General features: G+C 66.3%; 97 protein-coding genes (1 of these 97 running past the window's edge). 73 read left to right on the top strand and 24 right to left on the bottom strand.

The window, feature by feature from the left end; all coding sequences use genetic code 11:
• Positions 1 to 270 carry the beginning of a 30S ribosomal protein S1 gene (gene rpsA, locus ACTOWJ_RS22985; protein ID WP_441336947.1) on the bottom strand. It extends 1,419 nt beyond the left edge of the window, so only the first 270 of its 1,689 coding nucleotides appear in the window; the start codon lies at positions 268 to 270; its stop codon lies off the left edge, out of view.
• Positions 271 to 490: 220 nt separating this feature from the next.
• Positions 491 to 1,186 (bottom strand): (d)CMP kinase, encoded by a 696-nt coding sequence (cmk, locus tag ACTOWJ_RS22980; protein WP_441336946.1) that lies wholly within the window; start codon positions 1,184 to 1,186, stop codon positions 491 to 493.
• 313 nt (positions 1,187 to 1,499) lie between these two features.
• Between cmk and ykgO the strand changes: the two genes are divergently transcribed.
• From ykgO to ACTOWJ_RS22935, 9 genes are all read left to right on the top strand, one after another.
• A complete protein-coding gene (gene ykgO / locus ACTOWJ_RS22975; protein WP_010342887.1) occupies positions 1,500 to 1,625 on the top strand; it encodes a type B 50S ribosomal protein L36 in 126 nt (41 codons plus the stop codon).
• A 215-nt stretch (positions 1,626 to 1,840) separates the two neighbouring features.
• Entirely contained in the window at positions 1,841 to 2,170 is a 330-nt protein-coding gene (locus ACTOWJ_RS22970) for a hypothetical protein (RefSeq protein WP_441336945.1), read from the top strand.
• 4 nt (positions 2,171 to 2,174) lie between these two features.
• Positions 2,175 to 3,215 carry an agmatine deiminase family protein gene (locus tag ACTOWJ_RS22965; protein WP_441336944.1) on the top strand — a complete coding sequence of 347 codons (1,041 nt, stop codon included), beginning with the start codon at positions 2,175 to 2,177 and terminating at the stop codon, positions 3,213 to 3,215.
• A 167-nt stretch (positions 3,216 to 3,382) separates the two neighbouring features.
• Entirely contained in the window at positions 3,383 to 3,922 is a 540-nt protein-coding gene (locus ACTOWJ_RS22960) for a hypothetical protein (protein WP_441336943.1), read from the top strand.
• 76 nt (positions 3,923 to 3,998) lie between these two features.
• A complete protein-coding gene (locus ACTOWJ_RS22955; protein ID WP_441336942.1) occupies positions 3,999 to 4,904 on the top strand; it encodes a carbon-nitrogen hydrolase in 906 nt (301 codons plus the stop codon).
• A complete protein-coding gene (locus ACTOWJ_RS22950) occupies positions 4,901 to 5,482 on the top strand; it encodes a GNAT family N-acetyltransferase (RefSeq protein WP_441336941.1) in 582 nt (193 codons plus the stop codon). Before ACTOWJ_RS22955 ends, ACTOWJ_RS22950 begins: the two co-directional genes overlap by 4 nt.
• Before the next feature lie 341 nt (positions 5,483 to 5,823).
• On the top strand, positions 5,824 to 6,441 hold the full coding sequence (locus tag ACTOWJ_RS22945; protein WP_441336940.1) for a TetR/AcrR family transcriptional regulator: 618 nt from the start codon (positions 5,824 to 5,826) through the stop codon (positions 6,439 to 6,441).
• Between the two features lie 19 nt (positions 6,442 to 6,460).
• On the top strand, positions 6,461 to 7,387 hold the full coding sequence (locus ACTOWJ_RS22940) for an alpha/beta hydrolase (RefSeq protein WP_441336939.1): 927 nt from the start codon (positions 6,461 to 6,463) through the stop codon (positions 7,385 to 7,387).
• 373 nt (positions 7,388 to 7,760) lie between these two features.
• A complete protein-coding gene (locus tag ACTOWJ_RS22935; RefSeq protein ID WP_441336938.1) occupies positions 7,761 to 8,966 on the top strand; it encodes a TraB/GumN family protein in 1,206 nt (401 codons plus the stop codon).
• A gap of 161 nt (positions 8,967 to 9,127) precedes the next feature.
• On the opposite strand, the gene ACTOWJ_RS22930 is transcribed toward ACTOWJ_RS22935, so the two are convergent.
• From ACTOWJ_RS22930 to ACTOWJ_RS22915, 4 genes are all read right to left on the bottom strand, one after another.
• Positions 9,128 to 9,307, bottom strand: coding sequence for a hypothetical protein (locus ACTOWJ_RS22930; RefSeq protein ID WP_441336937.1), 180 nt, complete (start codon positions 9,305 to 9,307; stop codon positions 9,128 to 9,130).
• Between the two features lie 119 nt (positions 9,308 to 9,426).
• Positions 9,427 to 12,510: an efflux RND transporter permease subunit gene (locus tag ACTOWJ_RS22925; protein WP_441336936.1), complete on the bottom strand. Its 3,084-nt coding sequence runs from the start codon at positions 12,508 to 12,510 to the stop codon at positions 9,427 to 9,429.
• A gap of 12 nt (positions 12,511 to 12,522) precedes the next feature.
• Positions 12,523 to 16,053 carry an efflux RND transporter permease subunit gene (locus ACTOWJ_RS22920; protein ID WP_441337088.1) on the bottom strand — a complete coding sequence of 1,177 codons (3,531 nt, stop codon included), beginning with the start codon at positions 16,051 to 16,053 and terminating at the stop codon, positions 12,523 to 12,525.
• A gap of 68 nt (positions 16,054 to 16,121) precedes the next feature.
• Positions 16,122 to 17,279 carry an efflux RND transporter periplasmic adaptor subunit gene (locus ACTOWJ_RS22915; RefSeq protein WP_441336935.1) on the bottom strand — a complete coding sequence of 386 codons (1,158 nt, stop codon included), beginning with the start codon at positions 17,277 to 17,279 and terminating at the stop codon, positions 16,122 to 16,124.
• 378 nt (positions 17,280 to 17,657) lie between these two features.
• On the opposite strand from ACTOWJ_RS22915, the gene ACTOWJ_RS22910 reads away from it, so the two are divergent.
• Positions 17,658 to 18,047, top strand: coding sequence for a c-type cytochrome (locus ACTOWJ_RS22910; protein WP_441337087.1), 390 nt, complete (start codon positions 17,658 to 17,660; stop codon positions 18,045 to 18,047).
• A gap of 8 nt (positions 18,048 to 18,055) precedes the next feature.
• Complete coding sequence (locus tag ACTOWJ_RS22905) at positions 18,056 to 18,511, top strand: c-type cytochrome (RefSeq protein WP_441336934.1); 456 nt, start codon at positions 18,056 to 18,058, stop codon at positions 18,509 to 18,511.
• A gap of 399 nt (positions 18,512 to 18,910) precedes the next feature.
• Here ACTOWJ_RS22905 and ACTOWJ_RS22900 read toward each other — a convergent pair whose 3' ends face one another.
• Entirely contained in the window at positions 18,911 to 20,656 is a 1,746-nt protein-coding gene (locus tag ACTOWJ_RS22900) for a hypothetical protein (protein WP_441336933.1), read from the bottom strand.
• 19 nt (positions 20,657 to 20,675) lie between these two features.
• Complete coding sequence (locus tag ACTOWJ_RS22895) at positions 20,676 to 21,272, bottom strand: NfuA family Fe-S biogenesis protein (protein WP_441336932.1); 597 nt, start codon at positions 21,270 to 21,272, stop codon at positions 20,676 to 20,678.
• 142 nt (positions 21,273 to 21,414) lie between these two features.
• Between ACTOWJ_RS22895 and ACTOWJ_RS22890 the strand changes: the two genes are divergently transcribed.
• Together ACTOWJ_RS22890 and ACTOWJ_RS22885 are read left to right on the top strand one after the other, a co-directional pair.
• Positions 21,415 to 21,756 carry a 4a-hydroxytetrahydrobiopterin dehydratase gene (locus ACTOWJ_RS22890; protein ID WP_441336931.1) on the top strand — a complete coding sequence of 114 codons (342 nt, stop codon included), beginning with the start codon at positions 21,415 to 21,417 and terminating at the stop codon, positions 21,754 to 21,756.
• Between the two features lie 5 nt (positions 21,757 to 21,761).
• A complete protein-coding gene (locus ACTOWJ_RS22885) occupies positions 21,762 to 22,202 on the top strand; it encodes an energy transducer TonB (protein WP_441336930.1) in 441 nt (146 codons plus the stop codon).
• A gap of 166 nt (positions 22,203 to 22,368) precedes the next feature.
• Here the strand turns inward: ACTOWJ_RS22885 and ACTOWJ_RS22880 are convergent, their stop codons facing one another.
• The gene (locus ACTOWJ_RS22880; RefSeq protein ID WP_441336929.1) at positions 22,369 to 22,572 is read right to left on the bottom strand and encodes a DUF6053 domain-containing protein; all 204 of its coding nucleotides are present in this window, start codon (positions 22,570 to 22,572) and stop codon (positions 22,369 to 22,371) included.
• 14 nt (positions 22,573 to 22,586) lie between these two features.
• The gene (locus ACTOWJ_RS22875; protein WP_441336928.1) at positions 22,587 to 23,543 is read right to left on the bottom strand and encodes an RluA family pseudouridine synthase; all 957 of its coding nucleotides are present in this window, start codon (positions 23,541 to 23,543) and stop codon (positions 22,587 to 22,589) included.
• A gap of 508 nt (positions 23,544 to 24,051) precedes the next feature.
• Here ACTOWJ_RS22875 and ACTOWJ_RS22870 point away from each other — a divergent pair.
• The gene (locus ACTOWJ_RS22870) at positions 24,052 to 27,618 is read left to right on the top strand and encodes an Rne/Rng family ribonuclease (RefSeq protein ID WP_441337086.1); all 3,567 of its coding nucleotides are present in this window, start codon (positions 24,052 to 24,054) and stop codon (positions 27,616 to 27,618) included.
• Positions 27,619 to 28,054: 436 nt separating this feature from the next.
• Here ACTOWJ_RS22870 and ACTOWJ_RS22865 read toward each other — a convergent pair whose 3' ends face one another.
• On the bottom strand, positions 28,055 to 28,702 hold the full coding sequence (locus tag ACTOWJ_RS22865) for a response regulator (protein ID WP_441336927.1): 648 nt from the start codon (positions 28,700 to 28,702) through the stop codon (positions 28,055 to 28,057).
• A 471-nt stretch (positions 28,703 to 29,173) separates the two neighbouring features.
• Between ACTOWJ_RS22865 and ACTOWJ_RS22860 the strand changes: the two genes are divergently transcribed.
• The gene (locus ACTOWJ_RS22860; protein WP_441336926.1) at positions 29,174 to 29,986 is read left to right on the top strand and encodes an isocitrate lyase/PEP mutase family protein; all 813 of its coding nucleotides are present in this window, start codon (positions 29,174 to 29,176) and stop codon (positions 29,984 to 29,986) included.
• Positions 29,987 to 30,289: 303 nt separating this feature from the next.
• Here the strand turns inward: ACTOWJ_RS22860 and ACTOWJ_RS22855 are convergent, their stop codons facing one another.
• Positions 30,290 to 31,033, bottom strand: coding sequence for an SDR family oxidoreductase (locus ACTOWJ_RS22855; protein ID WP_441336925.1), 744 nt, complete (start codon positions 31,031 to 31,033; stop codon positions 30,290 to 30,292).
• Positions 31,034 to 31,264: 231 nt separating this feature from the next.
• Here ACTOWJ_RS22855 and ACTOWJ_RS22850 point away from each other — a divergent pair, with 231 nt between their 5' ends.
• On the top strand, positions 31,265 to 32,200 hold the full coding sequence (locus ACTOWJ_RS22850) for an AraC family transcriptional regulator N-terminal domain-containing protein (protein ID WP_441336924.1): 936 nt from the start codon (positions 31,265 to 31,267) through the stop codon (positions 32,198 to 32,200).
• Positions 32,201 to 32,225: 25 nt separating this feature from the next.
• Here ACTOWJ_RS22850 and ACTOWJ_RS22845 read toward each other — a convergent pair whose 3' ends face one another.
• Positions 32,226 to 33,143, bottom strand: coding sequence for a LysR family transcriptional regulator (locus tag ACTOWJ_RS22845; RefSeq protein WP_441336923.1), 918 nt, complete (start codon positions 33,141 to 33,143; stop codon positions 32,226 to 32,228).
• 64 nt (positions 33,144 to 33,207) lie between these two features.
• Here ACTOWJ_RS22845 and ACTOWJ_RS22840 point away from each other — a divergent pair, with 64 nt between their 5' ends.
• A complete protein-coding gene (locus tag ACTOWJ_RS22840; protein ID WP_441336922.1) occupies positions 33,208 to 33,828 on the top strand; it encodes a LysE family transporter in 621 nt (206 codons plus the stop codon).
• Positions 33,829 to 33,857: 29 nt separating this feature from the next.
• Here ACTOWJ_RS22840 and ACTOWJ_RS22835 read toward each other — a convergent pair whose 3' ends face one another.
• Positions 33,858 to 34,451, bottom strand: a complete 594-nt coding sequence (locus tag ACTOWJ_RS22835; RefSeq protein ID WP_441336921.1) for a hypothetical protein — start codon at positions 34,449 to 34,451, stop codon at positions 33,858 to 33,860.
• Positions 34,452 to 35,022: 571 nt separating this feature from the next.
• Here ACTOWJ_RS22835 and ACTOWJ_RS22830 point away from each other — a divergent pair.
• From ACTOWJ_RS22830 to ACTOWJ_RS22820, 3 genes are read left to right on the top strand one after another with little or no spacing between them, the layout of a single operon-like run.
• The gene (locus ACTOWJ_RS22830; protein ID WP_441336920.1) at positions 35,023 to 44,589 is read left to right on the top strand and encodes an amino acid adenylation domain-containing protein; all 9,567 of its coding nucleotides are present in this window, start codon (positions 35,023 to 35,025) and stop codon (positions 44,587 to 44,589) included.
• A gap of 54 nt (positions 44,590 to 44,643) precedes the next feature.
• Positions 44,644 to 49,764: an amino acid adenylation domain-containing protein gene (locus ACTOWJ_RS22825; protein WP_441337085.1), complete on the top strand. Its 5,121-nt coding sequence runs from the start codon at positions 44,644 to 44,646 to the stop codon at positions 49,762 to 49,764.
• 20 nt (positions 49,765 to 49,784) lie between these two features.
• Entirely contained in the window at positions 49,785 to 53,726 is a 3,942-nt protein-coding gene (locus ACTOWJ_RS22820; RefSeq protein WP_441336919.1) for a non-ribosomal peptide synthetase, read from the top strand.
• 147 nt (positions 53,727 to 53,873) lie between these two features.
• On the opposite strand, the gene ACTOWJ_RS22815 is transcribed toward ACTOWJ_RS22820, so the two are convergent.
• Together ACTOWJ_RS22815 and ACTOWJ_RS22810 are read right to left on the bottom strand one after the other, a co-directional pair.
• The gene (locus tag ACTOWJ_RS22815) at positions 53,874 to 54,233 is read right to left on the bottom strand and encodes a hypothetical protein (protein WP_441336918.1); all 360 of its coding nucleotides are present in this window, start codon (positions 54,231 to 54,233) and stop codon (positions 53,874 to 53,876) included.
• 12 nt (positions 54,234 to 54,245) lie between these two features.
• The gene (locus ACTOWJ_RS22810; RefSeq protein WP_441336917.1) at positions 54,246 to 54,734 is read right to left on the bottom strand and encodes a helix-turn-helix domain-containing protein; all 489 of its coding nucleotides are present in this window, start codon (positions 54,732 to 54,734) and stop codon (positions 54,246 to 54,248) included.
• A 159-nt stretch (positions 54,735 to 54,893) separates the two neighbouring features.
• Here ACTOWJ_RS22810 and ACTOWJ_RS22805 point away from each other — a divergent pair, with 159 nt between their 5' ends.
• From ACTOWJ_RS22805 to ACTOWJ_RS22580, 46 genes are all read left to right on the top strand, one after another.
• Positions 54,894 to 55,247: a helix-turn-helix domain-containing protein gene (locus ACTOWJ_RS22805; protein WP_441336916.1), complete on the top strand. Its 354-nt coding sequence runs from the start codon at positions 54,894 to 54,896 to the stop codon at positions 55,245 to 55,247.
• 178 nt (positions 55,248 to 55,425) lie between these two features.
• Positions 55,426 to 55,881: a hypothetical protein gene (locus ACTOWJ_RS22800; protein WP_441336915.1), complete on the top strand. Its 456-nt coding sequence runs from the start codon at positions 55,426 to 55,428 to the stop codon at positions 55,879 to 55,881.
• The gene (locus ACTOWJ_RS22795; RefSeq protein ID WP_441336914.1) at positions 55,881 to 58,148 is read left to right on the top strand and encodes a Mu transposase C-terminal domain-containing protein; all 2,268 of its coding nucleotides are present in this window, start codon (positions 55,881 to 55,883) and stop codon (positions 58,146 to 58,148) included. Before ACTOWJ_RS22800 ends, ACTOWJ_RS22795 begins: the two co-directional genes overlap by 1 nt.
• Positions 58,148 to 58,882, top strand: a complete 735-nt coding sequence (locus tag ACTOWJ_RS22790; protein WP_441336913.1) for an AAA family ATPase — start codon at positions 58,148 to 58,150, stop codon at positions 58,880 to 58,882. Before ACTOWJ_RS22795 ends, ACTOWJ_RS22790 begins: the two co-directional genes overlap by 1 nt.
• Before the next feature lie 3 nt (positions 58,883 to 58,885).
• Positions 58,886 to 59,254 carry a hypothetical protein gene (locus tag ACTOWJ_RS22785; RefSeq protein WP_441336912.1) on the top strand — a complete coding sequence of 123 codons (369 nt, stop codon included), beginning with the start codon at positions 58,886 to 58,888 and terminating at the stop codon, positions 59,252 to 59,254.
• The gene (locus tag ACTOWJ_RS22780) at positions 59,235 to 59,561 is read left to right on the top strand and encodes a hypothetical protein (protein ID WP_441336911.1); all 327 of its coding nucleotides are present in this window, start codon (positions 59,235 to 59,237) and stop codon (positions 59,559 to 59,561) included. Before ACTOWJ_RS22785 ends, ACTOWJ_RS22780 begins: the two co-directional genes overlap by 20 nt.
• Positions 59,562 to 59,595: 34 nt before the next feature.
• Positions 59,596 to 59,874, top strand: coding sequence for a hypothetical protein (locus tag ACTOWJ_RS22775; protein WP_441336910.1), 279 nt, complete (start codon positions 59,596 to 59,598; stop codon positions 59,872 to 59,874).
• Positions 59,861 to 60,730, top strand: coding sequence for a hypothetical protein (locus ACTOWJ_RS22770; RefSeq protein ID WP_441336909.1), 870 nt, complete (start codon positions 59,861 to 59,863; stop codon positions 60,728 to 60,730). Before ACTOWJ_RS22775 ends, ACTOWJ_RS22770 begins: the two co-directional genes overlap by 14 nt.
• A gap of 80 nt (positions 60,731 to 60,810) precedes the next feature.
• Positions 60,811 to 61,338, top strand: a complete 528-nt coding sequence (locus ACTOWJ_RS22765) for a host-nuclease inhibitor Gam family protein (RefSeq protein ID WP_441336908.1) — start codon at positions 60,811 to 60,813, stop codon at positions 61,336 to 61,338.
• On the top strand, positions 61,335 to 61,952 hold the full coding sequence (locus tag ACTOWJ_RS22760; RefSeq protein ID WP_441336907.1) for a hypothetical protein: 618 nt from the start codon (positions 61,335 to 61,337) through the stop codon (positions 61,950 to 61,952). The genes ACTOWJ_RS22765 and ACTOWJ_RS22760 overlap by 4 nt, the downstream gene beginning before the upstream one ends.
• Positions 61,949 to 62,482: a hypothetical protein gene (locus ACTOWJ_RS22755; RefSeq protein ID WP_441336906.1), complete on the top strand. Its 534-nt coding sequence runs from the start codon at positions 61,949 to 61,951 to the stop codon at positions 62,480 to 62,482. Before ACTOWJ_RS22760 ends, ACTOWJ_RS22755 begins: the two co-directional genes overlap by 4 nt.
• Positions 62,475 to 62,930: a gp16 family protein gene (locus tag ACTOWJ_RS22750; RefSeq protein ID WP_441336905.1), complete on the top strand. Its 456-nt coding sequence runs from the start codon at positions 62,475 to 62,477 to the stop codon at positions 62,928 to 62,930. Before ACTOWJ_RS22755 ends, ACTOWJ_RS22750 begins: the two co-directional genes overlap by 8 nt.
• The gene (locus ACTOWJ_RS22745; RefSeq protein WP_441336904.1) at positions 62,930 to 63,511 is read left to right on the top strand and encodes a hypothetical protein; all 582 of its coding nucleotides are present in this window, start codon (positions 62,930 to 62,932) and stop codon (positions 63,509 to 63,511) included. The genes ACTOWJ_RS22750 and ACTOWJ_RS22745 overlap by 1 nt, the downstream gene beginning before the upstream one ends.
• Positions 63,511 to 63,933, top strand: coding sequence for a Mor transcription activator family protein (locus tag ACTOWJ_RS22740; RefSeq protein WP_441336903.1), 423 nt, complete (start codon positions 63,511 to 63,513; stop codon positions 63,931 to 63,933). Before ACTOWJ_RS22745 ends, ACTOWJ_RS22740 begins: the two co-directional genes overlap by 1 nt.
• 9 nt (positions 63,934 to 63,942) lie before the next feature.
• Positions 63,943 to 64,365: a hypothetical protein gene (locus ACTOWJ_RS22735; protein WP_441336902.1), complete on the top strand. Its 423-nt coding sequence runs from the start codon at positions 63,943 to 63,945 to the stop codon at positions 64,363 to 64,365.
• A 187-nt stretch (positions 64,366 to 64,552) separates the two neighbouring features.
• Entirely contained in the window at positions 64,553 to 64,864 is a 312-nt protein-coding gene (locus ACTOWJ_RS22730) for a hypothetical protein (protein WP_441336901.1), read from the top strand.
• Between the two features lie 50 nt (positions 64,865 to 64,914).
• The gene (locus ACTOWJ_RS22725) at positions 64,915 to 65,544 is read left to right on the top strand and encodes a transglycosylase SLT domain-containing protein (protein ID WP_441336900.1); all 630 of its coding nucleotides are present in this window, start codon (positions 64,915 to 64,917) and stop codon (positions 65,542 to 65,544) included.
• 17 nt (positions 65,545 to 65,561) lie between these two features.
• Positions 65,562 to 66,233 (top strand): hypothetical protein, encoded by a 672-nt coding sequence (locus ACTOWJ_RS22720; protein ID WP_441336899.1) that lies wholly within the window; start codon positions 65,562 to 65,564, stop codon positions 66,231 to 66,233.
• 228 nt (positions 66,234 to 66,461) lie between these two features.
• Complete coding sequence (locus ACTOWJ_RS22715; RefSeq protein ID WP_441336898.1) at positions 66,462 to 66,665, top strand: TraR/DksA C4-type zinc finger protein; 204 nt, start codon at positions 66,462 to 66,464, stop codon at positions 66,663 to 66,665.
• On the top strand, positions 66,662 to 67,000 hold the full coding sequence (locus ACTOWJ_RS22710; protein ID WP_441336897.1) for a hypothetical protein: 339 nt from the start codon (positions 66,662 to 66,664) through the stop codon (positions 66,998 to 67,000). The genes ACTOWJ_RS22715 and ACTOWJ_RS22710 overlap by 4 nt, the downstream gene beginning before the upstream one ends.
• Positions 66,997 to 67,305, top strand: a complete 309-nt coding sequence (locus tag ACTOWJ_RS22705) for a VpaChn25_0724 family phage protein (RefSeq protein WP_441336896.1) — start codon at positions 66,997 to 66,999, stop codon at positions 67,303 to 67,305. The genes ACTOWJ_RS22710 and ACTOWJ_RS22705 overlap by 4 nt, the downstream gene beginning before the upstream one ends.
• Before the next feature lie 2 nt (positions 67,306 to 67,307).
• Positions 67,308 to 67,874 carry a phage protein Gp27 family protein gene (locus ACTOWJ_RS22700; RefSeq protein ID WP_441336895.1) on the top strand — a complete coding sequence of 189 codons (567 nt, stop codon included), beginning with the start codon at positions 67,308 to 67,310 and terminating at the stop codon, positions 67,872 to 67,874.
• Positions 67,871 to 69,514 (top strand): hypothetical protein, encoded by a 1,644-nt coding sequence (locus ACTOWJ_RS22695; RefSeq protein WP_441336894.1) that lies wholly within the window; start codon positions 67,871 to 67,873, stop codon positions 69,512 to 69,514. The genes ACTOWJ_RS22700 and ACTOWJ_RS22695 overlap by 4 nt, the downstream gene beginning before the upstream one ends.
• Positions 69,508 to 71,106: a DUF935 domain-containing protein gene (locus ACTOWJ_RS22690; RefSeq protein ID WP_441336893.1), complete on the top strand. Its 1,599-nt coding sequence runs from the start codon at positions 69,508 to 69,510 to the stop codon at positions 71,104 to 71,106. Before ACTOWJ_RS22695 ends, ACTOWJ_RS22690 begins: the two co-directional genes overlap by 7 nt.
• A gap of 115 nt (positions 71,107 to 71,221) precedes the next feature.
• Positions 71,222 to 72,337 (top strand): phage head morphogenesis protein, encoded by a 1,116-nt coding sequence (locus ACTOWJ_RS22685; RefSeq protein ID WP_441336892.1) that lies wholly within the window; start codon positions 71,222 to 71,224, stop codon positions 72,335 to 72,337.
• Positions 72,338 to 72,352: 15 nt separating this feature from the next.
• Positions 72,353 to 72,826, top strand: a complete 474-nt coding sequence (locus ACTOWJ_RS22680) for a phage virion morphogenesis protein (protein WP_441336891.1) — start codon at positions 72,353 to 72,355, stop codon at positions 72,824 to 72,826.
• A gap of 304 nt (positions 72,827 to 73,130) precedes the next feature.
• Entirely contained in the window at positions 73,131 to 74,297 is a 1,167-nt protein-coding gene (locus ACTOWJ_RS22675) for a phage protease (protein ID WP_441336890.1), read from the top strand.
• A gap of 37 nt (positions 74,298 to 74,334) precedes the next feature.
• On the top strand, positions 74,335 to 74,742 hold the full coding sequence (locus tag ACTOWJ_RS22670; protein ID WP_441336889.1) for a hypothetical protein: 408 nt from the start codon (positions 74,335 to 74,337) through the stop codon (positions 74,740 to 74,742).
• 28 nt (positions 74,743 to 74,770) lie between these two features.
• Positions 74,771 to 75,664, top strand: coding sequence for a Mu-like prophage major head subunit gpT family protein (locus ACTOWJ_RS22665; protein ID WP_441336888.1), 894 nt, complete (start codon positions 74,771 to 74,773; stop codon positions 75,662 to 75,664).
• A 93-nt stretch (positions 75,665 to 75,757) separates the two neighbouring features.
• A complete protein-coding gene (locus tag ACTOWJ_RS22660; RefSeq protein ID WP_441336887.1) occupies positions 75,758 to 76,060 on the top strand; it encodes an HI1506-related protein in 303 nt (100 codons plus the stop codon).
• Positions 76,061 to 76,062: 2 nt separating this feature from the next.
• Positions 76,063 to 76,566 carry a gp436 family protein gene (locus ACTOWJ_RS22655; protein ID WP_441336886.1) on the top strand — a complete coding sequence of 168 codons (504 nt, stop codon included), beginning with the start codon at positions 76,063 to 76,065 and terminating at the stop codon, positions 76,564 to 76,566.
• A complete protein-coding gene (locus ACTOWJ_RS22650) occupies positions 76,563 to 77,012 on the top strand; it encodes a phage tail terminator protein (protein ID WP_441336885.1) in 450 nt (149 codons plus the stop codon). Before ACTOWJ_RS22655 ends, ACTOWJ_RS22650 begins: the two co-directional genes overlap by 4 nt.
• The gene (locus ACTOWJ_RS22645) at positions 77,009 to 77,182 is read left to right on the top strand and encodes a DUF7210 family protein (RefSeq protein WP_441336884.1); all 174 of its coding nucleotides are present in this window, start codon (positions 77,009 to 77,011) and stop codon (positions 77,180 to 77,182) included. The genes ACTOWJ_RS22650 and ACTOWJ_RS22645 overlap by 4 nt, the downstream gene beginning before the upstream one ends.
• Complete coding sequence (locus tag ACTOWJ_RS22640; RefSeq protein WP_441336883.1) at positions 77,182 to 77,952, top strand: hypothetical protein; 771 nt, start codon at positions 77,182 to 77,184, stop codon at positions 77,950 to 77,952. The genes ACTOWJ_RS22645 and ACTOWJ_RS22640 overlap by 1 nt, the downstream gene beginning before the upstream one ends.
• Complete coding sequence (locus ACTOWJ_RS22635; protein ID WP_441336882.1) at positions 77,952 to 78,476, top strand: DUF6631 family protein; 525 nt, start codon at positions 77,952 to 77,954, stop codon at positions 78,474 to 78,476. The genes ACTOWJ_RS22640 and ACTOWJ_RS22635 overlap by 1 nt, the downstream gene beginning before the upstream one ends.
• A gap of 32 nt (positions 78,477 to 78,508) precedes the next feature.
• Complete coding sequence (locus tag ACTOWJ_RS22630; protein WP_441336881.1) at positions 78,509 to 78,646, top strand: hypothetical protein; 138 nt, start codon at positions 78,509 to 78,511, stop codon at positions 78,644 to 78,646.
• Positions 78,643 to 82,194: a tape measure protein gene (locus tag ACTOWJ_RS22625; RefSeq protein ID WP_441336880.1), complete on the top strand. Its 3,552-nt coding sequence runs from the start codon at positions 78,643 to 78,645 to the stop codon at positions 82,192 to 82,194. The genes ACTOWJ_RS22630 and ACTOWJ_RS22625 overlap by 4 nt, the downstream gene beginning before the upstream one ends.
• A gap of 3 nt (positions 82,195 to 82,197) precedes the next feature.
• Positions 82,198 to 83,808 (top strand): hypothetical protein, encoded by a 1,611-nt coding sequence (locus ACTOWJ_RS22620; RefSeq protein WP_441336879.1) that lies wholly within the window; start codon positions 82,198 to 82,200, stop codon positions 83,806 to 83,808.
• 3 nt (positions 83,809 to 83,811) lie between these two features.
• Positions 83,812 to 84,759, top strand: a complete 948-nt coding sequence (locus ACTOWJ_RS22615; RefSeq protein ID WP_441336878.1) for a hypothetical protein — start codon at positions 83,812 to 83,814, stop codon at positions 84,757 to 84,759.
• Positions 84,759 to 86,441 carry a hypothetical protein gene (locus tag ACTOWJ_RS22610; RefSeq protein ID WP_441336877.1) on the top strand — a complete coding sequence of 561 codons (1,683 nt, stop codon included), beginning with the start codon at positions 84,759 to 84,761 and terminating at the stop codon, positions 86,439 to 86,441. Before ACTOWJ_RS22615 ends, ACTOWJ_RS22610 begins: the two co-directional genes overlap by 1 nt.
• A complete protein-coding gene (locus ACTOWJ_RS22605) occupies positions 86,431 to 87,258 on the top strand; it encodes a phage BR0599 family protein (protein WP_441336876.1) in 828 nt (275 codons plus the stop codon). Before ACTOWJ_RS22610 ends, ACTOWJ_RS22605 begins: the two co-directional genes overlap by 11 nt.
• 86 nt (positions 87,259 to 87,344) lie before the next feature.
• Positions 87,345 to 87,566: a hypothetical protein gene (locus tag ACTOWJ_RS22600; protein ID WP_441336875.1), complete on the top strand. Its 222-nt coding sequence runs from the start codon at positions 87,345 to 87,347 to the stop codon at positions 87,564 to 87,566.
• The gene (locus ACTOWJ_RS22595) at positions 87,563 to 87,781 is read left to right on the top strand and encodes a hypothetical protein (RefSeq protein ID WP_441336874.1); all 219 of its coding nucleotides are present in this window, start codon (positions 87,563 to 87,565) and stop codon (positions 87,779 to 87,781) included. The genes ACTOWJ_RS22600 and ACTOWJ_RS22595 overlap by 4 nt, the downstream gene beginning before the upstream one ends.
• Complete coding sequence (locus ACTOWJ_RS22590) at positions 87,768 to 89,990, top strand: phage tail protein (protein WP_441336873.1); 2,223 nt, start codon at positions 87,768 to 87,770, stop codon at positions 89,988 to 89,990. Before ACTOWJ_RS22595 ends, ACTOWJ_RS22590 begins: the two co-directional genes overlap by 14 nt.
• Before the next feature lie 6 nt (positions 89,991 to 89,996).
• Complete coding sequence (locus tag ACTOWJ_RS22585) at positions 89,997 to 90,983, top strand: hypothetical protein (RefSeq protein WP_441336872.1); 987 nt, start codon at positions 89,997 to 89,999, stop codon at positions 90,981 to 90,983.
• A 139-nt stretch (positions 90,984 to 91,122) separates the two neighbouring features.
• Positions 91,123 to 91,914, top strand: a complete 792-nt coding sequence (locus tag ACTOWJ_RS22580; RefSeq protein WP_441337084.1) for a DNA adenine methylase — start codon at positions 91,123 to 91,125, stop codon at positions 91,912 to 91,914.
• Here ACTOWJ_RS22580 and ACTOWJ_RS22575 read toward each other — a convergent pair.
• On the bottom strand, positions 91,911 to 93,290 hold the full coding sequence (locus tag ACTOWJ_RS22575) for an XVIPCD domain-containing protein (protein WP_441336871.1): 1,380 nt from the start codon (positions 93,288 to 93,290) through the stop codon (positions 91,911 to 91,913). The two genes, ACTOWJ_RS22580 and ACTOWJ_RS22575, sit on opposite strands and share 4 nt — an antisense overlap.
• 6 nt (positions 93,291 to 93,296) lie before the next feature.
• The gene (locus ACTOWJ_RS22570; protein WP_441336870.1) at positions 93,297 to 93,929 is read right to left on the bottom strand and encodes a hypothetical protein; all 633 of its coding nucleotides are present in this window, start codon (positions 93,927 to 93,929) and stop codon (positions 93,297 to 93,299) included.
• A gap of 402 nt (positions 93,930 to 94,331) precedes the next feature.
• Between ACTOWJ_RS22570 and ACTOWJ_RS22565 the strand changes: the two genes are divergently transcribed.
• From ACTOWJ_RS22565 to ACTOWJ_RS22535, 7 genes are all read left to right on the top strand, one after another.
• A complete protein-coding gene (locus ACTOWJ_RS22565) occupies positions 94,332 to 95,012 on the top strand; it encodes an SDR family oxidoreductase (protein WP_441336869.1) in 681 nt (226 codons plus the stop codon).
• A gap of 373 nt (positions 95,013 to 95,385) precedes the next feature.
• A complete protein-coding gene (locus ACTOWJ_RS22560) occupies positions 95,386 to 95,811 on the top strand; it encodes an organic hydroperoxide resistance protein (RefSeq protein WP_441336868.1) in 426 nt (141 codons plus the stop codon).
• 143 nt (positions 95,812 to 95,954) lie between these two features.
• Positions 95,955 to 96,749 (top strand): alpha/beta fold hydrolase, encoded by a 795-nt coding sequence (locus tag ACTOWJ_RS22555; protein ID WP_441336867.1) that lies wholly within the window; start codon positions 95,955 to 95,957, stop codon positions 96,747 to 96,749.
• 3 nt (positions 96,750 to 96,752) lie between these two features.
• On the top strand, positions 96,753 to 97,463 hold the full coding sequence (locus tag ACTOWJ_RS22550) for a cytochrome c biogenesis CcdA family protein (RefSeq protein WP_441336866.1): 711 nt from the start codon (positions 96,753 to 96,755) through the stop codon (positions 97,461 to 97,463).
• 35 nt (positions 97,464 to 97,498) lie between these two features.
• On the top strand, positions 97,499 to 98,056 hold the full coding sequence (locus ACTOWJ_RS22545; RefSeq protein ID WP_441336865.1) for a thioredoxin family protein: 558 nt from the start codon (positions 97,499 to 97,501) through the stop codon (positions 98,054 to 98,056).
• A gap of 97 nt (positions 98,057 to 98,153) precedes the next feature.
• Positions 98,154 to 98,894 carry a response regulator gene (locus ACTOWJ_RS22540; protein WP_441336864.1) on the top strand — a complete coding sequence of 247 codons (741 nt, stop codon included), beginning with the start codon at positions 98,154 to 98,156 and terminating at the stop codon, positions 98,892 to 98,894.
• Positions 98,891 to 100,231, top strand: coding sequence for a sensor histidine kinase (locus ACTOWJ_RS22535; protein WP_441336863.1), 1,341 nt, complete (start codon positions 98,891 to 98,893; stop codon positions 100,229 to 100,231). Before ACTOWJ_RS22540 ends, ACTOWJ_RS22535 begins: the two co-directional genes overlap by 4 nt.
• Before the next feature lie 22 nt (positions 100,232 to 100,253).
• Here the strand turns inward: ACTOWJ_RS22535 and ACTOWJ_RS22530 are convergent, their stop codons facing one another.
• The 6 genes from ACTOWJ_RS22530 to ACTOWJ_RS22505 form a co-directional block, all read right to left on the bottom strand.
• The gene (locus ACTOWJ_RS22530) at positions 100,254 to 101,306 is read right to left on the bottom strand and encodes a saccharopine dehydrogenase family protein (RefSeq protein ID WP_441336862.1); all 1,053 of its coding nucleotides are present in this window, start codon (positions 101,304 to 101,306) and stop codon (positions 100,254 to 100,256) included.
• Between the two features lie 234 nt (positions 101,307 to 101,540).
• Positions 101,541 to 103,937, bottom strand: a complete 2,397-nt coding sequence (locus ACTOWJ_RS22525; RefSeq protein ID WP_441336861.1) for an efflux RND transporter permease subunit — start codon at positions 103,935 to 103,937, stop codon at positions 101,541 to 101,543.
• Between the two features lie 51 nt (positions 103,938 to 103,988).
• The gene (locus ACTOWJ_RS22520) at positions 103,989 to 105,206 is read right to left on the bottom strand and encodes a hypothetical protein (RefSeq protein WP_441336860.1); all 1,218 of its coding nucleotides are present in this window, start codon (positions 105,204 to 105,206) and stop codon (positions 103,989 to 103,991) included.
• The gene (locus ACTOWJ_RS22515; protein ID WP_441336859.1) at positions 105,203 to 106,042 is read right to left on the bottom strand and encodes an outer membrane lipoprotein-sorting protein; all 840 of its coding nucleotides are present in this window, start codon (positions 106,040 to 106,042) and stop codon (positions 105,203 to 105,205) included. Before ACTOWJ_RS22515 ends, ACTOWJ_RS22520 begins: the two co-directional genes overlap by 4 nt.
• Positions 106,043 to 106,133: 91 nt before the next feature.
• A complete protein-coding gene (locus ACTOWJ_RS22510; protein ID WP_441336858.1) occupies positions 106,134 to 107,444 on the bottom strand; it encodes an aminotransferase class I/II-fold pyridoxal phosphate-dependent enzyme in 1,311 nt (436 codons plus the stop codon).
• A 34-nt stretch (positions 107,445 to 107,478) separates the two neighbouring features.
• Complete coding sequence (locus ACTOWJ_RS22505) at positions 107,479 to 113,625, bottom strand: SDR family NAD(P)-dependent oxidoreductase (protein WP_441336857.1); 6,147 nt, start codon at positions 113,623 to 113,625, stop codon at positions 107,479 to 107,481.
• Positions 113,626 to 115,343 lie beyond the last annotated feature (1,718 nt).

The following is a 115,343-nucleotide window of genomic DNA, read 5'->3' as shown; positions in this document are numbered from 1 at the left end:
GGCTTTCTCGCGCGACAGTACGGTTTCGCCAAAGCCGTTCTCGATCGAGTCGAGTGCGACCTTGACCTCGTCGCCCACGGCGACGTCGATCTCGCCGGCGTCGTTACGGAACTGTTCGATCGGCACGATGCCTTCAGACTTCAGGCCGGCGTTGATCACCACCACGTCGCTGCGGACTTCCACAACGGTACCGGTGACGATGGCGCCCGGCTTCAGCTTGGCCAGGTATTGCTGGCTGGCTTCGAACAGTTCGGCAAATGATTCGGTCATTGGATTGAATATCTCAGTTGAACACACGGATCGCACCGTTTGACATCGTTGCCGTCGTGGCAACGCAAGCAGAACGTGGTCGACCCACCCGTTATGTGATGCGATGGAACTGCATCATGTGTTGTGGTTGATCCATCGCGGAATTGCGATGGGATTTAGGTGTCGCACTTGCGGTACAGCGTTACCGATGCCGCGAAGGACTTCGCTCGCGTCGCGTCGTTCAGCGCGCAGGCAACAAAGCCAGCACCTGATCGACTACCGTGTCGATTCCAAGACCGGTGGTATCGATGCGGACGGCGTCGTCGGCCGGTCGCAAGGGAGCCACCGCGCGCTGGGCGTCACGGGCGTCACGGGCAAGAATCTCCCGCAGCAGACCGTCTAAGGTAACGCTAACTCCCTTGTCTTTCAACTGCTTATAGCGCCTTTCCGCGCGCTCGTCGGCGCTGGCGGTCAGAAAGACCTTGAATGGGGCATCCGGGAAGATCACCGTGCCCATGTCGCGGCCGTCGGCGACCAGCCCTGGCGCCTGGCGGAAGGCGCGCTGGCGGTCTTTCAGGGCGGCCCGGACCTCCGGGATGGCGGCGATGGCCGAGGCGGCCGCGCCGGCGGTTTCGGTGCGCAGCTCGTCGGTCGCGTCCTGGTCGTTGACCAGCACCCGCAGCTCGCCATTGGCGTCGTCGCGGAAGCCGATGCGGGTATCGAAGGCGCAGCGGACCAGGGCGGCGGGGTCGGCCAGATCCAGATCGGCCCAGCCGGCCGCCACGCCGACCGCGCGGTACAGGGCGCCCGAATCCAGGTAATGCCAGCCCAGGCGCTGGGCGATCAGCCGGCTGATGGTGCCCTTACCCGAGCCGGAAGGCCCGTCGATGGTCAGGACAGGGATGGTGGTGATGCTGTCGGAAGATGCGCTGTTCATGCGTACCATTATGCGGCGGATGGACGCGATTTCGGCTCCGATTGGTCCGCGATCGGCGCTCGATGCGGCGCAAAGGCCTTCTGCCCGCGCGGCCGTCGCGCCGAAAACGCCGCATGGACCGCCCCGGCGAAGGCCGGCGAGAATGGCGAATCCGGCCTGATTTGCCTTCGATTTCGTGGCACGGACCCGGCCCGAGCCGCCCAGCCTATATTTTTTCTACGCAAGCACTTGATCGGACGGAGATTTATCCGCTACAATCTCGGGCTAACTTTTCCACCCCGCTTCTTTCACCTAATTTTTGCCGAGGTCTCTCATGAAGGTCCTGTCCTCCCTGAAGTCGGCGAAGGCCCGTCACCGCGACTGCAAAGTCGTCCGCCGCCGCGGCAAGGTCTTCGTGATTTGCAAGTCGAACCCGCGTTTCAAGGCGCGTCAGCGCTGAAAACCGCAGCCGGCGGATTTTAAGTCCGCCGCGCCAGGTTCAAGTCGAAAGCCGCCACGAGGCGGCTTTCTTCGTTCCGGCCCCCTCGCCGGCCCCAAAACCCCCTCGCCCCGCCTTCGCCGTGGCCGTCTTCACTGAACCGTGACGGCCGCACGCTGCCGCTGAGCGTCACCTTGTGCCTAGAATCCCGCGTCCTTTGACGAGGTGGATTTGCCATGAAACTGCGCATTGCCGTTGCACCCTTGCTTGCCCTGCTCGCCCTGTCCGGCGCCGCCTCGGCCGAGACCCTGTTGATCGAGCGCGTGCAGCAGGAGGGCAAGGCCCTGCTGCCGACGCGCGGCCAGAGCATGGACCAGGTCAAAGGCCGCTACGGCGAGCCGACCCAGCGCCTGGATGCGCGCGGCGGCCAGAAGAAACAGTGGCCGCAGATCAACCGCTGGGTCTATCCGGCCTTCACCGTATATTTCGAGAAGAGCCGGGTGATCGACGTGGTCGCGAACAAGGCCGACGCCAACGAAGTCGGGCCGAAACCGCCTATCCTTTGAGGTTATGACTAACAACGCATTGCGCTTCCCCGCGGAGTGGGAACCCCAATCCGCGGTCCTGATCGCGTGGCCGAACGCCGACACCGACTGGGCCGATCGCCTGGGCGAGGTCGAAGAAACCTACATCGCCCTGGTCGCGGCCATCACCCGCTTCCAGCCCGTGCTGATCTGCGTGGCCGACGACGACGTGCAGGCGTATGCCCGCGCGCGCCTGTCCTCGGCGCGGATCGACATGGGCGCAGTGCGTTTCATCGACGCGCCCTACGACGACACCTGGCTGCGCGACTCCGGCCCGATCACGCTGAAGCGCGGTGACGAAGGCTTCCGGTTGCTCGATTTCCGCTTCACCGGCTGGGGCGGCAAGTTCGACGCCAGCCAGGACGATCTGCTGGTGGAACGCCTGCACGATCAGGGAATCTTCTCGAAGAGTGATCGCCAAAGCATTGATTTCGCTTTAGAAGGCGGCGGCATCGAGACCGACGGCGCGGGCACCTTGCTGAGCACCTGGCAGTGCCTGCACGAGCGCCACCCCGAGGCCAGTCGCGAGGAGATCACCACCAAGCTGTCCGGCTGGCTGCACCAGGACCGGGTGCTGTGGCTGGACCACGGTTATCTCGAGGGCGACGACACCGACGCCCATATCGACACCCTGGCCCGCTTCGCCGCGGCCGATGCGATCGTCTACCAAGGCTGCGACGATCCCACCGATTCGCACTACCCCGAACTGCAGGCCATGGCCGCAGAACTGGCCGCGCTGCGCACCCGCGACGGCCAGCCCTACCGCCTGTTCGCGCTGCCGTGGGCCAAGCCGATCATCGATGAAAACCGAAGACTGGCAGCAAGTTACGCCAACTTCCTCATCGTCAACGGCGCCGTGCTGATGCCTGCGTACGGCGACGCAGCCGACACCGCGGCGCAGGCCGTGCTGGCGCAGGCCTTCCCGGACCGCGAGATCGTGCCGGTGCCGTGCCGCGCATTGATCTGGCAGAACGGTAGCCTGCATTGCGTGACCATGCAGTTGCCTGCTGGCTTGATCGCGGGCTGATCCCACCCACAGCCCGCCGAGCCGACCGATTCGGCGGTTTTCGCTTCGCCCCTGAAGCGATCGCAAGCTGATCTGCGTCATCGGTTGGGACCCGATTGCATCGGGCGTACCGCTCCGACAATCTGCGTCATCGCCACGCCACCTTCGATGCGCGGCCATGGGAATGTATGCATCAAATTCTCGTCACGGCCGGCGTCGCTCTCACCGCGGCCGCGCTGCTTTCCGCCTGCGGCGCCCGCAACTACAAACCGCAGACGCCCGGCAACGGCACGGCCACGCTGAATATGAGACGCGGCGCCATGCACCTGGGCGGCAAGTCGCTTCAGGTTTATGCCGGTTATCGCGATGCCAAATGCTCGAAGACGCCGGGAACCGGACGCCTGGGCTGGATGCTGACGTATGCCACGCTCAACAAGTCGGCCGTCGTCGACACCAGTCAGCGGCTTTATCTGATCGCTGGATTGCATGGCTACTCGGTCAGCGGCGCGCCGCCGGTACCGCAAGGGCGAGCGGGTCTTTATCTAGTCCAGGGAAGCTGCCTCAACCTGGTCAGTTTCACCCCGCAGCCGCAGCACACGTACGAAGTCGTCCAGGAGGGCGAGCCCGAATCGTGCTCGCTGCGAGTCGTGGATGGGAGCACCGGCCAAGCGCCGCCGGATCTTGCCCTCGAGGATCCCCGCAACTGTCCCGTCGCGACCGCCAACTGAGCTGCGGACACGCGGCGGCAACCACGATCATCGGCTTTACAATGATCGACCCCACGCTCGTGATCGCGACCAGACGATGAAGCCCACCACCCTCCCCGTCGCCCTGATCCAGGACCGCGACCACGGTTCGCGCGAGGCCAACCTGGCCAATATCGAAAGCCGCGTCGGCGAAGCCGCCAAGCAAGGCGCCAAGCTGGTGCTGCTGCAGGAACTGCACAACGGGCCGTATTTCTGCCAGCACGAGTCGGTCGCCGAATTCGATCTGGCCGAACCGATCCCGGGACCGAGCACCGAGCGCCTGGCCGCGTTGGCCAAGCAGCACGGCGTGGTGCTGGTCAGCTCGCTGTTCGAGCGCCGCGCGGCCGGGCTGTATCACAACACCGCAGTGGTGTTCGACGCCGACGGCTCCACCGCCGGCAAGTACCGCAAGATGCACATCCCGGACGATCCGGGTTTCTACGAAAAGTTCTATTTCACTCCGGGCGATATCGGTTTCGAGCCGATCGACACCTCGGTCGGCCGTCTCGGCGTGCTGGTGTGCTGGGATCAGTGGTACCCGGAAGGCGCGCGCCTGATGGCGCTGGCCGGCGCCGAACTGCTGCTGTACCCGACCGCGATCGGCTGGGATCCGGACGATCAACAAGACGAGAAGGATCGCCAGCGCAACGCCTGGATCCTCAGCCACCGCGGCCACGCGGTCGCCAACGGCTTGCCGGTGTTGAGCGTCAACCGGGTCGGACACGAGCCCTCGCCCATGGCTTCTGAAAAGAGCATTGGCGCCTCGGGCATCCAGTTCTGGGGATCGAGCCACGTGTTGGGACCGCAGGGCGAATACCTGGCCGAGGCCAAGACCGCTGAGCCGGAAATCGTCATGGCCGAAGTCGATCTGGGCCGCAGCGAGCATGTGCGGCGGATATGGCCGTTCCTGCGCGATCGCCGCATCGACGCCTACGCCGATCTGCTCAAGCGGTACCGCGATTGAGCGCAGCCGCGCCCTCGCCATTGCGTCTGCGCCCGGCGGTCGAGGCCGATCTGGGCGCGATCGCAGAGTTGTACGCACACGAGGTGCGCGAGGGCGTGGCGACTTACGAGTACGAGGTACCCGACGACGCCGAGATGCGCCGCCGCTGGCGTGCGATCGTCGATGCCGGCTATCCCTATCTGATCGCCGAATTCATCGAAGCCGGCGGCGCACGGTTCGCCGGCTACGCCTACGCCACCTCGTACCGGACCCGGATCGGCTATCGCTGGACGGTCGAGAACTCGGTCTACGTCGATCCGGCCAGCCACGGCCGCGGCGTCGGCCGCGCACTGATGCAGCGTCTGATCGAGGACTGCACCGCGCTGGGCTTCCGGCAGATGGTCGCGGTGATCGGCGACGGCACCAACGCGGCCTCGGTAGCCCTGCACGAGCGGTTGGGCTTCCAACTGGCCGGCGTGTTCCCGGGAATCGGCCGCAAGCACGGCCGCTGGTTGGATACCGTGCAGATGGTGCGGCCGCTGGGCGAGGGCAAGCTCGGCGAGCCGGATCAGAACGTGCCTGGGCTGCCGCTTCGCTGAGCCATTCGTGCGGATCGCGCGATGGCAGCGCGTGGCGGTGATGCGAGCGGCTCTCTCTGTCGCTCGCCGGAAGCTCCGTCGTCGCCGTGCTATCGCGGTCGCAGCTTGCGCAGCTCCTACAGTGGCTCCGTGTAGGAGCTGCGCAAGCTGCGACCGCGCTATTTCGGCTACGCCGAAAGCCCCGCTGTACTGCCTCGCCCGCAGGAGCATCGCGCGCACAATTCAACACATTCTGGCCACGCTCGGTCCCCGTCCGCGGCAGCCAAACTGGCTATGCTGAGTTTGGCCGTTCGCCCGACGAACGGTCGCAATAAAACGAACGGACGTGCTATTTTTTACCCATGTCAGCCTTGACCGCCACCAATAAAGGCGCCGCCACCCGCGACGCCATCCTCGATCAGGCGTACGGCATCGCCTGTTCGGCCGGGCTGGAAGGTCTGTCGATCGGCCCGCTCGCGGCCGCGGTGGGCATGTCCAAGAGCGGCGTGTTCGCCCACTTCGGTTCGCGCGAGGACCTGCAACTGGCGGTGCTGGACATGGCCGGCCAGCGTTTCGTCGCCTACGTGATGCTGCCTTCGTTGAAACAGCCGCGCGGCCTCACTCGCTTGCGCGCCATGGTCGACGCCTGGTTCGACTGGTCGCGCCACACCGACGGCGGCTGCGTGCTGCTCGGCGCGGTCAGCGAGTACGACGACCGCCCCGGCACCCTGCGCGACTGGGTGGTCGAGCAACAAAAGCGCTGGCGCCAAGTGCTCGGCCGCGCCGTGCAATTGGCCATCGACACCGGCGAACTCGGCGCCGACACCGATACCGAGCAACTCGCGTTCGAGATCTACGGGCTGGCCTTGATTGTGCATCACGATGCCGGCCTGTTCGGTTTCGACGCCGCCACCGCACGCGGACGCCGCGCCTTCGAGCGCCTGGTCCGGTCTTATTCCGCAACTCCCCCCACCGTCTGAGCGATCGACGAGGCCCGTCATGTATCCGCTTATCGCAAAAATTAGCACGACCGTTCGTAACGTAATCAAGCTATATCGCCTGCGCTTCGGCTTTCTGATCGGCGCCTGGTTCGCCCCCGAAACCACCATGCGCCGCGCGGCCGAACTGTTCTGCACCCCGTTCGCCTCGACCCGCAGCCGCGCCCTGGCCGCGCCGACCTTCGATGCCCGCGAAGAACGCCTGCAGATCGAAGGCCACACCATCGCGACCTATGTCTGGGGCGATCCGCAGCGCCAGCCATATGTGTTGTTTGCACACGGATGGTCGAGCCACGGTACGCGCATCGCCAAGTGGCTGCCGCAACTGCGCGAGGCGGGCTATGCCGTGGTCGCCTTCGATCAACCCGCCCACGGCCGCAGCGGCGGACGGCTGGCGACCCTGCCCGACTTCACCTCGCACCTGTACGCGGTCGGCGAGCACTACGGCCCGGCCGCGGCGGTGATCGGCCATTCGCTGGGCGGCGCGGCGGCCCTGTTGGCGATGGCGCGCGGCATGCGCGCCGAGCGCGCGGTGCTGATCGCGCCCGCGGCCGATCCGGTCGCGGCGATCAAGCGTTTCGCCGGATTCCTGTGGGTCGGCGAGGACCTGTGCCGGCGCATGTTCGCCTACTTCGAAGCGCGGATCGGAATCAGCTTCGACTCGCAACAGGCGCATCGCAACGCGCCGACCATCGCCCGGCCGGCGCTGATCGTGCACGACCTGGACGACCGCGAAGTGCCCTGGTCCGAGGGCGAGCGCTATGCGCGCTACTGGCCCGATGCGCGCCTGCTGAGCACGCGCGGGCTGGGCCATAACCGCATCGCCGACGACGGCGACGTGATCGTCGCCGCGCTGCGCTTCCTGCACGGCGAAGCGGTCGGCGACAAAGTGGTGTCCAGCGAGAACCTGCCGTACGGCTTCGCCTGAGCGGCCGGCCGCGACGGGCGATTGCGTAAGCAGTCATTGACCGGTGTCACGCGACCGGTCTGGCCGGGGCCCCACCCCTCCCGCTTCGGCCAGACCGTTCGCTCTGGGGAACCACGGTCGCGGCAGCGCGCCGCGATCGCGCGCCGGCGACGCCGCCCGCTTGGGCCAGCCGATTAGGCAAACTCATCCCTCGGACCGCGTTAGCACCGATTCGGACACGATCCAGACCCTGGTCGAAGCCGTCCTCCACCCGGCTCCCGCCGCCGGGCGCGGACCGCGGTCGCAGGTTTGCCGGCACCCCGTGCAGCCTCTATGCTGCGGGCCTTTCTGTGCTCCGGCACAGCTGATCGCCGCGCGAGCCAGAAGCCCACGAATGAATGAACCGCTGAACGACGGCCTGCACGGCCAACCGCATGCCATCGTCGAACGCGACGGCGTCCGCTACACCCTGCTGGGCACCGCGCACGTCTCCCAAGCCAGCGTCGACGCGGTCCGCGACGCCGTCGGCAGCGGCCGCTTCGACGCGGTGGCGGTCGAACTCGACGCGCAGCGCCTGCAGGCCCTGACCGATCCGGACGCACTGGCCAAGCTCGATCTGATCCAGGTGATCCGCTCGGGCAAGACCGCGCTGTTCGCCGCCAATCTGGCGCTGGCGGCGTATCAACGCCGGCTGGCCGAGCAGTTGGGCATCGAACCGGGCGCCGAACTCAAGCGCGCGGTGCTGGAAGCGCGCCAGCGCGAGCTGCCGGTGCATCTGATCGATCGCGAGGTCGGCCTGACCTTCAGGCGCGCCTCGCAGCGGCTCGGATTCTGGGGCCGGACCAAGCTCGGCGTCGGTCTGATCAGCAGCCTGTTCGCCGCCGATGAGGTCGGTGAGGAAGAAATCGAGAAGCTCAAGCAAGGCGACATGCTCGAATCGAGCTTCGGCGAGTTCGCCGCCGAAAGTCCGCAGTTGTACGAGACCGTGATCGCCGAACGCGACCGCTACATGGCCGCGCGCTTGCGCGAGACCGTCGGCGAGTCGCGCGAAGTGCTGGCGGTGGTCGGCGCCGGGCATCTGCAGGGCCTGGCCAAGCATCTGCGCGAGGACACCCGGGATCCGGTCGAGCAGCGCACTGAACTGGAACAGGTCCAGACCAAGAGCAAGGTGCCGTGGGTGATGATCCTGATCACCACGCTGATCCTGGCCGGCATCGCCTGGGGCTTCTGGAAAGGCGGCGTGGCGGTCGGCACCGACCTGTTGCTGCAGTGGGTGCTGTTCACCGGCGGCCTGGCCGCGCTGGGTTGCCTGCTCGCGGGCGGACATCCTTTGAGCATCATCACCGCCGCGGTGGTCGCGCCGCTCAAACCGTTCCGACCGGGCGTGCCCACCGGGGCGCTCAGCGCGCTGGTCGAAGTGCACCATCGCAAGCCGGCTTATGGCGACTTCATGGCCTTGCGCGACGATGCGCAGACGCTCAAGGGCTGGTACCGCAATCGGGTCGCGCGCGTGGTGCTGAACTTCATGCTGACCAACATCGGCACCGGCATCGGCGTGTGGCTGGCGGGGTTCCGGATCGCGAGCAAGCTGGTCGGTTGACCTGCCGCCACGCCGCGACGGCAACAGCTATCGCTCACGAAAAAAGCCGGCTTTCGCCGGCCTTTTTCATTTCAGCATCGTCGCAGGGCCGCCGCGGAATTTCCGCCGCCCCCGACTGCGTTGCCTATGCCGCCCGGTGCATTGGGCGGCTGGCTCGCATATCAGTTGCAGTCCAGACGGTAGCGCCACTCCTCGTCCGTAATCAACAGGCACCAGAAGCCGCCGCCCGCGTCTTGCGCTGCGACCGTGCCAGGAGTCGTCGTGGCGGCGGACGCCGTCATGCCGGTCGTGGATACGGTGAGGAAGGCGCACAGCAGCGCGAACTTGAGTTGATTTTTCATGTGTCGTCCTTGATGGGTCCGGTAAAAGTCCGTTCCGACGGAATGGACGTGGCGACGTTAACGAGCCGCGCCCACCGCAGTCAAGCCGGCATTATGCGGCCGTAGCGGGTCGCCTCGGCTCACGCCTGCGCAGGTGCCTCACCCTCCAGTGCCTGCGCGGGTTTGCCGCGCGAGCGCCGCACGATCGCGGCAGTGCCGGCGCGCAGGTCGTCCAGGATCGCGTAAATCGTCGGCAGGAACAGCAGGCTGACCACGGTCGAGAACGCCAGACCGCCGGCGATCGCGCGCGCCATCGGGTAATACGGCGGCATGTCGCCGCTGGTCTTGGTCGACAGTGCGATCGGGACCATCGCCAGGATCGCCGTGCCCATCGTCATCAGAATCGGGCGCAACCGCTCGCGGCTGCCTTCCACCAACGCTTCGGTGCGCGACAACCCCCGCCGGCGCAGGTTGTTGATATGTTCGATCATGACGATGCCGTTGTTGACCACCACGCCCATCAGCACCAACACACCGATAAAGGACATGATTCCGAAAGTCGTGTCGGTCAGCCAGAACAGCCAGAACACGCCGAACACCGAGAACAGGACGCCGCTCATGATCGCCGAGGGGAACAGCAGCGACTCGAATACCGCCGCCATCACTACGTAGATCATTACCAGCGCGATAACCAGATTGAACATCATCTGTTTGCCGGCATCGTCGTCGCGCTGGAACGCGCTGCCGTCGAAGGAATAGCTGTAGCCGGCCGGGAACGCGACGCGCTTGAGGATGTCCTCCATTTCCTTGCGCGCCTCCGGGGTAGTGACCTTGACCCCGAGATTGGCCTTGATGGTCAACGTCGTCTGGCGGTTGACCCGGCTGATCTGCGTCGCCGACGGCGTCACCTCGACGTTGACCATGCTCAGCAACGGCACCGTGCGTCCGTCCGGAGCACGCACGGTGAACGAGGCGATATCGGCGGTGCTGAACTCGTCGGCTCCAGCGAACCGCGCCCACACCTGCACTTCGGTATCGCCGCGCCGGAATTCGCGCAGGGTCGCGCCGCGCAAGGCCAGACCTACGAACTTGGATACTTCGTCGGCGCTGAAGCCGAACGCCGCGGCGCGTTCGCGGTCGACCCGCACGCGCAGTTCGTTGTTGCGGTCGCCGGCGTCGATGCGTACGTCGCGGAAACGCGAACTGCGGGCGAGGATCGGCACCACGTCCTGAGCCAGGTCCTGCAATACCGTGCTGGAGTCGCCCACCAATTGCACCTGTACTTGGTCCTGCTGACCCTGATCGCCTCCATTGCCGATGCCGATGTCGGCGCGCGCCGATTTCGGCAGTCCCTTGCTGATCTCGTCGGCGATCGGCTTGGTCTGCTTGACCTGATCCATGTCGAAGGTGATCACGGTGCTGGCGTCGCCGTCCTCGCTGTAATACGAGTACACCTGAGTGATATGGAACTTTTTGCGGTTCGCGTCGAGGTAATCCTCGACTCGCTTGACCTCGCCCGACATCTGCTCCTTGGTGTAACTGCCCTTCCACTGGTAGTAGATGAAAGCGTTTTCGCCGCCCTCGCCGCCGAACATGTCGAACTTGGTCTTGGTGATCGGAAGCAGGCTGACCGCGATAACCAGCAAGATACCGAGCACGCTCCAGCCGCGATGCTCCAGCGTCCAGCGCAGCAAGCCGGCGTAGTGCCGCTGCAGGGCCGGTATCAGGCCGGTAGCGCGATTGATCGTCGGCGGAGTTTTCAGACGCGAGGAAATCATCGGAATCAGGCTGACCGCGACCAGCCACGACGCCAGCAGCGAAACCGAGATCGTCACCGCCAATTGCGCCATGAAGATCTTGATCTGGTTGGTGTCGCCGAACAGATTCGGCACGAACACGATGCAATGGCACAAGGTTCCGGCCGACAGCGCAATGGCGACGTGGCGGGTGCCGATGATCGAGGCCAGCCGCGGCTGGTCGGGCATCTTCTCGCGTTCCTGGTAGATGCTCTCGACCACGACGACCGCGTTGTCGACCAGCATGCCGACTGCCAGCAACAACCCCATCATGGTCAGGATGTTGAGGGTCACGCCGACGAAGTACATGAAACCCAGGGTCATCACGAAACAGATCGGAATCGCCAAGGTCACCATCAGCGTCGAAGGCCAATGGCGCAGGAAGAAGAACAGCACGGCCATCGACAGGACCAGGCCGACCGCACCGGCCTCGGCCAGTTCCAACAGCGAGCTGGTGACCTCCTTGCCCTGGTTCGCGATGATCTTGAACTGCACCCCGCGCAAGGCCGATTCGCTCTTGATCTTTTCGACTTCGGCCAAGGCCAGGCGCGACACCTCGACCAGATTCGCGCTGCGGTCCTTGAAAATATCCAAACCTACCGCGGGCCGGCCGTCGAGGCGGCGGCCGTAGGCCATGCGCTTAGGCTTGTAGCGAACCTCGGCGATATCGCCCAGGCGCGTACCCTTGGCATCGATCACCAGATCGCGCAGTTCCTGCAGGTCGGTGATCTCGCCGACCGGCTGCACCCGCAAACGTTGTCCGCCGTCTTCGATTTCGCCGGCGGAGACCGAGAAATTGACCGCCTGTAAGCGCGTGGTCAGTTCATTGAGGCCGATGTTGTGAGCGGTAAGCCGGTCCGGCGCGATCGCGATCTCCACCTCGTTGGGCGAAACACCGGAGATTTCGACCTTCGCCACGCCGGGCAGACGTTCGATCCGACGCTTGAATTCGCGATCGATCAGCTCGTAAGAGCCCGACAGATCGCGCTCGCCGGCCAGACGGATGCGCAGGATCGCCTGATCGTTGGTCGAGAACTTGAAGACGAAATAGCGTTGCAAGTCGTCAGGCAAATCCTGGCGAATCGCGTCGATTCGTTCGCGGGCCTCCGAAGCGGCGATGGCGACGTCACGATCCCAATCGGCGAATTCGATCACGACCTGGGCGTTGTCGGCGCGCGCCTGCCCTTCCAGGCGCTTGATGCCGGCCATCGTCGACAACGCGTCCTCGGTCGGACGCAGCACGATGCGCTCGATCTCCTCGGGCGTGGAGCCCGCGTACGGCATCTGCACGACCAGGAACGGGAACGAGACCGACGGAAACGCCTCCAACGGCAGCCGCACCGCCGCGATCAGGCCGATCACGAACAGCGACACGAACATCATGATGACCGTGACCGGCCTGCGAATGCTGAGTTCGGCAACGCTCATCTCACGCTCTCCTCAGGCCTGGCCCGGCTGGCCGCCGTGCGGCGGGTGCAGGTCGCCATCGTGTAGCGGCGCCTGCTCGTCGTGGATGTGCTCGGCCACCGCGTTGGCGTCGCGGCGCGCGCGGCGGGCCCGTTCGCGGTAGTGCTCGTCGGGACGCCGGTCGAGCAGGTCGTAAACCACCGGGATCACGACCAAGGTCAACAGCGTCGAGACCAGCAAGCCACCGATCACGGTGATCGCCATCGGCGAGCGCACTTCGGCGCCTTCGCCGGTCGCTATCGCCAGCGGCAAAAAGCCGAACAAGGTACAGGTGGTGGTCATGATGATCGGCCGCAGTCGCGAACGCGCACCTTCGATCAACGCCTCATGCTTGGCCACGCCGTCCTCGCGCAGCTGATTGACTTTGTCGATCAGGATGATGGCGTTCTTCACCACCAGCCCCACCAGCAGAATCAGTCCGATGAACACCACCACCGATATCGGCGAGCGGGTCAGCACCAGGGCCAGCACCGCGCCGACCAGGGCCAGCGGGATGGTGAACAGGATCACGAACGGATGCAGCAACGATTCGAACTGCGAAGCCATCACCAGGTACACGAGGAAAATCGCCAGCCCGAACGCGAACAGCAACGAATTGATCGACTGCTGCAACTCTTCGCCCTGCCCGCCGATGTGCATCCCCACTTCCGCTCCCAAGGGATCGTCGGCGACCATCTTGTTGACCTCTTCGATCGCGCCGCCCAGATCGATATCGCGCAGATTCGACGAGACGATCGCCACCCGCACCTGATCGGCACGATGTATTTCGCTGGGTCCGCTGGTGGAAACGACATCGGCCACCGAATCCAGCGTCACCGGCCTGCTGCTGCCGGGATTGACGATCAGGCGGCGAATGCTTTCCAACGAAGCGCGATCGGATTCGCGTGCGCGCACCAGCACGTCGATCTTGCGGTCGCGGAAACTGTAGCGTGTGGCGACTTCGCCGCGCACCTTGCGCACCACCACGTCGGCGATCTGGCGCGTGGTCAGGCCCAGCGCGCCAGCGCGTTCCTGGTCGAAGCGAATCTGGATTTCCGGGAAGCCCTGCTCCACCGTGGATTTGACGTCGGTGTAGTGCGGGTTCGCGCGCAGCATCGCCGCCATGCGCTGGCCGGCGCGCTCGATGGTCTGCAGATCCTGGCCGCGCAGTTCGATTTCCAACGGCGTGGAAAAGCTGAACAACTGCGGCCGGGCGAACCCGACCTGCGCGGCCGGATGCGCGCGCATGGTCTCGCGCAGGCGATCGGTCTCACGCGCTTCGATCTCCTTGCTGCCGCCATCGGCCATGACTACGGTGAGCTTGCCGATATTCTCGCCGCTCTCGGTCGGATTGGCGTCCAGACGCGTGCCACTGCCACTGACCCCGAACAAGGCGCGGATGCCGTCGTCTTTGTCGTGCTTGAGCTGCAGTTCGCGCACCACCTTATCGGTTTCGCGCAGCGGCGTGCCCGGCGGCAACTTGACCGTCATTTCGAAGCGGTCCTGGGCCAGTTGCGGAATCAGATCCACCCCCAGCATCGGCACGATCGCCAACGTCGCCACGAACGCGGCGGTCGCCGCGCCCAGCACCAGCCACGGCCGCCGCATCGCGGCCGGAAGCAGTTTGATATAGCTGTGTTCGGCGCGCGCATACGGCGCCATCGCGATGTCGCTGGCCTTGCGCATCACCGGACCTACCACCGCGCCGATCGCACGCCAGATCCGGATCACCAACCAGCTCACGCCGAAGAACGAACCGCGCGCGCCCGCACCGATGCCGCGTCCGGCCGCGGCCAGAGGCTTCTGCAGTTTGGAATCCGGGCGCCAGGGCTCGCGCCCTTGTTCGTCCGGAAACGCCATCGGCGGCCGGCCCTTGAGCGCGCTGAGCATCGGAATCAAGGTCATCGACACGACCAGCGAGATAGCGATGGCCAAAGCCACGGTCAGCGCCTGATCGCGGAACAACTGTCCGGCAATACCTTCGACGAACACCAGCGGCAGAAACACCGCGATGGTGGTCAGGGTCGAGGCCATCACCGCCATGCTCACCTCGCGGGTGCCGCGGATGGCCGCATCGAGAACGCCCAGTCCTCGCTCGCGCGCCTTGGCGATGCTTTCCAGCACGACGATCGAATCGTCCACCACCAGGCCGGTCGCCAAGGCCAGGCCGCCGAGCGACATGACGTTGAGGCTCAGTCCCATCTGGCCCATGAAGAAGAACGTGGTGACGATCGAGACCGGCAGCGACAGGCTGATCACGAACGTGCTCCAGCCATCGCGCAGGAACAGGAAGATGATCAGGATCGCGAGCAGACCGCCGATTACCGCGTCCTTCTTGACGTCGGCGATGGCGTGACGGATGAATTGCGACTGATCGTCGATCGTGGTCAGTTCGACATCCGCCGGAATCTGCGACTTGATCGATTCCAGGCGGGCCTGAATCGCGTCGGCGCTGGCCACGGTGTTGGCGTCGCCTTCCTTGTAGATCGCCAGTTCCACCGCTTCCTTGCCGGCCAGACGGATGATCGCCTCGCGTTCCTTGTAACCCTGGCGGATTTCGGCGATATCCTTGAGTCGGATCGGCATGCCGCCGCCGGGCTTGGTGTTCTCGCTGGCGCTGGCGCTCTGCACCGAAGCCGCCGCGGCCATCGCGTCCGCCGAGCCCGAAGCCGCAGCCACGCGCGCCATTTCCGCCGCCGCATCGGCCGCGGCGCCGCCGCCGGCGGCCTGGGCGGTCACCAGCATTTCGCGGATTTCCGGCACGCTGGCGAATTGATTGACCGTGCGCACCAGATAGCGCTGGCTGCCTTCCTGCAGACTGCCGCCGGAGATATTGATGTTCTCGGCCTTGAGCCGATCGATGACCGTATCGATCGGCAGACTCAGCTGGGCGATCTTCTGCTGGTCGATGTCGACCTGGATTTCGTCCTCCAGACCGCCGCCGACCTTGACTGCGGCGACGCCGTCGACAGGTTCGAGTTTCTTCTTCAGATCGTCGTCGGCGTAGCGGCGCAATTCGGTGAGTCGGCGGATCGCATCGTCCTCGTTGGCCGCCTGGCCCTTGTTGGACAAGGCGATGCGCAGGATCGGCTCGGTCGAGGGATTGAAGCGCAGCAGCACCGGCTTCTTGACGTCCAGCGGCAGTTGCACGACCTCCATCTTGTCGCGCACTTCCAGGCTGGCCTGATCCATGTTGGTGCCCCAGGCGAACTCGAGCACCACGTCGCTCTGGCCGGTGCGCGACACCGATTTGAGCTTACGCAGGCCCTTGACCACGCCGAGCGCTTCCTCGAGCGGCTCGGTCACCAGCGTTTCGATCTCGGTCGGCGCCGCGCCGGTGTATTCGGTGCGCACCGTCAGGGTCGGATAGCTCAGGTCGGGCAGCAGATTGACCTTGAGGCTGTTCAGCGCGATCACGCCGAACAGCAGGAAAGTGATGGTCACCATCGCCACGGTCACGCGGCGACGGGTGGAAAACTCCACCAAGTTAAAGGACGTCGTGTCCGGAAGCTGAGCCACAGTCAGTCCCCACGTTCAAAGAGTTTCGAAAGACGCGGCCGCAGGCCGGCCGCGTCGGACCGCAAGCGTTGCGCTTATTGCTTGTCGGTGGCAGGTTTGACGGGCGTGGCCGCGGCATTGGCGACCGTGGCAGGCTTGATGTTGAGCAACTGCACCTCGGTGCCTTCGCGCAACGCGGTCTTGCCCGCTACCACGACCTGATCGCCGAGCTGGATGCCGGCGCGGATCTCGGCCCAGGCGCCGTCCAGATAACCCAACTTGACCGGCACCCGCGAAACCTTCTTGCCGCGCACCACGAACACCGCCGGATCGCCTTCGTCGTCCAGCAGCGCCGCGCGCGGCACCACCAGCGCGTCGGCGCGGTTGTCGTAGTCGATGCGCAGGCGTCCGAACATACCCGGCTGCAGCACGCCGCCGCCTTCGAAGGCACAGATCACCCGGAACGTGCCGCTGCCCGAATCGACCACCGGAGCGACGCGGTCGACCGTGCCGGAAAAGACCTTGCCGGGCATGGCGTCGACCTGCATCTGCACCGGCAGTCCCGCCTTGAGCGTCGCCAGTTCGCGTTCGGGCACGTTGAGCACGGCTTCCAGGCGCGAGGTGTCGACGATGCGGATGATCGGCGAGTTGATCTGGACGAAGTTGCCGGGCTTGATCGAACGCGAGGCGACCACGCCGGAAATCGGCGCCTCGACCTTGGCGTAGGACACTTCCAGCGTGGCCAGGCGGTTGGCGGCGCGCGCGCTTTCCAGGTCGTAACGCAGCTGATCGGCATCGTTGGCGCTGAGCAGGCGCTGCTCGGCCATCTGCCGGGCGCGCGCGTAGTTGGCTTCCAGCTTGCGCATGGTCGCGCCGGTCTGCGCGGCCTGCTGTTCGGCGCGGGCCGAATCCAGCCGCACCAGCACTTGTCCGGCCTTGACCTGCTGGCCTTCTTCGACCATCACCTCGAAAGCGACGCCCGACGTCTTGGCGACCACCTGCGATTCGGCGCGGGCCTCCAGCGGCGCAGTCCCGGTGTAGCTGGCGGCGATCGCACGGCGCGAGGCCGCCGCGACCTCCACCGGCACCGCGTCGGACGCTTTATCCTTGGCTTCCTTGGCCTGCGCCTCGGCGGCGCCCGCTCCGCCCTTGCAGGCCGACAGTCCCAGAGTGCAAGCCAGGGCCAGGGCGGCCAGAGCCACCGTGCCGCGCACTGCCGGACCACCCTTGCGGTTGTTGGTGAGTTGACGCATTCGAGACGACCCCAAAAATGTTCTATTAATTCGGCGGTTACCGGTCGTATGCCGGTGTTGTATATAGGTATATCACCGACCCGGAAAGCCAACATCCGCCGAAGGTCATGATGACTGGAGCCATGGATTTATTCTGAGGCACGGTAAGCGCGAGCACGGATCGCCGGCGCTTGTCGAGCCTGGATCGCATGGGCATCCAGTCGGCCTTCGGGCGGCATTGCGGGCGCGTTCCGGGACCGGCGTCAGTATGGATGCGTGTTTGGACGGCTTCGTTGCAATCGTCTCGCCGGCTATACTCGCCGACTTGTGCGCGGCTTCGGCCCCGCAGAGCCAGCCACCACCTTTCGCTAGCCACTCGAGATTGCGGACTACGACATGATGCGACCGCTGACGATCGCCGCCTGCTTTGCCCTGACCCTGGTCGCCGCTACCGCGGCCGCACAGGAACCCACCAAGGCCCCGGCTCCCGCCGCAACGGCCGCACCCGCCGCTGCTCCTTCCGCCCCGGCCGCCGCCAAAGGCAATCCGGAAACCGGCCGCATGCTCACCTACACCTGCCAGGGTTGCCACGGCGTTACCGGCTACAAGAACGCTTACCCGAACTACCACGTTCCCAAGATCGTCGGCCAGGCGCCGGAGTACCTGGTCAACGCGCTGACCGAATACAAGAAGGGCGCTCGCAAGCACCCGACGATGCAGGCCCAGGCCCAGAGCTTTTCGGACCAGGACATCGCCGACATCGCCGCCTTCCTTTCCAGCGCCAAGTGAGCCGCCCCATGACGAATTCCAGCCTCCTCAAGAGCGGCCTCGCCATCGCCACGCTCGCTCTTGCCCTGACCGCCTGCTCCGGCGGTGGCGAAGTGCCGGCCGGCCACTCCTCGGCCGACCGCAACGCCGGCCACACCTCCTCGTCCTCGGGCCTGCCGGCCGGGCACATCGCCGAAGGCCAGAAGCTCGCCAGCGTCAAGGGCAAGGCCACCGGCCAGTCCTGCGTGGACTGCCACGGCGCCGAAGGCAATGCGCCGATCGACCCCAGCTACCCGCGTCTGGCCGGCCAGTACCACGACTACATCGCGCACTCGCTGCAGATGTACCGCGACGGCGAGCGCGAGCATGCGTTGATGTCGAGCCAGGCCAAGGATCTGAACGATCAGCAGATCGCCGATCTGGCCGCTTATTTCGGCTCGCGCGACAAGGACATCCAGTTGCGCGATCTGCACGGCATTCACTGAGCCCAGGTATCGGCGCGGCGCGGCCGCGCAGATCGCAGCGAAAACGGCCCGCATGCGGGCCGTTTTTGTGTCCGCCCTTCAACGAATCGATCCGCAGCCCCTGTAGCAGCGGCGCGAGCCGCGACCAACCGCAGAGGTGAACGCGAGCGCCTTCCCCGAAGCCCAGCCACGACAAGGACTAATCCCTGGTCGGCTCGATGGCGATTGCGCAGACGACTAATGCTTGTGTGGGATAAGCAAAAGCGCCGCAGGTCATCGCTTCGGTTGGAGAAGTGGTATGACGTCGCTTCGGTTGATCGCGGCTTGCGCCGCTCCTACAGTCGGACCTCGCCGGTTCGCGATGCCGGCCAGTACCAGTAGCGCGTTCGCAAACGCTGGCCGCCAGATATGCGCGCAGCTTCACCCGCCCTGCGGCGGACGCACGCTGCCGTTGTCTTCCTGCAGATGCTTCTTGAACGGAATATCCGGCGGCGGCCGTGCTTGCGCAGGCTGCTCGTTGAGGTTGGGATCGTCGATGCCGCAACCGCCGCCGGCCATCAACAGCACCACCGAACACTGGATCCGCTTGCTGGTGCCCGGGATCGGAATCATCACCGTCTGCACGCTGCGCCGCACCCACTCGGCAAGTAGGGTTTCGTTCGGCCGCCAGTACTTGTCGAGCGAAGTCGGCTCGTAATCGGTCGGCTTGCGCCGCAGCCAGGTGCCGGCGCGATCGAGGTCCTTGATTTCTTCGGTGATCGTGCCCGGCGGCTTGCCCGGCGAGGCCGAACCCGGCGCATCGGCCAGGCGCAGGCTGCCGTCGCTGTTGTACAGACCCGGCGTGTCGCCGCGCTGCGCGCCGGGACGGTTGCGGGTCGACTCGCCCCAATCGTCGCCGCGCTTGGGCGTGGACCAGGTGCCCGGCGCGGGCGTCGGCTTGGGCCCGGCGCCGGCAGTCGCCGCGGGCGTGCGCGTGGCCGTCGACGGTGACGTGCTGGAGGTGCTGGAGGCGCTGGGATTGGCAGCGGCGTTCGCGGCCGGCGTGGCGGCCGGCGCCGCCGCAGTCGCAGTCGCATCCGGTTGCGCCGACGGCGTAGGAGTAGGCGCGCTTGCCGGCGTGCTCGATTCCGGCGCCGGCGCCGGAATCGAAGGCGTCGGAATCTCGGCCACGCGCACCTGCGGGGTGGCGCTGCGCAGCTGCGGCGTTTCGATCGGGCGGGTCGGCAGCTCGCGCACCGGCAACGACGGCAACGGCGCAGGGATCTCGCGCACCGCGACTTCGCGCGGCTGCGCGGTCACGCTCGGCAGCGCGATTTCGCGCTGCGGCAGTTCGCGCGACGGCGGTTGCACCGGCGCGGGCACCTCGACGGTCCGCAACGGCTGCGCCGAGGGCTCGATCTGCGGTACCCGCAGGCTGTCGTCGACCCGCTTACGCGTCGGCGGCAGCACGAAGATCTGCGGCGAATCGGGCACGGCCTTGCTCACCATCACCGGTTGTTCGACCGTCGGCGGCGGAATCTGCGGTTCGGGAACGTCGCGTTGCGCGACCTCCGGCAACGGCGCCTGCAGCTCCGGCGGCGGCGGCGTGGCGACCGCGACCTGCGGCGGCGACGGTGCAGTCGCGGCCTGCTGGGAAGGCTGCGGCGAAGGTTCGGCGGTCGCGGGCGTCGGCTCGGTCTGCGGCTGATCGCTGGGTTGCTGCTGACCACCGCCGGGTTCGGCGGGCGTGCCCTCGCCGATGTATTCGATCATGGTGACGTTCTCGCCTTCTGGCGGCGGCCGGGTGGCGAAGAACTGCAGATACATCAGCCAGATCAGCAAGCCGCCGAACAGGATGTGCCACAGCAGCGAGACGATGCCGGCGGCCCAGCGCAGGCCGCGTTCTTCCCGCTCCGGCGGCTGCCATTGCTGGCGCCACAAGGTCGCGAAGGCCTGCCAGCGATTGAGCGACTGCGCCCGCCGCGGTGGCGCCAGCAGAGGACGCTGGGCGAGCGCGGCGACCATCGCATCGGAGGTCGCGCCGGTGATCGCCCCGGCCTGATCGCGCATCGACTCCAGCCACGACTGCCAGCCCGGCGGAAACTGACCGGGCGTGGGCGAGTCGCGACGCAGCGAAAGCCGCAACCGTCGCTGCAGGGCTTCGATGATCGATGCGGCGGTGGGCATAGGCTGCGCCGCGCCGGATTCAGGCCGCGGTATCGCGCGGCATGTACGGCGCGTCGCCGGTGTCGTGATCGGTAGCGTCGCGCACCGCGGTCACGCCGGGCACCTTGCTCATCAGGGTGGTTTCGATGCCCTGCTTGAGGGTCACATCGGCCATGCCGCAACCGTGGCAGCCGCCGCCGAAGCGCAGCACGACCACGCCGTCGGCGGTGACTTCCTGCACCGCGACGTTGCCGCGGTGCTGGGCGAGCTGCGGATTGATCTCATGTTCGACCAGCCAGCGCACGCGCTCGACCAGCGAGGCCGACTCGGTCGGCGCTTCGCCCTTGATCTTGGGCGCGCGGATCTGCAACTGGCCGCCGGTGGCTTTGTTTTCGTAGTCGATCTCGGCGCCGTCGAGGTATTGCACGCTGTCGGCGTTCAACCACAGGGTGAAGCCTTCGCAATCCACCGCCCATTCGTCGCCGGCCAGGTCCGCCGGTTCGGCGAACTCCAGCCGCACGTCGGCGCGCGGCGTGCCCGGATGCACCGCCGACAGACGCACGCCCAGGCCCGGCAGGGCCTCGCGCTCGAGCAGCTTGCGGAAGTGCGTCTGGGCGGATTCAGAGATGTTGATCATCGGGCTATTCTAACGGGGTCGGCGCGGCCTTACGCCGCGCATGCATCCTACGACCGTCGGCGATACGATTCCGTTCATGGAAGCCGTCGCCGGCGCCGAAGCAACGCCGCGGCCACGACGCCGGGCCGCCAGGAGTACCCGCATGAACGATCTCATTCCGCTCTCGCAAGCCCATTGTCTGCCCCTTCGCGGCAGCGAACACCGTCTCAGCGAGGCGCGCGTGCGCGAGCTGCTGCCGGAAGTGCCGGGCTGGGAGCTGGCCGAAGACGGCCACGCCCTCACCAAGACCTTCCGCTTCGACGATTACTACCGCACGATGGCGTTCGTGAACGCACTGGCATTCATGGCCCATCGCGAGGATCATCATCCCGACCTAGGCGTCCACTACGACCGCTGCGTGGTGCGTTACTCCACTCACGACGTCGGCGGCCTGAGCGAGAACGACTTCATCTGCGCGGCCAAGGCCGAAGCCCTGACAGGTTGATCACCATGAACGCATCGCGTCGTCGTACCTCCGCCACCGCTTCGCTGCGCCTGCCGATGGCGCTGGCCGTCGGACTGATCGCGACGACCCTGGCCGCCTGCGGCCCGCGTCCGGCCGACGAACCGGTGATTCCGTCCACGCCGCTGCGCGCGGTCAACACGCCGCCGCCGGACTATCCGGCCGAGATCGGCTGCGACCAGATCGGCGGCAAGGTGGTGCTGCAACTCACCGTCGGCGCCGAAGGCAAGCCGACCAAGGTCAATGTGCTAACCAGCAGCAAGACGCCCGCGCTGGACGACGCCGCGGTCAAGGGCGTGCAGCGCTGGCGCTTCGAAGCGGCTACGCGCAACGGCAAACCCGTCGCCACCGACATCCAGGTGCCGGTGACCTTCCACGCGCCGGCGACGCGGCCGGAGCATTGCGGGCAGGCGCCGAGCGGCTTGTAGGCCTCGGCAAATAGGCGGTACCGGTTCATGGCGATTTGAGCCAACAGCGTCGGACCTGAAGACCCTCCCACAAAAGTCTCCAGCCCGACGCGGAAGCTCCATGGTCGCGACCATCGCCGTGGGAGCGACGTCAGCCCTAGCGCGGATAAGTGATTGCCGCAGGCGTTTAACTGCGCGCACATCTGTTTTTTTTCGTCGCCACGAATTCTTTTGTGGGAGGGGCTTCAGCCCCGATGCCTTTCGATCCGATCGCAGCGCACCTACCAGAGCAACAACCCCGCGGAGAGAAAAACGTCGGGGCTGAAGGCCCTCTCCAACAAAAGTCTCCGTCGCGACGCGAAAACTCGATCGTCGCGATCGTCGTCGCCACGCGTCCCGCAAACCTCAGCTCAGGCGATCCAACACCTCGACCAACTCCGGCGCCAGCGGCGCATTGAGCAGATACGGCTCGCGCCCGCCCTCGAGCGCGAATTCCAGGGTCGAGGCGTGCAGGAACAGACGGCGCAGGCCAAACTGGTCGCGCAACTTCTTGTTGACCTCGGCTTCGCCGTACTTGTCGTCGCCGGCGACGGGATGACCGATGTGCTGCGCGTGGACGCGAATCTGGTGGGTGCGGCCGGTTTCGATCCGCACCTCGCAATACGACTGCCCGCCCTTGCGCTCGAGCACCTTGAAGTGACTCAGCGACTCCTTGCCGTCGCGGTGCACCTGGACATGGCGTTCGCCGCCCTGGCGCAGGCCGATGTGCAGCGGCGCGTCCACGCTCATGACTCCGTCGGGCATGCGGCCGGTCAACAAGGCCAGGTAGCGTTTTGCGATACCGCCGTCTTCGCGCATCAAGGCCTGCATCTCGGTCAGTGCGGAACGCTTCTTGGCAACGATCAACAAACCCGAGGTGTCCCGGTCGAGCCGATGCACCAGTTCCAGGGTATGCCCAGGCCGCGAGGCGCGCAGGGTCTCGATCGCGCCGAAACTGATCCCGCTGCCGCCATGGCTGGCCACGCCAGAGGGCTTGTTCAGGGCCAGCAGGCGCGCGTCCTCGAACACGATCGCCGCGTCAAGCGCGTCCATGAAGCCCTTGGGCGGGGCCGCCTTTTCTCCGGGCTCACTGAGACGAACCGGCGGGATCCGCACCTCGTCGCCGGCCTCGAGCTTGCGCTCGGCCTTGGCGCGGCCGCCGTTCACGCGCACCTGACCGGAGCGCACCAGCTTGTAGATCAAGGACCTGGGCGCACCTTTGAGTTGGCCGAGCAGGAAATTATCGAGCCGCTGGCCTTCGCGGTCATCGGGCACGCGCACGGTACGAGCACCGGCATTAGCGGAGTTTGCTGACTGGGTCATCCCGAAGCGTTATCTGTTACACTCGCGACGCGAGATAAGGTTTTGATTTCGCAGGGAGTTGTACCAGCCATAACGCCTGACAAGCGTGCGGCCCGGTACGGGGCCGAAAGCCCCTCCCGCGATTCCGGTCCGCGTCTAACCACTGCCCACGGGGTAGCCATGTTAGCAGCGACGGACCGGCGGAACCGGCCTTCGCCCGATGGGTCAAACCATCGCGATGAACAAAGTTGTGCGACGCCAGGGCCTGACGCTCGATTGAGCCGGTCCGAACCGCCGCCCCGCCCCGTGCGACGTTCGCGTCGCCGGCCTGAAAGTTTTGGAATAGGTAAGAAGCGCTCCCGCGGCGTGCCGTGGTGATGTAGCGCTGGTAGTGGAGGCCTCGCCGGCGCGCGGGCGGCCCGCATTCGTTGCGGCCGACGATCGCGACGGAGGAGCCTGTGTTCCCAGATTGCGAAACGCCATGGCGTTCCGCGCGGTAGAGCGCGCGAGGAACGCAACAATGAAGCGCATGCTGATCAACGCGACGCAGGCGGAAGAACTGCGGGTCGCAATCGTGGACGGTCAAAACCTGTACGACATCGACATCGAACAGCCGTCCAAGGAACAAAAGAAGTCCAACATCTACAAGGGCCGCATCACCCGGCTCGAGCCCTCCCTCGAAGCGGCCTTCATCGATTACGGCGCCGACCGCCACGGCTTTCTGCCGCTGAAGGAAATCTCCCGCGACTACTTCCAGCCCGGCGTCGACCATAACAAGGCCGGCCTGCGCGAACTGCTGCGCGAAGGCCAGGAGATCGTGGTCCAGGTCGACAAGGAAGAACGCGGCAACAAGGGCGCCGCCCTGACCAGCTTCATCTCGCTGGCTGGCCGCTACATGGTGCTGATGCCCAACTCGCCCACCGCCGGCGGCGTTTCGCGCCGGATCGAGGGCGACGACCGCGCCGCCCTCAAGGAGGCGATGGACAAGCTCAACATCCCCGACGACATGGGCGTGATCATCCGCACCGCCGGCGTCGGCCGCGATGCCGAAGAACTGCAGTGGGACCTGGATTACCTGGTCAGCGTGTGGAAGGCGATCACCGACGAGGCGCTCAAGAAGCCGGCCCCGTTCCTGGTCTACCAGGAATCGCGCCTGATCATCCGCGCCCTGCGCGACTACATGCGCCCGGACATCGGCGAGATCCTGGTCGACACCGACGAGATGTACGCCGAAGCGCGCGAGTTCGTCGAGCAGGTCATGCCGCATAACATGCGCAAGCTCAAGAAGTACGCCGACGAAACTCCGCTGTTCAACCGCTTCCAGATCGAGTCGCAGATCGAGAACGCCTACGAGCGCACCGTGCGCCTGCCCTCCGGCGGCGCCCTGGTGATCGACCAGACCGAAGCGCTGACCGCGATCGACGTCAACTCCGCGCGCGCCACCAAGGGCGGCGATATCGAAGAAACCGCGTTCAACACCAACCTGGAAGCGGCCGAGGAAGTCGCCCGCCAGATGCGCCTGCGCGACCTCGGCGGCCTGGTGGTGATCGACTTCATCGACATGTCCTCCAACCGCCATCAGCGCGAGGTTGAGAACAAGCTGCAGAACGCGCTCAAGCAGGACCGCGCGCGCGTGCAGATCGGCCGCATCTCGCGCTTCGGCCTGCTCGAACTCAGCCGCCAGCGCCTGCGCCCGTCGCTGGGCGAGTCCAGCCAGCTGGTGTGCCCGCGCTGCGACGGCCACGGCCGCATGCGCAGCGTCGAATCGCTGTCGTTGTCGATCCTGCGCGTGGCCGAAGAACACGCGATGAAGGAAAACACCGGACAGGTGCTGGTGCAGGCGCCGACCGAGATCGCCAATTTTCTGCTCAACGAAAAGCGCCGCGCGCTGACCGAGATCGAGCAGCGCCACGACTCGCCGATCGTGATCGTCGCCGACGATCAACTCGAAACCCCGCACTACGAAGTCACCCGGGTGCGCGAGAACGAACTGGGCGAAGAAACCATCAAGCCCAGCTACCAGCGAGGCACCCAGCGCAAGCTGCCGGTGCACGCCCTGACCAAGGCGCACCTGAACATCCCCGACGCGCCGGCGGTCACCAACGTCAAACCCCTCCAGCCCGCACCGCTGCGCGAACCCCGCGAAGCGGCCATGGCGGTGGCTCCGCCCCCCGCACCCGTTCCGGTCGCCGCCCCGACCCATTCCATCGGTCTGGTCGAACGCATCCTGCGCATCTTCCGCGGCGCTCCGCAGCCGGCGAAGACGGCGCCCGAATCGGGCGGCCAAGACGGCCGCGGCGGTCAGGAAGGACGCGGTGGACGCAGCGAACGTGCCGATCGCAATAACGGTCAGCGCCGCGGCAACGAACGCAACGGCAAGGGCGGACGCGATGGCGGCCGCCGCGACGAAGCGCGCCTGGAACAGCAGGGCCGCCGCGACAAGCAGGCCCAGCCGCCGCAGGTCGGCCAGCCGAGTCCGCAGAGCCCGCCGCCCAAGCAGAAGCAGCCGCAGCAGCCCAAGCAGGCGCAGCAGCCCAAGCCGCAGAGCCCGCCGCAGAACAACGCGCAGGCGCCGCAGGCCAAGCCGCAGAACGAGGAACGCAACGCTCAGACCAACGGCAATGCCACGCAGACGCCGCGTCCGCCGCGCGAGCCCAGGCCGCCGCGTCAGGACGCTGCCGCCGAAACCGCCGTCGCCGCCGCGATCGTGCCGGCCGCGGTCGCCGCGGCCACGGCCAGTGCTGGTGCGCCGATCGCGATGCCCTCGATGCCCGCGGTGACCGACGAGCCCGCGCTCAAGACCGAAGCCGCCGTCGCCGAAACCGCCAACGCGGCTACGGCCGAAGCGCGCGAAGGCGATGCTGGCGAAGCGGCCGGTGAAGGTGGCGGTCGCCGCCGTCGCGGCCGTCGCGGTGGCCGTCGCCGCCGTCGCGGCAACGGCGAAGCCGGCGCCCTGGGCGAAGGCCAGGGTCAGGACGAGGGCGGTTTCGACGACGAAGACGAGAACGGCGCAGAGCCGGTCTCGGCTCCGGCCGCCGCGCACCGTTCGCAGCCCGAGTTCGATTTCGACGACGAGGCCAATCCGTCGCCGCGCGCCACGCCGGCGACGCCGGCGGCCGCGGCTGCGGTCGTGGCCACGGTGAGCAGCACGTTCGTGCCCTCGGCTCAGGCCGAGACCGGCGCCAGGTCCTCGTTCGCTCAGTTCGGCGAACCGGCCCAGGGCGGCTCCGTTGCCGCGCAGGCCGAGCCGATCTCGCCTCAGCCCGTCCGTGCCGAGCAGGCCGATAGCGAACAGGCACGTAGCGAACAGGCACGCAGCGAGCCGACCCGTAACGAGCAGGCACGCAACGAGCCGACGCATAGCGAGCCAGCAACCGCCGTCTCGTTCGAGGCGCCCGCGAGCAGCTTCGCCAAGCCGAACCTGTCGTTCGGTGCCGAGGCTCCGGTGCAAGCCCCGAGCAGCCCGGCCGAAACCGCCGCGCAGTCGGTCGAGCAGGCGCAACCGGCGCTCGCAGCGATCGAAGCGGTGGCAGTGATCGAGCCGGCACCGGTCCAGGCCGAACCGGCCGCACCCGCGACCATCGAGCCTGCAGTGGTCGTCGAGCGCGAAGTGATCGAAAGCCAGGCCGTGGTGACCGAAGAAGTGGTCGAACGCGAAGTCGTCGTCCCCACCGTCGTTACGCCCAGCGTGGAAGACCTCGGTCGGGCCCAAGCCGCGGCCGCACAGGTCGCTCCGGTCTCGCCGGCCGCCGAAGCCGCAACCGGTCTGCCGATCGAGACCTCCGCGCCGGTGGCGTCGCCGGTCGAGCCTGCTTGGAACCAGACCGCTCCGGACGCGCCCGCCGCGATCGAACCGGCACCGGTCCAAGCCGCTGCACAGGCCGAAGCAGTCGCGCCGTCCGAGGCGGTCGAAACCGAATCGGTCGAACCCGCGAGTCCGCTGACGCCGCGCACCGGCGGCCTGTTCGACACCCTGCCCCATCCGGCCGAACCGGCCCGCGCCGATGCCGCCTCCGCCGCCAGCGAAGGCGCGCAGGCTGCGGAAGCCGACCAGGACGGCGGCCCGGACGACGGACAGCACGAACGCCGCGCCTGATTCCGGGCAAGGATCGATCGCCCCGCGATCGATCATCGGCAAACGAAAAACCGGCCGCGAAAGCGGCCGGTTTTTCTTTGCCAACTGCTCGCAGGCAACCCGGCCGAAACTTCCGCAAGCATCGGGGCCGATCGTTTGCTGGTCGCGGACTTTTTTCTTTGCGGGAGGGACTTCAGTCCCGACGCCTACGCCCGAACCTGCCTTGCGCAAAGACTAAAGAGCCGTTCGCACATCACGATTCGACGATTGAGTTCGCACTGTGCGACAGCGTCACCGAGCGACGCCATGGACCTCGTGCATCGAGCGAAGCAGCGCCACGTTATCGCGCGATACCAGCGGCCCGCATGCGTTCCACTAACGCTGCGCGGGTCCCACTCACCGCATCCGAATCGGAAAACGACGCGACGCGTCCCGACAACCGCTCAGCCGCGCGGGCTCAGAGCGAATGCGCCGGATCGGCCAGGCCGTACTGCGCCGCCAGACGCGCCAGCGCGATGCTGTCGCTGATCGTGAGTTTTTCGAACAAGCGCGTCTTATGCGTGTTGACCGTCTTCGCGCTCAAGCTCAGGCGCTTGGCGATTTCTTCCTGGCGGAATCCCTGCACCAGCAACAAGGCGATTTCCAGCTCGCGCGGCGAGAGCTCGTCGAACGGCGAAGCGCCGCCGTCGAGATTGGACAAGGCCAGATTCTGGGCGATGTTGCTCGCCAGATAGCGCTTGCCGCGCGCCACGTCGCGGATCGCGCGCAACAGTTCGCTGGCGTCGCCGCCCTTGCCGACATAACCCGAGGCGCCGGCTTCGAGCAGGCGCTTGGGCATCGGCCCGTCCTCGAGCACCGAGACGATGATCACGCGGGTGCCGTGATCGCCCTTGACGATGCGTTCGGTCACCTCCAGTCCGCTGACGCCGGGCAGATGCAGATCGCACAGCACCACGTCGGGCTTGAGCTTGCGCACCAGCGGCAAGGCTTCTTCGCCGCTCTCCACATCGCCCAATACTTCGATATCCGTTTCCGCCGACAGGATCATGCGCATGCCCGTGCGCACCAACGCATGGTCGTCCACGATGAATACACGGATGGTCATAGCGTCCCCGGAAACAGATTCAGCCTACGCTCGCGAGGCTACGCGGTGCCCCACGACCCTGCAAGGCGTCGAAATTCATTGACTCAACGGTGACACCCCAGAGCTGCAAAAACTCTGGATTAATCACCGCGAAAAAGGCACGTAGCGGTGCGAGCGACGGCCACACCCCAGGAACCGGGTCACAACTTTGGCAATGACTACGCTCAGTTGCTACCGCAGGCGCGAATCAATGGTACCCCAGCCACGCGTCGCCGGCCGGGGCATCGATGCGAATGACGGGAAACCGGCGTCGATTGTCGCTCGAACGACAATCGGGGCGGCCGGAATCAGGGCGGCCGGGGCCGCAGCGCGGAAACTGCGGTTAAAGCCCCGCGCCAGGCCCGTATCGGGGCGGCATGGATGGCCGAAAACGGCGAGTCGGATCGATCTCGGCATGTCATCCTGCTCGCCTTTCCGCACCCGAGCCCCTCAATGAATCGCCAAACCGACCTCGCCGCCCGCTTCCACGAACTGCACCACGACGGCCTGCTGCTGCTCGCCAATGCCTGGGACGCCGGCAGCGCGCGCCTGATCGAAAGCCTCGGCGCGGCCGCCGTGGCCACCACCAGCGCAGGCGTGGCCTGGTCGCACGGCTATCCCGACGGCGACCTGCTGCCGGTGCGGCGCCTGGTCGCCACCGTGGCCGATATCGCGCGGGCGATCCGGGTGCCGCTGACCGTCGACGCCGAGGGCGGTTACTCCGACGACCCGGCCGCGGTCGCCGAAACCGTCTCCGGTCTGATCGACGTCGGCGCGGTCGGCATCAATCTGGAGGACGGCGGCTCCGATCCGGATCTGCTGTGCGCGAAGATCGAACACATCAAGCGCGCGAGCGCGCGTCTGGGCGTGGCGCTGTATCTCAATGCGCGCACCGACGTGTATCTGCGCGGCCTGGCGCCGCCTGAGCGGCGGGTCGAGGAAACCCTGGCCCGCGCCGCGCGTTATCGCGCCGCCGGCGCGGACGGCCTGTTCGTGCCCGGACTGACCGACCAGGCCTCGGTGCGCACCATCGCCGCCGAAGCCGGCCTGCCCTTGAACCTGCTCGCGCGCGCCGCGCTGCCGGCCGCGGACGAGTTGCAGCGCTGGGGCGTGCGCCGGCTCAGCGCGGGTTCGGACATCGCCCAATCCATGTACTCGCGAATGACCGCGTTGGCCTCGGGCTTCCTGCGCGACGGCGACTCGCAGCCGCTGGCGGCCGAGGCATTGGCGTATTCGCAGCTCAATGCGCTGTTCGCCGATCGTTGAGGCGATCGTTCGCGCCATACGCGCAGCCGGCGATCGCCGGTTGCGCGATCGCGGCGGGCAGAGTTATCTGGATTCGTTCGCCTCAAGCGGCCGGCGGCGGCGGCGCGGTTCGTTCGCCGGAGTTCGTGGCTTGCGCGCCCTGGTGTTGGGCTAAGGCGCTTCTGATGGCCACGAACAACACGACCTGGCGGCGGGCACATTCGCGCACCCAGGCCCGCAGGGCTGTTTGCGAGCGCCGACGCGCAAACGACAAGCCCGCCGGCCATCCAGGCAGGCCCATCGCCGGCGCGCTCAGACCACGTCTTAGAACGAACCCGCGGTCGGACGCACGATCACTTCGCTGACATCGACGTCGGCCGGCTGGGCGATGGCGAAGGCGATCGCGCGCGCGATCGCATCCGGACCGATGGCGATGCGGCGGAATTCCTTCATGCCCTCGGCGGTGGCGGCATCGGTGATGGTGTCGGCCAGTTCCGACTCGACCACGCCCGGGGAGATGGTAGTGACGCGGATCTTGTCGCTTTCCTGGCGCAAACCGTCGGAAATCGCCCACACCGCGAACTTGGTCGCGCAGTACACCGCGCCGGTCGGCACCACGTAATGCGCGCCGAGCGACGCGACGTTGACGACTTGGCCATGGCCTTGCGCTTCCATCAGCGGCAGCACCGCGGCGATGCCGTGCAGCACGCCGCGCACGTTGACGTCGATCATGCGGTTCCACTCGTCCAGCTTGAGCGCCCGCAGCGGCGACAACGGCATCACGCCGGCGTTGTTGACCAGCACGTCGATCGCGCCGAACTGCTCTTGCGCATAGGCCACGAACGCGGCGAAGTCGGCGGGGTCGGTAACGTCCAGGCTGCGATAGCGCACCTCGCCGCCGGCGGCGTTGAGGGTCTGGCTCAGCGTGCGCAGACGTTCGCCGCGGCGCGCGCCGATCAGCACCTTGGCGCCGCGTTCGCTCAGCAGCCTGGCGGTGGCCTCGCCGATGCCGCTGCTGGCGCCGGTGATCAGTACGGTCTTGCCTTGCACATCGTGAAAAGCGCTCATCTCGGACTCCTGGATCGGATGGCGGACGCGGGTCGTCCGGCCTGGTCGAGACGATGCCGATGCCGGCCCCGGCCGCGGTAGAACGATCGCGGCGGTTTATTGCACGATCCTCCGGACGGCCCGATCCCGGCTTGCTCGCGGCCGTGTGCCGGCGGATCATCGCCGCCATCCCCCATCGTCGGAATGCCGCTCGAATCAGTGGCTTCTGCGCCCGCAGCGAGGCACGTCGCGATGAATGCAGCACAACGTCTGGCGCAGGCGATTGATCGAAATTCCGGCGTCGACGGCTTGCACCCGACCGCCCTGCCGCGAGTACAGCTGATCCGCGCCAGCCGCGAGGTCGATGCCATCCACGAGTTGCACCGGCCGGCGGTGTGCATCGTCGCGCAGGGCCGCAAGCGGGTGATGCTCGGCGATCGCATCTACGAGTACGACCGCAATCGCTACCTGGTGGTGTCGGTCGACGTGCCGATTCTCGGGCAGATCGTCGAAGCCAGCGTGCAGCAGCCCTATCTGTGCCTGCGCATCGACCTGGATCCGGCGCTGCTGAGCAGCCTGTGGCTGGAATCCGGACTGGCCGCGCCCAACGGCGGCGCGCCCGGCCCCAGCCTGATGCTCAGCGACGCCAGCGCCGAGTTGCTCGATGCGGCGATCCGGCTGCTGGCGCTGCTCGATACGCCCGACGACATCCCCATGCTCGCGCCGATGGTCGAACGCGAGTTGCTGTACCGGCTGATGAAGGGCGAACAAGCCTCGCGTCTGCACGAAATCGCTCACGGCGACAGCCGGCTGCGTCACGTCAACCGCGCGATCGACTGGATCAAGCGCCATTACCGCGAACCGTTCGACATGGCCGAGCTGGCCGCGCACGCGAGCATGAGTTCCTCGGCCCTGCACGCGCATTTCAAATCGGTCACCCGCATGAGCCCGCTGCAGTACCAAAAGCAACTGCGCTTGCAACAGGCGCGCGGATTGATGCTGGGCCAGTCGATGGACGCGGCCAGCGCCGGGCACGCGGTCGGTTACGACAGCCCTTCGCAATTCAGTCGCGAATACAGCCGCCTGTTCGGCGCGCCGCCGCTGCGCGACGTGGCGCGACTGCGCGAGATGCCGCCGAGTTTCCATGGCGACTCGGCGCGCGCCGGCGAGGCCGCCGCCAACACCTGAGCCCCGGCGCCCCGCCGCCCCGCGATCAAGCCTGCTCGCGCAACCACGCCAGCAGCTTGGCACCGGCCGATCCGGCGCCGACCGGTTGCGGCGACAACAGGTGGTAGGCGCTGCCGTCGGCGAGAAATCCCATCGGCGCCACCAGCACGCCCGCCTCGACCTCATCGCGCACCAACTGCCACGGCCCGATCGCCACGCCGACGCCGGCCGCCGCGGCCTGCAGGCTGAAATAGAAATGTTCGAAGCTCTGGCTCGGTCCCGCCGGCTGCCGCTTGCGCGCCGCGCGCGACCAATCCGCCCAGGCACCGGGCCGGGTGGCGCTGTGCAGCCGCACCACGGTGTCCGCCCAACGCGCGCCGCGCGCTTGGGCTTGCAGATGCTCGGCGCGATAACGCGCGCTGCACACCGGCCCTACCCGCTCCTCGAACAGCCGCTGCGCGTGTACGCGCGGCCCCCAATCGAAATCGTCGCGGCGGATCGCCAGATCGATCTCCTCGAAACCCACCGGGCCGCCGCCGGCGACCAGTTGCAGCGCGATCTCGGGATGGCGCGCATGAAACGCCGGCAGACGCGGAATCAACCAGCGCATCAGCAAGGTCGGTTCGCACGACAGCACCACGGCCAGCTTGCGCGGCGGCTCGCGCAGTTCGCGCACCGCCGCGGCCAGCACATCGAACGCGGCGGCCGCGGCATCGCGCAGCCGCTCGCCCGCCGGGGTCAGGAATACCCGCTGGCTGCGCCGTTCGAATAGTTCCACGGCCAGCGCATCCTCGATCGAACGCACCGCACGGCTGACCGCGCCGTGGGTCAGGTGCAGTTCTTGCGCGGCGCGGGTGAAACTCTCCAGCCGCGCCGCGGCCTCGAAGCAGCGCAGCGCTCCCAGCGGCGGCAGCGCGGTACGTCGATATCGTGAGTCCAGCTCACGCCGATCGTGATCTTTCATCGTTTGCGGCCTGGCAATACCCCGCCTAATTTAGCCCGATACTCCCGATCTTGGCGCGCCACGAATGCAGGAATTGATAGCCGTACTCACCATCACCGTGCTGGCCGTGCTGAGCCCGGGCCCGGACTTCGCGATGGTTTCCCGCAACAGCCTGCTGCTCTCGCGACGCGCCGGCGTGCTGACCGCGCTGGGTATCGGCCTGGGCGTGTGGGTGCATGTGGCCTACACCCTGCTGGGCGTGGGCCTGGTGATCCAGCAATCCTTGCGCCTGTACGCGGCGCTGAAGATCGTCGGCGCGTTGTACCTGGTGTATCTGGGACTGAAGATGCTGCGCTCGCGTCCGGCGTCGATGCCCGAAGCGCAAGCGGCGGTGGCCGCGGTGTCGGACTGGGCCGCGCTGCGCACCGGATTTCTGACCAACGCGCTCAATCCCAAAAGCACGGTGTTCGTGGTCAGTCTGTTCCTGCAGGTGGTGCAACCGGCGACGCCGATGGCCCAGCGCATCGGTTACGGCGCCTTCGTCTCGGCCACCCACGTGCTGTGGTTCGGTCTGGTCGCGTTGTTGTTCTCGCAAGGCACGGTACGCGCCGGCCTGCTGCGCTGGCGGCATTGGCTCGATCGCGCGTTCGGCGCGCTGCTGGTGGGCTTCGGCGCGCTGCTGGCCGGGTCGGCGCTGCGCCGCTAGAACCGAAGACTCTGGAACGAAAGCCCGCCTCAATCCGAGCCGGCGCGCAGCCGCGCCAACTCGGCGGCGTCGGCCTTGAGCTGGGCGAGCATCGCGCAGAACAAGCGTCCTTGCTCGATCGCATCGTCCAGGGCCACGTGGGTATGCGGATCGTCGCCGAACCAGTGCCTGGGCATGGCCCGCTTGCTGGTGTCGCGATACGGCAGGCCCAGCACCGCCATGGCCAGGGTTTTCATGTCCAAGGCCGAATGGCTGAACGGGCTCTGCCCGGCGAACCGGATCAGATACCAGTACACGAAACTGAAATCGAATCCGGCCGGGTACGCGACGAACACCGGTTTGCCGGGCAGCGCCTTGAGCCAGGCCAGATACTCGGGCATCACCTCGGCCGCGGGCCGGGCGCCGGCACGCGCGGCCTGCCAGGCTTCGGGCTGACCGGCCCACCACGCCAGGGTATCGGGGTGGCCGGCGGCGCCATCGAGTTCGCACAGATTGGCCGAGAAGGTCGCGATCCGTTCGCCCGCGGCGGTGAAGGCGGCCGATCCCAGGCTCAGCATCGAATGCGGGCCGGGAATCGGTCCGTCGGATTCGATGTCGGTCGATACGTAGATTTCCTCAGCCATGCGCTGCGCGTCCTGTGCGGTGTCGATCGTCGATACGATGTCGGGGCGGCAGTATGACTGCGTCGCCAGCGCGGCCGGGTCGGCGCTTCGGTCAGTTCGACTCCTGACCAGACAGGGCCTGGGCCCTGCGCTGAACAGCCCCGGGGCCGCGTTCGCGGATTCTTACGTCCTGGGACGCGGCGCCGCGAGTGTATGCCGCCATGACAACCATCACTTCGGAACCTTGGCGTTCGTTGCCAGACTGCGCGCACTGCGTCCGCCGCGGACAGGCAAGTGCCCGCCGCAGCGGCCCGAAAGCATGCGATTCGGCAAAGTCGCCGTTCCAGCCTCGTCCAGCCGCGCCGGCGGGCGAGCGAACCGTCGCCGGATCCGATGCGCCGAATCGAACGGACTCCATGGTCCCGCGGCCGATATGCCGCCTCTCACACAGCCGCCGCGCTGACTTTGTCCGCCATCCACCTTCATGAACCCGCGCGTCGCGCTCTGTAGCCCTGGCCTGTTCGAATAAGGCCGCTACCGCGCACCGCCGGCGCTTCCGGGTTTCGTCCTTTTCGCTATTCAAGCAATCCCGATGACCACTTCCCAATCCGATCGCCGCTCCACTCAGAACCAAGATGCGATGCCCGTCGAATCTCCTGGCGGCACGACCGCGACGGCCGCCCAGGCCGTCCTCGCCCCGGCCAGGCGATCGAAGGCCTCGATGCCGGACGACTGCAACGCGACCGACGCCGCCTATCCGCAAGAGCAGTGCCTGCACCGCTTGTTCGAGCAACAGGTACGCGCGCATCCCGAAGCGATCGCGTTGAGCAACACCGACCACGCGCTGCGCTACGCCGAGCTCAACCGTCGCGCCAACCGGCTCGCGCACCGGCTGATCGAACTGGGCCTGCGTCCGGACGAGCGCGTCGCGCTGTGCGTGGCGCGCGGCTTCGCCGCGATCGTCGGCCTGCTGGCCGTGCTCAAGGCCGGCGGCGCCTATGTTCCGTTCGATCCGGGCCATTCCTCCGCCCGCCTGGCGCAGACACTGGCCGATGCCGCGCCGATGCTGCTGCTGTGCGATGCGGCCGGGCGCGATGCGCTGGGCGAGACGGCGCTGCACGGGCGCACCGTGCTCGACCCGGGCGCCGATCTCGCCGGCGAGGCGCCCGAGCACGACCCGCAGGTAGCGCAGCTCGCCTCGCATCACCTGGCCTATGTGATCTACACCTCCGGCTCGACCGGCACGCCGAAGGGCGTGATGATCGAACACCGCAACGCGGTGCACCTGGCTCATACCCAGATCGCGCGGCTGCGCATCGCCGCGCACAGCCGCGTGGCCCAGTTCGCCTCGTTGGGCTTCGACGCCAGCGTGCTGGAAATCGTCATGGCCCTGTGTTCGGGCGCCGCGCTGTATCTGCCGAGCGCGCGGCAGCGCGAATCGGCCGAGGCGTTCGTGGAGTACATGAACCGTGAAGCGATCAGCCATGTCCTGCTGCCGCCCGCGTTCCTGCAGGACCGGCACTATCGTCTGGACCGGCGACCGGTGCTGATTCTGGGCGGCGAAGCGCCGAGCCCGGCCCTGGTCCGATCGCTGGCCTGCCAGGCCACCGTGGTCAACGCCTACGGCCCGACCGAGATCACCGTCTGCGCGACCATGTGGACCGCGCCCGAACAAACGGCCGAACTCGATAGCGTTCCGATCGGCCGGCCCTTGGCCAATACCCGCGTGTACCTGCTCGACGAAGCGCGGCAACCGGTGCCGCAGGGCGAGATCGGCGAGCTTTACATCGGCGGCGCCGGCGTGGCTCGCGGCTATCTCGGCCGGCCTGAACTCACCGCCGAGCGTTTCCTGCCCGATCCGTTCAGTCCGCACCGCGATGCCCGCATGTACCGCAGCGGCGATCTGGCGCGGCGGCTGCCCGACGGCAATCTGGTGTTCGTCGGCCGCAACGACGATCAGATCAAGCTGCGCGGTTACCGCATCGAATTGGGAGAAATCGAAGCCAGGCTCGGCGAACATCCGGCGGTGCGCCAATGCGCGGTCCTGGCGCGTGAAGACCGTCCCGGCGAACCGCGTCTGGTCGCCTATTGCCTGGCCACCGACGAGCCGGACGCTGCGGCGAGCGACATCCTGATCGCCTCGCTGCGCGATCATGTGCGCGAACGTCTTCCCGGCTACATGGTGCCGGCCGCGTTCGTGCTGATGCAGACGCTGCCGCTCACCGGCAACGGCAAGATCGACCGCAAAACCTTGCCGGCGCCGCCGGACGAGGCTTTCGCGCGCCGCGCCTATCGGGCGCCGCAAGGCCCGACCGAAACCGCGCTGGCGTCGCTGTGGCAATCCCTGCTGGGGATCGAACGGGTCGGACGCGACGACCAGTTCTTCGAACTCGGCGGACATTCGCTGATCGCCGCGCGCCTGCTCAGCCGGGTGCGCGAGGAACTCGGCGTGACTCTGCCGCTGGCCGAATTGTTCGCCCATCCGCTGCTGGCGGCCCTGGCCGAAGCGATCGACGCGCAACGCGCGCACCACACCGAAACCGCGTTGCCCGACATCCTGGCCGGCGCGCGCGAAGACGACTTGCCGCTGTCCTTCGCCCAGCGGCGGCTGTGGTTCCTGGCCCAGCTCGAACACGGCGACGACAGCTACAACATGCCGCTGATCCTGCAACTGCGCGGCGAGCTCGACAGCCATGCGCTGCAGCGCAGCCTGGACCGCGTGTTCGCGCGCCATCAGGCGCTGCGCAGCGTGTTCCGGGCCGATGATGGCCATCCGCAAGCCAGCCTGCTGCCAGCCGACGCGGGCCTGCGCATGCACGAACACGATCTGCGCGGCCGCGCCGATGCGCGGGCCGAACTGGCGCGCCTGAGCGCGCTGGACGCGCGCACGCCGTTCGATCTGGCGCAGGGGCCGTTGATCCGCGCGCGCCTGATCCGCTTGGGCGATGACGAACATCGCTTGGCGATCACCCAACACCACATCGTCTGCGACGGCTGGTCGATGCACTTGCTCGCGCGCGAGATCAGCCAGCTGTATGCCGCGTTCCGCGAGCAAGGCCCCGACCCGCTGCCGCCGCTGAGCGTGCAGTACCCCGACTACGCCGCGTGGGAACAGCGCTGGCAAACCGGCGAACGTCTGCAAGCGCAAGCCGACTATTGGCGCGGTGCGCTGGCCGATGCGCCGACCCTGTTGGCGCTGCCGACCGACCGGCCGCGACCGCCGCTGCGATCCTCCGCCGCGGCCGCGCACCCGCTGCATCTGGACGCCGAGCTCACCCGCCGGCTCAAGCGCCTGAGCCAGGCGCACGGCGCGACCTTGTTCATGACCTTGGCCGCAGCGTGGGCGACGGTGCTGGCGCGGCTTTCCGGGCAGGACGATCTGGTGATCGGCACGCCCTCGGCCAATCGCGGCCGGCGCGAGATCGAACCGCTGATCGGCTTCTTCGTCAACACCCTCGCGCTGCGCATCGACCTGTCCGGCGAACCGGACACCACGCGATTGCTGGCGCGGGTGCGCGAAACCGCGCTGGCCGCGCAGGCACATCAGGACCTGCCGTTCGAGCGCGTCGTCGAAATCGTCCAGCCGACGCGGCGCATGGATCACACGCCGCTGTTCCAGGCGCTGTTCGCCTGGCAAAGCAACGAGCCGACCCGCTTCGATCTGCCGCGATTGCAAGTGCATGCCGAACAACCCTTCGATGCGATCCGTTTCGACCTGGAACTGCACCTGCGCGAACACGGCGATAGCGTCGACGGGCATCTGGGTTATGCCACCGCGCTGTTCGACGCGGCTACCATCGAGCGGCATGCCGGCTATCTGATCGCGGCGTTGCGGGCGATGACCGATGACGCCCACTTGCCGGTATCGCGCATCGAGCTGTTGTCCTCGGCCGAACGCGAACATCTGTTGGAGTCGGCGAACCCGCCGGCCGTGGCCTACCCCGATGCACCCTGCGTCCACGAGTTGTTCGAACAACAGGTCCGCCGCGACGCGCACGCCGTGGCCTTGATCCATCACGACCGCACGCTGACCTACGCCGAACTCAATGCGCGCGCCAACGCGCTGGCGCATCGTCTCATCGAACACGGCGTGGTTGCGGGCGATCGGGTCGCGTTGTGCGTGGAACGCGGCTTTGAGATGGTCGTCGGCCTGCTCGCCGCGCTCAAGGCCGGCGCAGCTTACGTTCCTTTGGATACGACTTATCCAGGCGAGCGCCTGAGCCGGGTGCTGACCGATTCGGCGCCGGCGGCGGTGCTGATCGATGCGGTCGGGCGCGGCGCGCTCGGCGCGGCCATCGCCGCCGACCCGCGCGCGATCGATCTGGACACCGACATCGGCATCGATGCGCGCGAAGACGACCCGCGCATCGCCGGTCTGCGCGCGGACCACCCGGCCTATGTGATCTACACCTCCGGCTCGACCGGCGTGCCTAAGGGCGTGGCCATGCCGCACGCGCCACTGGTCAATCTGATCCGCTGGCAGCTCGCCGAACTGGCGCCGGCGCGGCGGATCCTGCAGTTCGCCGCGATCGGCTTCGACGTGGCGTTCCAGGAAATCTTCGGCGCCCTGTGCTCCGGCGCCGGGCTGGTATTGATCGACGCGCAGACCCGGCTCAACTTCCCGCGGCTGGTCCGCTGGATAGGCGAGCACGCCGTCGAACGCGTGCATCTGCCCTACATCGCCGCGCAGAGTCTGGCCGAAGCCGTCGACGATCTGGCCGATGACGAGTTGGACACGCTGCGCGACAGCCTGCGCGATGTGATCGTCGCCGGCGAACAACTGCGTCTGACGCCGCAGATCAAGCGCTTGTTCCGGCGTCTGCCCGACTGCCGCCTGCACAACCACTACGGCCCGACCGAAACCCACGTCGCCACCGCGTACGTGCTCGGCGGCGATATCGAACAAGCGCCTAGCCACGCGCCGATCGGCCGGCCGATCGCCAACGCGCGCGTCTACCTGCTCGACCGCCACGGCCAACCGGTACCGACCGGCGCGGCCGGCGAGCTGTTCATCGGCGGCGCCGCCGTCGCCCAGGGCTATCTCGATCGCGCCGACCTGACCGCGCAACGCTTCGTGCGCGATCCCTTCGCCGACGACACGCAGGCGCGCATGTACCGCACCGGCGACCTGGCGCGTTATTTGAGCGACGGCAATCTGAGCTTCCTCGGCCGCAACGACCATCAGGTCAAGATCCGCGGCTTCCGCATCGAGCTGGGCGAGATCGAAGCCTGTCTGTCCGAGCACGAAGCGGTGCTCGAATGCGCGGTGCTCGCGCGCGAGGACGCACTTGGCCGCACCCGCCTGATCGCCTACACGGTCGCCGCTGCGGCCGACGGCGTCGACGGGGATTGGGCCTCGCGCCTACGCGGCCATCTGAGCGCGCGACTGCCGGAGTACATGGTACCGGCCGCGTTCGTCGCACTCGATGCGTTGCCGGTCACGCCGAACGGAAAACTCGACACCCGCGCGCTGCCGGAGCCGGACGCGGAAGCGTTCGCGCGCGGCGACTACGCGCCGCCGCAAGGGCGCACCGAATGCGTGTTGGCCGAACTGTGGCAGGAATTGCTGGGCGTGGAACGCATCGGTCGCCACGACCAGTTCTTCGAGCTCGGCGGTCATTCGCTGATCGCCGTGCGCCTGATCAGCCGGATCGGTGCGGCTTTCGCGGTCGAACTGCCGCTGGCGACCTTGTTCGCGCAGCCGGTGTTGCGCGACCTGGCCGCAGCGATCGATGCCCTGCCGGCGCAGAGCCCCTCGGCGATCGGCCCCGCCATCGCGTCGCGCGCGCGCGGCGCCGACGACGGCCGGCTCCCGCTGTCGTTCGCGCAACAACGGCTGTGGTTCCTGTCGCAGTTCTACAGCGTCAGCGCCAACTACCACATCCCGCTGGCGCTGCGGCTACGCGGCGAACTCGATGTCGACGCGTTGCAACGCAGCCTCGATCGTCTCATCGCCCGCCACGAGGGCCTGCGCAGCGTGTTCGTGGCCGTCGATGGGCAACCGCATGTGGAAGTATTGCCGGCGGACACCGGCATCGCCCTGATCGAGCAGGACCTGCGCGGCGACGCCGACCCGGCCGCGACCTTGCGCCGCAGCATGACCGAGGAAATCGACGCGCCGTTCGACCTCGCTCGCGGCCCCCTGCTGCGCGCGCGATTGATCCGCCTGGGCGCGCAAGATCATGTGTTCCTGCTGACCCAGCACCATATCGTCTCCGACGGCTGGTCGATCGGCGTGTTGCTGGCCGAACTCAGCGCCGTGTATTCCGCCTTCAGCCAGGGCCGCGACGATCCGTTAGCACCGCTGCCGGTGCAGTACCCCGATTACGCGCTGTGGCAACGCCGATGGCTGCAAGGCGAACGCACGCGGGTCCAGGCCGATTATTGGCGCGGCGCGCTGGCCGGCGCACCCGGACTGCTGAGCCTGCCGCTGGATCGGCCGCGCCCGCCGCAACAGTCCTTCGATGCGGCGTTCGTGCCGATCGAACTCGATCCGGCATTGGTGTGGGCGCTCAAGCGGGTCAGCCAGCGCCACGGCAGCACCTTGTTCATGACCCTCATGGCCGCCTGGGCGATAGTGCTCGCGCGCCTGTCCGGGCAGGACGATCTGGTCATCGGCGCGGCCACCGCCGGCCGCAATCGCGGCGAACTCGAGCCGCTGATCGGCTTCTTCGTCAATACCCTGGCGCTGCGCATCGACTTGTCCGGACAGCCGCGCCCGGCCGAGTTGATCGCGCGGGTGCGCCGGGCGACGCTGGACGCGCAGGCGCATCAGGATCTTCCGTTCGAACAGGTGGTGGAATCGCTGCAATTGTCGCGGCGGATGGATCACACCCCGCTGTTTCAGGTCATGTTCGCCTGGCAGAACAACGAAGAAGGCACGCTCGATCTGCCGGGCATCGCCTGCCAGACCGAACCTTATCCTTTCGCCTGGAGCAAGTTCGACCTGGAACTGGTCCTGGCCGAGAACGACGGCCGGATCCGCGGCGGCTTGAACTACGCCACCGCGCTGTTCGACGCGGCCAGCATCGAACGCCACCGCGACTATCTGCTGGCTGCGTTGAACGCAGTGGCCGACGACGCCGACCGGGACATCGCCCGAATCGAGTTGCTGCCGCCGCGCGAACGCGAACAGGTTCTGCACGATTGGAACCGCACCGACGCCGACTACGACACCCGGCGCTGCCTGCATCAGCTGTTCGAACAGCAGGCGCAGCGCGACCCGCAGGCCGTGGCGTTGTTCCACGACGGCCATGAGCTGAGCTACGGCGAACTCAATTCGCACGCCAATCGCCTGGCCCATCACTTGATCGAGCTCGGCGTCCGCCCCGACGATCGCGTCGCGCTGTGCGCCGAACGCGGCTTCCCGCTGATCGTCGGCCTGCTCGCCGTGCTCAAGGCCGGCGGCGCCTACCTGCCGTTCGACCCGGCCTACTCCTCGGCACGCCTGGCTCAGATCCTCGGCGATGCCGCGCCGGTGCTGGCGCTGTGCGACCGCGCCGGAGGCGACGCGTTGCGGCCGGCGGCACCGGCCGCGTTGCCGATGCTGGACCTGGTCGACGATGCACCGCTGTGGGCCGAGCGGCCGTGGACCGATCCGCGAGTGGACGCTCTGAACTCGCGTCATCTGGCCTATGTCATCTACACCTCCGGATCGACCGGCACACCCAAGGGCGTGATGGTCGAACACCGCAATGCGATGCACCTGGCCGCGACGCAGGTCGCGCAACTGCAACTGAGTGCGCACAGCCGGGTATTGCAGTTCGCATCGATCGGTTTCGACGCCAGCGTGTTCGACATCGTCATGACCTTCGTTTCCGGAGGCACGCTGTATCTGCCCACGCCGGCGCAGCGCGAGACCGCGACCTCGGTATTGGCGTATCTGGCCGCCAACGGCATCACTCACTCGACCTTGCCGCCGGCGGTGCTGCAAGGCCACGCGCAGTGGCCGCGCTGGTCTGTGCGGCCGACCTTGCTACTGGGCGGCGAAGCGCCCAGCCCGGCACTCGTGCGCGCACTGAGCGAACAGGCCACGGTGATCAACGCCTACGGCCCGACCGAAATCACCGTCTGCGCCAGCGCCTGGACCGCGACCCGGGAAGCGCTGGCGGCCGACCCCGATACCATTCCCATCGGCACGCCACTCGCCAACACCCGGCTGTATCTGCTCGACGAACACCGGCAACCGGTTCCGATCGGCGCGGTCGGCGAGCTCTACATCGGCGGCGCGGGCGTGGCGCGCGGCTATCTCAATCGCCCCGACCTGACCGCCGAGCGCTTTCTGCCCGATCCGTTCAGCCCGCACCCGGACGCGCGCATGTACCGCAGCGGTGATCTGGCGCGGCATCGCGGCGACGGTCAGTTGCTGTTCCTCGGCCGCAACGATCATCAGGTCAAGCTGCGCGGCTTCCGCATCGAGCCGGGCGAAATCGAAGCGCGTCTGGCCGAGCACGCGGCGGTGCGCGAATGCGTCGTACTCGCGCGCCAGGACACGCCCGGCGATCCGCGTCTGGTCGCCTATATCGTCGCCGAGGACGGTGCGCAGACCGCCGACGAACTGGCCGCCGCATTGCGCGGCCATCTGAGCGAACGCTTGCCCGACTACATGATTCCGGCCGCGTTCGTGGGCTTGGACGCGCTGCCGCTGAACGCCAGCGGCAAGGTCGATCGCAAGGCCCTGCCCGCTCCGGCGGACGCGAATTTCGTCCGCGGCGTGTATGCGGCGCCGCAAGGAGATGTCGAGACGCGGCTGGCCGCGCTGTGGCAGGCGCTGTTGGCGATCGAGCGGGTCGGCCGCCTGGATCACTTCTTCGAACTCGGCGGCCATTCGCTGCGCGCGGTGCATCTGGCCGCGCGCCTGCGCCAGGAATTCAGCGTCGACGTCGCGGTGCGCGATGTTTTTATCCATCCGGTGTTCAAGGACATGGCCGCGCTGTTGCAGCCGGCGACCGGAGCGGTGCGACGGCAACTGGATCTGGCGGCCGAAGCGCGGCTGGATCCGGCGATCCGCGCGGTCACGCCCCACGTCCCGGTGCCGCGCCCGGACCATGTGCTGCTGACCGGTGCGTCCGGCTTTCTGGGCGGATTCCTGCTGGCCTCATTGCTGCGCAGGACCTCGGCCGTGGTGCATTGCCTGATCCGATGCAGCGACGCGGCCAGCGGCCGCCGCAAGCTGGAAGCCGCGCTGCAGGCGCTGGGTTTATCGGACCAGTACCTGCGCGAACGGGTCGTGGTGGTACCGGGCGATCTGGCCAAGCCGCTGCTCGGCTTGTCCGCGCAGGCCTTCGCCGAACTCGCCGGCACCGTCGCGGCGATCTATCACAACGGCGCCTGGGTCAACTCGCTGCATACCTACGAAACCTTGAAGGCCGCCAACGTGTCGGGCACCGAAGAAGTCATGCGTCTGGCCTGCACCGGCTCGCTCAAGCACGTGCACTACATTTCCACCCTGAGCACGATGCCGACTATCGACGCGGTGCAACGGCCAGTCGCCGACGAGGAAGAATTGTTTGAATGCTGGCAGGGCCTGTCCGGCGGTTATGCGCAAAGCAAATGGGTCGCCGAGCAGCTGCTGCGCGCCGGCGGCGAGCGCGGACTGCCGTTCACGGTCTACCGCCCGACCCACATCGCCGGGTCCAGTCGCGACGGCGCCTGCAATGTTTCCGATACCTGGAGTCTGTTCGTGCAAGCCTGCTTGCGGCTGGGTTGCGCGCCCGACATCGATGTGAGGGTCAATTCGATGCCGGTCGACCGCATCGCCGATGCGATCGTCGAGCTTTCGCTGCGCGACGACGTCGCCGGCCGCAGCCTCAACCTCAGTCATCCCCGCTCGTTCTCGCTCAAGGACTGGATCGACTGCCTCACCGACTTGCCCGGCATGGACCCGGTCAAGCGCCCCTATGCGCAGTGGCTGCGCCTGTGCGCCGACGACGAAGCCGGCCGCAACCTCGCCTCGATCCTGCCGGCCGATCTGGGCCCCGAAGCGGTGGAATACGCGGCCTACGGGAACGTGAACCTCGGCAACGCCATCGAGGCGATGGTGAGCGAGGGCTACGCCTGTCCGGAGATCGAGTCGTCGCTGCTGCGCAAGTATTCGAACTGGCTGCATCGGAACCATGCCGGCGGTCTCAGGTCCGGCGACGGCAAAGAGCGATCGTGAGTCATGAACGCAATCAAGCCGATAACGAAAGATCCGCAACCGTCCGTGAAAGACATGCAACCGACCCTGAGTTTACCCGCCGCCTCCGGGCCCTCGTTTTTTTTCGATCCCGGCGACGGTACCGACGCGCAAAACCGCTGCGTGCACCGCTGGTTCGAACGACAGGTCCGGCGCACGCCCGACGCCGCCGCCCTGATCCACAACGGCCGTAGCCTGTCGTACGCGCAGCTCAACGCGCAAGCCAACCTGCTCGCGCAGCGCATGATCGCGCTGGGCGTGGCGCCCGACGACCGGGTCGCGCTGTGCGCCGAACGCGGTTTCGCCGCGATCGCCGGATTGCTCGCCGTGCTCAAGGCCGGCGCGGCCTTCGTTCCGCTGGACACCGGCTATCCCATCGCGCGGCTGACGTACCTGCTGGAGGATTCGGCACCGACGCTGCTGCTCGGCGATGCGGCCGGGCGCGCGCTGTTGGGCGAGGCCGCATGTGCCGGCCGGCGCTGGCTCGATCTCGACGCCGCGCTGGCATCGGGCGAACGGCCGGAACACGATGCCGATCCGTATATCGCCGCTCTGAACGAGCGACATCTGGCCTATGTGATCTACACCTCCGGTTCGACCGGCACGCCCAAGGGCGTGGCCATGCCGCACGCGCCGTTGGCCGATCTGATCGCCTGGCAACTGGCGCAAACCGTGTCGCCGCAGCGGACCCTGCAGTTCGCCGCCCTGGGTTTCGACGTGGCGCTGCAGGAAATCTTCGCCACCCTGTGTTCGGGCGCCAGCCTGGTGCTGATCGATGCGCGCACGCGGCTGGATCATGCCGAGCTGATCCGCACTGTCTGCGCGCAACGGGTGCAACGGCTGTATCTGCCCTACCTGGCGCTGCAATCGCTGGCCGAAGCGTTCGACGCCGCCGATGCATCGCTGGCCGACACCCTGGGCGAAACCTTGCAAGACGTCATCGTCGCTGGCGAACAGCTGCGCCTGACGCCGCAGATCCGGCGTTTGTTCGGACGGTTGCCGCAATGCCGGCTGCACAATCATTACGGCCCGACCGAATCGCATGTCGTCGCCGCGCGCGTGTTCGGCGACGGCCTGGAGCGCGTGCCCGATCACGCGCCGATCGGCCGTCCCATCGCCAATGCGCGCCTGTATCTGCTCGACGCAAGCGGCCAGCCGGTGGCGCCGGGCGAAACCGGAGAGCTGTACATCGGCGGCGGAGCGGTCGCGCGCGGTTATCTGCATCGCCCCGACCTCACCGACGAACGTTTTCTCGCCGATCCGTTCGACCCGCGCGACGGCGCGCGCATGTACCGCACCGGCGATCTGGCGCGTCGTCAGGACGATGGCGATTTCGTGTTCCTCGGACGCAACGATCAGCAGATCAAGCTGCGCGGCTTCCGGGTCGAACCCGGCGAAATCGAAGCCTGCCTGTCCGCCCACCCGTCGGTGCGCGAGGCGGCGGTGTTGGCGCGCGACAACGCGGCCGGCGAGAAACGCCTGATCGCCTACCTCGTGCCGGCGCGATGGCCCGCATCCGATGGCTTTACCACGGATTTGCGCGATCACCTGCTCACGCATCTTCCGGATTACATGATTCCCGCGGCCGTCGTCGCCCTGCCCGCGCTGCCGCTGACCGCGCACGGCAAACTCGATCGCGACGCCCTGCCCGAGCCCGGCGACGAGGCTCTGGTCCGGCCTGCCTACGAGCCCGTGCAAGGCGAGATGGAAACCGCGCTCGCCGCGCTGTGGCAAACCCTGCTCGCGATCGAGCGTATCGGCCGCGACGACGATTTCTTCGAACTGGGCGGCCACTCCCTGATCGCCGCGCGCCTGCTCGGCCGGCTGCGCCGGCGGTTCGGCGTCGAGTTCCCGCTGACCGTATTGCTGACGCACACCCGTTTGCGCACGCAGGCACAGGCGTTGAACGAAAGCATGGCGCAGGCGCCGGCCGCTCTACCGCCGATCCTGCCCGGCGAGCGCGCGGACACGCTGCCGCTTTCGTTCGCGCAACAACGCCTGTGGTTCGTATCGCAATGGGAAGGCGCCAGCGCCACGTATCACATTCCATTGGCGCTGCGCCTGCGCGGCGCGCTGGATGCGGCCGCGTTGCGCGGCGCGTTCGAACGGGTGTTTTCCCGCCACGAAGCGCTGCGTTCGAGCTTCGTCGGTATCGACGGCGTGCCGCGCATACGGCTGCTCGCGGCCGATCAGGCGCCGCCGATCGTCGCACACGATCTGCGTCGCAGCGCCGATCCGCAGGACGAACTGTCGCGGCTGATCGCCGATGAAATCCACGCGCCGTTCGATCTGAGCCGCGGCCCGTTGATCCGCGCGCGGCTGATCCGCATCGGCGAAGACGAACACGTATTCGTGCTGACTCAGCATCACATCGTGTCCGACGGCTGGTCGATGGACGTGCTGGCGCGCGAGTTCGGCGCGCTGTACCGCGCCTTCGCCGAGAATCGCCCCGATCCCTTGCCCGCGCTTAACATCCAGTACCCCGACTACGCCATCTGGCAGGCGCGATGGCTGGACGAAGCGCATCTGCGGCCTCAAGCCGACTACTGGCGCCAAGCCTTGGCCGGCGCGCCCGCGCTGCTGGAACTGCCGAGCGACCGGCCACGACCGCCGCAGCAATCCTTCGCCGGTGCGATGCTGCCGCTGCGCGTGGATGCCGACCTGACCGCCGCGCTCGAACGCCTGGGCCGCCGCCACGGCACCACTTTGTTCATGACCGTGCTGGCGGCATGGTCGCTGGTCCTGGCGCGGTTGTCGGGCCAGGACGATGTCGTCGTCGGCGCGCCCAACGCCCACCGCGACCGCGCCGAAATCGAACCGCTGATCGGCTTTTTCGTCAATACCGCGGCTTTGCGTATCGATCTGTCGGGCGCGCCCGATGTCGCCGACCTGTTGGCGCGGGTGCGCGGCGTGGTATTGGGCGCGCAGGATCATCAGGATCTGCCGTTCGAACGCGTGGTGGAGATCGCGCAGCCGCCGCGGCGCAACGATCACACGCCGTTGTTCCAGGCCATGTTCGCGTGGCAAGGGCCCGCGCCGGCGGCATTCGAGCTCGGCGCGCTGACGGCCGAGCCGATGGAACTGCCCGTGGGCACGGCCAAGTTCGATCTGGAACTGCAGTTGGGCGAATCCGCCGACGGCCTGGTCGGCGGCCTGACCTACGCCACCGCCTTGTTCGATCCCGGCACGATCGAACGCCACCACGATTACCTGCTCGCCGCGTTGCGCGCGATGGTCGCCGACGACGCTCAGCCGCTCGCGCATATCGAGCTGCTCGGCCAGGACGAGCGCGCCCTGCTGCTGGAAACCTGGAACGCCACCGACGCGGCATATCCCGACCACAGCTGCTTGCATCAATTGTTCGAACAGCAAGCGCGGCTCAACCCGGAAGCGACCGCGCTTTTCCACGACGGCGGGCTCCACGACGGCCGGCTCCACGACGACGAGCTCCACGACGGCAGGCGCACGAGCTATGCCGAACTCAACACCAAAGCCAATCGGCTGGCGCATTACCTGATCGAATCGGGCGTGCGCCCGGATGATCGCGTCGCCTTGTGCGCGCAGCGTGGCCCGGACGCCATCGTCGGCCTGCTTGCGGTGCTCAAGGCCGGCGGCGCTTATGTACCGTTCGATCCGGCGCATTCCTCGGAACGGCTCAATCGGATTCTGGCCGATGCCGATCCGCTGTTGGTCTTGGGCGATGCGGCCGGACGCCGCGCGCTCGGCGATTTGCGCGGATTGACGTGGCTGGATCTGCACGCCGACCGCGCGGTGTGGTCGCGGCATGCGGCCGTCGATCCGCGGGTGGAGTCGCTGCGACCGCAGCATCTGGCCTACATCATTTACACCTCCGGCTCGACTGGAACGCCCAAGGGGGTGATGGTCGAGCATCGCAACGCGGTGCAGTTCGCCAGCAGCCAGATCGCGCGTTTCGGCGTCGACGCCGACAGCCGCATCGCCCAGTTCGCCTCGTTGAGCTTCGACGCCAGCATCATCGATCTGGGCTTGAGTCTCGGTGCGGGCGCGGCCTTGTACCTTCCCGGCGAAGCCGAGCGCGCCGATGCCGGCGCCTACATGGCCTGGATCGCGAGTAACGGCATCACCCACAGCTATCTGCCGCCGGCGTTCCTGCAAGGACAAACCGATCTGCCTCAGTTCGAGCGCAAGCCGACGTTCCTGGTCGGCGGCGAAACCGTCAGCCCCGCGCTGATCCGCGCCCTGGGCCGACACGCCAAGGTGGTGCACGTCTACGGGCCGACCGAAACCACCGTGCTGGCCACTGCCTGGGACCCGCCCGAGGACATGGGCGAGCGCGACCGCGCGCCGATCGGCCGTCCACTGGCCAATACCCGCGCCTATCTGCTCGATGCGCAACGGCGGCCGGTGCCGCTGGGCGCGCCGGGCGAGTTATACATCGGTGGCGCCGGCGTGACCCGCGGCTATCTCAACCAGGCCGAGTTGACCGCGGAACGATTCTTCGCCGATCCCTTCGACCCGCGTCCGGGCGCGCGCATGTACCGCAGCGGCGATCTGGCGCGTTACCTAGGCAACGGCGATCTGCTGTTCCTCGGCCGCAACGATCACCAGGTCAAGCTGCGCGGTTTCCGCATCGAACTGGGCGAAATCGACGCGCGCCTGACCGAGCATCCCTCGATACGCGAAGCGGTGACCGTGGCGCGCGAGGACGATCCCGGCCATCCGCGACTGGTCGCCTACCTCGTGCGCAGCACCGATCCGATGGACGATTTCGCAGCGGTCCTGCGCGCGCATCTGAGCGCGCTGCTGCCCGACTACATGGTGCCCGCGGCCTTCGTCGTGCTGCCCGAGCTGCCGGTCAACGCGAGCGGCAAGGTCGATCGCAAGGCGCTGCCGCCGCCGGACGGCGATGCGTTCGCCCACCGCCGTTACGTGCCGCCGCACAGCGAGATCGAAATCCTGGTCGCGGGACTGTGGCAAGACCTGCTCAAGCTCGAACGAGTCGGACGAGACGACGATTTCTTCGAACTCGGCGGCCATTCGCTGTTGGCGATGCGCCTGCTCGGGCGCTTGCAGAGCGAGTTCGGGGTGACCGTGCCGCCGTCGATGCTGTTCAACCACCCACGGCTGTCCGCGTTCGCGGAAGTCGTCCTGATCGCCGCGATCCAGGCCGACGCCTGAGCGCTTGCGGGAATCGAACCATGCAGACACCGATCCAATCCATCCTGGGCCGGCTGGGCGGCGAAGAAATCGCCCGCTTGCGACAACTCGGCCAATCGCTCGGCATCCAGACCGCGGCGGCGACGCGCATCACCGCGGTCGCGCGCGACCGCGAGCTGCCGCTGTCCTTCGCACAACAGCGTTTGTGGTTCCTGGCCCAGCTCGAAGGCGTCAGCGCCACCTACCACATCCCGCTGGCGCTGCGTCTGCACGGGGCGCTGAACCACGACACGCTGGGCGCGGCGTTGAATCGACTGCTCGCGCGTCACGAAGGTCTGCGCAGCGTGTTCGTCGCCGCCGCCGGCCACCCGCATGTGCGGCTGCTGCCGGTCGACAGCGCCTTGCCGTTGGCGGTGCACGACCTGCGCGCGATCGACGACGCCCAGGCGCAGTTGCAGCGGATCACGATGGACGAGCTGCATGCGCCGTTCGATCTGGCCCGCGGCCCGCTGATCCGCGCGCGCCTGATCCGCCTGGGCGACGACGAACACGAGTTGCTGATCACCCAGCACCACATCGTCTCCGACGGCTGGTCGATCGGGATACTCGCGCGCGAACTGAGCGCGTTCTACAACTCGATCGGCGGGCGGCGCGCCGATCCGCTGCCGCCGCTGGCCATCCAGTACCCCGACTATGCTGCGTGGCAACGGCAATGGCTCAGCGGCGAACGGCTCGACGCGCAAATCGGCTACTGGCGCGAACAGCTCGCCGATGCGCCGGTGCTGCTGGAACTGCCGACCGACCGACCGCGGCCGCCGCAGCAATCCTTCGCCGGCGCCAGCGTGCCGCTGCGTCTGAGCGCGCAGTTGAGCCGGGACTTGCAGCGCCTGAGCCAGCAACATGGCGGCACCTTGTTCATGACCGTGCTCGCCGCGTGGTCGGCGGTGCTGGCGCGGCTGTCCGGGCAGCGCGATCTGGTGATCGGCACCCCCAACGCGAACCGCAACCAGGCCGAGATCCAATCGCTGATCGGCTTCTTCGTCAACACCCTGGCCCTGCGCATCGATCTGAGCGGCGAGCCGAGCGTGGCGCAGTTGCTGGCGCGGGTGCGTGCGGTGGCGCTGGCCGCGCAGGATCATCAGGACGTGCCGTTCGAACGGATCGTCGAGGTGCTGCAACCACCGCGCCGTCTCGACCACACCCCGTTGTTCCAAGTGCTCTTCGCCTGGCAGAACAACGAGGAAGGCGTGTTCGAACTCGACGGACTGCGCAGCGACCCGCCGCGCATGGCGATGGATACGCTCAAGTTCGATCTGGAGCTGCATCTGAGCCAATCGGCGGCCTTCGCCGAGCCCGGCCGCAGCGATGAGGCCGCGCAGGAATGCATCGGCGGCAGCTTGTACTACAGCACCGCCTTGTTCGATGCGCAGACCATCGAGCGCCATCGCGACTATCTGATCGCGATGCTGCAGGCGATGGTCGCCGCCAGCGGGCAAGCCGTCGCCGACATCGAGTTGATCGGTCCGGCCGAGCGTAGCCTGCTGCTCGATGGCCCCGACCGCGGCGAGCGCGCGGCCGTGCCCGAGGTCTGCGTGCATCGTCTGTTCGAGCAGCAGGTCCGCGATACGCCGGATGCGACCGCGCTGGTCCATCGCGAGCGTTCGCTGAGCTATCGCGCGCTCAACGCGCTGGCCGACCGGCTGGCCCATCGGCTGATCGCGCAAGGCCTGCTATCGGGACAGCCGGTCGCGGTCTGCGCCGAGCGCGGCGCGCCGATGGTCGCCGCGCTGATCGCGGCCCTCAAGGCCGGCGGCGCTTATCTGCCTCTGGATCCGGATTACCCGGCCGAACGGCTCGCGCACATTCTGGCCGAAGCACAGCCGACCGCACTGATCAGCGACGCGGCCGGCCGCCGCGCGCTCGGCGATGCGGCGAGCCGCTGCGCGCATGCGATCGATCTGGATACGCTGCAGACCGAAGCGCCGATCACCGCTGGCGAAAGCGCGCACGATCCGCACGAGCGAGACCGCGTGCCGAACGCGCCCTGCGTGACGCCGGACCACCCCGCCTACCTGATCTACACCTCCGGCTCCACCGGCATTCCCAAGGGCGTGAGCATGCCGCACCGGTCGCTGGCGAATCTGCTGCAATGGCAGAACACCCAGTGGCCGCCGGCGCAGACCACGCTGCAGTTCGCCGCGCTCGGCTTCGACGTGGCGTTCCAGGAAATTTTCGGCGCGCTGTGCTCGGGCGGAACCCTGGTGTTGATCGACGCGCACACGCGCCTGGATTTCGCCGAGCTGATCGGCCATCTCGCCCGCCATCGGGTGCAGCGTCTGCATCTGCCCTGCATCGCGCTGCAGAGCCTGGCCGAAGCGGTGGCCGACGATCCGGCGCGGATCCAGGCGCTGCGGCCGGCGCTGCGCGATGTCGTCGTCGCCGGCGAGCAATTGCGCATCACCGCGCCGATCCGGCGGCTGTTCCAACACCTGCCCGAATGCCGTTTGCACAATCACTACGGCCCCACCGAATCGCACGTGGTCACCGCGCATACGCTGGAGCGCGAAACCGACACCTGGCCCGAGCGGGTGCCGATCGGCCGGCCGATCGACAACGCGCGCATCTACCTGCTCGATCCACGCGGGCGGCCGGTGCCGCTGGGCGCGGTCGGCGATATCCATATCGGCGGCGCGGGTCTCGCCCAGGGGTACTGGAACCGGCCGGAGCTGTCGCGCGAGCGCTTTCTGCCCGATCCGTTCTCGGACCGCCCCGAAGCACGCATGTACCGCAGCGGCGATCTGGCGCGCTACCGGTCCGACGGCGAGTTGATCTTCCTCGGCCGCAACGATCATCAGATCAAGATCCGCGGTTTCCGCATCGAACCGGGCGAGATCGAGGCGCGCCTGGCCGAACATCCCGAACTGGCCGATGCCGCTGTGCTCGCGCGCGAGGACGCCGGCGACAAGCGTCTGGTCGCTTACGTCGTCCCGGCCGACGCGGACGCCCCGCGCGACGGGCTCGGCGCGCGGCTGCGCGCGCATCTGAGCGCGCATCTGCCCGACTACATGATTCCGGCGGCGTTCGTTGCGCTCGACGCCTTTCCGCAGACGCCCAGCGGCAAGCTCGACCGCAAAGCGCTGCCGGCGCCGGACGATGGCGACCTGGTCCGACGCGATTATCAAGCGCCGCGCGAAGGGCCGGAAACGGTGCTCGCGCAGTTGTGGCGCGCCTTGCTCGGCATCGAACGCATCGGCCGCGACGATCATTTCTTCGAACTCGGCGGGCATTCGCTGCTGGCCACGCAACTGGCCGCGCGCATGGGCGAAGTCGGCGCCGGCGCGATCGCGGTGCGTCAGGTGTTTGTGCGGCCGGCGCTCAAGGACATGGCCGAGTTGCTGGGCGCGCCGGCCGACGGCGCGCGTGCGCAAGTGGACGCACAAGTGGATTTGGCCGCGGAGATCCATCTGGATGCGGACATCCGCGCGACCTGCCCCAGCCCCGCACCGATCGCGCCGCGACGGTTGCTGCTGACCGGCGCGACCGGCTTTCTCGGGCCGTTCCTGCTGAGCGACTTGCTGCGCGACACCGAAGCCACCGTGCATTGCCTGATCCGCTGCGCCAGCGCCGAACAAGGCCTGCACCGTCTGCAAGATGCGCTGCGCGCGCTGGGGCTGGATCAGCCGCTCGATCCGCAGCGCATCGTCGTCGAGCCCGGCGATCTGGCCCAACCGCGTCTGGGACTGAGCGAACAACGGTTCGCCGAACTCGCGCACACTCTGGACGCGATCTATCACAACGGCGCCTGGGTCAATTCGCTGCACAACTACCACACGCTCAAAGCCGCCAACGTGCTGGCGACCCAGGAAGTGCTGCGCCTGGCCAGCCGCGGCGCGCCCAAACATATCCACTACGTCTCCACCACCGGCACCCTGCCGCCGCTGGATCCGTTGTTCCCCGACACCTGGATTGCTTTACCGGGATAGAGCGAGACGAAGCGGAAAAAAATGGGACGGAAAGCCGATGAAATAAGGCTTTGCGAGCGTCCTGGCCTGCTCGGGTGGCGTGTTCACACCGTCACATGATTTGAGCAGGTTTGCCGCCGGGCCAGCCGGCGGCGTCACATGGTTTGCTCAATAGGCAGTCGGGGCATCAGGCGGCGCGATGCCGTTCTGAGCGCAGTCTTCCAGCGAGGTCATCCGTGCTAGGAGAAGCTCCAGCGTTGGTTCCGCCAGCGCCGATACCGCGACCACCTGCGAGCGGTCTAGCCAGCGGCGGACCTCAAGAGGCCCCCAGGCGTACCAGGTGGCTATCCGGTCGATCTCCCGCTGCGCCCTTGCCCTGGGGGTCTGCTCCAGCACCGGTTCTGCGACGTTGAAGCTATAGGCGAGAAAAGCCCGATTTGCCTGGGCTTCGCTTGTCTCCGGCTGAGCATCTGTCGCGACCGCGTCGCGCACGAGCTGACGTAACTGAGTCAGCCTCCCCTGTTCCATGTGTTCACTCTCCTAGGTCACGGCCTTGATCGTGAGCTGGACGACCGAGGCGGACGGCAAGTCGCCAGGTTCCATCAAAAGCTCGTAGATAAGGGTGTACGCCTTCGCTCTTTTATCGCGAGGTAGCGTTTTTCCAGCCTTTTCTAGCTCGCTGTCGATCAGCTCGACGGCCATTCTCATGATCTCGCTTCGCTCATCCTGAGACGCGACGACACCACTGCTGGAACCAATGCGTTCTGCGCCCTCGCCCGTCAGCAACCAGTTCGCATTCCAGCCCAGGTAGACGAGGGACCGCAGCGCGTCTGCTCCGACTTCCCGCGTGCCCCGCTCGTAGTGGCCCAGCGTGTTTTTGTGGACGCCGATCTTCGGGGCAAAGGTCGCCTGGGACTCCGACCCACGAATGTGTATCAGTCTGGAACCGTATTGGAGCCATGACTGGACCGGTGGGGCGTTCACACCTGCGGGCGCCTCGGGTGGGAACTGCTTTTTGACTTTGTTCATCGGTTCACACCTGCGCTGAAAGCCAATGGCCGCGCGGGTTTCGACCAATTGAACCCGTTATGGGGCCAACTGACTGGGTGTGAACCGTTTTGGAGTTGACTCGACTCCAAAACGGGTCTATGTTTGCGTCCCATACCAACCCCATGTTTGCAAACCCACATGCCAAACGCCTCGGCCGCAAAAAAACCAGTCAACAAAGACTGGCACTGGAAAGATGTCCTGACCGCGCTGAACAAGCGCGGCTGGTCGCTTCGACAGGTTGGGATGGTCGAAGGCTATCCGGACGGTTCCGCGCTCGGCGAGGCCGCGCGCCGTCCCTATCCGAAAGCCGAGGCAATCCTCGCGGCCTACGCCGGGATCGACCACCCGATGGTGATCTGGCCCAGCCGCTACGACGCCCACGGCAACCCGAACCGTCGATCGGGGCCGGCGCCCATGCGCGGTCGCCCACCCCAAGCCAAGGCTACCACCCGCGCCACCCGCCGTAATCGCCAAACGGAGGTCACCGCGTGACCACCGCATCTATCTACGCGCCGGCCATTGCCGGCAGGGGATTGGCCGGTCAGTGCCCCGCGCCCGACAGCGCGAAAACGCCGGCAGCACGCGTGCGAGTCATCCGCGTCGCGGACCAGGGCGGGACAGGCCTGGGCCTCAGCTCGTATGAGCGTGTGGGGCGAGGAGGTCGCCTGCTATGAGCCGACGCCGCGACGTCGCCACGGGCGACCTCTTCACCTCGATTCCTCAGCCCATCGCCGCTAATCCCGGCGCTTTGGATTTCCGCAGCCAAGTTGCGTCGCTCATCGCCGAAATGCTGGACGTGGCCCGGGCGAACGATCCGTCGCTTGACCGCTACCAAGTCGCCGCCAGTGTGTCGCGCCTGGTAGGGCGGGAAGTCAGCAAGGCAATGCTCGACGGCTACACCTCGGAGAGCCGCGAAGCCTTCAATCTGCCGTTCTGGATGCTGCCCGCGATGGAGCACGTCTGCGGCTCCACGCTTCTGACCGAATGGCTGGCCATCACGCGTGGCGGTCGGTTGGTTCTCGGCCCGGCCGCGTTGGACAGCGAAATCGGCCGTATGCAGAACCAGATGGAAGCCGACAAAGAGCGGCTGAAGGCCCTGCGCGAGCTGCGCCGGAGGGGCTGGTAATGGCCGACGGCGGCGCACCATCGACGAAAGCGATCGACATTCATCGCGTCGCCACCGCGCTCGGTCAAACCAAGCGCGGTGCGCTCAAGCGCGCGGACCGTGAGGCGTGGACGTATGAAACGCGCCGCGTCAGCGGTGGCGCGAAGCGCTTCTACGCGTTCGACTGCCTGCCTGCAGACGTTCGCGAGGCAATCCGACGCGCACAGGCAATCGAAGCCGCTGCGACCGCGCCCGCGAGTGAGCACTTCCAGGCCGGCGCCGCCGTAGCGCGCCGCCAGCTCGTGGTTGAGTCGATTGACCAGGCCGTGCGCCAACGCGCATTCGAGACCGGCGCATCGGATGCCGCCGGCCTGATGGGCAAACGTCGATCGAGGATGGACGCCAAGGTTGATCTGCTGCAGCGCCTCGCCGCCTTCGCTCGCGCGCGCGGCCTGGGCATCTGCAAAGCAATAGAGGACTTCTGCGCGGCCTACAATTCCGGCGCGCTGCCGGTGCCGCCGTCGATCCGCGAGCATGCCGGCGCCGACCTGCATCCCGCCACGTTGCGCCGCTGGCGCGCGCTGCACCAGAAGCAAGGCCCCGCAGCGCTGGCCGGCAACTACGGCAACCGCGCCGGTTCCAGCAAGCTCGACACCAATGCGGCGCTCCGCGACTTCGTCGTCGGCCTGGTCGCCGACAAGCCGCACATCAGCGCCAAGCTGGTCTCGGAGGCACTCGACGCACGATTCGGCGCAACCGACGCCGATCTGCCCGACGAGCGCTCGGTGCAGCGCTGGCTTAAAAAGTGGAAGACCGACAACGCAGAGGCGTTCCTCGCGCTGACGAACCCGGACGCGTGGAAGAACCGGCACATGGCCGCTTTCGGCAGCCTGACCGATGGCATCACGCGCGCTTGCCAACTGTGGCAGCTCGACAGCACGCCCGCCGACCTGCAGTTGGTGGACGGTCGCTACAGCCTGGTCGGTGTGATTGACCTAGCGTGGCGCGGCCTGCGCCTGCACGTCACGAAGACCAGCACGGCCGACGCAGTGTGCCAGGTCATGCGACGCGCGATTATCGAATGGGGCGTGCCCGAAGCGATCAAGTGCGACAACGGCCGCGACTACGCGAGCGATCGCGTTGCATCGTTGCTCACCAGCCTGCACATCGAATCGCGTTTCAGTGCGCCGTTCAGCCCTTGGGAGAAGGGCAACATCGAGCGCGCGTTCCGGTCATTCAGCCATAGCCTGCTGGAACTGCTGCCGGGCTACAGCGGCCACAACGTTGCCGAGGCGCAGGAGCTGCGCGCGCGCAAGGCGTTCTCCGAGCGACTGTTCAAGAAGAACGAAGTCGTGGAGTTGAAGCTCACCGCCGCAGAGCTGCAGGAGTTCTGCGACCGTTGGTGCCGCGACTACTACGCACACCAGGCGCACGAGGGCCTGGCCGGATCGACGCCGTTTGAGCGCTACGCTCAACTGCGCGACGTGGTCCGCCGTATCGGCGACGTGCGGGCGCTCGACCTGCTGCTCGGCGAGGGCGACCTGCGCACCGTAACGAAGAAGGGTCTGCGCATCGATCGCTTGACCTACATCGCACCCGAACTGGCCACGGTCGTCGGCCAGCAAGTTCTGGTGCGCCGTGACGACAACGCCGACCTCGGCCAAGTCGTGGTCTACCACAACGAACGCTTCCTATGCGTTGCCGAGTGCCCGGAAGTCGCGGGCGTCTCTCGGCGGGAAATCGCGATCGAGAGCAAGGCTCGACAGACGGCGCAGATTCAAGAGGCAAAGCGCCAGCTCACCACGGCCAAGCGCAAGGCCAAGACGCAAGACATCGCGTGGGAAATCCTCGACCGCAAAGCCTCGCAGAACGCGTCGCTATCGACGCTGCCGGCACCGAACGTCACGCACCTGACACCGGCCCTGGAAGCGGCGAGCGAGGCGGCCGATGCGCTCGACGGTGCTACCGCGATTGTCGTGCCGCTCAGGCCTGCCGACTTCATCGCGACCCGCGATTCGATCCGCAGCGAGCAGGCGCAGGACGAGACCGCCGAGCAACGCTTTAAGCGCGCCCTCGACCTGCTGCTGCGGCCGGAGTCCGAGCGCAACGACTTCGAGCGTCACTTCCTGCGCAGCCACATGCAGTCGTCCGAGTTCCGGGCGCGCTGGCAAATGTTTGAAGACTTCGGCGCCGGCACTTTCGGGCTCGGCGATGACTACCTGGTGCTGCTCCCGAGCGGCGCCTTCTATCACCGCCTCAACGAGGCGATCCAACAAGGGACATTCTGATGCGCACCAAGATCGTGCCGGTTTCCAACGTCGCCCGCCTGGCCGAAGCCGGCGAAGCTCTCCTCTCGCGTTCGCCCGGCATGCCCGGCATGGGCGCCGCGTTCGGCCCGTCGGGCTACGGCAAGACGACGTCGATGGCCTGGCTGGCCACGCGCCAGCACGGCGTGTTCGTCCGGGCGCTCGCGACCAGCACGCCTAGCAGCCTGCTCGAAGCGATCTGCAAAGAGCTTCATATCTCCGCGCGTCACAAGATATCGAAGACTGTCGAGGCCGTCGTGGCGAAGCTCGCCGAGACCGGCCGCCCGTTGTTCATCGACGAGGCCGACTACATCGTGGACAAGAAGGCGCTCATCGACACCATGCGCGACGTCCACGATCTGGCCAGCGTGCCCGTCGTGCTGATCGGCATGAAGGACTTCGACCGCAAGCTCAGCACGAGCGAACAGCTCGCCGGGCGCATCGCACAATGGGTCGAGTTCAAGCCCGCATCGATCGAGGACGCCAAGCTGCTCGCAATGCAGTTGTGCGAGGTCGGCGTCGGCGATGACCTGGTCGCCGAGCTGCACGCGCGCGCAGGCGGTTCGGTGCGGCTGTTCGTGGTCGGTCTGTCGCGCATCGAGCAGTTCGCCCGCAGTCGCGGCCTGATGAAGGTCGCCCTCGGCGATTGGCCGCGCGAGGAAAATTTCTTCATGGGCGCCGCGCCGCGCACCAGCAAGCGACTGCAGGCGGCCTGATCGATGACGCCCAAGACGCGCAATTTCACGCGTCGCATCGCTCACACGCGGGCGGGCGACGGCCGCCACCAGGCGGACAAGATTTGGCGGGCGATGCGGATGCTGCGTCGCTTCACCGTTGACGAGCTGGTGGCGGTGGTCGAGACCTCGACGTTTCGCACCGTTGGCAGCTACGCCAGCGTCCTCGCGCGCACGGGCTTCCTGCGCGTGTGGAAAGGCCCCTCGACCGGCAGGCGCGGGCAACCGCCCAAGCACTACCAGATGGTCCGCGACAGCGGACCGATTGCACCGTCGTTCGTGAAGTACGGAACGACGCTGTACGACCACAACACCGACACGGAGTACCCCATCGATGCAAGCCCGCGAACCTGACTGGCTCGACGTCCTGCGCTCGGCCTGCCAGGCCCGCAAGCAGAACGTCGTGTCCGAGGAAATCGGATACAGCCCAACCGTCGTCAGCCAGGTGCTGAAAGGCGTCTACAAGGGCGATTTGCGCGCCGTTCAAACCAAGGTTGAAGGCGCGCTGATGGGCCTGACCGTTGATTGCCCGGTCGTCGGCGATCTGCCGCGCAACCGCTGCTTGGAGTACCAGCGCCAGGACTTCGCCGCGACGAACCATCTGCGCGTGCAGTTCTCCCGCGTGTGCCCCGGCTGTCCCAACCGACGCAGCGCGCTGTAGGCGCCGCATCACTCACCTCGCAGAGGAAACCACAGTGAACAACCAGCGACTGGCCAAGGCGCTCCGCTTGGCCGCCACGATAGTCGAGAACCTCGTAAAGCTGGGCGTCGATGTGCGCTCGGTTTCGTGGGACGGCGACCGCCCGATCCTCATCGTCGAACGCGAGCCCGCGTTCGTACGCGGCGCACTCATTCGCCGCCAACCCTTGGAGAACTGCATCGAAAGCGTCTACGCGAGCGGCTACCAGGGTTGCCGCCTGCAGTGGGTTGTCCGCAACCCGATCACCCAGGGGGTGAGCCATGCCCGCCACTGACACCATCGTCCACAAGACCGCGATGCATCGGCTGCTGGAAGTGCTCGACCTTGCTCCGGCGCCGCTCAGCAGCCGGCAGATCATCGATCGGACCGACCGCGCGGAGGTCTCCGAGAGTTCGATCTACAACGCCATCAGCAAGGCGGTCACGAAGGGCCTGATCGTTCGCCAGTCCGAGGCGGGCCAGAACGTGTATCGCCTCGCGCTACCGGCCTTCGTCGCTCATGCAAGTGCCGGCGCAACATCACCCGCGTCGCTTGGCCTGCAGTGCGCGACAACCGTGACACTGGAAATCAGCCGGAGCGGCCTGGTCAAGCCCGAGAAGATCGCGACCGATATTCTCGCTGTGCTCGACGACGAAATTGCGTACACCGTCGGCGACATTCAGCGAGAGACCGGCGACGTCTACACCGAGCGTGACATCCGCGACGCGTGCGCCGACTTGGTCGCTCGTGCCGTTATCCGATCGCGACTGAGCAGCGAAGAACGTCAGCTTGAGTTCTGGCTGACCGGCAGCCAGCCCATGTCTGCTCTGCAGGCGGTCGAAGCCGCCCTCGTCAACGCCGTGGAGGGCGCCGACGCACCGGGCGATTCGCTTAGTGCCGAGGAGGCGCGGTTGATGGCCGACGTCATCGACGTAATCGACGAACTGGCTACTCCCGTGGCGCTGCACGCAATCGAGCCGTGGCGCGAGCGCGCACGACTGGCGGCCGGAATTCGCGAGCGCGTCGTGGCGATTGCCCGCGATCTCGACGAGGTGGTCATGGACGCTTGCGATGAGCAGGTGCCGCACGGACTGCTCAAGCGCCTGTTGCTCGGCAACGTTCACCTGCGCAGCGTCGCGCGCGACCTGTAAGCCCCCCGGCATCTAGCCCAACTGACAAACACCAGGCTGGCGGCAACCGGCCGATTCGACCACTACACAGGAACCAGGTCATGAGCAAGAAAGCACGAATCAAAACCGCCGCCATCACCGCCACCTTTGCCAATCGGTTCGAGGTGGACGCGGCGATCGCGCAGATCGGCGCCGCCCAGCGAGCGCGGAACGATATCGAAACCGCCATGAACGCCGAACTGGCGGCGGTCAAGGCAAAGCACGAGGCGCTCGCGGTGCCGCATGCGGCGGTGATCGCAGAAATGGCGGAAGGCGTGCGGGTGTGGTGCGAGGCCCATCGCATCGACCTCACCAAAGAGGGCAAGACCAAAACGGCGAAGTTCGCGGCCGGTGAGGTGTCGTGGCGCATGCGTCCGTGGAAAGTCACGATCCGAGGCGAAGGCATCGTGATCGAAACGCTCAAAGAGCAGGAACTGGTCCAGTTCATTCGCACGACCGAAGCCGTGGACAAGAACAAGCTGCTGCTCGATCGCGACGCGGTCAAAGGCGTCAAGGGCATTTCCTTTAGCCAGGGCGAGGACTTCGTCATCAAGCCCTTTGCTAGCGAAATCGAGGAGGTGCGATCGTGATCGCCTATTGCTTCGCGTCGGGCCACATCCGATTCGGCCAGATCGTGCCGCCCGGCGCGATCGAGATTGCGCGCGGTAGGGCTGACGAGCTTCGCGAACAGATCACCGCGACCGCGCGCCTCGCATACGACGGCGAAACCCTGCTCGTACCCGGTGTGCCGGAAGCGTCCGACGACGACGAGAAGGCCCTGGCGCTGAATCGCTACCTGTCCTGGCTGGCCGATGGCAGCCAGGGAATCACCATCAATCAATCGAAGGAATCGAAGCCTATGCACGCCCACGCCATCACCCCATCGGCCACCAAGGGGCTAGCTGTCGAATCGCCCGCGCCTTCGCGAGTGAGCGATCTGCTCGAACGCATCAACAGTCCGGACGCAGTCACCGAGCTGGCACTCGCGATCGCCGACGACTCTTCGCGCGCCGATATCGAATGCTCGTGCGCGGAGGTGGCGACGGCCGACGGGTTCCGCTGGTACGACACGGAAGAGGTGGCCGATGAAGACGATCGCAAGTTCGTTGCACTGGCCGTGCATTACCTGACGCTGCGTGGGCGGCTGGTGTTCTCCGCTGCGTCGTCGTCCATCGTGACGTTCGCAGGGGGTGACTGGTCATGATCCTGCCCCCCTATCTGTTCGCCACGGTCTACGTGACCGCCGCCGGCACGTTCCACATTCGCGAGGTCATGCACACCTCGCCGCGCTGTGCGGTGCAAGCCATCACTCCGCTCGAAGGCGGATACGTCGCCGGCCTCGCGGTGATCGAAACGGTGCCTGTCCCGATGGGCGCGGCGCAGTACCGCGCCGATCGTCTGGAAGCGATGGGCGCCCAGGAACCAGCCGACGACGCGCCAGGAGCAGAGCGCACGGCGTCGCAGGCCGTCGCCTACGCGCGGCGCTTTGTGGATGCACGGCCCGAGCTTCCCGAGGACGCGCGCAGCGTGATGCTGGGCCTGGCGGCGCTGCTGGAGAGTCGGTTCGGTCAGGACGAGCAACTGCGCGTGCCGCGCGGCTGGCAGTTGCTGCCCCAGGACGCGACCGGTCCGATGCTGACGGCGCTGTGGAAGGCCGAGCCAGGCAATGCGCGGCCCGCCTACGAGAAGCTGCTCTCGGTCGCGCCGGTTTACCGGGAGCCGGTCAGTGCCTAAGTCCGACGCAGCCGCCACCGTGCGCAAGCATCAGCTCGGCCGCATTCACCAAGCCAAGAAGGCGCTGCGTCTGGACGACGAGACGTACCGCGAAATTCTGGTGCGGGTCACCGGCAAGGCGTCATCGGCTGCGATGAGCGGTTCCGAGCGTCGCCTGGTAATCGACGAGTTCGATCGCCTGATGGGCTCGCGCACCGGAAGCGATGCGAAGCCGGCCGGCACCAAGGCCGGCCGCAGGAACTTTCCTGGCCGGCCGAAGCGCACCGACGACGTGCCGATGCTCCAGAAGATCGAGGCGCTGCTGACCGATCGCCGCTTGCCTTGGAGCTACGTCAACGCGATGGCTAAGCGCATGTTCGATTGCGATCGCGTGGACTGGCTCAACGACCAGCAACTGCATGACACCGTCGCGGCCTTGCAGAAGTCCGCCAACAGGAAGGCGAAGTAATGCGAGCGACCTGTCCCGACTGCGGCACGCAAGGCCACATCGCGGCGTTCTTCGTCGAGGACGAGGGCAAGCGCCTGGCTGCCGTGCTTGCCGGCATGGCGCCCGACCTCGGGCGCTCGTCGATCGCTTACCTCGGTCTGTTCAAGCCGGCTAAAACGGCGCTTCGATTGGCTCGGGCCGTGAAGCTGTTGCAAGACCTGGACGCGATGGTCGCTACCGGTTCGGTCTGCCGTGACGAACGCGGCGTGCGTAGACCGGCAACCGCGGCGACCTGGGCGTCCGGTATCGAGCAGATGCTCGCGCAGCGCGCGACGCTCACGCTGCCGCTGGAGAATCATAACTATCTGCGCACGGTCGTTTTCGCGCTCGCCGACAAGGCCGACGCCGCGCAAGAGCGGCAGCGGGATGAGGAACTGCGGACAACGCGCCCAAGCCGCGCGGTCGTCGATCGCGGTGCGAATGAATCGAAGCTGGAGAACGCCCTCGCGTGGGTTGCGCAGCAGTTGAGCGTGGGAATGATCGACGACGCAAAGGCCGCCGAGCTGCGCCAGGCCGCCAAAGAGAAACACGGAGACGCGTGATGGCCGATCAACCCGACCTGCTGGGAGCGATCGATCCCGCCGAAGGCGAAAGCCTGGTCGGGCGTGATCTGAGCGCCGTTCCCGACACCAAGTGGGCGCCACAGCTCGCCGCGCTCGTCGGCGTGCTGGAGGCGCTTTACGTTCGCCAGGGGCGCCCGGAGGCCGAGGCGCTCAAGCTGGCCTGCGACGGCGTGCTCGCGATGGCCGAGTACGCAGGTGGGCGCGTCCTGTATCTGCCGAGGGGCGACCGCCTCAAGCTGGCGGTCCGGGACGCCGAAATGCACCATCGATGGCAGCGAGGGGCTACCATTGGCCAGCTCGCGCAGGACTACGATCTGACCGATATCCATGTCTATCGGGTCGTCAACCAGCAAAGGGCCTTGCACCTGCGTCGGACGCAGGGAACCCTGTTTAAGGAATGAGAGGATCACATGCGCGCAGGAATCGCCATCGTCGCCGTTTTGTTCGCAGCTTCGGCCAGCGCACAGGCATCACGCCCGGCCGTCGAGAAGTACCTCAAGGACGCGGTCATGTCGTGCAACATGACGGCGGGAGCCTACGATGCCGCTAGGCGAGGCCTAGTTCCGGCCGAGCAGGCCGAGAAGTTGTTAGCGGAACAGGATGGACGCTTCAAAGGTAGTTTCCTTGCTGCCATCGACGAAGCCGGCAAGAGCGATGTGATCGTCAACGCCGTGAAGATGGTACGCACGCGCGAGCAAGACTGCATTCAATCTACGAAGGCCCGCATGGCAGAGAACTCCGGCGCTACCGCGAGTCGAGTGACCCAGGCGCAGGCGGCTCTGGAACTTGCCGTCGCTGCCGCTCGTACCGAGATTGATCTGACCACGCGATAACGCATCGCGTAGCACATGGCGCTTTTGTAGCGCACGTTAAACCCGACAAGTTCACGCGCGCGCGCATCGTTGCGGCGCGGGGTTGACCGAAAGCTCCCCGCCACGTTGGCGACCACCCTGGTCGCCTCGTGTTGCCGGCGGCGCCTTCCCCCTTGTTGACGCCGCCGGCCCTCTACTGGAGCCGGCGATGCGATTCAAAATCCCTCAGTTGTTCAACGCCGAGCGCGCGCAGGATTTGGCGCGTTGCTGGCCGCTGTTGCTCGTGTTCGTGGCGACGTTCGCGATCGTCCTGCTGCTCAACCCCGCGAAAGCCGGCTTGGCCGTGTGGGGCGTCAGCAAGCTCGCCATGAGCGCCTACATCGGCTATTGGGCCGATCGGCTGTGCTTCCGCCCCGAGGACCGACCGCACGTCCTGGAGGGCGTGTCCAAGGGCACCGCGTGGAAGCGTCGGGCGATCATCGTCGCGGCGGCCATCGTGGCCGGGGCGCTGATCCCGTGACGCGCCGTGCCGCTTCTACGGCCGCTGGCGGGATCGCCGCGTGCCTGGTGATGCTGTGGCTCGTCCTCGCCGCGAGCTGCTCGCCGCAGCCGTCCTATGCAGCGGAGCGCGCCAGGACCGTCGTGCGCATCCCCGACGTGTCCACGGTCTATCGCCTGCGATTGGAGCGCGAGGCTGTGCGCAACTTCGGCCTCGACGCGCCCGTTGCGCGGCTGGCCGCTCAGATCCATCAGGAGAGCGGATGGCGCACAAACGCGGCGAGCCGGTACGCGAACGGCATGGCGCAGTTCACCCCGGCGACCGCCGCGTGGTTGCCGACCGTCTGCCCGGCAGTCGGCGAGCCCGATCCTTGGGACGCAGATTGGAGCCTGCGCGCATTGGCCTGCTACGACGCCTGGCTGTACGCGCGCGTCGCTCGCTTTCCAGGGTCGGCGCTGAGCAACTGTTCGCGCTGGGCGTACACCTTGCGCGCCTACAACGGCGGCGAAGGTTGGCTGATGCGGGAGCGACGCGCGGCACGGTCAGCGGGCGCTGACGGCAACGCCTGGCTCGCGGTCGAGCGCTTCCGCGTCCGTGCCGGCTGGGCGCACCGGGAGAACATCGACTATCCCCGTCGCATCCTGCAGCGCATCGAGCCGGTCTACCTGGCGGCCGGCTGGTCGGGCGGTGAGCCATGTTGAAAACACCGTTGAACCAAGTGCGCATCCTGGGCTTGCCGTTGATGGCCTGGCTGCTCGTCGCGGTCGGCCTGGTCGCCGCAGGCTTCGGGGCCTGGGCCGGCAACCGCTGGGAGCGCGGCGCCAACGCCATCACCGAGAGCAAGGCGCTTCGCGCCGAGCGCGACAAGGACCGCAAGACCATCGACGAGTTGGTGCGCACCGGCCGCGCATTGCAGCAGCAGGGCGTGGACGCAGCGCTCGCCTACCAACAAGCAACCGAACGCATGGACGCGATCGCGTCCGCATTGGAGAAGCGCCTTGGACAGCAACGAGCCGAAGAAGCCCGGCAGAACGCCGCACGTGATGCGCTGCTCGATCGCCGCCCTGATCTGCGCGGCCTTCGTCTGGGCGACGACGTCCTGCAGCACTGGAATCGAAGCAACGAAGGTGGCGCCGATTCCGAACCCGCCGCCGCCCGCCCTGCAGCCAAGCCTGCGAGTGCCGTGCCCACCGTTCCCGCCAGCGAGAAGCGACGCGGTGCCGGACCTGTTGGCGAACCACGACGCAGTGGCGGCGTCGGGCAATGCCTGCCGCGAGCGCAATGCCGCGCTGATCGCTGCGAGCGACGAATGGCAGGCGACGGCTTGGTCGTGGTACTGCGACGCGATCGCTCGGCTGGGTCTCGACGCTTCGAGGTGCGCGCGACATGAAACCGTCGATCGAACTCAAGCACCTGGAGCGTCTGCGCGACGACTACCAGAGCCAAGCGCGAACGATCCCAAAGCGACAGGTGCGGACTGACTTCGAGCGCCGACTGCTCGAAATGCATTCGCGCGTCCTGGGAGCGTGCGCGCAAGACCTAGACGACCTCATCAAAGGAAGGGACCACCCCAGTGGCAGACGCGGCTGACAAGGTCGTCGCAGACGACGAACGTGCGATGGCGCAGCTCGAAGAGCGGCTGCGCCTTCAGCGCGTCAAAGAGAGCTTCACGCAGTTCGACCCGAGCAAGCCGGTGCATTGCACCGACTGTGCAGAGCTGGTGAGCATCGAACGGCTGCGAGCATTTCCTCACACGCGTCGCTGCATAGGCTGCGCGACCGAAATTGAACGCCGACTGTCGGCATACGAGGTGCGTCGATGAATCTGGACAGTTGGCTGCGCCTGCTGCAGATGGCCGTCATCCTGGGGAGCGTCATCATCAACGTGGCGCTGTTCGTATACTCAAGACGCGACAAGCGGTTCGCGGACTTTGAGGCCAAGTTCTCCAAGAGCGAAGGCGCGCAACGCGACTTTGAGCGCCGCTTGACGGTCATGGAAACGCACATCGAATCGCTGCCGTCGCACGACGACCTGCAGGAGATTCGCGACAGCTTGGCCAAGGTAGGCGTTGACGTCGCCGGTATCAAAGGACAAGCCCAGGCCACCTACGACTCGACGCGTCGGATCGAATCCCACCTCTTGGAGCGCTCGCGATGAAATCCTTCGCACAACGGCTGCTGGAAGACCGGCGCCTGGTCATCCTGCGATTGCTCAACGAGCAAGCCGGCCGGGTCGCCAACAGCACCGTGCTTACCTTCGGCATGGAAGTCTTCGGCCACAGTGTCAGCCGCGACTACGTACGCACGCAGCTCGCATGGCTCGCCGAGCAGGGACTCGTTGCGACCGAGGTCGCTGCCGAAAGCCAAAGCGGCGCGATCGTGCTGGCCACCCTCACCGAGCGCGGGCGTGACATCGTCCAAGACCGCGCCGAGGTGCCGGGCGTCGCGCGGCCGGGAGCCTGAGCGTGGGCCGCAAGAGCACCATCGAACGCGGGCCGGCCGAAGTACGGGCGGCGATCGACAAGCTGATCCGCAAGGGTCAGCTGACCCTCGACGAAATCCGCAAGTACATCGCCGAGCAGCACGGCGCCGAAGTGACGCCGAGCCGGTCGAGCCTGCACCGCTACACCGCCCAGCAGGAAGCCATGCTGGACAAGATGCGCGCGATCGACCAGGCCGCCCGTGTTGTTGTCGAGGAGTTGGGCGAGTCCCCGGACGATCGCGCTGGCGCGCTGCTCGTGCAGTCCATCACGACGCTGGCCACCGACGCGGCGATGCGAGCGCAGGTCGACGAGAACGCGCCGAGCATTGAGGAGGTGCGCAAGCTGGCACGCGCGGCAAAGGACGTGATGGGCGCACGCAAGGCCAGCTTGCAGGAACGTATTCAGATCGAGCGCCTCGCGCGCGACAAGCTGCTGCAGGAGCAATCCGACAAGCTGGAGCACATGGCGTCCGAGCAAGGCTTGGACAGTGACCAGGTGGCCTTCTGGCGTCGTGAGTTCCTAGGCATGCGCGGAGGGCCTGCATCGTGAAGGCGCTGGCCAGCACGGTACGCGTGGTCGAATGGGACGAACTGCCGGCGAGCGCGCGCGACGTGCCGGCCGACTTCGATCCGTTCGCCAACGGCATCCTCATGGCTCACCAGATCGCCTGGAACCAAATCCAGGCGCCGATCAAGGTGTGTCCCAAGGGTCGCCGCACTGGCATCACGTTTGCTACCGCGCTCGACAAGACGCTCAAGGCCGCTTCCAAGAAGTCGGCCGGCGGCGACAACGTGTTCTACATCGGCGACACCAAAGAAAAGGGACTGGAATTCATCGGCTATTGCGCGAAGTTCTCCCGCGTGATCGCCCGTGCGCAGTTGCAGGGCGTTTCGTCGATCGAAGAGTTCCTGTTCGACGACCAGGACGAGCAAGGCAACAGCAAGAAGATCACCGCGTATCGCATTCGCTACGCGTCCGGATTCCAGATCGTCGCGCTGTCCTCGCGGCCCGCCAACATCCGTGGCCTGCAGGGCGACGTTGTCATCGACGAGGCCGCGTTCCACCCCGACGTCCAGGGCGTGCTCGACGCGGCGACCGCGCTGCTGATCTGGGGCGGTTCTATCGCCGTCATCTCCAGCCACAACGGACGACGCAACGCGTTCAATCAGCTTTGCACCGATATACAAGAGGGTAAGTACGGCGTTGATGCGGTGGTGCTGACGGTGACCTTCGACGACGCGGTCAAAAATGGCTTGTACGAGCGGGCACGCTTGATGAAGGGCGAGCAGCCGACGGCCGAGGACAAAGCAAAGTGGTACGCGAAGGTCCGCAACGGCTACGGCGTGCGCAAAGCGGCGATGCGGGAGGAGTTGGACTGCGTCCCGCGCGATGGCAGCGGCGTGTGCCTGCCGGGCGTGTGGATCGACGAGGCGATGCGCAAGCCGCGACCGGTGCTGCGTCTGGTGCTGGGCGACGACTTTACGTCAAAGGCGCCGCGCGACCGAGAAGCGTGGATGACCGCGTGGATCGAGCAGCATGTCGCGCCGCTGCTCGCGGGCCTCGACCGCGATCGCCAGCATGTGCTCGGGCAGGACTATGCGCGGCATCGCCATTTTTCGACGATCGCGCCAATGGAGATCGCGCAAGACTTAAAGCGCATCGTCCCATTCGGCGTCGAGATGCACGGCGTCCCGACGCGCCAACAAGAGCAACTGCTGTGGGCCATCATCCGAGGGCTGCCGAACTTTCGCGGCGCCGCGATGGACGCCACCGGTCCGGGCCAAACCCTCGCCGAGTACACGGGCGACGAGTTCGGCACCGTCATTCACCAGGTGACACTGAGTCGCACGTGGTACGGCATATGGATGCCGAAGTTCGTGCAGGGCTTCGAGGACCGGATGATCGACCTGCCGGCCGATGCGTCGATCGCAGACGATCTGCGCGCGATCGAGGAGGTGGACGGCATCGCGATGGTGGTCAAGCCGGAGAAGCGCGACGTCAAAGACCCTGAGCTGCACCGCCACGGCGACTTTGCCGTCGCGCTCGCGCTGGGCTGGTTCGCGTCGCTCCACATGGTCGGCCGCTTCGACTACCAACCTGCGCCTAAGCATCCGCGTGGGTTCGACAACATACGCGACGGCGTCGAGGGCGACGACGATCTGCACATTCCGGAGCCAATGGCATGGTGAGCATTCTCGGGCCTGATGGCCAACCGATTCGCACCGAGGCGATCGCCGAGCCGCAAACGGCTCGGATCGCACAACTGCAGCGCGAGTTCCAAGGACACCCGAGCAGGGGTCTGACGCCTTCGCGCCTGGCGCAGATTCTGGAAGCGGCCGAACAGGGCGATTTGGTCGCGCAGTACGAACTGTTCGAGGACATGGAGGAGAAGGACGGCCACATCGCTGCGGAGATGGGCAAACGTCGTCGCGCCGTGTCTGGTCTCGACTGGGACATTGCGCCACCGCCGAACGCGTCGGCGAAGGAAAAAGAGATTGCCAAGCGAGTCAAGGAAACGATCGACGAGATCGCAGACTTCGACGAGCTGCTGTTCGACGTCACCGACGCGATCGGCAAGGCGTTCGTGAACATGGAGATCGAGTGGGACAAGTCAGATGGCGTGCGCGTACCCAAGAGCGTCACGCATCGGCCGCAGAGCTGGTTCCAGTTGTATCGTGGCTTCCGCCAGGAGATTCGACTGCGTGACGGTAGCCCCGACGGTGCGCCGCTGTGGCCGTTCGGCTGGATCACGCACACGCACAAGTGCAAGAGCGGCTACCTGGAGCGATCCGGTTTGTTCCGCGTGCTGGTGTGGCCGTATCTGTTCAAGAACTACTCGATCGCCGATCTGGCCGAGTGGCTGGAAATCTATGGCATCCCGCTGCGTCTCGGCAGCTATCCCGCCAGCGCGGGCGAGAAAGAGAAGGCGGCGCTGCTCCGTGCGTTGGTTCACATCGGGCACAACGCCGCCGGCATCATGCCGCAGGGCATGGAGGTCGATTTCCACGACGCAGCGACCGGCGACGCCAAAGCCTTCGAGCTGATGATGGACTGGTGCGAACGGACCGAATCCAAGGTGATCCTCGGCGCGACTCTTACCAGCCAGGCCGATCGCGGCAGCAACACGAATGCGCTGGGCAACGTTCACGAGGGTGTGCGCAAAGACCTGCGGGACTCGGACGCTCGCCAAGCGTCGGCGACGCTCACGCGTGACCTGGTGTATCCGATTGCGGCCCTTAGCGGCTGGGTGGACTCATACCGGAGGACGCCGCGGTTCGTGCTCAACACCAGCGAGCCCGAGGACATTAAGACCTACGCGGACGCGTTGCCGCCGCTGGTCAAACTTGGCTTGCGCATCGGCCGGCAATGGGCGCAAGAGAAACTCGGTATTCCGGAGCCGGAGGGCGACGAAGACGTTCTGAGCGAAGCAACGCCCGCCGCAGTGCCGGTGCCGCTCGCCGAATCCGATGATCCGGTGCCGCCGGTCGCCAACGCGACGCGCCGCGACGCCGTGGCGGCGCGAGCGCAACCCGACGACTACGTTGACGCCGTAGTCGAGCAGCTCGCGATGCGCGCGGGCCAGGTTACGGACGGCTGGCTCGCCACGATTCGCGCGATCGTGTCGTCGTCGTCGAGCTACGACGAGATGCTCGGCCGACTCGCGGAGTTGCTGACCACGCTCCCGCTCGACGAGCTGGGCGAGACGATCGAGGGCGCGATCGCGGCGAGCGGTTCGGCCGGTCGGTACGATGCGGCGATCGAGGGCGGCAATCGTGCCTGACGTTCGATTCGCCGCGCGGCCGTTCGCGGAACAGGTTGAATTCTTCCGCCGGAAAGTCAGCGTGCCGACTGCGGGCTGGTGGGACTTGAACCGCTCCGACCACGCCCACGGGTTCATGGTGGCCGGCGCCAACAAGCTCGACCTGGTTGACGACTTCCGCGTCGCCATCCAGGGCGCGATCGACAGCGGCGTGACGCTGGACGATTTCCGCAAGCGGTTCGATGGGATCGTCGCGAAGCATGGGTGGGAATACAACGGCGGCCGCAACTGGCGCTCGCGCATCATTTACGAGACCAACGTACGGCAGTCGTACAACGCGGGCCGCTGGGCGCAGTTCACTTCGCCGGACATGATCCAGGTCCGTCCGTTCCTGCAGTACCGCCACAACGATCGCGGACGCTCGCAGAATCCCCGGCCGCTGCACAAGAGCTGGGATGGCATTGTGCTGCGCTACGACGCGCCCTGGTGGAAGACCCACGCGCCGCAGAACGGTTGGGGCTGCAACTGCGGCATTCGCGCCTTGTCCGCAGCCGACCTCAAGCGCATGGGCAAGAGCGGCCCGGACCAGGCGCCCGACGACGGCACATACGCCTGGGTCGCACCGGATGGCGTCGCGCATCAGATACCGAACGGCATCGACCCGGGGTTTAATACCAACCAGGGCGAAGCGTCGCGCGCTCTGCCGGCCGCGCAGCGATTCGGCCAGCGTGTGATGGGCCTACCGCAGCCGTGGCGACAGCGCGCTCTGCAGGACGCGGGAAAGCGCGCTGCCGACTGGCACGCAGACGCGCCGCCCGCCATCGGCGCCGCCTTGGCTGGCCGTCTGCAGGCAACCGGCCAAAGTTACGCGGTCGGCATGTTGCGATCGGAGGTCGCCGATCACCTCGCACGCGCTTCCTCGTTGCCTTCGACTGCGACCATTGCGATCGCCGATTCCAACCTGGTCACGATGGCCCAGCAGGGTGCGAGCGCGTCGGCATTTCCCGCGTCGATTCTTCGCGACTTGCCGGCCGCATTGGCGAAGCCCGACGCGGTGTTCTACAACGCCGAGCGACGCTCGATCGCATACGCCTGGTCACAGCCTGGCCAGCGCGCCGCCGCGTTGACGATCGACCTCGACGCCGCTGATGTTCTCGACGGGGCGGCGATCAATGCGATCCGCTCCGGTGATCTGCTCGACCAGGCCGCGCTGATCCTGTCGGGCTTCGTGCTCATCTTCGGCCGGCTTTGACGAAAGGAAACGCGCATGAGCTTCCGCGTAGACATCACCATCGACCACGAGCGCGTGCAGCAGTTGTTTCAGCGGCTCATGGATGCCGGCGAGAACCTTTCACCGATCATGGCCGACCTGGCCGAGGGCCTGCTGCATCGGACGGAGGACCGGTTCGATACGCAGACCGCGCCGGATGGCAGCAAGTGGGCGCCGCTGACGCCGAGGTATGCCAAGCGCAAGTCGAAGAAGGGCTACACCGGGCCGCTGCTCGTGCGCGAGCGCAAGCTACGCGGCGAGCTGCGCCCAGACTGGGGTGCCGACTTCGCCGAGGTGGCCACCGCGAACGTGGCCTATGCGGCGATCCATCAGTTCGGCGGCCAGGCCGGAATGGCACCTGGTCCGGCGGCCATCCCTGCGCGCGAGTACATGGGCCTGGCGGAGGATGACCTGGCGTGGATCGAGGAGACGGTCGCGGACCACTTCGACCGCATCGCCGGCCTGGCTTGAGGCGGTCGCCAGAGACGCGCTACAAGCCCCTCGGAGGGCCGTGGGCGGTCCCGTCGTAGCGCAGCCACCCCGCTCGGGCCGCAGCGGCGGATTTAAAGCGGTTTAAAACCGGGTCCAGGGCCAGCGACCCGGTCGATATTCGGGCAGACTCTCCCGAACGGGGTGAAACGACCCCCGGTCCACCCGCCCGCCGACCAGGCGCGGCCCTCGCGCCCAGACGGCGTCGCCGGCCCCGGCCGAGCACCGAAAGTCTGTAGCGCGCGCTAATCCCAATGGAATCGCACGCGGCCCGAAGCTGGCCGTCATGCAGCGCACCCATTCCCCCGTAGCCCGATGCACCGCCAAGACCGCAGGTCGGATCGCGGTGGCCCCTTGCTATTCCCAGTTCCAGCTCGGCACCACGCCCGAGCTGGACGAAATCCAGGTGATGCCGGCGGGCGAGTTCCGCGCGCGCGACGGCCGCCCGGAGGGCATCGCGGCCTGGCGTATCGACGCGCAGATCGCGGCCCGCGTCATCGCGCGCTTCAAGCGCAACCAGACGCCGCTCGTCATCGACTACGAGCACCAGACGCTGGAAGCGAAGAAGAACGGACAGCCCGCGCCGGCTGCCGGCCGGTTTCGCGATTTGACCTGGCGCGATGGCGTCGGCTTGTTCGCCACCGTGACGCTCACGCCGCGCGCCCGTCAGTTCATCCAGGACGAGGAATACCTCTACTTCAGCCCGGTGTTCGCCTACGACGGCGAAACCGGCGAAGTCCTGGAAGTGCTCATGGGCGCGCTTACCAACGACCCCGCACTGGACGGCATGGCTCAAGTCGAGCTGCGTGCCGCCGCCCGTTACGCCTTCGATTACGAGGAAGAGGAAACCACCATGAAGAACAAGCTCCTGCTCGCCGTCTGCGCCGCGCTCGCCATCAAGGTCGAGGGCGAAGAGCCGGCCCTGGAAACCCAGGCGATCGCCGCGCTGACCACTCTCAAAGACAAGCCCGACCCGCTGGCCAGCGTGCGCACGGAACTCGGCCTGGCCGACACCGTCGCGGCCGAGGAAGTCGTCGCGGCGTGCAAGACGCTCAAGACGAAGGCCGCCACGCCGGCCGCGCCTGCGAACGCCAACCCCGATCCGACCAAGTACGTCGGCGTCGAAGTGGTCGAGGAACTCAAGACGCAGGTCGCTGCGCTGACTGCCACGAACACGGACCGCGCGATCGACGATCTGGTCAAGCCGGCACTGGCCGACGGCCGCCTGCTCGCCGCGCAGGAAACCTGGGCGCGTGATCTGGGCAAGCAAAGCATCGCGTCGCTGACCGCCTACCTGAAGACCGCGACGCCGATCGCCGCGCTCAGCAGCACGCAGACCGGCGGGCGGCAACCGGTCGTCGCGAACGTCCACGGCTTGAACGCCGACGAGCTGGCCATCTGCTCGGCGACGGGCGTCGATCCGGCCGAGTACGCCAAGACCAGCGCGGCTTGAGCCGCACTACCTCACGCCAGCGACTAAGGACACCCACATGGCTCTCTTGAAAGATCGTGACACTCGGCGCCGCGACGGCGTGTTGCTCAGCGACCCGGTCGCCGCGAACGCGGTGATCTATGCCGGCGCGCTGTACGCCATCAACGCCGCCGGCTTCGCCGTTCCGGCTACCGCCGTCGCCGCGCAGCGTACGCGTGGCGTCGCGCAATCCAGCGTCAACAACACCGGTGGCGGCGACGGCGGAAAATCCGTCGCCGGTCGTCGCGGCGCGTGGTTCAACTTCAAGAACAGCGCGGCGGCCGACGAGATCAAGCGCCTGGATATCGGCGCCGACTGCTACGTGGTCGATGACGAGACCGTCGCCAAGACGCACAACACCAACGCGCGGCCGAAGGCCGGCGTGATCCGCGACGTGGACGCTTCCGGCGTCTGGGTCGAGGTCTAACTCCACCCTTCGCCCAGGACGCCTAAGCATGATCCTCAACCGCAACAATCTCAGCATCCTCTATCGCGCGTTCTCCACCGCGTTCCAAACCGGCTTTGCCGGCTACGAATCGCAGTGGAAGATCGTCGCCACTGAAATCCCGTCGAGCACGTCGGAGAACGTGTACGGCTGGCTCGGTCAGATCCCGCGTATGCGCGAATGGATCGGCGACCGTGTCATCAAGAATCTGGCCCTGCACGAGTACGCCATCCGCAACAAAACCTTCGAGAACACCGTCGGCGTTCCGCGCGAGGATATCGAGGACGATCAATACGGCACGTACGCGCCGCTGGTTCAAGAGTTGGGCCGCACCGCTGCCGAGCACCCGGACGAGCTGACCTTTGCCCTGCTGAAGAACGGCTTCAATCAGGCCTGCTACGACGGCCAGTATTTCTTCGACACGGATCACCCGGTGCTCGACGAACAGGGCGCAACGATCTCGGTCAGCAACTTCGGCGGCGGTTCGGGCAAGGCGTGGATTCTCATCGACGACACGCGGGCGATTAAGCCGCTGATCTTCCAGCGTCGACGTGCGGCCAATTTCGTCGCCAAGACGCAACTCAACGACGACAACGTGTTCTTCGGTAACGAGTTCGTCTACGGCGTCGATGCGCGCTGGAACGTCGGCTTTGGCCTGTGGCAGCTCGCCTACGGCAGCAAGCAAGACCTGACGCCGGAGAACTTCGAGGCCGCGCTCGCCGCGATGACCGATATGAAGGGCGACCACGGCCGAGGCCTCGGCATCAAACCGCGCAAATTGCTGGTGCCAGCGTCGTTGCGCGCCGCCGCGCAAAAGATCGCCAAGGCCGAGAACGACGCGGCCGGCGCGACCAACATCAACAAGGACGTGGTCGAAGTCGTCGTGGTGCCGTGGCTCGCCTAACCGCGTAGCCGCTTGAACTGATCTCTCCCGCCGATGCACGGACCGCCCCAGGCAGCGCCCTGGGGCAGCCAAGGCAACACAACGGAAACCGTCATGACCCAAATCCTCGTCAAGTCCACCGTCGATGGCTTCCGCCGCGCCGGTATCGGGTTCACCCGCCAGGGTGTGCCTCTCGAATCCACCGATCTCACGCAGGATCAACTGCGCGCGATTCTCAACGAACCTAACCTGGTCGTCGGTCCGGTGATCGACGGCGACACCGTCGAGCAGCTCATCGACTCGCTGGGCGCTGCCGACGACAAGGCCAGCGACGACAAGGCCAGCGACGACAAGGCCAGCGGCGGCAAGGCTAGCGCAGCCGCCAAGGCTGCGACCAAAGAACCGGCGCCGAAGTAAACGTGTACATCTCGCTCGTCCAGCTTGCGGAGGAACCTGGTGCGCTGGAGCTGGCCCAAACGGCCAGCACCAGCCACGAGGTCATCGTCGATGCCGAACTCATGGACCGCACGTTGCGCGATCTCGATCGCAGCAGCTACCCGGCCATCGAGATCGCAGCAGCCGACGAAGCGCGGTCGCGCATCATCGAGCTGATCGACGAGGCGGACGCGCTCATCGACGGCTATCTCGCGCGACGCTACAAGCTGCCGCTGCCGCGCATCCCCAAGCTACTCAGCACCTGGGCGCGCGCCATCGTGCGCTACAAGCTGCACCCGCAGCGCCACGGCGACGAGCGGACCGACCCGGTGGTCCGCGATTACCGCGACGCGCTGAAGTTCCTGGAGCTGGTTGCAACCGGCAAGTTCAGCCTCGGCATCGACGACCCCAACGAGGGGCCGCAATCCGAGGGCGGCGTGCAGTTCGAGACAGGTTTCAAAGTCTTCGGACGAAAGGTGTTGCCGTGATCCGGATTGCTGAGGATTGGCTCGCACCGGAAGCGTTGATCGTCGCACGCCTGAAAGACCAGGTGCGCGGCCTGCGCGCGGTCTACAGCACGCAGGAACTCGACAGCCTCGAAGGCCAAGCCGACCCGCGCGCACCCGCCACGCCTTCCGCGCACGTCTTCTATGCAGGTGATCGCCCGATGAGCGGAACCGGCCAGGGCGACGTCCAGGTGATCGACCAGCTCTGGGGCGTCGGCCTGGTGGTCGTCAATGCGCGCGGCGCCCCTGACGCCCGCAAGGACGCAGGCGCGCTAATCCCGCTCCTGTTGCGCAGCGTGGTCGGCTGGGACTGCGGCGTCATCGGGTTGAAGCCCTTTCGTCGTGCGCCGATCGCGACCACCCCGCGCTACTACGAAGGCGGCAAAGCAATTTTCCCTCTGTTCTTCGCCACGAGAGTGATCGCATGAAAGTGAAGCTGCTGAAAGTCCACAACCACGAAGGCCGCGACTGTGCGATCGGCGAAACGATCGAGGTTCCGGACGTCATCGCGCACTGGCTCGTTGAGCAGGAGGTGATTGCTCCGATTGCCGCCGCCAGCGACAAGGGCCGCAACAACGCCACCGAGGAGACCAAGTGATGGCGACCAACACGCAATATTTCTCGCTGCAGGGCAAGCTCCATATCGGCAAGCGTCTGCCCAACGGTTCGCTTGGCGCGCTGCGCTGGGCAGAGAACTGCCCGAAGTTCGACCTGACCATCGAGACCGAGGAAGAGTCGATCAAGGAAAGCTGGTCTGGCCAGAAGCTGGAAGACTTGATCCTCGAAAAATCCAAGACGGTCAAGGTCGCGCTGAGCCTGCACGGTTTCAGTCCCGACAACGTCGCGATGGGCTTCTACTCCAAGCTGTTCAAGCGCGTCGCGGGCACGGTAACCAACGAACCGCTGCCGGCTGATCTGAAGGTCGGCGACTATTTCAAACTCGACAAGCCCAACACGAGCAGCATCGTGCTCACCGATAGTACGGCGTCGCCGGTCACCCTGGTGGTAGGCACCCACTACCGCATCGACTCGCAGTTCGGCGGCATCGGCGAACTCATCAGCGTCTCGGGCATCACCCAGCCGATCAAGGGCGCGTATAGCTACGCCGAATCCAATGCCTTGCCGTTGTTCACGCAGCGGCCGGAAGAGGTGTGGCTCGTATTCGACGGCAAGAACACTACCGATGGCAGCTCGGTGCTTATCGACCTGTATCGCACAAAGTTCAAGCCTGCCGCATCGCTGCCGATCATCAACAACGAGGGCGTCGGCACGATCGACCTCGAAGGCAGCGTGCTGCTCGACGGCGGCAAGGTCGCGGACCCGACCCTGGGTGGCTTCGGCCGCATGGTCTTCAAGGGCACGACCTGATGGCTAAGAAGATCGAGAAACCGCAACCGCAGTCGGCGCCCGAGGGCGCCGACACTGCCGGCGTCGAAGAACTGGGCGTCCTCTATCCGGAGCGAACGCTGACGATCGGCAACGAGAAGGTCGTCGTCAACGAGATTGGCTTCGTGCAGAGCTTGATGCTGCACGATCACGTCTCGCCGATCGTGGCTGCGATCGAGGCTTTGATGACGGCGTCCAACGAGGCCCCGGACTTCCTGCAAGTCACCAAGGTGTTCGCCACCAATCGCGCGGCGACCATCGAACTGCTGATGGCTGCCACGGGTAAGGACGCCGCGTGGCTCAACGGATTGAATGCCGTGCAGGGCCACCAACTGCTGCTGATCTTCTGGGGCACCAACGCCGATTTTTTTATCCAGAGCGCGATGAACGAGCTGGCGATTCGTCGCGAACAGGCGAGATTGTCGGCTGGGGCGAGATCCACGCAACCCTCATCGCCCACGGACACCGGCCCGACGAACTCCGGCGGTACACCGCCCGCCAGTTGAAGTTGTTTTACGAGGAAGCATCCAGGCGCGACATGCGCCTGCGTGCCGATCGCACCGAGGAGGCCGCAATGGCCTTCGGCGGCAAGAGCCTGGCCGAGTGGATTAACGCCCTGCGCCAGCCGAAACCCAAACGCAAGAAGCGAAGCCCTCGACCCGCGAAGCCCAAATGACCGATCGCACCGTCAACCTGGTAGTCCGCGCCAACGCTCGCCAGGTGGCGGTTGCGATGCAACAGGGCAGCGCCGCCATGCGCGGCCTGGCCAACGAGGCAAACACGCAGGGTCGTCGCGCGGAGACGGGCTTGGCGCAGGTCGCACGCGGCGCCGACCAGGTCACGCGCCAAGTCGCAGCCGCCCGCGCGGCGCTCGTCGGATTCTTCAGCATCCAGGCAGCGGCGCGAGGCGTGGCTGGCCTGGCCGCGCAGGCGGACCAGTACGCAAACATCACCGCCCGCATCAAGCTGGCCACCAACGGGCAGGAGGAATTCCGCGCCGCCGAGGCCGCCGTGTTCGCCATCTCTCAGCGCACGTCGTCGTCGCTGGAGTCCACCGCGACGCTCTACAGCCGCATCAATGCGGCTTTGAAGGATCAAGGCGGGTCGCAACGCGAAGTCTTGGGCCTGACCGAAACGATCAACCAGGCGATGGCCGTCTCGGGCGCCAGCGCCTCGGAGTCCGCTGGCGCGATCGTGCAGCTCGCGCAGGCGTTCTCGGCGGGTGCGCTGCGAGGTGACGAGTTCAATTCGGTCAACGAGGCCGCGCCGCGCCTCATGCAGGCGCTGGCCAGCAGCCTCGGCGTGACGCGCGGCGAGCTGCGCAAGATGGCCGAGGACGGCCAGCTCACCAGCGACAAGCTGCGTAAAGCCTTCTCGGGAAGCGAGGCCGGCAAGATCGCGGCCGAGTACGCCCAGCTCCCGATCACCATCGAACGCAGCATCACCCAGCTCGGGAACGCGGTCACGCGCTACATCGGCCAGGCCGACCAGGTCAACGGTGTCTCGTCGCTGCTGTCGGGCGCGGTCGTGGGCGTAGCCGACAACTTCGACATTCTGGCCAACACGATCGGGTTCGTCGCCGTTGCGATGGCGGGACGTCTGGTGGCATCCACGACCGCGACCGTCGCGGCTAAGGCGCGGGCGGTCATCGCGACCCAGCAGCAGATTCGCGCAGAGCTGCTCGCCGCTCAAGCCGCTGAGGCGGGTGCCCGTGCCCAGGTCAACAAGGCGCGTGCGCTCGCGCTGGGCGGCGCCGGTACGACGCGCCTGGTCGCTGCCGAGACGGCATTGGCCGCCGCGAGCGCGCGCACGGCGGCGGCGACGGAGGCCGCGTCGCGGGCCATCACGATCAAGACGGCGGCGATGCGCGGCTTGAACGCGGTGATGGGCGCCTTCGGTGGACCGGTAGGTATCGTCATCACCGGCCTGGTGCTCCTGATCTCGTACCTGCACAACGCGGGCGAGGAATCCAAGCGCGCCTCGGAAGAGATCAAGCAGGGGTTCCGGGGTGCGCGCCAGGCGCTGGACGACTTCAACAAAGCGCCGGCCGCGTCGGGCGTCGATACGCTGTCGGACGTGCCCGAGCAGATCGAGAAGATCAAGGCGCGAATCGCCGAGCTGCGCGAGCTGGGCACCGAGAACCTCGGCGAAACGTTTGGCCCGCTCACCGAGTCCATCCGCCTCACCAACGAAGAGATCAAGTTCAACGAGCTGCGCCTGGACGCGCTGACCAAGGGCTATGACCGCGCGGTGGGCAGCGTCGCGGACATGATCCAGAACATGGCCGGCATCCAGCAGCCGACGACCAAAGCGCGCCAGGAAATCGTGTCGCTCGCGGACAGCCTGGTGCGTAGCGGCGTAGATATGGACACGGCGCGTCCAAAAATCCAGGCACTGATCGAGAAGCTGTTCGGCGCCGAGGCTGCCGCGCGTGCGGCCGCGTCCGGGCTGCGGGAGATTCGAGCCGCAGCCAACCTCGGCGGTATCGCCGAGAAGCTCAACGACGACCTAGCCAAGCTGCGTCTCGATCAATCCGAGCTGCAGTACGGCAAAGCATTTCGCATGCGCGAAGAGTTCGAGCAAAGCCTGCTGAAGAACAACGCAGGCTCTGCGCCGCGCGAGGAAGTAAGGCGGCTGCGCGAGCTGAACAACGAACGCATTCGCCTGACCCTGGAGAATGACAAGGCCAAGGAATCCGAGCGCGGTGTCGCGCGCGGGCATCGGGAGGCCGCGGCCGAGGCCAGGAAGGGCGCGACTGAACTCAAGCGCCTCAATGAGGCGCAGCGGGACTTCCGCGCGGAAACGGAGCGCCTGTCCGCATCCAATCGCGGCCCGCTGTTCGCTGCCCAGGTCGCCACCGCGCAAGCTCGGTCTGCCGCTGAACGGGAGGCCGCCACCAACAAGTTCTCGCCGACCGACCTGCAGTCGCGGCTGGCCGCGATCGACCAGCAGTTCAAAAGGCAGGTCCAGGACACGATCGACAGCGGCCGCCAGTTGCTGCTCGAATCCACGGGCCAGATCGTCGAGGCTGCGACCGCAGAGGCCACAAAGAAGTATCAGGAAACGATCGACTACTTCATGTCGATCGGCGACCAGGCGAACGCATCGCTTTACCGCAAGCTGTTCAACGCCGACGTCGCGAAAGCAGAACTTGAAGCAGTTGACCGCCAGGTGCAGCAGACCTTTAGCAACCTGCAGCGGCAGGAGCAATCGGTGCAGGCGCAGCAGCAAGCGGGCGCGATCACCGAGTACGACGCCCGTCAACGACTCCTCGATCTCTACCGCGAGCAGGGTCTTACCGTGGAGCGCCTGCTGCCGCGTATGCAGGCGCTCGCGGACGCTTCGGGCGATCCCAATGCGGTCGAGAATGTCGCGCGCATCCGCGCCGAACTGGAGCGGATGCAAGGCACGACCGATCTGCTGCAGCAGTCCATCGCCAACACATTCGAGGGGTCGTTCTCCAATCTGCTGACCACGCTCACCGATGGCACGACGAGCCTGCGTGACGCCGTGACCGGCTTTCTACTGGATATGACGAAGGGCATCGCGCAGTTCGCAGCGGCGCAGAGCGCCCAAGCCCTGACCGCATCGCTACTGTCACGCGTGTCAAAGGTCGCTGACACAGGCGTCGAAGCGGTTGCGACGACCGCTGCGATCGCGACCGCCTCGACGGCCGGTGCAGCGGCGTTGGGTGCCGGCGTCATGACCGGTGCCGCCACCGGCTCAGCGACGATCGCTGCGGCAATAGGTGCTGGCGGCGCTACCGCAGCAGGATCGATGACCGCCGCCATTACGACGGCGGGCGGTATCGCTGCGTCTCAGATGGCGACAGCGATCGCGACAGCCAGCGCGGCAACGTCCGGCTTCGCTGACGGCGGCTACACCGGCGACGGCGGCAAGTACCAGCCCAAGGGCATCGTCCACGCGGGCGAGTACGTCATCAAGGCGTCGCAGGTGCGGCGCTATGGCATGGGCATCTTCGACGCGCTCAACCAGGGGCGCTACCCGCACGCGCCGATTCGCCAGATACACGCGCCGCGCGCCGGCTACGCCGAAGGCGGCCTGGTCGGCGCGATGGGGTCGCCAACGGTCAACAACCGCTTTCGCTTCATCAACGTGCTGGACGTCAAATCCATTGGCGAGGCGCTTGTGAGTTCGGGCTGGCTGGAGCGCGAGGTGGTCAACGTCATCAACACGAACAGCAGCACTTTGGGACCGGGATAACGAATGACCACCAAGATCGGCACCGCAACTAACTACGCTGACCTGCTGACGAAGCTGGATGCGTTCCTGACGGCGACTGGGCACGCCTGGGGTCTGACCTTCACGGGCGCCGGCAACGGCCGTCTGCGCGGCCCTGGCGGCACCGTGGGCGGTTACATCGGCACCGCATCGTCGGTGACCGAGACCATCCACGTCGTCGCAAGCAGCGCAACGACGTTCAACGTCACGGGTACGACGACCGGCGCACTGGGCACGGCGACCGTCGGCGTGGACTTCACAAGCGCCGTTGTGGAGTTCCGAATCGTCGCCGGCACGACGGCATTCCAGGCAGGCGACGAGTTCGCCCTCAATACCGGGCCGAAGTGGAAGCGCCTTCGCCTCGGCGGCTGTCTCGAAACGACCTATCGCACCGCGAGCATGACCAACGTCGCGCAGTTGTTCGACGGGATCACAGACACTGCCATTCCGGCGTCTGCTCTGCCAGGCACCGTTCGCGTCGAGATGATGGTTCCGACTGAAGTGCGCGCCGTCGCCATCTGGTGCGGAGCGGTCAACACCTCGCCGAAGGATTTCGCACTGGAGTGGTCCGACGATGGCAGCGCGTGGACCGTAGCCCAAGCGTGGAGCGGGCAGACGTGGCCGGCCCAGTACTCGCGCCGTGATTTTCTCGTGACCGTCGCGCCCGGCGCGCATCGCTACTGGCGGATCAACATCACGGCTGCACAAACGGCAAGCCTGACGATGACTGAGGTCAGGCTGTTCGCAGACACCGGCATGAAGTGGGACGTGTCGTCGCGCGTCGAGTTCGCATGGGAGGCGCCGGGCTACGACGGCGCGCAGAAGATTTACGCGGCGGGGTTCACTGATACCAACGTGCCGACCGACTACTTCAACCTAGTGTTCCGTGGCTATCGCTACTGGCTCGATCCGCAAATGTCGGTGCTCGACGTGCCCAACCACAGTGGCAACAAGGCGCTGCTGCTGTCCAAGACGCCGATCGCGTATTGGATCACCGTCAATGGCGCCCGCGTCATCATCGCGGTGCGAGTTTCGTCGTTCTACCAGTTCGCATACATCGGCTTCGGGTTGCCCTACGAGACGCCCGACGCCCATCAGTTTCCGTATCTGGTGGGCGCACCGTATCCGGGCCTCGGCGCTCGTTGGGACATCAGCAACATCGCCCGCTATCGAAACCCGTGCGATCCCGGCTCGGTTGGCAGTTCCACAGGCGACAACTGTTGCTTGGCGGCGATATTTCCGAACGGGGAGATGATCCAGGTCGGCAATAGGTCCGACAGCTCAAGCAGCGCGGATGGCACCGGGTACTCGAACAGCACCGCCAGAACCTGGCCGTACTCGCTTGAAGTGAACGGACAAATGATGCCGAGGGAATGGGGAGACAACTACGAGGGCTCCAAGGCGTCGTTGCCCGTCGTCATCTACAAGCACACCGCGCCGATTCATCAGTGGGGCGAGTTCGATGGCGTCGTCTGGATAACCGGTCACCGCAACAGCGCGGAGACGATCGAGCAAATGGGCGCGATCGACTTCATCGCCATTCCTAATGTCAACCGCTCGGGCTTCGAGCACTACTGCGCGATCGCGCTGGACTAACTCATGGCGATCTACGAAACAGGTGGTGCGACCGACGTCCTGGACCTGCTCAGTAAGCTGCGATCGTTCGCGATCTCTTCCGGGTTCACCGTTAACTACTTCGGTGCGCGGACGGCGGTCAGCGGCCAGGCGCTGCAACTGACAAAGGGCGATGTCTCGGGGTCGTTTCTTGGCGAGATCGTCGCCGGAGCGAGCAACGACCCCGGCCCGAACTTGATGACGTACTGCCATAACGCCTACAACGCGGCCAACGGCACGGAGAACCAGGCGGCGGGATCTATCAAGACTCGGGCCAACGCGATGCTCGGCGCCTTCCAGGCGTATCACTTTTTCGCCAACGGCCCGAGCGATCCGCCGTACCTCTATGTGTGCGTCGAGACCGCTCCGGGCATCTACAAGCATGCCGGCATTGGCCAGCTTCGCCGCGTAGGCGCAATCACTACCGGCGTGTTCAACTTCGCATGCCGCTGGCACTACGACCCGAACTACATTTCGAGCCTCTATAACACGCGTCACTCCATCCCGTTCGACTGCGCGGACGACAGCTCCAGGCTCGGCAGCGGCACGCAGATTCGCGCCGACTCCGACGGCATAACGCCCCGCTGGTACGACTCGTACTTCAGCGGCCAGGGCAACCGTTTTACCGGCGGTTTCCGCACGATGAACAACGGTCGTGCGACGGTTCAGCCGTTGCTGCTCACCGCAAGCAGCGGAATGACGGGCCGAGGCGCCTTGATCCCCTGCTATGTCGGTGGCGAGCGTTTGAACTTCGTCTACAGCCCGCTCGGCATTCCCCCGGGCATCCGCTGGTGCCGGCTCGACAACGTGCCGCCGGGCCACATTCGATCGATCGGCGGCGTCCAGTGGAAGCTGTTTCCGATCATCCGCAAAGACGGGACCGCCGGGCAACCGAACTCCGAAGTCTACGGCTACGCCTACCAGATCAACTGATGCACGCCATTTTCGCCATTGCCTGGAACTACCCGGCTTCGTCGCTCAGTCCGCCCCAAGGGTTCGATCCTCTGGGTCGCGGTGTGAACGTGCGCCTGGTCGGACCGGCATCCGGGCTACAGGGTTACGGACACCAGCCCGCCGCGAATGAGAACGTCGGCGTTGCAGGCCAGGCCACCTTCGGCCCGGATTGGTACGACCGCATCCACGTCAGCGCAGACAACTTCGCGCTGGGCAACTTGATCGGCGAGCAACTGCGCACGGTCACCGTGTGGAATGCCTACCGCCGCGCGCGCACGTTGGAGCAGCTGCTGCTGGCCAACGCCGAAGGGATCACCGTATTCGGCCAGGCCGCGCCGCCCCTGCAGTTCGCTCCGCTGCAGCAGCGCGCCTACAGCGTCCGCATCTCGCCCGACGGACCGCCGGTGATCGATGCAACGATCACGTTCGACTTCGACGAAGGGCAGTCGTACGCGGTTCGCATCAGCGGCTTCCGAATCACTGCATGGACCTGGACACCAGACTGGGGCGGCGACGGTGTGCTGGAGCGTCTTAGCTGGCTGACCAGCGTCATGCGATCCAAGCAGTCGGGGAAGCAACAGAAGCGAAAAGATCGAATCGCTCCGCGCAGGGCGTTCGAGTTCGACGTAGCCAAAAGTGCGAAAGATCGCCGCACGATGGATGCCGCCCTGTTTGCCTGGTCGTCGCGGACGTGGGCGCTGCCTATCTTCCCCGACGTGCGTCGTCTCGGCGGTGCGCTAGCCTCGGGTGTATCGACGATCATGGTCGATACCGTTGGCCTGGACTTCCGCGACGGTGGCCTGGCGATGCTGTGGGCGTCGTCGTCAAAGTACGAGGTCGTCGAGGTTCAGCAGCGGCTGCCCGATCGCCTCATTCTGTCTCGTCCGACGACGCGCGCCTGGCCGCAAGGTACGCGGCTCTATCCAGTCCGAAATGCGCGGCTGACCTCGTGGCCGACGCAGAAGCTTTGGCATGACGACGCCGGCAACACGCGGCTCGCCTTCGAGATAGCCGAGCCTTGCGACTGGCCGGCCACCTGGCCGACGGCCACGTATCGCGGACGGCCCGTACTGGAGGAACGGCCGAACACTGACGACGACGGTGAATCGACTTATGAGCGCGACGTTATGCCGCTCGACGGCGAGACGGGCCTGGTCAGCGTGGTCGATCGCCCTGGCATCAGCTTTCGCGTGGACAACCTGCGCTGGACGCTGACCAACCGCGCGCACCATGCGCGTATGCGTGGTGTGCTGTACGCGCTGTCCGGTCGCTTTGGCGAGTTGTGGGTTCCCAGTTGGGTTAGCGACCTGGTCGTGACCGCCAACGTTGCCGCGTCGGATGTGGCGCTGTTGGTCGAGTGGTGTGGCTATACGCGGTTCTCGCGTGGCGCGGTAAACCGCCGAGACATTCGGATCGAGCTGCACGACGGAACCGTGTTCTATCGGCGGATCACCGCTTGGACTGAGATCGACGAGGACACCGAGCAGCTCACGCTCGACGCATCTCTCGGTGTCGTCGTGCGGGCTGACGCCATCCGCCTCGTCAGCTTCCTTTCGTTCTCCGAGGGCGCAGGCGATGAGGTCGAGATACAGCACCTGACCGACGCGGATGGCATCGGCCGCGTCGGCGTGAATTTCAAAGGGACGCAGAATGACGTTTAACGCGCGTGAAACCAGCTACAGCGACGGTGTGCCGATTCGCTTGCTCGACTTCGTCCGGGGCAGCGTCCACTGGCGCTACACCACGGCCGACCGCCCGATCGTGCATAACGGTGTCACCTTCCTGCCGGTCGGCGGGCCGGTGCAAGCGTCAGCCCTGCAGGAATCACTGGAGATCAAGAAGGCAACACGAACGGTCAAGCTGCCGCGATCGCTGCCGGTGGTTGAGAACTGGTGGCCATTCTCGCCAACCGAGGACGTGGGCCTGGTGATCTTCGCGAAGCACTACGAAGACGCCGATGCCGAGGTGGAGTGGATCGGACGCGTCATGGCGGTGCCGTTCGAGAACGACGAAACCGTCGTCATGAGCTGCGAGCCGTCGCGCACGGCGGCCGTGCGCAGAGGCAAGAACCGCTGCTGGGGCATCGGCTGCCCGCTCGCTCTGTATAGCGCCGGGCGTGGGCAATGCAACGTCTCCCGTGATGCGCACGCGATTAACACCGTTATCGCCAGTGTGTCGGGTGTCCAGGTGCAGGCGCCCGGATTTCTGTCCGTGCCGAGCGGACGGCTCGCAGGCGGCTACATCGAGTACGACGGGCCGTTCGGCACGAAGCAACGGCGGGATATCGATTCGCACGATGGTGGAACGATCTGGCTGGACTACCCGCTTGTGGGCTTGCCGCAAGGGTCGGCGATCACGGCGTTTCCCGGCTGTGCCGGAACTTGGGCCGACTGCGAGTACTTCGACAACGAGGACAACTACGGCGGGCAGTTGCACATGCCGCGCCGCAATCCATTCGACGGCCTGCCGGTGTGGTGAGCGTTTGAAACTGGTTTTTCGTGTTTGACGTGCGGGCGACGCTCGTATGGATGCCTAGGAACGGGCAGCACTGATGGAGAAAGCAGATGGCATGGGTTTGGTGGGCAATCCAGATTGTTGCTGCAGTGCTCGTTGTGGCGCTGCAGCCCAAGCCGAAGAAGCCCGAAGCAATGAAGGCGAACGTCCCTCAGATCGAAGAGGGGCGGCCGATCCGCTGGGACTTCGGCGATGTGATTCACGAGGACGCCCAGGTTCTGGCGTTCGTCCAGGACGGTACAACGCCGATCAAGTCGAAGGGTAAGAAATGACCGACGTCACCACGGTGATTGTTCGCATCGAGCACGTTCGCGCCGAGCTGCTCTGCGTCACGATGACGCGGGTTTGGTGCCGCGACCGCGGCCTCGACTTCGCCGCGTTCCTGGAGAACGGCATTCCAGCCGATGAGTTGGAGGCGATGGACGATTGGTTTGCGAAACGCGTCGCCGCGCGTGCGCGCAGGGAGGCCGTCAATGGGCGCGGGTAAGAAGCAAACCATCGGCTATTGGTACAACATGGGGCTGCACTACGGCATCGGCCACGGTGAGTACGACGCGCTGGTCGAGATATGGGGCGGTGGCCGTGAGGCGTGGAAGGGCAACCAGACCACGAGCGGGCGCATCTTCATCAACAAGCCCAAGCTGTGGGGCGGCGAGAAGCAAGAGGGCGGCATCGTCGGCGCGCTGGACGTCATGATGGGCGAGCAGACGCAGCAGCCGAACGACTACCTGGCCTCGCGGTTCGGAACCAAGCAATCTGCCTTTCGCGGCCTGACCACGCTGGTGTTTCGCGGCGGCAAAGTTGGTGCGATGAATCCCTACCCGAAGCCTTGGAGCTTCCGGTGGCGCCGTGTGCTCAAGGGTTGGGATGCGAACGGTGTCTGGTATCCGGAGAAGGCGGTCATTCCGCTGGCCGCCGGCCAGGTCTATGCCATGAACCCGGCGCACATCCTCTACCAGACGTTGACCGACCTCGATAAGGGGCAAGGTGAACCGCGCGGACTCATCAACGACGCATCGTTTCGCGCTGCAGCCGACACACTGCACGCCGAGGGCTTTGGGCTGTGCGCTAGCTACACGGGCCTTAGCGCCGACGATATGCGCGGCTTTCAGCAGCAGATTGTTGACGTCATCGGCGGCGCGTTGCAGCAATCGTTGCGCGACGGGCAGTACTACCTCGACCTGCTGCGCGGTAACTACGACCTGGCCAGCCTGCCGATCATCGGCAAAGACGACATTTTGGAGTTCAAGAAGGAAGCCAGCATTCAGAACGAAGCGATTAACCAGGTCGTGGTCGAATGGTACGACCCGCTCAAGCGAATGGGCCGGCCGACCACGCCGGTCCGCAAGCTCGGGTTGCTAGCTTCGATGGGCGGCGTAGTCGGCGCCACGCGGACGATGCGAGAGATTCCGACCGAAGACCTGGCTATTCGCGTCGCTCGCCGCGAACTGCAGGAAGCGGCGACCCCGCGCGCGCGTTTCACCATGACCGTCAACCGCCGTCACTATGCGCTGCGGCGCGCTACTGCCTTCCGCCTGCAGTATCCGGAGGAAGGTATCGCCGACATGGTCTGCATCGTGGGCGAGATCGTGCGCAACGAGCGTCCGGAGCCATCGATCAAGCTGGTGGCAATGCAGGATGTGTCGCACCTTCCGGATTCGGTCTACGTAGACCCGTCGCCCGGCGAGTGGGTGCCGGTGTCGCAAGTTCCGCAGCCTGCGCCGTTCCGTCGAGTTTTCGAGGCGCCTTATGTTGAGCTGGCGGGCAACTTGACTGCTGCCGAGCTGGCGGCCGTGCCGCCGGAGTCGGGCTTTGTCGCGGTAGTGGGTACGGAGCCTTCCGGCTTGGCGTTGAATTACGTTCTGGCCACGGCCGCTCAAGGCGAGACGTACAGAGAAACCAACGTCGGCGACTGGTGCCCCGCCGCCATCATCAGCTCGGCCTCGACACTGATCGACACCGCGTTCGTTCTGACCGGCGGGCGACGCCTGGACCAGGTCGAGGTTGGCAGCGCCGCGTTGTGGGGCAGCGAGATATGCCGCGTCGATGCCATAGACGTCACGACTGGCAGCGTGACGCTCGCCCGAGGCTGCGGCGATACCGTTCCCGCATTGCATGTTGCCGGCGAGCGTGTGTGGTTCTACGACGCGTACGCGGCATCGGACGAGCGCGAGTACCTCAATGCCGAAACCGTCAACGTCAAGCTGCTGACGCGGACACCGAGCGAGCAGCTCGCTGTAGCGGACGCGCCGATCGACAGCCTGGTCATGGCCAGGCGCGCGGCGCGGCCGTATCCGCCCGCCAATCTGAAAATCAAAGGTGTGACGCAGCCGGTTACCGACGTTACCGACCCGGTCTCGCTGACGTGGGCGCATCGCGATCGCGTTGGCCAGGCTGACCAGCTCGTAGATCAGAACGCCAGCAGTATCGGACCGGAGCCGGGCACCACATACACCGTGCGCGCGTATCGCGGCGCAACGTTGCTGACGACGACCAGCGGCATAAGCGGAACGGCTAACACGCTCGTCCTGCCGCCTGGTGCCTACAGCGTCCGCGTGACGGTCGAATCGGTGCGTGGCGGTCTGACCAGCACGCAGTTTCAGGAACGAATCTTCACTTATGCCGGCGGCCTGCTCGAAACCGAGCAGCTCGCCCGATTGGAGTCCGAAGAGGGCGACCTCATCACGATTGAGTAAACGACAATGACCAAGCTGAGCACGCTCGAAGTTGATTCGCCCGCAACCGTTGCGGCCGGTGCCGCACTGTGGAACAAGGGCCTGAAGAACTGCCTCATCAATGGCGATTTCAGTATCTGGCAGCGTGGTACGTCGCTCGCTGCCGGCACTGGCACGCGCTACCTTGCCGATCGCTGGTTTACTGGGTCGGTCGGAACCACCGTCGCACCGAGCCGACAGTCCTTCGCATACGGACAGACAACGGTGCCAGGCACTCCGCGATACTTCCACCGCGCGGTTGTGGCGAGCGCGGTTGGCGCGAGCAACTACGCGTTGATGGGGCAGTCGATCGAGGGCGCCGATACGCTTGCCGGGCAGTCGGTCACCATCAGTTTCTATGCCAAGGCCGACGCCGCACGCGCGATCGGCGTCGAACTCTTCCAGTCGTTCGGCACGGGCGGCTCACCATCGGCCGCTGTTGTCGGCATCGGGGCGACGAAGCTCAATCTGACGACGGCCTGGGCGCGGTACTCATTAACGGTCAGTGTGCCGAGCGTGTCGGGTAAGACCGCAGGAACGAACCTCAACGACTCGTTGGGCCTGAACTTTTGGTTTGACGCGGGTAGCACCTTCAACTCGCGTTCGGGCGCGCTTGGCCAGCAGTCCGGCACGTTCGATATCGGGCCGGTGCAAGTCGAGACCGGCAAAGCGGCGACGGCTTTTGAGTGGCGGCCGCAGTGTCTCGAAATGCTGCTCGCGCGGCGCTACTTCGCAATGGGTCGCTATGCATCCGATTTCTATACCAGCAGCGGTTCGTATCAATCGGCGCGCGTTCCGTTCGGTGGTGTAATGCGAGCAGCGCCCACCTTGGCTGCCACGTTCTCGTACACGCTCAACACGAACACCGGTGCGGCGGACAATCCCACGGTCGATAGCCTGCGCGTGGGCGTGTTCGCGACCGCCACCGGGAATTGCGCGTTCGTCGTCGATTGGACGGCAGACGCCGAACTGTAAGACAGGGCGCCAGGTCAGCGCGGCAACGCCGACCTGGCGCCGTAGTACACGCGTCTCAGCGCGTGCCTTTGGCCGAAGCCCCATCCCCCTGCGCGGAGGATGGTCAGTGTCGGCCGGCACCATCCCAAGAGCTGAGAATATGACAGGCCCGATCATTCCATGGCCCGGTGGCAAGCGCCGCCTTCTAAAACACCTGTATCCCCATTTCCCCTCGCATGACTGCTACGTCGAAGCATTCGCGGGCGGGGCAGCCGCATTGATGCTTCGGCCCTATCCGGCAAACCTGGAGGTGTTGAATGACATCGACGGCGAGCTGGTTCGACTGTATCGCTGCGTGCGGCACCATCTCGACGAACTAGTGCGGATGTTTCGCTGGTCTCTGGTGTCCCGCGAGATGTTCGAGTGGGCCACGATGGAGCGGCCCGAAACCTTGACGGACATACAGCGCGCGGCACGATTCTTCTACTTACAGAAGCTTGCCTTCGGGGCCAAGGTAGACGGCCGGACGTTCGGCGTCGTGACCAGCGGCATCACCCCGAGGCTAAACCTGACCAGGATCGAAGAGGAACTGAGCATGGCGCATCTGCGCCTGTCCAAGGTCATCGTGGAGCATCTGCCCTGGCATGACTGCGTTGCGCGCTACGACAGGCCGGGGACGTTCTTCTACCTCGATCCGCCGTACTGGGAAACCGAGGGTTATGGCGTCGATTTTCCGTTCGGCGAGTACGAGCGCATGGCTGGGCTGCTGCGGTCGATCGAGGGCAAAGCCCTGGTCTCGATCAACGATCACCCGGCGATCCGCGAGGTCTTCGCCGGGTTCAACATCATCCCTCTGCAGATTAAGTACACGATCGGCCAGCACGGCAGGGACACTCCGGCCGGCGAGCTGATCGTCAAGAGCTGGACGGATGATCAGGCGCAGCTGTTCTAGTGCTGCATCTGTGGCCCGGTCTGCGACTGCTCCGCCGACTGGGCTTTCTGCGCCGCCAACTGCTGTTCGCGCTGTTGGTCGAGCGCCTGCGTTTCGCGCATCGTCGTAGCTTGCGCATAGCGTTCCGTCGCCGGCAAAGACAGCGCTTGCTCGACCGGCATGTGCGCATAGTTAGCGGCGGGGTCAGGGGATGCGTTGCGGCCCTCTCGGTATACGAATAGCAGTTCGCCCGCCGCATTCTGGTCCGTAGGGCGGTTCAGGGTGATTTTCACGTCATCGCCAGGGCCGAACTTATTGCCGACCGCCAGCGAAAGCGCACTAGCGCTCATGCGTTCGCTTTGCTCGTCCCAGGGCTTGCCCATGCTTCGCTCAAGGTCTCGCACGCTGCCCCTGATCTTTTCCAAGAGTTTGTGATCTAGGTTAGTGGGGTCGTCGGCCCCCGGCGCGGCGGGACGCTCGGAAGGCGGCGCTTGTTGGTCCCGCACGGGACTGGAGTCCCTGAAGTCCGGCGGCAGCTTCACGTCGGCGCCGAGAGCCTCAACGTTGATTCTGATCTCCGGGAACGGGCGGTCGGGGTGTGCTTTCTGGGCAATCGCCTCGTGGCGATAAATTTGCCCGAACGCCCAATCGATGTTTCGCGCGGGATAGCCCTTGTGGTCGTCGTAAAACGTCTTTGCCATTGCCTCTAGACTCTTGGCCGCGTCTAGCTGCAGGTCGGGCTTTATGTGTAAGCCCGGCTTCATTGTGACTGTGGGCAACTCAGCGTGGTCGCTGTGCATGTAGTTTGAAACGCCGCCGTCAGCCTCATAGAGGTCGGCCAATGTTGCCTGGGGGTTGTCGCGCTTCACTTGGGCTGCAACAGTGTTGAACCCCGAGATTTCTGCACGCGCTTCACTCACGCGCGCGCCTTCGTTGTACTCCTTGACTGGCCCTGTAAAGTCGTGAGGTGACGGGCCATTCGCGATTGCTCCGACCTGGGCGTGGAAGCGCTCCGCAAGCCGAGCGTTCTCCTCACGGTGGAGTGCGTGGTCAATCTCATGGCCGGCGGTGTAGCGCACGGCGTTGACGTTGGATAGCGCATCTTCTGGGTTGAGCCTTGAATCGGCCTCAATCAACTGCGCCACCGATAAGCGCATGGTGCGGCTGTCGCCGTTGTAGCTGCCGTTGAACCTCGCGTCGGTTTCGGCTTCAAGGCCGACCAAATGCCCGCCCTTAACGGCGTGTTCGTACTGCTCGCGAAGCTCCGGAGTGCTGTCCAGCACGCCACGAAAAATCTCTCCGGGGTTCGCGGTGTCGGTGCGCGCCTGCCGCTCAAAATCGGCAAGCATTGCGTCCAGCTTATGCCGCGCCTCTAGTTCTTCCTGAAGTGTTGCCATGCTTGGTCATCCTTGGGGGGCGGCGGCCGTAACGAACACCCGAGATACACAAAGGTGCTCGTCATAGCGCTTTGTCTTCCCATTGAGATCGATGCGTGCCGATACCTTGTCGGTACGGAAAAACCTATACTCAGTGCCGAGACGTGGAGGGGTCTGGGATGGCTTGAATCCAGCTGCGATCAGCGCGGATTGGTAATGCTCCAGGCCAACGCACACAGGCGTCATATCGGCGTAGTCGGGGGTGGTATGCCCCATGCTGAACATGACAGCGTGGGGGCTCGGACCGGGGACGTTCTTTACCGAGTACAACGAGTAGCGCCACCCTTCTGCCAGCGCTCCCACCCCACGGAAACTGTTCGGGTTCCCCGCGTCGATCTTCAGGCTAAGGCCGGTGTGCGCCTCAATGCTGGGTCCGGACAAGTCACGGGCGTCTCTCACACTCAAAACCCAGGCCAAGATTTTGCGGTTGAGTTCCTGTGCGCTGAGCGTCTCGTCAGAGGCGTTAGGCAATGATTCCGTCATGGTGGTGTTCTCCTTAGCCGATAGCGAGCCTGCGGTGGAGGCGCACGCACAGGCAGCAACGATGCAGACCAAAGGGGCCAGTCTGGTCGCCAGAAGGTCAAATTTGAGCGCGGGCATGTGCCTTTCTCCATGTCTATTTCGCGGCGGCATCCGAATGCCCCCGAGCGAGCGACCGACGATACTGTCCGGTCGTTGCAAGAGCGCGTGACGGCCCTCATGCGTGGGCTTCATCACTCGCGGCCTCATCCTGGAAGAGCCCCTGCTGGGGGTCAAGGAATGCCAGCAACGCCGACGCCGGGATAGTGACCGGGGTCTCCCTTGCGTGTCCTGCGGAGGCTATGGCGGCTCGCGCCTCGGCCTTGAGATGGGGCGGGGCGCCAGGCCGGCGCCGGCCCGGCAGGGCTGCCTCGGACTCGGCTTAGGACTGCCGGGTCGCCGGGCCGTGCGGGGCCGGGACCGGGCCGGCTAGAAGGGAGGTTTTACCGGGGTGGGAGGGGTTGCGCAGACCATGTGTCGGCGGTGCGCAATCCAGCCGTCGCGTTACATCCGTCGTGGCACGAGGTCCACACCGAAGAAGAACTGTTCGCGCGCTGGCAGGGCTTGTCGGCCGGTTACTCGCAAAGCAAATGGGTCGCCGAACAACTGCTGCGCCTGGGCGGCCGCCGCGGTCTGGGCTATACGGTCTACCGGCCGACGCATATCTGCGGCGCATCGCACAGCGCCATCAGCAACGACAGCGATACCTGGAGTCTGTTCATCGACGCCTGCCTGCGCCATCGCTGCATCCCGGCGCTGGAAGACACGCTGAACTGGATGCCGGTGGACAAGATGAGCGAGTTCATCGTAGCGCTCTCTTTGCGCGAGGACAGCCGCGGACGCAGCCTCAATCTGACCCACCCGCAGGCCTTCGCACTGAGCCGGCTCACCGCCGCGATCGTCGCGAGCGACGGGCCGCCGGTCGCGGTCGTGCCTTACCGCGAGTGGCGGTCGCGCTGCGCCGCGCACGAATCGACCCGCAACATCGCCACGATCCTGCCGGCCGATCTGGCCGAAGAACCCGGCGTGGCGATCGCGTTCGGCGCGATCCGGATCGGCAACGCAGTCGATGCGCTCGGCGGCCTGGACGTCTGCCCGCCGCTCGACGACGCCTTGCTGCAGCGCTACGTCGACTGGCGCAATCGCGCCCGCGGCGAAGCCTGAGGCGTTCCGGCGGCGGTCCCGGCCGCCGCAGGCAAACCCGCTTCCCCGGGCCGCTTTCGAACGAGCGGCCCGGTTTGTATCCGAACGTATCCGCGCCCCGATTCCTGCGCTTGGCTGACAAATCCGCGCCCCGCCCGACACTCTGACGATACCGCCGCGCTCCGAAATAGCCGCATCCCAAACGGGCCGGCGGCCTCAGGAGTCGAACATGCGGTACTTCGCGAACCTTCCCGACACCACCTGCGGCACCTCCGTGCTCGCCACCGCGCCCGAGTCCTGAACACCGCACATCGCCTGCGGCGGGCTTCTATCCACTTCCAACCCCTAACCGGCGAACGCAAACGCCTCGCCTTTCATCCCCTGGAGCACTCCCATGATCAAGACCACCGAACAAGTGCTGTACACCGCCCGTACCCACACCACCGGCGGACGCGACGGCAGCGGCCGTTCCGACGACGGCGCGCTGGAGGTCAAGCTCAGCACGCCGGGTTCCAACCGGCCCGGCACCAATCCCGAACAATTGTTCGGCGTGGGTTACTCGGCCTGTTTCATCGGCGCGATGCAACTCGCCGGCGCGCAACTGGGCATCCGTCCTCCCACCGACACCGAGGTCGACGCTTCGGTGTCGCTCGGCAAGACCGACGGCGGCAGCCGCTATCTGCTCTCGGTCGCGTTGACCGTGACCCTGCCCGGCCTGAGCGATGCGCAAAAGCATCAGTTGGTCGAAACCGCGCATCAGACCTGCCCGTACTCGCACGCCATCCGCGACAACGTCGAAGTGGTGTTCGAGATCGTCTGAGCGCGGCGCGCCGGCGGGGATTTGTAAGCGCACGTACATCGCCGCGCATCGGCGGCATTGGCTTACAAAACCCCGCCCATCGCGACACAACCCGGACAGGCCGCGGCCTTGCAATAGCCACACCTTCCCAACGAGATCCCACCATGTACCGCAGCCTGCTGTTCACCGCCCTGACCGCCTTGTCGCTGTTCTCGGCCACCGCCGCCGATGCCGTCGCGCGCGAGAACGCCGCGGCGCCCACCGTGATTCTGGTCCACGGCGCGTTCGCCGACGGCGCCAGTTGGAACAAGGTCATCCCGATCCTGCAGTCCTGGGGCGTGCGCGCGGTCGCCGTGCACAGCCCGCTGACCTCGTTGGCCGACGATGTCGACGCCACCCGCCGCGCCATCGCCAACGCGCCGGGCCAAGTGGTGTTGGTCGAACACTCCTGGGGCGGCACCGTCATCACCCAGGCCGGCGCCGATCCGCGGGTCAGCGCCCTGGTCTACGTGGCCGCGTTCGCGCCCGACGTCGGCCAGAACACCGGCGATCAGGGCCACGGTTTTCCCACTCCGCACGGTCTGAGCGGACTGCAGGAGCACGACGGCTTCCTGTGGTTGAACCAACGCGCGGTGACGGAGGATTTCGCCCCCGACCTCAAAGCCCGCGACGCGCGCCTGATCTTCAGCACCCAGGCGCCGATCAAGGCCAGCGCGTTCGGCGAAACGGTGACCCAGGCCGCGTGGCGCGGCAAGCCGAGCTGGTACGTGATCGCGCGCAACGACCGCATGATCGCGCCGGAACTGCAGGCCGATACTGCCCGCCGCATCGGCGCGCAAGTGCGCTCGACCGCCTCCAGCCACGTCGCCGCGCTGTCGCAACCGCACGAAGTGGCCTACGCGATTCTCGAAGCGGCCGGGATCAAGACCGAAGAACCCGCCCCGCACGAGGGCGGCTGAGCGATGGCCGCGCAAGCCTTGGCCGAATACGCGCTGGCCGCGGCCGCGGGCGTAGCCACCATCGCCTCGCCGTGCATCCTGCCGGTGTTGCCGATCGTGCTGGCCACCACCGCCGGGCGCAGCCGCGTCGAACCGCTGCTGATCGTCGCCGGTTTCACCGCCAGCTTCGCCGCCGGCGGGATCGCGATCGGCGCGCTGTCGGCGTTCTCCGGCGAGTTGCAGAACGCCGTGCGCACCGCCGCGATCGCGATGCTGTTGTTGGCCGGACTGAGCTGCCTATGGTCGGCGCCGTTCGACTGGCTCACCGCGCGGATACAACAGCGATTGGCGCTGCGCGCATCGGGCGGACCGGCGCGCGCAAGCAAGGTCGGCGCGGTGTTGGTGGGCGCGTCGCTCGGACTGGTGTGGACGCCGTGCGCGGGGCCGATCCTGGCCTCGGTGCTGGCCCTGGCCGCCTCGGCGCAAGCGCCGGCCAAGGCGACCGCGCTGCTAGGCCTGTACGCGCTCGGCGCCGGCGTACCGCTGCTCGCCATCGCCTACGGCGGCCATTGGGTGTCCGCGCGCCTGGCCTTCGTCAACCGCCATGCCGTGCCGATCCGCCGCGCGTTCGGCGCCGTCGCCATCGCGGTCGCGCTGCTGCAATTGCTGCAGTACGACGTCGCCTTCTCGGCCTGGGCCACGCAGTGGCTGCCGGCCGTTTCCACCGGCCTTTGAATCCTCCCTTCGCCCACTCCCGCGAGAAACCGATCATGTCCAAGACACTGAGCACTCTCAGACCCATCCTGTGCGCCCTCAGCCTGTGCCTGGCCGCCGTCGCCTGTACCCCGGGCGCGCAAGCCGAACCGGTGCAAAGCACCCACACCCAGCCTGCGCCGACCGCACCGGAATTCGCCGGCATCGAGCGCTGGATCAACAGCCCGCCGCTGACCATCGCCGGCTTGCGCGGCAAGGTGGTGCTGGTCGAGTTCTGGACCTATTCGTGCATCAACTGCATCCGGGTCATGCCGTACGTGAAACAGTGGCATCAGCGCTACCACGATCGCGGCCTGACCGTGGTCGGCGTGCACACGCCCGAATACGGTTACGAGAAGATCGACCGCAACCTCGACGCGGCGGTCAAGCGATTCGGCATCGAGTACCCGGTGGCGCAGGACAACGCCTATGCCACCTGGAACGCCTACCACAACCGCTACTGGCCGGCGCTGTACCTGATCGACCGCGACGGCCGCGTGGTCTACCAACACTTCGGCGAAGGCGATTACGCCCAGACCGAGGCCAAGATCCAGCAATTGCTGGCCGATCGTTGAGCCCGTCCGCGCTTCGGCCGGCGCCGCGCCCGCCCGGTGGCATAATCGCGGCGAGCGCGGCCCGGCACAGCGGCCTTTCATTCGGCAGGATCGGTGCATGAAACACGTTGATCACATCCTGATCGTCGACGACGATCGCGACATCCGCGAGATGGTCGCCGACTATCTGCACAAGAACGGACTGCGCGCCAGCACCGCCGCCGACGGCCGAGAGATGCGCGCGCTGCTCGACACCCAGGCGGTCGACCTGATCGTGCTCGACGTGATGATGCCCGGCGAAGACGGCCTGGTGCTGTGCCGCAACCTGCGCGCCGGCAAGCACCGCTCGATTCCGGTGCTGATGCTGACCGCGCGCGACGACGCCACCGACCGCATCATCGGCCTGGAAATGGGCGCCGACGATTACGTGGTCAAGCCGTTCTCGGCGCGCGAACTGTTGGCGCGGATCAACGCGGTGATCCGGCGCACGCGCATGCTGCCGCCGAACCTGCAGATCAGCGAAGCCAGCCGCCTGCTCGCTTTCGGCCAATGGCGCCTGGACACCACCGCGCGCCACCTGCTCGATCCGCAGGACACCGCCGTCGCGCTCAGCGGCGCCGAGTTCCGTCTGTTGCGGGTGTTCCTCGATCATCCCCAACGCGTGCTCAGCCGCGACCAGTTGCTGAGTCTGACCCAGGGCCGCGATGCGGAGCATTTCGACCGCTCCATCGATCTGCTGGTGAGCCGCCTGCGCCAGCGCCTGCAGGATGGCGCGCGCGAACAAACCTACATCAAGACCGTGCGCAGCGAGGGCTATGTGTTCTCCATGCCCGTCACCTTGGTCGGCGACGAGGCATGAGCGCGCACGTAGCCGGTTCCAAATGGCTGCCGCGCAGCATCGCCTCGCGGCTGTACCTGATCCTGTTCGCCGGCCTGCTGTTGGCGCACGGATTGTCGTTCGGACTGTTGTTCTACGAGCGTTACGTCACCGCCACCTCGATGATGCTCGGCAATCTGGAGCAGGACGTGATCACCTCGGTCGCAGTGCTCGACCGCATTCCCGCCTCCGAGCGCACGCAGTGGCTGCCGCAACTCAAGCGCCGCACCTACCGTTACGTGCTCGGCGCCGGCGAACCCGGCCAACCGCAATTGAGCGAGCGAGCGCAGAACATCACCCGGCTGATCGGCGCGGCGCTCGGCCCGCGCTTTCCGGTGCGCGCCGACACCATCTCGGTGCGGCCGGAACGCTTTCAAGTGCACCTCACCCTGAGCGACGGACAACCGCTGATCGTCGAAGTCACGCCCTCGACCATGCCGGTCGCGCAATGGCTGCCGTTCGTACTCGTCGCCCAGTTGGCGTTGTTGCTGCTGTGCGCCTGGTTCGCGGTGCGCCTGGCCACCAAGCCCCTGGCCTGGCTCGCCAGCGCGGCCGATTCGCTCAGTCCCAGCGGCGGCGGCGCGCCCTTGCAGGAAGGCGGTCCGACCGAAGTCGCCAAGGCGGTGTCGGCGTTCAACGCGATGCAGGACCGCATCGCTGCGTACCTGCGCGAACGCCTGCAGATCCTCGCGGCGATTTCGCACGACCTGCAAACCCCGATCACGCGCATGCGCCTGCGCACCGAAGCCATGGACGAATCGCCCGAACGCGACAAGCTGCTCGGCGATCTGGGCGAGATGGAGCATCTGGTGCGCGAAGGCGTCGCCTATGCGCGCAGCGCGCACGGCACGGCCGAAGCGGCGATCAAGCTCGATCTGGATGCATTCCTCGACAGTTTGGTCTGCGATTACCAGGACACCGGCAAAGCGGTCGCATTGAGCGGAAACCTCGGCGCGCCGATATTCACCCGCCCGCATGCGCTGCGCCGCATCGTCGGCAATCTGCTCGACAACGCGCTCAAGTACGCCGGCGCGGCCGAGCTCGAACTCGCACGCGTCGAGGGCGGCACTATCGACGGCGACACCCTTGAAATCCGCGTGCTCGACCGCGGCCCGGGCATCCCGGCGCACGAACTCGAAGCGGTGATGCAGCCGTTCTACCGCATCGAAGCCTCGCGCAACCGCGACAGCGGCGGCGCCGGCCTGGGCCTGGCGATCGCCCAGCAACTGTCGCTGTCGCTGGGCGCGACATTGACCCTGTCGCCGCGCGACGGCGGCGGCCTGCAAGCGATCCTGTCGCTGCCGCAGCGGCCCGGCTGAAGCGCGGCGCGGACCTCCGCGCTCAGGCCGACCACTGCAGCGCTTGCGGCGCCAGCGACGCCATGAAATCGCGCGCATCGAAGGTCGCTCCCGGCGCCCATACCCCGGCGCCGCGGCTGCGTCCGCTCACGATCCGCTCCAGCGCCTCCACCAGCAGCGGCGCGGTCACCGCGTAGATATCGCGCCCCTGCGCGCCGATCCTGCGCTCGCTGCCGTTGCGACGCGCGCTGACCTCGATGGCGAACACCTGCGACGAACGACCGCTGTCGTCGACGGCGACCGGCGGCGGCGTATCCGGATTGCGGATATCGCGCAGCGGCGTCAGATTGAGGAAGGAGTCGACGCGGTCTATTCGCAGATGCCGCGAGATCAACGACATTTCGCTGAACGGCACCGCGACCATCTCCTGCTCGCCGAACGCCCCGTCGAAGGTCCACGCGCGCTGCGCCGGCGGATCGGCCAACGGTTGCAGAACGCCGTCGGCGATCACCACGCGCCGCGCGGTGTTGCGGCGGCCGGTGATCCGGCTGCCTTCGGTGGGATGCCAACTGTCCAGCGCGATCGCGATGTCGACGCAGTCCGCCTCGCTCCAGCCCTCCATCGCCACGCTGACCAGCAGATCGGCCAGTCCGCCATAGAAGGCCATCGCGGGCACGATCGCGATGCCCGCACGCACCGCGGCTTCGGCGTGGCGTTCGAACACCGCGAGCACCGGCTGTTGCTCGGCCGCGGGATCCAGGTAATGCACGCCCGCGCGCAACGCCGCCTCGATGACCGGTTCTGCGGTCTCGCTGAAAGGACCGGCGCAGTTGAAGACCGCCACCGTGCCCTGCAACGCGCGGTCGAGCGAGCGCGGATCGTCCACCGACGCCACCCGTACGGTGCTGCGCGGGTACGCCGCCGCCAAGGCATTCAAGCGCCCCGGATCGCGCCCCGACAGCACCGGCTCCCAGCCGCGCTCGAGCAAACGGGCGATCACGAAACGCCCGGTATGCCCGTAAGCGCCGAACACGCAGACGCGGCGGTTGGCGATGTCGCGGGCGGCGACGGGCGTAGCGGTCGGATCGGTTTGCATAAACGCGTTCTCCTGAGGGCCTTGTGGCCAGGCCTCATGAGACAACGCGCCGCTCGCCGCCGCTGTCGAAATCTTTAGTGGCTGAAATTTCCAGTTACCGTCGTCGCAAGAATCCGCGCTCGCGCCGGACCGCGCGGCGAGCGCGACCCGGAGGCGCGACGCTTACTCCATCGAGTGCAGGCCGAAGGTATTGCCCTCGGTGTCGTTGAGCAGCGCGGCGAATCCGTAGCGGCGTTACATTTCCCCGGCCAGTGCACCATCCGGCAGCGCCGGCTCGCGTTTCTCACCGCGGAACGCGAGCAGGATCGAGGGAATAAACAGCAGATCGAACAACACCGCGATCAGAATCGTCACCGACGCCATCAAGCCCATCCAGGCGTTGATCTGGAAGCCGGAGAACGCCAGGCAGGCGAAGCCCGACGACAGCGCGAGGGTCATCGCGATCATGCCCGGACCGACGATCTCGAACGCGCCGCGCACCGCCGCTTCAGCCGACAGGCCTTCCTCGCGCCGCAAGCGCGAATAGGTCGTGAGCATGTGGATGGTGTCGTCGACGACGACGCCGAAGGTCACCGACGCCACCGTCGCCACCGCCATGCCGACTTCGCCGTTGACCAGGGCCCATGCGCCCAGGGTCGCCAGCGACGGCACGAAGTTCGCGATGGTGCCGATGATGCTCAGGCCGATCGAGCGGAATGCGATCAGGAAGATCAGCCACACCACCAGCACGCCGCTGAACACGCCCTTGAGCATTTCTTGGATGTTGCGATTGCCGATATGCGCGAACAACAGCGAGGTGCCGGTGCCGCGCGCCGACGCGGCGATCAACGGCGTGTTGTGCTCGGCCCAGGCCTGCGCGCGCGCTTGCAGATCGGCCATCGCCGCGGTCGACATATCGTCGAGATTGACCGACAAACGGCTGCTGCGCTTGTCGGCCGTGAGCTGGTTCTTCAGATCGGTGCCGAACGGCAGCGACATCTCGTACAGAGCCAGATACTGCGCCGAGGTGTCGCGCGATTCGGGCAACCGATACTGCGACTGGTCGCCTCCGTTCATGGCCCGGTTGACGGTCTTCATGATGTCCGGCAAACCGTGCACATGGGTCACGCCAGGCTGGGTGCGCAGCCATTGCGCGAAGCGATCGACCTGCAGCAGATAGTCGTTGCGGGCGATGCCATCGGCTTCGCCGGCATCGAGCGAGAACTCCAGGGTATAAAAGCCGCCGAGTTCCTGATTGAGCCGGTCGGTGGCCTGACGGAAGCTGTAGCTGTCGTCGAAATAGCGCACGTAGCGATCGTCGAGGCGATTGGTGAACGCGAACGCGCTCAGAGTCGCCGCCGCCACGACCACCACCGCCAGCACTTGCCGCGGACGCTTCATCACCATGCCGGCGACGCGGATGCTCAGGGTTTCGGCCGGCAAGGTCTTGGCCGATCCCTTCCACGGCAGCACACACAGCAGCGCCGGCAGGAAGGTCACCGTCAACGCCCAGGTCAGCACCGAGCCCAGGGCGACGATGATGCCCAGATGGGCGAACGGCGGCACCGCGCTGAACACCAGCGACAGGAACCCGATCGAGGTGGTGATCGTGGTCAACGTGACCGGCCACCAGCACTCGGTCAACACTTCGCGCACTGCGTCGCGGCGGCTCAGGCCTTCGCGGCGCAGGCGCATCATGCCCGAGCACAGATGGATGCAGTCGCAGCAGGCGATGGTCAGAATGATGTTGGGCGCGATCACGCTCGGCGAGGACAACGGCACGCCGAGCAAGGCGGCGGTGCCCAGGGCGCTCAGGGTGCCCAAGGTGATCACGCACAAGGTCGCCAGCGCGCCGGCGGCCGAGCGCAGCACGAACACGATGATGCCCAGCAGCACCAGCACCATCGCCGGCAGCAACACCGAGCTGTCGAAGGTGCTGGCCTCGACGAAGGCATGATCGAGCGCGATCGAGCCCGACAGTCCCACTTCAAGATCGGGATGGCGCTTGGCGAAGTCTTCGACGAGTTTCTTGCCGGCGGTCATCGCGGTCAGCGTCTGGTCCGACACGGTCTTTGGATCGAAGCGGAAGTTCACCGCGACCAAGCCCAATCGCGCGTCGCCGGCCAGCATCCGCCCGACCAACAGCGGTTCCTTCAAGGCCTCGCTCTTGAGCCGCGCCGCATCCTGGTCGCTGAGACGATCGCCCGAGCGAGCGAGCTGGTCGATCTGGATATCGTCGCCGACCGCCAGGGCGCGTTGGAAATTGGTCAACGAATCGACTCGTTTGACGTCGGGCAATTTCCACGCCGCGTCGGTGAGCTCGTTGATCGCGGCCAGGCGTTTGGCGGTGAACAGATCGCCGTCGCGCGCGCCGACCACGAACACCAAGGTATCGTCGCGACCGTAGGTGGCCTCGAACTTGTCGAGCGCCAGCAAGTCCGGATTGGTCTGCGCGAAGAACACCCGGCTGTCGCTGCGGAACGTCAGTTGCGCCATGCCGGCGCTGAGCGCGGCGGCGAACAACACCGAGCCCAGCAATACCCACCAGGGATGACTGGTGACCCAGGCCGCATAGGCCCGCAACAACGCCTGCATGCGGCCGACAGGCCGATGCCGCGAAGCGTCGTGATTGGCTGAACTTTTGCTGCTCATCCTTGCGATCCCGTGATGGTTGCTATGGTGGATAGTGGTCGTGACGAGCGGTCAGAAATACCAGGCGAAACCGATCTTCATATGGGTGTCGCGCTCGAAACCGCGCAGGGCCGGATCGCGCTGCGCATCGAACGCCTTGATCAACGACAGCGACAGAACCGCATCGCCGAACACGCGCCGCTGGGCGCGCGCATCGAGCAGATTGGAATGACGCTGCAAGTCGTAGGTGCTGCGCAGTTCCAGCACGGTGTCGTGAGCGTCGTTGCAGGTGTAGCGCGCGCCGATGAAGACATCGCGTTGGAACGGCGTCAACGGCGCGTCGGCGCTGCGGGTATCGGCGTAGTACTCGGCGTACAAGGCCAGATCGCCAGCGCCGCCGGCGAACTTGCTGAAGCCGGTTTCCATGCCGACTCCGCCGCCCCAGAAATCATCGGTGCCGCCCTGCTGGTGGATCAATTCGGCCTTGAACACGCTGTCGCCGGCCACGTACTGCGCTTCCAGCCCGGTCTGGCCGATGCGTTCGTACACGGCGCGGAAACCGCGCAGGCCATTGCGCCCGGCCAGTGGTTGCAACACCGGTTCGCGCGATGGGCCAGCGTATTGCGAGACGGCCAGATCCAACGAGCCGAGGCGGAACTTCGCCCGCATCGCCAGACCTGGCGCCCAGCGCCCGCGTTCGAAGGCTTCCTCGACGATCGGCGCCGGCAACGCACGCAGACGATCTTCGTCTTCGGCGTAGCGGCGACCGCGCGCATAGGTCGTGGCATAGAACGACAGCAGCGTGTTCTGAAGTTGCAAATTAGCGACTGCGCCGGGCTGGCCCAGCTTCACGTCGCCTTGGAAGTCCTCGGCCAGGTCGCGCTGGTTGATGATATCGACCGGGTTCCAGGCCTCCAGCACGCCCCAGGTTTCGGCCAGCACGCCCAGTTTCCATTCGGTCTTGCCGCTGTCCCAGCGCACCGTCGCCTGGCGCACGTCGCCGCTCGCCTCATGCGACCCGCGCGGCGCCAGTCGCCCGAACAGATCCAGATCGAAACGCACCCCACCCTGCGCCTGCCCCGAGGCGTTGAGGCTGACATAGGCCGAACCTTGGGTGCGATCGCGATCCTGATCGGCAAAAGCCGGCGCATCGGCGTACACGCGCGCCTCGCCGCCGACCGCGCCGCGCAGACTCGCGGCGTGCGCGGCGTGCGCGGCGGGCGCGGCGGGCGTCAGCGACAGCATCGCCGCGCAGGCCAGCCAACCGGCCGGCGTCGGCGCCTGCCTCATCGCGACCAGGACTCCATGCGTGCGTCGGTCAAGTCGCCGGCCTTCAAACCGATCTTGAAGCGATACTGGTCCCAGGAGATTTCCGACACCGCCTTGTCGAGCAGATTGGTCATGACGATACGGCTCGGGCGCCAGAACTTGCCGTCGAACTTCTGATAGCCGTGGAAATCCAGGCGCTTGAGTTCGCGCCCGCTCTTGTCGAAATAGACGATGCGCACCGGCTGCCAGATGCGCGGATCGATCGTCTCGACCAACTTGGAATAGCCCGAATACTCGTACTTGGGCAGATTGGCGATGGTGTGGCAGGTCGCCTTAGGCTCGCCGCAGGGCTCGTCGCGGACGAACTCGTAGTCGTAGTTGGCCAGTTCCCAAGTCGCGATGTCCTCGTAGGAGAACTCCGAGCCGGCGAACGAACCGGTCTTGTCGCGCGCCGCCAGACGCTTGACCCGCTTGGCCGCGGGCAGATAGATCCACTGGTCGTCCGGTGCGCCGGCATTGGTGAAAGTCAGCGAGACGAAGCCGGCCAGATCGCGCGGCTGCGAGAACACGACCAGACGCTTGTCGCCGCCGTCGCGCACCTCCAGCGTGTTCATCTCGAAACTGCGCTCGGCGGTGGCGCCGCCGGGACGGCGCAGGGTCATGCGGCCGTTGACCACATAGTCGGCGAAACCGGCGTCGTTGCGATCGACGGTGCCGGCGATTTCGCGGCCTCGCTTGATCTGCTCGGAGACCGGCGCGGTCGCGGCGGGCTTGCCGGCATCCGCGGCGAGCGCCGGCTGGACCGAGGCCAAGACGGCGAGCGCGATCAGCGCGGCCGCGTTGAGCGTCCTTTTCATGTTGGTTCCTTATCGAGGGGGAGACAAAGTCGGTTACGGGATTCAGGTGGGCTCGGCCGTGCCAGGTTCGAGCCGCCGCATTCGCGAATGCTCAAGCTGCGTCGGCGGCGACATGCGCCGCGAGCAGGTCCAACGTGCGCTCGAACATCGACGCATCGTGTTCGGCGCTGATGAAGCAGCGCAGGCGCGCGGCATCGCGAGGCACCACCGGGTGCATCACCGCATGCGCGACGACACCGTTCTCCAGCAGCATCGACATCAGCTGCAAGGCGCTCTCGTCCTGAATCATCAACGGCACGATCGGCACGCCGGCCAGGCAAGTGCGCGCATCCAGGCCGCGTTCCAGCGCCATTTCGCGGAAGCGCCGCGCATTGTGCTGCAGGCGCACGACGCGCTCGGGCTCGGCCCGCGCCAAGCGCACCGCGGCCAGCGCCGCGGCGGTGTTGGCCGGGCTGATGCCGGTGCTGTAGAGCAACAGGCCGGGACAGAAGTGATGCAGCAGTTCGATCAACTCGCGCTTTCCGGCCAGGAAGCCGCCGCAGCTGGCGAAACTCTTGGACAAGGTGCCGACGACAAGATCGATTTCGCTGGTGTCGATACCGAAGTGCTCGCACACCCCGCGCCCGGTCGCGCCGACTGTGCCGCAGGAATGGGCCTCGTCGACCATCAGCCACGCGCCGTGCTTGTTCTTGATTTCGACCGCGCGCGGCAGGTCGATCAGATCGCCATCCATGCTGTAAGCGCCTTCGACCAGAATCAAGGCGCGCCGGTACTGGCCGCGATTTTCGCCGAGCAGACGGTCCAGCGCGTCCATGTCGTTGTGCGGGAACGCTATCCGACGCGCGCCCGACATCACCGCGCCCATGACGCCGCTGTTGTGCATGTACTCGTCGTGCAGGATCAGATCCCGGCGATCGAGCAGATAGCCCACCGCCGAGACATTGGCGCTGTAGCCGCCGACGCCGACGCTGACCGCCTCGAAGCCGGTGAACTCGGCCAGCTCGGCTTCCAGTTGCGCGTGCAACTCGATCTCGCCGCCCACCATGCGCGCCGCGCCGGCGTGGCAGCCGTAACGGTCGATCGCATCGTGCACCGCGTGCTTGACCCGCACGTCGTGCGACAAGCCCAGGTAGTTGTAGTTCGAATAGGTCACGTAGTCCCGGCCGGCGATACGCAGGCCGCCGGTGACCTCGCCGCTGCGCGGCAGGAAGTACGGATTGCGAAGACCGCTGCCTTCGCGGTACAGCGAGCGCAGGCGTTCGAGCAAGGCATGTTCGGGGTAATCGGTGACGCTCGGCGGCAGCATGCTCTGCGCCGCAGGCGGGACCGGCGCGTTGTTTGCGATGCCGGAGCGCACTTTGCCGAGTAGCGCGTCCAGTGCGGCTTTGGAAGTAGTGGACATTGAAGTCGTCCTTGGCTGGTTGAAGGTCGGAAGGTCAGGCCGCTTGCAGTTCGGCGTCGGTCGCGGCGTATTTGCCGCGAATGTCCGCCAAGGCGCGATCGGCCAGCTTGGCGATGGTCGCTGCGCCGAGCAGTTCGATCACCGAGTAGCTGACGCCGAGTTTCTGGTCGAGCCGGATCTGGATCTCGGTCGACATCAGCGAATCCACTCCGAACGAGTCGAACGATTGCTCTGGCTTGAGCCGATCGGCGCTGGTCTTGAGTCCCGCCGCCACGACTTCGGCGATCAGTTCTTGCAAGATCGGGCGCGCACCGCCGTCTTCCAGACCGCCCAATGCGGTATGCAGTTGTTCGATCAGCGACGCATCGCCGGCTTGCGCCGCGCGACTGGCCGCAACCAGTTCGACGAAGGCCGCAGACGCACCACCGACGCTTTCGTACGCGGCCCACTTCTCCCAGGCGATCTGTTCGGAAATCGCGACCTGCGCCAATTGCTTGGTCAGCGCGCGGCCCAGGCCGCGCAACGCGATCTGCACATCGAGCGGGGTCAGACCGATCTGGCTCAGGTGCTGGCCGACGCGGGCATCGCCTTCGAGCATGCCGACACCGGCGATGGCGCCGAAGTTGACGCTCAGCGCCGGCAGTCCTTGCGAGCGTCGCAGCTGTGCCAGACCGTCGAGGAATCCGTTGGCGGCGCAGTAATTGGCCTGACGGCTGTTGCCGACCAGGTTGGCGATCGAGGAAAACAGCACGAACTGCTCCAACGGCGCGCCGACCTTGTGCGCGGCCTCATGCAGCGCCCATGCGCCGCCGGCCTTCGGCCGCAGCACGCGTTGCACGTGCACCGGATTCATGTCGCCGAGCAGATGGTCCTCCAACACGCCGGCCGCGTGGTAGATCCCCAGCAGCGGCGCCTTGGGCTTGTGCAGTTCGCGGACCAGTTGCAGCACTGCCTGGGGCACGGCGATGTTGACCGCGTGCGCGGTGGCCTCGGCGCCGAGCGCGCGCAGTTCTTCGATCAGTTCGGCCGCGCCCGGCGTGTCGCCGCCACGGCGGCCGACCAAGGCGATGCGGCCGGCGCCGTTGCGCGCCAACCAGCGCGCGACCTCGCGCCCCAGACCGCCGAAGCCGCCGGTCAACAAGTAGGTGCCGTCGCGGCGCAGTTGCGGCAGATCGGACGCATCGGCGTCGAATTCGCGCGTGTCCTCGGCGATTTCGACCGCGATCCAGTCGCCGCCGAATTCGGCCGCGGCGTCGCTGCCGATGCGAAGCAGATCGGCGAAACCGATGCTCGCATCCAAGCCCGGCGACGGTTCGTCCTCGGCCAACACCTCGCGCAGCGCCTGACGGTACGACTCGCTGCCATGCAGGCTGTCGAGATCGTTGCGCAGCCGCACCAGGCGGTCGCAATGCGCAGGCAGGGCGAACGGCGCTGTGTCGTGGCCGAGTTCGATCAGCTGCCCGCCCTTGGCGAGCGCGAAGAAGCCGACCTGGCGGCTCCACTCCGACAGCGACACCGCAATCAGGTCGTAGCCGCGGCAATGCGCGACGCGGTCCCAATCCGACAAGTCCGCGGCCACCCGCGCTACCTGGACGCCGACGACGCTCAAACGCCGCGCCAAGGCATCGCCGAAGACGCCGTGAGCGATCAGGGCGCGTTGACCCGGCTGCGGCGCGCAGGTCGCGACGATCGCCGCCGCGCGGGCTTCGACCGGGGCGATCAGCGCCGAGCGCGTGTGCGCCTGAGTGACCGCTTCGAGCACGCACTCGGCGTCGCTTACCACCAATGCGTTCGACAAGCGGCGCGGCACCAGGCCGGCGACGCGATCGCCGACGACGAAGCGGTTGGCGTCGCGACCGGCACGGACGATGGTACCGATCACGCCGACCGGGTCGGATTCATGACCCAATTGGAGGCCCAGACGCTCCACGCGCAATTCGTAGGCATCGTCGGCCAGCGACTGCTGCGGCAGCAATTGCGCCGAGTAAGCGAAGGCATGATGGCTCAGCTCCACCGCCGGCGAGGTCGTGCCACCGGCCGGCAAGCGCAGCGGCTGTTGCAGTACGCCGCTCTGCAGCATCACAGCCCCGTAACGCGCATCGTCGCGCAGCGCGATTTCGTCGACGGTTTGATCGGTCAGGGCTTCGTCGAAGACCCGTTGCGCCAGCGCGTCGGCGTCGGCAGCGGCGATATCGATGGAGGCCGCATCCAGCGAGGCGTATTCGTTGCGGACCACACGGATGAAACCGGCGACCGCGGTCTGCGCGGGGGCGACGCGTTCATCGTCGCCCAGGCGCTGCGCATCGCGGGTCACCACTCGCAGCGACAAGGGCCGCGACTGCGCCGCGAGGGCTTGCACCGCGAGCAGCATCTCGGCGATTTCGTCTTCGCCGGTGACATCCATGTCGGCGCCGCGACCGGCCCAGGCCAGGCCGAGCACGTGCGAAACCTCGTTCAAGCGCGGATGTCCGGCCAACTCGCTCCAGGCGCAGCGATCCACCGCGACATCCTGCCGCGCGGCGATCTGTTCCAGCAGCTGCGCCAAGGCATCGCCCGGATGCGCGGCGATCAGCAAACGCCGAACCGTTCCGCGCCCGGCGACGCGTTCGCCGAGCAGTTTCCACACCCGCTGGTAATCGCCGGCCGGGAAACCGTCGGCCTTGCCGCGGCCGTGCAGAGAACGGCACACCAGGCCTTCGATACGCGCCAACGGCGTGCCGGCGCGATCGCTGAGTTCTAAATCGCAAACGATCTGCGCCGCGCTGCGTTCGCTGATGCGCGTGCGGCAGACGATGGTCTCCGGCAGCGGCGCATACACTTCCAGTGCTTTCAGCGACACCGGCAGATACGCGCCTTCGCTGGCGTGCATCAGGGTCAATGCGGTCTGGAAGCAGCCGTCGAGCAGCGAGGGATGCAGGATGTAGGCTTCGGTGCCCTCGCCCGCGATCTGCGGCCGGGTCAGTTCGGCTTCGGCGACGCCGTGGGCGCGATCACGGCGCAACGCCACGATCGGACGGAACGCCGGTCCGTACTGCAAGGACAGATCGTGCAGATCGACGTACAGCGCTTCGGGATCGAGGGTTTCGACGCCTTCGCCTTGCGGCGCGTCGATCGTCGCCACGATCGAGCGGCCGCTGTACGGATGGATCGACGCCTCGGTGTGCAGCAGCGATACGCCGTGCACACTGGCATCACGCGAATACAAGCCGGCGCGATGGGTGGTCGGATCGAAGCGCACGTCCAGGCGCAGGGCGCGGTCGTGATCGAGGATCAACGCCTGGTGGATGTGCACGTCGCGCACGCACAGACCGGCGCTGTCGGGCCAACGGCGGCGGCCTTCCTCGCACAGCGCTTCCAGATAGCCGGCGGCGGGCATGATCGCCGAACCGTCGACGACGTGATCGAACAAATAATTGAGCCGGCGCAGGTTCAGGTCGGCGCCGCCTTCGGACGCGCTCAGCGGGGCCTGCTGCACGTCGAGACGGTCGCGACTTTGCCACGAGGCCTCGCGCCACAACGGCTGGCGCTGCCAGGGATAGGTCGGCAACTGCAACTGGCGGCCGCGCGGCGTGCGCGCCTGCCAATCGACGGCGCCGCCGTGGGTGTAGATCTCGCACAGGCTGCGGCGCAGCGAAGCGGTCTCGGGCTTGTTCATCCACAAGGTCGAGGCGATGCGGGTCTCGACGTTGCGCGCGGCGCTGATTTCCTCCAGCGAACGGCGCAGCACCGGGTGCGGGCCGACTTCGACGAACAGGGTATAGCCGTCGTCGATCATGGCGGTTATCGCATCGGCGAAGTAGACCGGGTTGCGGACGTTGTCGCACCAGTACTCGGCGTCGAAGCCGCGCTCGCTGCCGCCTTCGCCGATCAGACCGCCGGTGACGGTCGAATACAACGCGGTCTCGGGCCGGTTCGGACGCAGGCTGGCGAGCTTCTCGCAGATTTCCGGCTTCAACGGCTCCATCAACGGGCTGTGGTACGGCACTTCGACATCAAGCGCGCGAGCGAAGATCTTGTTGGCCTCGGCGGCCGCGCGAATGGCTTCGAGCGCGTCGCGGTCGCCGGCCACGGTCACGCTGCGCGGTGAGTTGATCGCCGCCAGCGACACCAGACCGCCGTGGGGCGCGATCGCTTCGGCCGCGTCCTGCGCCGACAAACCCAGCGCCAGCATGCCGCCGGTGCCGGCGGTGGTGGCCTGGATGCGGCTGCGTTCGCGGCTGACCAGCAGCGCTTCTTCCAGCGACAACATGCCCGAGGCCCAGCTCGACGCGACTTCGCCGACCGAATGGCCGACCACGGCGTCGGCGACGATGCCTTCGGCGCGCAGCGCCTGGGTCAATCCGATCTGGATCATCAGATTCGCCGGCTGGGCGAACTCGGTGCGCTTGATGCGCGAATCGATTTCGTCGCGGGTCATCTCTTCCAGGATCGAGAACCCAGCGATGCGAGTGAACAAGGCATCGGCCTGTTCCAGCGTGTCGCGGAACACGGCGTTCTCGCGCAGCAGTTCGCGACCCATCGCCCACCACTGCGGGCCCATGCCGGTGTAGACGAAGGCGATGCGCGGATCGGCGGTGAACGGGCGCGCGCCTTCGACACCGGCCGCGGTTTCCTCGCCTGCCGCGAACTGGCGCAAGGCCATCGCCAGCTGATCGCGGTCCTCGCCCCACACCGCCAGACGATGACTCATGTGAGTGCGGCGCACGCCGGCGGTGAACAGCAGATCGTCGAGGGCCGGCGCTTGCGGCGATTCCAGCATCTCGGCGAGTTGGCGCGCACGCGCGCGCAAGGCTTGCGGATCGCGCGCCGACAGCGGCAGCAGCTTGACCGACGTCGTATCCGCCGGAGCGTCGCTCTGCGACGTGTCGGATTGCGGGTAAGAACCGATGATGACGTGCGCGTTGGTGCCGCCGTAACCGAAGGAGTTGATCGCGATGCGGCGTTCGCCCTCGCCTGCGCCGAGCGCGAGGGTCTCGCGCGGCAAGCGTACTTCCTTGGGAATTTCCGGATTGACCTGTTCCAGCCCGGCGACCGGCGGCACCAGTTTGTGCCGCAGCATCATCACCGACTTGATCACGCTGGCGACGCCAGCGGCGGCTTCCAGGTGGCCGATGTTGGCCTTGACCGAACCGACTACGCAATCGCCGTCGCGGCCGTAGACATCGGCGATCGCGCGGGTTTCGCGCGGGTCTCCGACCGGCGTGCCGGTGCCGTGAGCTTCGATGTAATCGACCTCGCTCGCCGTGCAGCCGCTTTGCACCAACACTTTTTCCATCAAGGCGCGCTGCGCTTCAGGATTGGGCACGGTGATGCCGCTGGTACGGCCGTCCTGATTGACGCCGGCGCCGTCGACGATGGCGAAAATTTCGTCGCCGTCGCGCAATGCGGCGTCGAGATCCTTGAGCACTACCACGCCGCCGCCTTCGCCGCGGCCGTAACCGTCGGCGCGCGCGTCGAAGCTCTTGGACCGGCCGTCCTTGGCCAGGAACCGGCCCTTGGACATGGCGATGGTGTACTCCGGGCGCAGGATGAAGTTCGCGCCGCCGACCAAGGCGGTTTCGCACTGGCCGGTCAGGATCGAAGTCACGCCCTGGGCGAAAGCGACCAGCGACGACGAGCACGCGGTGTCGAGCGACAGGCTCGGCCCGCAGAAATCGAATGCGTACGAGACCCGATTGGACAGCATCGTCAAGGTCGCGCCGGCCGCACTGTGCGAGCCGATCGCATCGCGCGCGCCGGCGCCGAACTGATTCAACAGATGATCGACGGTGAAACCGCCGACGAACACGCCGGTCTGCGAGCCGGCCAACGCCTCGACATCGAGGCCGGCGTTCTCCATCGCTTCCCAGCTCAACTCCAGCAGCAGGCGCTGCTGGGGGTCGAGGAACTCCACTTCGCGCGGCGAGAAGTGGAAGAAGTCGGCGTCGAAGCCGCGGTAGTCGTAATCCCTGAGGAAATGACCGAAGCAGACATAGGCCTTGCCGGCGACATCGCGTTCGTTGAGGAATTTATCGACCGCCCAACGGTCCTCGGGCACCGGCCCGACATAGTTCTGCCCTTGCAGGAGGTTGCGAAAGAAGCTTTCCGGCGTATTGGATTCGCCCGGAAAACGGCACGCCGCGCCGATCACCGCGACCTTCGCCACGCGGCCCGAGGCCGCCCGATTAGCCTTGATATCCATAACCTGAGAACCGTCCATTTCCGAATAAGTGAGTTGAAAGACCCCACGATCCGGCCCGATCGCTCCTCGCGCACTGCGACGTCTCCGCGGCGATTCGAGATCGCGCAGTGGGGCGTCGGCCGCGTGGAAAGTGACCGTGGGCGCGTTTGTGCGCCTGATTCCGATAGGTGTGGGGTCGTGCTTTTTTAAACAGATTCCGTTAGCGCAGTGCTCTTCCTTGTAGCGACGTGCGAATGGTCCCGCGCAAGCCGTGGCTCGCGTGTCGGGGCACGAAACAGTCAAACGCAAGTCGCTTTAAATACCGGACTTCATCGATGTTGCTCGAATGCAACACATCCCCCAATATCCATGTATTCGCTAGGCCTCCGATTCGTTCATCCCGATCTGCGGTGGCGCATGGACGATTCGCGCCTCGCATCGCCCACAAGAAATTCAATCGGGCGATCGAAGCGCGTACTGTCGGAGATGATTATTCGGCACGTCGATGACAAGCACCACAAGTGCGCATTTCAGTAGTGAGACGTAATTTCCAGTTGCTTCGACGCTTGAATACGCTTCATTGAGATGCTCATCGCATCGTGAGCGCATCGCACGTCATGAGACGTTGATTTTTTCGACAAGTAATCGACGCGAAACCGCGAATTCTCTGGAAAACCAGTAAATTCGCCGAAGTATGGTTTCGTGACTGCTCTCTGCCGAAAGATGTGCGCCAACTAGCGGGCGCTTTGTGGGATCCGTCGCGTTGCGACCGAAATAAGATCGTCATGCAACACGACCGCGACCGATCCGGCGACCGAGGTTGGCATGTCTCATGTTGAGATCAGGCGCCGACATGATCTGCGCATGCTCCGGACTCCTCGTTCGCAAGCGAGCTGCGTAATCAGTACGCGATGCCGAGGACGGCCTGCGCTATGTGCCTGGCAGTTCGACGCCAACCAATGTCAGCGCCTGTTCGCTTCGCTGCCGGCCCAGACCGATTGGAGTTCGCAGCGACAGATGATGTACGAGCGTCTGGTCGAGCTGCCGCGGCGGATGGCGTCGTACCGGCTGTGAGCGCTAACGGGAGTCAGCGGGGGCAATGCGCAGTGGTGGACCCAAGAGAATTCAAACCTGAAACCAGGTGCACCAGAGGTCGACGTCGAAAAAAACTGCGCTGAAGCCTGGTGCATCCTCAGCCGGCTCGCGGACAGTGGCGTCAGCAGACCCCGCGGCGCTGTGCGAGGACGACGGCCGTCGGTTCGCCTTCGTTGGAACCTATGGCTGCGGCGTACGGCAATGAAGACAGGGGTGAACGCATTGGTCCACCACGAACAGTAAATTAAACGCGGTAAAATCGACTGTTTAAAAAGTGTATGGCGGAGAGAGTGGGATTCGAACCCACGGAAGGTTTGACCCTTCGGCGGTTTTCAAGTATTCAGCGACCAGCTTTTACCTAGCCTCACGAAGCCTCCGTAAGTCTAATTTTCCTTTACGAATCATAACCTTAAAGTCGTTGCGTCTTTGTCGGAAGTTGTCCTACATTTGCGTGGACTGCTTACGCTGCACTTACGCGAGGACTTCAACGATGGCGAGACTCACCAAGTCCGTAGTGGATTGACTGGCCTGCGTTAACTGGTCCAGAAGTAAAGTTAGTTTAAGCGGCTAAACGTGGATGTGCACTTGCGTTGGCAGGCATGAAGGCCTCGGGCGCTGGTGGTCTGTAGTTCAAGGCGCTGTGC

It is taken from the genome of Lysobacter sp. CA199 (assembly GCF_052078715.1).
Taxonomy (GTDB): domain Bacteria; phylum Pseudomonadota; class Gammaproteobacteria; order Xanthomonadales; family Xanthomonadaceae; genus Lysobacter.
Note: the sequence above shows the minus strand (reverse complement) of the source record. Positions and strands in the feature narration are given on the sequence as shown.

Coding starts and splice junctions, on each gene's coding strand:
- cmk (WP_441336946.1), bottom strand. CDS start 1,186: ATGAACAGCGCATCTTCCGACAGCATCACCACCATCCCTGTCCTGACC.
- ykgO (WP_010342887.1), top strand. CDS start 1,500: ATGAAGGTCCTGTCCTCCCTGAAGTCGGCGAAGGCCCGTCACCGCGAC.
- ACTOWJ_RS22970 (WP_441336945.1), top strand. CDS start 1,841: ATGAAACTGCGCATTGCCGTTGCACCCTTGCTTGCCCTGCTCGCCCTG.
- ACTOWJ_RS22965 (WP_441336944.1), top strand. CDS start 2,175: ATGACTAACAACGCATTGCGCTTCCCCGCGGAGTGGGAACCCCAATCC.
- ACTOWJ_RS22960 (WP_441336943.1), top strand. CDS start 3,383: ATGCATCAAATTCTCGTCACGGCCGGCGTCGCTCTCACCGCGGCCGCG.
- ACTOWJ_RS22955 (WP_441336942.1), top strand. CDS start 3,999: ATGAAGCCCACCACCCTCCCCGTCGCCCTGATCCAGGACCGCGACCAC.
- ACTOWJ_RS22945 (WP_441336940.1), top strand. CDS start 5,824: ATGTCAGCCTTGACCGCCACCAATAAAGGCGCCGCCACCCGCGACGCC.
- ACTOWJ_RS22940 (WP_441336939.1), top strand. CDS start 6,461: ATGTATCCGCTTATCGCAAAAATTAGCACGACCGTTCGTAACGTAATC.
- ACTOWJ_RS22935 (WP_441336938.1), top strand. CDS start 7,761: ATGAATGAACCGCTGAACGACGGCCTGCACGGCCAACCGCATGCCATC.
- ACTOWJ_RS22930 (WP_441336937.1), bottom strand. CDS start 9,307: ATGAAAAATCAACTCAAGTTCGCGCTGCTGTGCGCCTTCCTCACCGTA.
- ACTOWJ_RS22925 (WP_441336936.1), bottom strand. CDS start 12,510: ATGAGCGTTGCCGAACTCAGCATTCGCAGGCCGGTCACGGTCATCATG.
- ACTOWJ_RS22915 (WP_441336935.1), bottom strand. CDS start 17,279: ATGCGTCAACTCACCAACAACCGCAAGGGTGGTCCGGCAGTGCGCGGC.
- ACTOWJ_RS22910 (WP_441337087.1), top strand. CDS start 17,658: ATGCGACCGCTGACGATCGCCGCCTGCTTTGCCCTGACCCTGGTCGCC.
- ACTOWJ_RS22905 (WP_441336934.1), top strand. CDS start 18,056: ATGACGAATTCCAGCCTCCTCAAGAGCGGCCTCGCCATCGCCACGCTC.
- ACTOWJ_RS22900 (WP_441336933.1), bottom strand. CDS start 20,656: ATGCCCACCGCCGCATCGATCATCGAAGCCCTGCAGCGACGGTTGCGG.
- ACTOWJ_RS22895 (WP_441336932.1), bottom strand. CDS start 21,272: ATGATCAACATCTCTGAATCCGCCCAGACGCACTTCCGCAAGCTGCTC.
- ACTOWJ_RS22890 (WP_441336931.1), top strand. CDS start 21,415: ATGAACGATCTCATTCCGCTCTCGCAAGCCCATTGTCTGCCCCTTCGC.
- ACTOWJ_RS22885 (WP_441336930.1), top strand. CDS start 21,762: ATGAACGCATCGCGTCGTCGTACCTCCGCCACCGCTTCGCTGCGCCTG.
- ACTOWJ_RS22875 (WP_441336928.1), bottom strand. CDS start 23,543: ATGACCCAGTCAGCAAACTCCGCTAATGCCGGTGCTCGTACCGTGCGC.
- ACTOWJ_RS22870 (WP_441337086.1), top strand. CDS start 24,052: ATGCTGATCAACGCGACGCAGGCGGAAGAACTGCGGGTCGCAATCGTG.
- ACTOWJ_RS22865 (WP_441336927.1), bottom strand. CDS start 28,702: ATGACCATCCGTGTATTCATCGTGGACGACCATGCGTTGGTGCGCACG.
- ACTOWJ_RS22860 (WP_441336926.1), top strand. CDS start 29,174: ATGAATCGCCAAACCGACCTCGCCGCCCGCTTCCACGAACTGCACCAC.
- ACTOWJ_RS22855 (WP_441336925.1), bottom strand. CDS start 31,033: ATGAGCGCTTTTCACGATGTGCAAGGCAAGACCGTACTGATCACCGGC.
- ACTOWJ_RS22850 (WP_441336924.1), top strand. CDS start 31,265: ATGAATGCAGCACAACGTCTGGCGCAGGCGATTGATCGAAATTCCGGC.
- ACTOWJ_RS22845 (WP_441336923.1), bottom strand. CDS start 33,143: ATGAAAGATCACGATCGGCGTGAGCTGGACTCACGATATCGACGTACC.
- ACTOWJ_RS22840 (WP_441336922.1), top strand. CDS start 33,208: ATGCAGGAATTGATAGCCGTACTCACCATCACCGTGCTGGCCGTGCTG.
- ACTOWJ_RS22835 (WP_441336921.1), bottom strand. CDS start 34,451: ATGGCTGAGGAAATCTACGTATCGACCGACATCGAATCCGACGGACCG.
- ACTOWJ_RS22830 (WP_441336920.1), top strand. CDS start 35,023: ATGACCACTTCCCAATCCGATCGCCGCTCCACTCAGAACCAAGATGCG.
- ACTOWJ_RS22825 (WP_441337085.1), top strand. CDS start 44,644: ATGCAACCGACCCTGAGTTTACCCGCCGCCTCCGGGCCCTCGTTTTTT.
- ACTOWJ_RS22820 (WP_441336919.1), top strand. CDS start 49,785: ATGCAGACACCGATCCAATCCATCCTGGGCCGGCTGGGCGGCGAAGAA.
- ACTOWJ_RS22815 (WP_441336918.1), bottom strand. CDS start 54,233: ATGGAACAGGGGAGGCTGACTCAGTTACGTCAGCTCGTGCGCGACGCG.
- ACTOWJ_RS22810 (WP_441336917.1), bottom strand. CDS start 54,734: ATGAACAAAGTCAAAAAGCAGTTCCCACCCGAGGCGCCCGCAGGTGTG.
- ACTOWJ_RS22805 (WP_441336916.1), top strand. CDS start 54,894: ATGCCAAACGCCTCGGCCGCAAAAAAACCAGTCAACAAAGACTGGCAC.
- ACTOWJ_RS22800 (WP_441336915.1), top strand. CDS start 55,426: ATGAGCCGACGCCGCGACGTCGCCACGGGCGACCTCTTCACCTCGATT.
- ACTOWJ_RS22795 (WP_441336914.1), top strand. CDS start 55,881: ATGGCCGACGGCGGCGCACCATCGACGAAAGCGATCGACATTCATCGC.
- ACTOWJ_RS22790 (WP_441336913.1), top strand. CDS start 58,148: ATGCGCACCAAGATCGTGCCGGTTTCCAACGTCGCCCGCCTGGCCGAA.
- ACTOWJ_RS22785 (WP_441336912.1), top strand. CDS start 58,886: ATGACGCCCAAGACGCGCAATTTCACGCGTCGCATCGCTCACACGCGG.
- ACTOWJ_RS22780 (WP_441336911.1), top strand. CDS start 59,235: ATGCAAGCCCGCGAACCTGACTGGCTCGACGTCCTGCGCTCGGCCTGC.
- ACTOWJ_RS22770 (WP_441336909.1), top strand. CDS start 59,861: ATGCCCGCCACTGACACCATCGTCCACAAGACCGCGATGCATCGGCTG.
- ACTOWJ_RS22765 (WP_441336908.1), top strand. CDS start 60,811: ATGAGCAAGAAAGCACGAATCAAAACCGCCGCCATCACCGCCACCTTT.
- ACTOWJ_RS22755 (WP_441336906.1), top strand. CDS start 61,949: ATGATCCTGCCCCCCTATCTGTTCGCCACGGTCTACGTGACCGCCGCC.
- ACTOWJ_RS22745 (WP_441336904.1), top strand. CDS start 62,930: ATGCGAGCGACCTGTCCCGACTGCGGCACGCAAGGCCACATCGCGGCG.
- ACTOWJ_RS22740 (WP_441336903.1), top strand. CDS start 63,511: ATGGCCGATCAACCCGACCTGCTGGGAGCGATCGATCCCGCCGAAGGC.
- ACTOWJ_RS22735 (WP_441336902.1), top strand. CDS start 63,943: ATGCGCGCAGGAATCGCCATCGTCGCCGTTTTGTTCGCAGCTTCGGCC.
- ACTOWJ_RS22730 (WP_441336901.1), top strand. CDS start 64,553: ATGCGATTCAAAATCCCTCAGTTGTTCAACGCCGAGCGCGCGCAGGAT.
- ACTOWJ_RS22725 (WP_441336900.1), top strand. CDS start 64,915: ATGCTGTGGCTCGTCCTCGCCGCGAGCTGCTCGCCGCAGCCGTCCTAT.
- ACTOWJ_RS22715 (WP_441336898.1), top strand. CDS start 66,462: ATGGCGCAGCTCGAAGAGCGGCTGCGCCTTCAGCGCGTCAAAGAGAGC.
- ACTOWJ_RS22710 (WP_441336897.1), top strand. CDS start 66,662: ATGAATCTGGACAGTTGGCTGCGCCTGCTGCAGATGGCCGTCATCCTG.
- ACTOWJ_RS22705 (WP_441336896.1), top strand. CDS start 66,997: ATGAAATCCTTCGCACAACGGCTGCTGGAAGACCGGCGCCTGGTCATC.
- ACTOWJ_RS22690 (WP_441336893.1), top strand. CDS start 69,508: ATGGTGAGCATTCTCGGGCCTGATGGCCAACCGATTCGCACCGAGGCG.
- ACTOWJ_RS22685 (WP_441336892.1), top strand. CDS start 71,222: ATGGTGGCCGGCGCCAACAAGCTCGACCTGGTTGACGACTTCCGCGTC.
- ACTOWJ_RS22680 (WP_441336891.1), top strand. CDS start 72,353: ATGAGCTTCCGCGTAGACATCACCATCGACCACGAGCGCGTGCAGCAG.
- ACTOWJ_RS22675 (WP_441336890.1), top strand. CDS start 73,131: ATGCAGCGCACCCATTCCCCCGTAGCCCGATGCACCGCCAAGACCGCA.
- ACTOWJ_RS22670 (WP_441336889.1), top strand. CDS start 74,335: ATGGCTCTCTTGAAAGATCGTGACACTCGGCGCCGCGACGGCGTGTTG.
- ACTOWJ_RS22665 (WP_441336888.1), top strand. CDS start 74,771: ATGATCCTCAACCGCAACAATCTCAGCATCCTCTATCGCGCGTTCTCC.
- ACTOWJ_RS22660 (WP_441336887.1), top strand. CDS start 75,758: ATGACCCAAATCCTCGTCAAGTCCACCGTCGATGGCTTCCGCCGCGCC.
- ACTOWJ_RS22645 (WP_441336884.1), top strand. CDS start 77,009: ATGAAAGTGAAGCTGCTGAAAGTCCACAACCACGAAGGCCGCGACTGT.
- ACTOWJ_RS22640 (WP_441336883.1), top strand. CDS start 77,182: ATGGCGACCAACACGCAATATTTCTCGCTGCAGGGCAAGCTCCATATC.
- ACTOWJ_RS22635 (WP_441336882.1), top strand. CDS start 77,952: ATGGCTAAGAAGATCGAGAAACCGCAACCGCAGTCGGCGCCCGAGGGC.
- ACTOWJ_RS22630 (WP_441336881.1), top strand. CDS start 78,509: ATGCGCCTGCGTGCCGATCGCACCGAGGAGGCCGCAATGGCCTTCGGC.
- ACTOWJ_RS22625 (WP_441336880.1), top strand. CDS start 78,643: ATGACCGATCGCACCGTCAACCTGGTAGTCCGCGCCAACGCTCGCCAG.
- ACTOWJ_RS22620 (WP_441336879.1), top strand. CDS start 82,198: ATGACCACCAAGATCGGCACCGCAACTAACTACGCTGACCTGCTGACG.
- ACTOWJ_RS22615 (WP_441336878.1), top strand. CDS start 83,812: ATGGCGATCTACGAAACAGGTGGTGCGACCGACGTCCTGGACCTGCTC.
- ACTOWJ_RS22610 (WP_441336877.1), top strand. CDS start 84,759: ATGCACGCCATTTTCGCCATTGCCTGGAACTACCCGGCTTCGTCGCTC.
- ACTOWJ_RS22605 (WP_441336876.1), top strand. CDS start 86,431: ATGACGTTTAACGCGCGTGAAACCAGCTACAGCGACGGTGTGCCGATT.
- ACTOWJ_RS22600 (WP_441336875.1), top strand. CDS start 87,345: ATGGCATGGGTTTGGTGGGCAATCCAGATTGTTGCTGCAGTGCTCGTT.
- ACTOWJ_RS22595 (WP_441336874.1), top strand. CDS start 87,563: ATGACCGACGTCACCACGGTGATTGTTCGCATCGAGCACGTTCGCGCC.
- ACTOWJ_RS22590 (WP_441336873.1), top strand. CDS start 87,768: ATGGGCGCGGGTAAGAAGCAAACCATCGGCTATTGGTACAACATGGGG.
- ACTOWJ_RS22585 (WP_441336872.1), top strand. CDS start 89,997: ATGACCAAGCTGAGCACGCTCGAAGTTGATTCGCCCGCAACCGTTGCG.
- ACTOWJ_RS22580 (WP_441337084.1), top strand. CDS start 91,123: ATGACAGGCCCGATCATTCCATGGCCCGGTGGCAAGCGCCGCCTTCTA.
- ACTOWJ_RS22575 (WP_441336871.1), bottom strand. CDS start 93,290: ATGGCAACACTTCAGGAAGAACTAGAGGCGCGGCATAAGCTGGACGCA.
- ACTOWJ_RS22570 (WP_441336870.1), bottom strand. CDS start 93,929: ATGCCCGCGCTCAAATTTGACCTTCTGGCGACCAGACTGGCCCCTTTG.
- ACTOWJ_RS22560 (WP_441336868.1), top strand. CDS start 95,386: ATGATCAAGACCACCGAACAAGTGCTGTACACCGCCCGTACCCACACC.
- ACTOWJ_RS22555 (WP_441336867.1), top strand. CDS start 95,955: ATGTACCGCAGCCTGCTGTTCACCGCCCTGACCGCCTTGTCGCTGTTC.
- ACTOWJ_RS22550 (WP_441336866.1), top strand. CDS start 96,753: ATGGCCGCGCAAGCCTTGGCCGAATACGCGCTGGCCGCGGCCGCGGGC.
- ACTOWJ_RS22545 (WP_441336865.1), top strand. CDS start 97,499: ATGTCCAAGACACTGAGCACTCTCAGACCCATCCTGTGCGCCCTCAGC.
- ACTOWJ_RS22540 (WP_441336864.1), top strand. CDS start 98,154: ATGAAACACGTTGATCACATCCTGATCGTCGACGACGATCGCGACATC.
- ACTOWJ_RS22535 (WP_441336863.1), top strand. CDS start 98,891: ATGAGCGCGCACGTAGCCGGTTCCAAATGGCTGCCGCGCAGCATCGCC.
- ACTOWJ_RS22530 (WP_441336862.1), bottom strand. CDS start 101,306: ATGCAAACCGATCCGACCGCTACGCCCGTCGCCGCCCGCGACATCGCC.
- ACTOWJ_RS22525 (WP_441336861.1), bottom strand. CDS start 103,937: ATGAGCAGCAAAAGTTCAGCCAATCACGACGCTTCGCGGCATCGGCCT.
- ACTOWJ_RS22520 (WP_441336860.1), bottom strand. CDS start 105,206: ATGAGGCAGGCGCCGACGCCGGCCGGTTGGCTGGCCTGCGCGGCGATG.
- ACTOWJ_RS22515 (WP_441336859.1), bottom strand. CDS start 106,042: ATGAAAAGGACGCTCAACGCGGCCGCGCTGATCGCGCTCGCCGTCTTG.
- ACTOWJ_RS22510 (WP_441336858.1), bottom strand. CDS start 107,444: ATGTCCACTACTTCCAAAGCCGCACTGGACGCGCTACTCGGCAAAGTG.
- ACTOWJ_RS22505 (WP_441336857.1), bottom strand. CDS start 113,625: ATGGATATCAAGGCTAATCGGGCGGCCTCGGGCCGCGTGGCGAAGGTC.